Source organism: Ralstonia condita, assembly GCF_958405655.1.
In the GTDB taxonomy this organism is placed as follows: domain Bacteria; phylum Pseudomonadota; class Gammaproteobacteria; order Burkholderiales; family Burkholderiaceae; genus Ralstonia; species Ralstonia condita.
This window is the reverse complement of record NZ_CATYWO010000001.1, coordinates 115,344-230,686: the sequence shown is the minus strand read 5'-3', so window position 1 is coordinate 230,686 and position 115,343 is coordinate 115,344. Positions and strand designations below refer to the sequence as shown.

At 64.9% G+C, this 115,343-nt stretch carries 100 protein-coding genes and 2 pseudogenes (2 of these 102 cut by a window edge); 50 read left to right on the top strand and 52 right to left on the bottom strand.

From position 1 onward, the window contains the following. The 3 genes from R2N03_RS01025 to dnaK all read right to left on the bottom strand — a co-directional run. A protein-coding gene (locus tag R2N03_RS01025; RefSeq protein WP_316654044.1) for a bifunctional chorismate-binding protein/class IV aminotransferase crosses the window boundary here: on the bottom strand, nt 1-1,315 show its 5' portion. It extends 575 nt beyond the left edge of the window; 1,315 of the gene's 1,890 nt are visible here — the first part of the coding sequence; its start codon is at nt 1,313-1,315; its stop codon lies off the left edge, out of view. A 36-nt stretch (nt 1,316-1,351) separates the two neighbouring features. Further along, nucleotides 1,352-2,500 carry a molecular chaperone DnaJ gene (gene dnaJ, locus R2N03_RS01020; protein WP_316654042.1) on the bottom strand — a complete coding sequence of 383 codons (1,149 nt, stop codon included), beginning with the start codon at nt 2,498-2,500 and terminating at the stop codon, nt 1,352-1,354. Between the two features lie 132 nt (nt 2,501-2,632). Next, a complete protein-coding gene (gene dnaK / locus R2N03_RS01015; protein ID WP_316654039.1) occupies nt 2,633-4,693 on the bottom strand; it encodes a molecular chaperone DnaK in 2,061 nt (686 codons plus the stop codon). A 158-nt stretch (nt 4,694-4,851) separates the two neighbouring features. On the opposite strand from dnaK, the gene R2N03_RS01010 reads away from it, so the two are divergent. Next, on the top strand, nt 4,852-6,150 hold the full coding sequence (locus R2N03_RS01010; protein ID WP_316654037.1) for a phospholipase A: 1,299 nt from the start codon (nt 4,852-4,854) through the stop codon (nt 6,148-6,150). Between the two features lie 77 nt (nt 6,151-6,227). Here R2N03_RS01010 and rnk read toward each other — a convergent pair whose 3' ends face one another. Both rnk and grpE read right to left on the bottom strand, forming a co-directional pair. After that, on the bottom strand, nt 6,228-6,632 hold the full coding sequence (rnk, locus tag R2N03_RS01005; protein WP_316654035.1) for a nucleoside diphosphate kinase regulator: 405 nt from the start codon (nt 6,630-6,632) through the stop codon (nt 6,228-6,230). 439 nt (nt 6,633-7,071) lie between these two features. Next, nucleotides 7,072-7,704, bottom strand: a complete 633-nt coding sequence (grpE, locus tag R2N03_RS01000; protein WP_316654032.1) for a nucleotide exchange factor GrpE — start codon at nt 7,702-7,704, stop codon at nt 7,072-7,074. A gap of 275 nt (nt 7,705-7,979) precedes the next feature. Between grpE and R2N03_RS00995 the strand changes: the two genes are divergently transcribed. Continuing rightward, nucleotides 7,980-8,174 (top strand): hypothetical protein, encoded by a 195-nt coding sequence (locus R2N03_RS00995; RefSeq protein WP_316654030.1) that lies wholly within the window; start codon nt 7,980-7,982, stop codon nt 8,172-8,174. A gap of 24 nt (nt 8,175-8,198) precedes the next feature. On the opposite strand, the gene R2N03_RS00990 is transcribed toward R2N03_RS00995, so the two are convergent. Genes R2N03_RS00990 through hutU form a run of 6 tightly spaced genes read right to left on the bottom strand, consistent with a single transcriptional unit; the run spans nt 8,199 to nt 15,272 of the window. Next, nucleotides 8,199-8,594, bottom strand: coding sequence for an RNA-binding S4 domain-containing protein (locus R2N03_RS00990; RefSeq protein ID WP_316654026.1), 396 nt, complete (start codon nt 8,592-8,594; stop codon nt 8,199-8,201). After that, nucleotides 8,591-9,706, bottom strand: coding sequence for a ferrochelatase (gene hemH, locus R2N03_RS00985; protein ID WP_316654025.1), 1,116 nt, complete (start codon nt 9,704-9,706; stop codon nt 8,591-8,593). Before hemH ends, R2N03_RS00990 begins: the two co-directional genes overlap by 4 nt. Nucleotides 9,707-9,762: 56 nt before the next feature. After that, complete coding sequence (gene hutI / locus R2N03_RS00980) at nt 9,763-10,998, bottom strand: imidazolonepropionase (protein ID WP_316654023.1); 1,236 nt, start codon at nt 10,996-10,998, stop codon at nt 9,763-9,765. Continuing rightward, nucleotides 10,991-11,968 (bottom strand): formimidoylglutamase, encoded by a 978-nt coding sequence (hutG, locus tag R2N03_RS00975; protein WP_316654022.1) that lies wholly within the window; start codon nt 11,966-11,968, stop codon nt 10,991-10,993. Before hutG ends, hutI begins: the two co-directional genes overlap by 8 nt. A gap of 2 nt (nt 11,969-11,970) precedes the next feature. Continuing rightward, nucleotides 11,971-13,527, bottom strand: a complete 1,557-nt coding sequence (gene hutH / locus R2N03_RS00970) for a histidine ammonia-lyase (protein ID WP_316654020.1) — start codon at nt 13,525-13,527, stop codon at nt 11,971-11,973. 26 nt (nt 13,528-13,553) lie between these two features. Continuing rightward, nucleotides 13,554-15,272, bottom strand: a complete 1,719-nt coding sequence (gene hutU, locus R2N03_RS00965; protein ID WP_316654018.1) for a urocanate hydratase — start codon at nt 15,270-15,272, stop codon at nt 13,554-13,556. Between the two features lie 154 nt (nt 15,273-15,426). Here hutU and hutC point away from each other — a divergent pair, with 154 nt between their 5' ends. After that, the gene (gene hutC, locus R2N03_RS00960) at nt 15,427-16,140 is read left to right on the top strand and encodes a histidine utilization transcriptional repressor HutC (protein ID WP_316654017.1); all 714 of its coding nucleotides are present in this window, start codon (nt 15,427-15,429) and stop codon (nt 16,138-16,140) included. 127 nt (nt 16,141-16,267) lie between these two features. After that, nucleotides 16,268-16,615 carry a carboxymuconolactone decarboxylase family protein gene (locus tag R2N03_RS00955; RefSeq protein WP_316654015.1) on the top strand — a complete coding sequence of 116 codons (348 nt, stop codon included), beginning with the start codon at nt 16,268-16,270 and terminating at the stop codon, nt 16,613-16,615. 43 nt (nt 16,616-16,658) lie between these two features. On the opposite strand, the gene hrcA is transcribed toward R2N03_RS00955, so the two are convergent. Then, entirely contained in the window at nt 16,659-17,717 is a 1,059-nt protein-coding gene (hrcA, locus tag R2N03_RS00950; RefSeq protein WP_316654012.1) for a heat-inducible transcriptional repressor HrcA, read from the bottom strand. A gap of 110 nt (nt 17,718-17,827) precedes the next feature. Between hrcA and R2N03_RS00945 the strand changes: the two genes are divergently transcribed. The 4 genes from R2N03_RS00945 (at nt 17,828) to mprA (ending at nt 22,926) form a co-directional block, all read left to right on the top strand. Continuing rightward, nucleotides 17,828-18,772, top strand: coding sequence for an NAD kinase (locus R2N03_RS00945; RefSeq protein ID WP_316654011.1), 945 nt, complete (start codon nt 17,828-17,830; stop codon nt 18,770-18,772). A gap of 22 nt (nt 18,773-18,794) precedes the next feature. After that, nucleotides 18,795-20,501 (top strand): DNA repair protein RecN, encoded by a 1,707-nt coding sequence (recN, locus tag R2N03_RS00940; protein WP_316654010.1) that lies wholly within the window; start codon nt 18,795-18,797, stop codon nt 20,499-20,501. An 81-nt stretch (nt 20,502-20,582) separates the two neighbouring features. Continuing rightward, nucleotides 20,583-21,029 (top strand): hypothetical protein, encoded by a 447-nt coding sequence (locus R2N03_RS00935; RefSeq protein WP_316654009.1) that lies wholly within the window; start codon nt 20,583-20,585, stop codon nt 21,027-21,029. Nucleotides 21,030-21,297: 268 nt separating this feature from the next. After that, nucleotides 21,298-22,926: an MprA protease, GlyGly-CTERM protein-sorting domain-containing form gene (mprA, locus tag R2N03_RS00930; RefSeq protein ID WP_316654004.1), complete on the top strand. Its 1,629-nt coding sequence runs from the start codon at nt 21,298-21,300 to the stop codon at nt 22,924-22,926. 183 nt (nt 22,927-23,109) lie between these two features. Here the strand turns inward: mprA and rrtA are convergent, their stop codons facing one another. Together rrtA and glnE are read right to left on the bottom strand one after the other, a co-directional pair. After that, nucleotides 23,110-23,730, bottom strand: a complete 621-nt coding sequence (gene rrtA, locus R2N03_RS00925) for a rhombosortase (protein ID WP_316654002.1) — start codon at nt 23,728-23,730, stop codon at nt 23,110-23,112. Beyond that, entirely contained in the window at nt 23,727-26,612 is a 2,886-nt protein-coding gene (glnE, locus tag R2N03_RS00920; RefSeq protein ID WP_316654000.1) for a bifunctional [glutamate--ammonia ligase]-adenylyl-L-tyrosine phosphorylase/[glutamate--ammonia-ligase] adenylyltransferase, read from the bottom strand. Before glnE ends, rrtA begins: the two co-directional genes overlap by 4 nt. Nucleotides 26,613-26,780: 168 nt before the next feature. On the opposite strand from glnE, the gene R2N03_RS00915 reads away from it, so the two are divergent. The 5 genes from R2N03_RS00915 (at nt 26,781) to R2N03_RS00895 (ending at nt 35,989) form a co-directional block, all read left to right on the top strand. After that, nucleotides 26,781-31,070 carry a YhdP family protein gene (locus tag R2N03_RS00915; RefSeq protein WP_316653998.1) on the top strand — a complete coding sequence of 1,430 codons (4,290 nt, stop codon included), beginning with the start codon at nt 26,781-26,783 and terminating at the stop codon, nt 31,068-31,070. Between the two features lie 5 nt (nt 31,071-31,075). Continuing rightward, nucleotides 31,076-31,954: a carbon-nitrogen hydrolase family protein gene (locus R2N03_RS00910; protein ID WP_316653996.1), complete on the top strand. Its 879-nt coding sequence runs from the start codon at nt 31,076-31,078 to the stop codon at nt 31,952-31,954. Nucleotides 31,955-31,990: 36 nt separating this feature from the next. Next, the gene (tldD, locus tag R2N03_RS00905) at nt 31,991-33,454 is read left to right on the top strand and encodes a metalloprotease TldD (protein ID WP_316653994.1); all 1,464 of its coding nucleotides are present in this window, start codon (nt 31,991-31,993) and stop codon (nt 33,452-33,454) included. 378 nt (nt 33,455-33,832) lie between these two features. Beyond that, on the top strand, nt 33,833-34,912 hold the full coding sequence (gene aroG, locus R2N03_RS00900; RefSeq protein WP_316653992.1) for a 3-deoxy-7-phosphoheptulonate synthase AroG: 1,080 nt from the start codon (nt 33,833-33,835) through the stop codon (nt 34,910-34,912). Between the two features lie 174 nt (nt 34,913-35,086). After that, nucleotides 35,087-35,989, top strand: coding sequence for a mechanosensitive ion channel family protein (locus tag R2N03_RS00895; protein WP_316653990.1), 903 nt, complete (start codon nt 35,087-35,089; stop codon nt 35,987-35,989). 71 nt (nt 35,990-36,060) lie between these two features. On the opposite strand, the gene R2N03_RS00890 is transcribed toward R2N03_RS00895, so the two are convergent. Then, a complete protein-coding gene (locus R2N03_RS00890; RefSeq protein WP_316653988.1) occupies nt 36,061-36,618 on the bottom strand; it encodes a cob(I)yrinic acid a,c-diamide adenosyltransferase in 558 nt (185 codons plus the stop codon). Between the two features lie 132 nt (nt 36,619-36,750). On the opposite strand from R2N03_RS00890, the gene R2N03_RS00885 reads away from it, so the two are divergent. The 11 genes from R2N03_RS00885 to R2N03_RS00835 all read left to right on the top strand — a co-directional run bounded on the left by R2N03_RS00885 (nt 36,751) and on the right by R2N03_RS00835 (nt 47,220). After that, nucleotides 36,751-38,169 (top strand): FAD-binding oxidoreductase, encoded by a 1,419-nt coding sequence (locus R2N03_RS00885; protein ID WP_316653987.1) that lies wholly within the window; start codon nt 36,751-36,753, stop codon nt 38,167-38,169. 27 nt (nt 38,170-38,196) lie between these two features. Continuing rightward, nucleotides 38,197-39,087, top strand: a complete 891-nt coding sequence (locus tag R2N03_RS00880) for a LysR substrate-binding domain-containing protein (RefSeq protein ID WP_316653985.1) — start codon at nt 38,197-38,199, stop codon at nt 39,085-39,087. Nucleotides 39,088-39,389: 302 nt separating this feature from the next. Beyond that, entirely contained in the window at nt 39,390-40,883 is a 1,494-nt protein-coding gene (locus tag R2N03_RS00875) for an FAD-linked oxidase C-terminal domain-containing protein (protein WP_316653982.1), read from the top strand. 13 nt (nt 40,884-40,896) lie between these two features. After that, a complete protein-coding gene (locus tag R2N03_RS00870) occupies nt 40,897-41,805 on the top strand; it encodes an ion transporter (RefSeq protein ID WP_316653981.1) in 909 nt (302 codons plus the stop codon). 23 nt (nt 41,806-41,828) lie between these two features. Then, nucleotides 41,829-42,962, top strand: coding sequence for a glycolate oxidase subunit GlcE (gene glcE, locus R2N03_RS00865; protein ID WP_316653979.1), 1,134 nt, complete (start codon nt 41,829-41,831; stop codon nt 42,960-42,962). A 12-nt stretch (nt 42,963-42,974) separates the two neighbouring features. After that, the gene (glcF, locus tag R2N03_RS00860; RefSeq protein WP_316653977.1) at nt 42,975-44,219 is read left to right on the top strand and encodes a glycolate oxidase subunit GlcF; all 1,245 of its coding nucleotides are present in this window, start codon (nt 42,975-42,977) and stop codon (nt 44,217-44,219) included. Nucleotides 44,220-44,271: 52 nt separating this feature from the next. After that, nucleotides 44,272-44,649, top strand: coding sequence for a CidA/LrgA family protein (locus tag R2N03_RS00855; protein WP_316653975.1), 378 nt, complete (start codon nt 44,272-44,274; stop codon nt 44,647-44,649). Continuing rightward, nucleotides 44,646-45,377: an LrgB family protein gene (locus tag R2N03_RS00850; RefSeq protein ID WP_316653974.1), complete on the top strand. Its 732-nt coding sequence runs from the start codon at nt 44,646-44,648 to the stop codon at nt 45,375-45,377. The genes R2N03_RS00855 and R2N03_RS00850 overlap by 4 nt, the downstream gene beginning before the upstream one ends. A gap of 168 nt (nt 45,378-45,545) precedes the next feature. Further along, on the top strand, nt 45,546-45,941 hold the full coding sequence (locus R2N03_RS00845; RefSeq protein WP_004631619.1) for a VOC family protein: 396 nt from the start codon (nt 45,546-45,548) through the stop codon (nt 45,939-45,941). Between the two features lie 58 nt (nt 45,942-45,999). Next, entirely contained in the window at nt 46,000-46,479 is a 480-nt protein-coding gene (locus R2N03_RS00840) for a cupin domain-containing protein (protein WP_316653963.1), read from the top strand. A 42-nt stretch (nt 46,480-46,521) separates the two neighbouring features. Beyond that, complete coding sequence (locus R2N03_RS00835) at nt 46,522-47,220, top strand: helix-turn-helix transcriptional regulator (protein WP_316653961.1); 699 nt, start codon at nt 46,522-46,524, stop codon at nt 47,218-47,220. Nucleotides 47,221-47,224: 4 nt separating this feature from the next. Here R2N03_RS00835 and R2N03_RS00830 read toward each other — a convergent pair whose 3' ends face one another. From R2N03_RS00830 to R2N03_RS00790, 9 genes are all read right to left on the bottom strand, one after another. After that, a complete protein-coding gene (locus R2N03_RS00830; protein WP_316653959.1) occupies nt 47,225-47,722 on the bottom strand; it encodes a glutathione peroxidase in 498 nt (165 codons plus the stop codon). A gap of 95 nt (nt 47,723-47,817) precedes the next feature. Continuing rightward, nucleotides 47,818-51,060, bottom strand: a complete 3,243-nt coding sequence (locus R2N03_RS00825) for a pilus assembly protein (protein WP_316653957.1) — start codon at nt 51,058-51,060, stop codon at nt 47,818-47,820. 30 nt (nt 51,061-51,090) lie between these two features. Continuing rightward, entirely contained in the window at nt 51,091-51,654 is a 564-nt protein-coding gene (locus R2N03_RS00820) for a pilus assembly PilX family protein (protein WP_316653955.1), read from the bottom strand. A 3-nt stretch (nt 51,655-51,657) separates the two neighbouring features. Continuing rightward, complete coding sequence (locus R2N03_RS00815) at nt 51,658-52,713, bottom strand: PilW family protein (RefSeq protein WP_428984353.1); 1,056 nt, start codon at nt 52,711-52,713, stop codon at nt 51,658-51,660. Beyond that, nucleotides 52,710-53,321 (bottom strand): type IV pilus modification protein PilV, encoded by a 612-nt coding sequence (gene pilV, locus R2N03_RS00810; protein WP_316653953.1) that lies wholly within the window; start codon nt 53,319-53,321, stop codon nt 52,710-52,712. Before pilV ends, R2N03_RS00815 begins: the two co-directional genes overlap by 4 nt. Next, nucleotides 53,321-53,785 (bottom strand): GspH/FimT family pseudopilin, encoded by a 465-nt coding sequence (locus R2N03_RS00805; RefSeq protein ID WP_316653951.1) that lies wholly within the window; start codon nt 53,783-53,785, stop codon nt 53,321-53,323. The genes pilV and R2N03_RS00805 overlap by 1 nt, the downstream gene beginning before the upstream one ends. A gap of 3 nt (nt 53,786-53,788) precedes the next feature. Beyond that, complete coding sequence (locus tag R2N03_RS00800; RefSeq protein WP_316653949.1) at nt 53,789-54,226, bottom strand: type IV pilin protein; 438 nt, start codon at nt 54,224-54,226, stop codon at nt 53,789-53,791. 198 nt (nt 54,227-54,424) lie between these two features. After that, nucleotides 54,425-55,564: a PilT/PilU family type 4a pilus ATPase gene (locus R2N03_RS00795; RefSeq protein ID WP_316653947.1), complete on the bottom strand. Its 1,140-nt coding sequence runs from the start codon at nt 55,562-55,564 to the stop codon at nt 54,425-54,427. A gap of 44 nt (nt 55,565-55,608) precedes the next feature. Next, entirely contained in the window at nt 55,609-56,652 is a 1,044-nt protein-coding gene (locus R2N03_RS00790) for a type IV pilus twitching motility protein PilT (RefSeq protein ID WP_316653945.1), read from the bottom strand. A gap of 122 nt (nt 56,653-56,774) precedes the next feature. Between R2N03_RS00790 and R2N03_RS00785 the strand changes: the two genes are divergently transcribed. Then, entirely contained in the window at nt 56,775-57,491 is a 717-nt protein-coding gene (locus R2N03_RS00785; protein WP_316653943.1) for a YggS family pyridoxal phosphate-dependent enzyme, read from the top strand. Nucleotides 57,492-57,521: 30 nt separating this feature from the next. Then, the gene (gene proC, locus R2N03_RS00780; RefSeq protein ID WP_316653941.1) at nt 57,522-58,346 is read left to right on the top strand and encodes a pyrroline-5-carboxylate reductase; all 825 of its coding nucleotides are present in this window, start codon (nt 57,522-57,524) and stop codon (nt 58,344-58,346) included. Nucleotides 58,347-58,417: 71 nt separating this feature from the next. On the opposite strand, the gene ubiA is transcribed toward proC, so the two are convergent. The 5 genes from ubiA to R2N03_RS00755 form a co-directional block, all read right to left on the bottom strand. After that, nucleotides 58,418-59,293, bottom strand: coding sequence for a 4-hydroxybenzoate octaprenyltransferase (gene ubiA, locus R2N03_RS00775; RefSeq protein ID WP_316653939.1), 876 nt, complete (start codon nt 59,291-59,293; stop codon nt 58,418-58,420). Between the two features lie 67 nt (nt 59,294-59,360). Continuing rightward, nucleotides 59,361-61,517 carry a catalase/peroxidase HPI gene (gene katG / locus R2N03_RS00770; protein WP_316653937.1) on the bottom strand — a complete coding sequence of 719 codons (2,157 nt, stop codon included), beginning with the start codon at nt 61,515-61,517 and terminating at the stop codon, nt 59,361-59,363. Nucleotides 61,518-61,646: 129 nt separating this feature from the next. Next, nucleotides 61,647-62,147, bottom strand: a complete 501-nt coding sequence (locus R2N03_RS00765) for a Dps family protein (RefSeq protein ID WP_316653935.1) — start codon at nt 62,145-62,147, stop codon at nt 61,647-61,649. A 142-nt stretch (nt 62,148-62,289) separates the two neighbouring features. Then, entirely contained in the window at nt 62,290-62,520 is a 231-nt protein-coding gene (locus R2N03_RS00760) for a hypothetical protein (RefSeq protein WP_316656468.1), read from the bottom strand. A gap of 359 nt (nt 62,521-62,879) precedes the next feature. Beyond that, nucleotides 62,880-63,827, bottom strand: coding sequence for a LysR substrate-binding domain-containing protein (locus tag R2N03_RS00755; RefSeq protein WP_316653933.1), 948 nt, complete (start codon nt 63,825-63,827; stop codon nt 62,880-62,882). A gap of 175 nt (nt 63,828-64,002) precedes the next feature. On the opposite strand from R2N03_RS00755, the gene R2N03_RS00750 reads away from it, so the two are divergent. After that, on the top strand, nt 64,003-65,166 hold the full coding sequence (locus R2N03_RS00750; RefSeq protein ID WP_316653931.1) for a metallophosphoesterase: 1,164 nt from the start codon (nt 64,003-64,005) through the stop codon (nt 65,164-65,166). 104 nt (nt 65,167-65,270) lie between these two features. Here R2N03_RS00750 and recG read toward each other — a convergent pair whose 3' ends face one another. Next, nucleotides 65,271-67,448 carry an ATP-dependent DNA helicase RecG gene (gene recG / locus R2N03_RS00745; RefSeq protein WP_316653930.1) on the bottom strand — a complete coding sequence of 726 codons (2,178 nt, stop codon included), beginning with the start codon at nt 67,446-67,448 and terminating at the stop codon, nt 65,271-65,273. Between the two features lie 94 nt (nt 67,449-67,542). Here recG and queA point away from each other — a divergent pair, with 94 nt between their 5' ends. The 5 genes from queA (at nt 67,543) to secF (ending at nt 73,220) form a co-directional block, all read left to right on the top strand. Next, nucleotides 67,543-68,595 carry a tRNA preQ1(34) S-adenosylmethionine ribosyltransferase-isomerase QueA gene (gene queA, locus R2N03_RS00740; protein ID WP_316653928.1) on the top strand — a complete coding sequence of 351 codons (1,053 nt, stop codon included), beginning with the start codon at nt 67,543-67,545 and terminating at the stop codon, nt 68,593-68,595. 2 nt (nt 68,596-68,597) lie between these two features. After that, nucleotides 68,598-69,749 carry a tRNA guanosine(34) transglycosylase Tgt gene (gene tgt / locus R2N03_RS00735; RefSeq protein WP_316653926.1) on the top strand — a complete coding sequence of 384 codons (1,152 nt, stop codon included), beginning with the start codon at nt 68,598-68,600 and terminating at the stop codon, nt 69,747-69,749. Between the two features lie 105 nt (nt 69,750-69,854). Next, nucleotides 69,855-70,184, top strand: coding sequence for a preprotein translocase subunit YajC (gene yajC, locus R2N03_RS00730; RefSeq protein ID WP_316653925.1), 330 nt, complete (start codon nt 69,855-69,857; stop codon nt 70,182-70,184). A gap of 111 nt (nt 70,185-70,295) precedes the next feature. Beyond that, nucleotides 70,296-72,176 carry a protein translocase subunit SecD gene (gene secD, locus R2N03_RS00725; protein WP_316653923.1) on the top strand — a complete coding sequence of 627 codons (1,881 nt, stop codon included), beginning with the start codon at nt 70,296-70,298 and terminating at the stop codon, nt 72,174-72,176. Between the two features lie 75 nt (nt 72,177-72,251). Then, nucleotides 72,252-73,220, top strand: a complete 969-nt coding sequence (gene secF / locus R2N03_RS00720) for a protein translocase subunit SecF (protein WP_316653921.1) — start codon at nt 72,252-72,254, stop codon at nt 73,218-73,220. Nucleotides 73,221-73,290: 70 nt separating this feature from the next. Here the strand turns inward: secF and R2N03_RS00715 are convergent, their stop codons facing one another. The 4 genes from R2N03_RS00715 to purB form a co-directional block, all read right to left on the bottom strand. After that, nucleotides 73,291-73,887 (bottom strand): YceI family protein, encoded by a 597-nt coding sequence (locus R2N03_RS00715; protein WP_316653919.1) that lies wholly within the window; start codon nt 73,885-73,887, stop codon nt 73,291-73,293. 42 nt (nt 73,888-73,929) lie between these two features. Continuing rightward, the gene (locus R2N03_RS00710) at nt 73,930-74,496 is read right to left on the bottom strand and encodes a YceI family protein (protein ID WP_316653918.1); all 567 of its coding nucleotides are present in this window, start codon (nt 74,494-74,496) and stop codon (nt 73,930-73,932) included. 108 nt (nt 74,497-74,604) lie between these two features. After that, complete coding sequence (locus tag R2N03_RS00705; RefSeq protein ID WP_316653914.1) at nt 74,605-75,186, bottom strand: cytochrome b; 582 nt, start codon at nt 75,184-75,186, stop codon at nt 74,605-74,607. A gap of 260 nt (nt 75,187-75,446) precedes the next feature. After that, nucleotides 75,447-76,826, bottom strand: coding sequence for an adenylosuccinate lyase (purB, locus tag R2N03_RS00700; protein WP_316653911.1), 1,380 nt, complete (start codon nt 76,824-76,826; stop codon nt 75,447-75,449). A 232-nt stretch (nt 76,827-77,058) separates the two neighbouring features. Here purB and R2N03_RS00695 point away from each other — a divergent pair, with 232 nt between their 5' ends. Then, nucleotides 77,059-77,667: a glutathione S-transferase N-terminal domain-containing protein gene (locus tag R2N03_RS00695; RefSeq protein WP_316653909.1), complete on the top strand. Its 609-nt coding sequence runs from the start codon at nt 77,059-77,061 to the stop codon at nt 77,665-77,667. Between the two features lie 8 nt (nt 77,668-77,675). Here the strand turns inward: R2N03_RS00695 and R2N03_RS00690 are convergent, their stop codons facing one another. From R2N03_RS00690 to R2N03_RS00680, 3 genes are all read right to left on the bottom strand, one after another. Then, nucleotides 77,676-79,274: an FMN-binding glutamate synthase family protein gene (locus R2N03_RS00690; protein WP_316653907.1), complete on the bottom strand. Its 1,599-nt coding sequence runs from the start codon at nt 79,272-79,274 to the stop codon at nt 77,676-77,678. A 91-nt stretch (nt 79,275-79,365) separates the two neighbouring features. Continuing rightward, complete coding sequence (mnmA, locus tag R2N03_RS00685) at nt 79,366-80,481, bottom strand: tRNA 2-thiouridine(34) synthase MnmA (RefSeq protein ID WP_316653904.1); 1,116 nt, start codon at nt 80,479-80,481, stop codon at nt 79,366-79,368. Continuing rightward, nucleotides 80,478-80,972, bottom strand: coding sequence for an NUDIX hydrolase (locus R2N03_RS00680; protein ID WP_316653902.1), 495 nt, complete (start codon nt 80,970-80,972; stop codon nt 80,478-80,480). The genes mnmA and R2N03_RS00680 overlap by 4 nt, the downstream gene beginning before the upstream one ends. A gap of 269 nt (nt 80,973-81,241) precedes the next feature. On the opposite strand from R2N03_RS00680, the gene R2N03_RS00675 reads away from it, so the two are divergent. The 9 genes from R2N03_RS00675 (at nt 81,242) to R2N03_RS00635 (ending at nt 91,483) form a co-directional block, all read left to right on the top strand. Next, a complete protein-coding gene (locus R2N03_RS00675; RefSeq protein WP_316653900.1) occupies nt 81,242-82,381 on the top strand; it encodes a Re/Si-specific NAD(P)(+) transhydrogenase subunit alpha in 1,140 nt (379 codons plus the stop codon). A gap of 82 nt (nt 82,382-82,463) precedes the next feature. Further along, on the top strand, nt 82,464-82,826 hold the full coding sequence (gene panD, locus R2N03_RS00670; RefSeq protein WP_316653897.1) for an aspartate 1-decarboxylase: 363 nt from the start codon (nt 82,464-82,466) through the stop codon (nt 82,824-82,826). Nucleotides 82,827-82,898: 72 nt separating this feature from the next. Then, on the top strand, nt 82,899-83,228 hold the full coding sequence (locus R2N03_RS00665; RefSeq protein WP_024979075.1) for an NAD(P) transhydrogenase subunit alpha part 2: 330 nt from the start codon (nt 82,899-82,901) through the stop codon (nt 83,226-83,228). After that, nucleotides 83,225-84,685, top strand: coding sequence for an NAD(P)(+) transhydrogenase (Re/Si-specific) subunit beta (locus R2N03_RS00660; RefSeq protein WP_316653887.1), 1,461 nt, complete (start codon nt 83,225-83,227; stop codon nt 84,683-84,685). Before R2N03_RS00665 ends, R2N03_RS00660 begins: the two co-directional genes overlap by 4 nt. 150 nt (nt 84,686-84,835) lie before the next feature. Continuing rightward, complete coding sequence (locus tag R2N03_RS00655; RefSeq protein WP_316653885.1) at nt 84,836-85,873, top strand: response regulator; 1,038 nt, start codon at nt 84,836-84,838, stop codon at nt 85,871-85,873. Nucleotides 85,874-86,508: 635 nt separating this feature from the next. Continuing rightward, a complete protein-coding gene (phcB, locus tag R2N03_RS00650) occupies nt 86,509-87,921 on the top strand; it encodes a class I SAM-dependent methyltransferase PhcB (RefSeq protein WP_316653883.1) in 1,413 nt (470 codons plus the stop codon). 20 nt (nt 87,922-87,941) lie between these two features. Further along, a complete protein-coding gene (gene phcS, locus R2N03_RS00645) occupies nt 87,942-89,270 on the top strand; it encodes a two-component system sensor histidine kinase PhcS (RefSeq protein ID WP_316653881.1) in 1,329 nt (442 codons plus the stop codon). 7 nt (nt 89,271-89,277) lie between these two features. Then, the gene (gene phcR / locus R2N03_RS00640) at nt 89,278-90,387 is read left to right on the top strand and encodes a two-component system hybrid sensor histidine kinase/response regulator PhcR (protein ID WP_316653880.1); all 1,110 of its coding nucleotides are present in this window, start codon (nt 89,278-89,280) and stop codon (nt 90,385-90,387) included. An 88-nt stretch (nt 90,388-90,475) separates the two neighbouring features. Continuing rightward, complete coding sequence (locus tag R2N03_RS00635) at nt 90,476-91,483, top strand: response regulator (RefSeq protein WP_316653878.1); 1,008 nt, start codon at nt 90,476-90,478, stop codon at nt 91,481-91,483. 34 nt (nt 91,484-91,517) lie between these two features. Here R2N03_RS00635 and R2N03_RS00630 read toward each other — a convergent pair whose 3' ends face one another. The 8 genes from R2N03_RS00630 to R2N03_RS00595 all read right to left on the bottom strand — a co-directional run bounded on the left by R2N03_RS00630 (nt 91,518) and on the right by R2N03_RS00595 (nt 100,773). Continuing rightward, on the bottom strand, nt 91,518-92,909 hold the full coding sequence (locus R2N03_RS00630) for a THUMP domain-containing class I SAM-dependent RNA methyltransferase (protein ID WP_316653876.1): 1,392 nt from the start codon (nt 92,907-92,909) through the stop codon (nt 91,518-91,520). Nucleotides 92,910-92,926: 17 nt separating this feature from the next. After that, the gene (locus R2N03_RS00625; protein ID WP_316653874.1) at nt 92,927-93,349 is read right to left on the bottom strand and encodes a CopD family protein; all 423 of its coding nucleotides are present in this window, start codon (nt 93,347-93,349) and stop codon (nt 92,927-92,929) included. A 75-nt stretch (nt 93,350-93,424) separates the two neighbouring features. Continuing rightward, entirely contained in the window at nt 93,425-94,705 is a 1,281-nt protein-coding gene (locus R2N03_RS00620; RefSeq protein WP_316653873.1) for a glutamate-5-semialdehyde dehydrogenase, read from the bottom strand. A 75-nt stretch (nt 94,706-94,780) separates the two neighbouring features. Further along, nucleotides 94,781-95,857, bottom strand: coding sequence for a DNA polymerase III subunit delta (gene holA / locus R2N03_RS00615; RefSeq protein ID WP_316653871.1), 1,077 nt, complete (start codon nt 95,855-95,857; stop codon nt 94,781-94,783). 14 nt (nt 95,858-95,871) lie between these two features. Next, complete coding sequence (locus tag R2N03_RS00610; protein ID WP_428984367.1) at nt 95,872-96,381, bottom strand: LPS-assembly lipoprotein LptE; 510 nt, start codon at nt 96,379-96,381, stop codon at nt 95,872-95,874. Nucleotides 96,382-96,413: 32 nt separating this feature from the next. Beyond that, the gene (gene leuS / locus R2N03_RS00605; protein ID WP_316653867.1) at nt 96,414-99,047 is read right to left on the bottom strand and encodes a leucine--tRNA ligase; all 2,634 of its coding nucleotides are present in this window, start codon (nt 99,045-99,047) and stop codon (nt 96,414-96,416) included. 177 nt (nt 99,048-99,224) lie between these two features. Then, a complete protein-coding gene (dapB, locus tag R2N03_RS00600) occupies nt 99,225-100,016 on the bottom strand; it encodes a 4-hydroxy-tetrahydrodipicolinate reductase (protein WP_316653865.1) in 792 nt (263 codons plus the stop codon). Nucleotides 100,017-100,116: 100 nt separating this feature from the next. Next, complete coding sequence (locus R2N03_RS00595) at nt 100,117-100,773, bottom strand: outer membrane protein assembly factor BamE (RefSeq protein WP_316653862.1); 657 nt, start codon at nt 100,771-100,773, stop codon at nt 100,117-100,119. A gap of 153 nt (nt 100,774-100,926) precedes the next feature. Between R2N03_RS00595 and fur the strand changes: the two genes are divergently transcribed. Then, nucleotides 100,927-101,358 (top strand): ferric iron uptake transcriptional regulator, encoded by a 432-nt coding sequence (fur, locus tag R2N03_RS00590; protein WP_316653860.1) that lies wholly within the window; start codon nt 100,927-100,929, stop codon nt 101,356-101,358. Nucleotides 101,359-101,431: 73 nt separating this feature from the next. Here the strand turns inward: fur and R2N03_RS00585 are convergent, their stop codons facing one another. The 4 genes and pseudogenes from R2N03_RS00585 to dgoD form a co-directional block, all read right to left on the bottom strand. Then, complete coding sequence (locus tag R2N03_RS00585) at nt 101,432-102,475, bottom strand: LysR family transcriptional regulator (protein ID WP_316653858.1); 1,044 nt, start codon at nt 102,473-102,475, stop codon at nt 101,432-101,434. A gap of 271 nt (nt 102,476-102,746) precedes the next feature. Continuing rightward, nucleotides 102,747-103,745, bottom strand: a complete 999-nt coding sequence (gene gap / locus R2N03_RS00580; RefSeq protein WP_316653856.1) for a type I glyceraldehyde-3-phosphate dehydrogenase — start codon at nt 103,743-103,745, stop codon at nt 102,747-102,749. Between the two features lie 77 nt (nt 103,746-103,822). Beyond that, complete coding sequence (gene tkt / locus R2N03_RS00575; RefSeq protein WP_316653854.1) at nt 103,823-105,847, bottom strand: transketolase; 2,025 nt, start codon at nt 105,845-105,847, stop codon at nt 103,823-103,825. 113 nt (nt 105,848-105,960) lie between these two features. Continuing rightward, nucleotides 105,961-106,539, bottom strand: a pseudogene (dgoD, locus tag R2N03_RS00570) (galactonate dehydratase); the annotation flags it as partial. 2 nt (nt 106,540-106,541) lie between these two features. Between dgoD and R2N03_RS00565 the strand changes: the two are divergent. The 4 genes and pseudogenes from R2N03_RS00565 to R2N03_RS00550 form a co-directional block, all read left to right on the top strand. Further along, nucleotides 106,542-107,342, top strand: a pseudogene (locus R2N03_RS00565) (LysR substrate-binding domain-containing protein); the annotation flags it as partial. Between the two features lie 77 nt (nt 107,343-107,419). Continuing rightward, a complete protein-coding gene (locus R2N03_RS00560) occupies nt 107,420-107,842 on the top strand; it encodes a VOC family protein (protein ID WP_316653851.1) in 423 nt (140 codons plus the stop codon). 27 nt (nt 107,843-107,869) lie between these two features. Beyond that, nucleotides 107,870-108,619, top strand: coding sequence for a 16S rRNA (uracil(1498)-N(3))-methyltransferase (locus tag R2N03_RS00555; RefSeq protein WP_316653848.1), 750 nt, complete (start codon nt 107,870-107,872; stop codon nt 108,617-108,619). Between the two features lie 83 nt (nt 108,620-108,702). Next, on the top strand, nt 108,703-109,299 hold the full coding sequence (locus R2N03_RS00550; RefSeq protein WP_316653845.1) for a YidB family protein: 597 nt from the start codon (nt 108,703-108,705) through the stop codon (nt 109,297-109,299). Between the two features lie 59 nt (nt 109,300-109,358). Here R2N03_RS00550 and R2N03_RS00545 read toward each other — a convergent pair whose 3' ends face one another. The 3 genes from R2N03_RS00545 to R2N03_RS00535 all read right to left on the bottom strand — a co-directional run bounded on the left by R2N03_RS00545 (nt 109,359) and on the right by R2N03_RS00535 (nt 113,205). Then, nucleotides 109,359-109,967, bottom strand: a complete 609-nt coding sequence (locus R2N03_RS00545; protein ID WP_316653843.1) for a barstar family protein — start codon at nt 109,965-109,967, stop codon at nt 109,359-109,361. Further along, nucleotides 109,964-110,395, bottom strand: a complete 432-nt coding sequence (locus tag R2N03_RS00540) for a ribonuclease (RefSeq protein ID WP_316653841.1) — start codon at nt 110,393-110,395, stop codon at nt 109,964-109,966. The genes R2N03_RS00545 and R2N03_RS00540 overlap by 4 nt, the downstream gene beginning before the upstream one ends. 464 nt (nt 110,396-110,859) lie before the next feature. Beyond that, complete coding sequence (locus R2N03_RS00535; protein ID WP_316653839.1) at nt 110,860-113,205, bottom strand: NADP-dependent malic enzyme; 2,346 nt, start codon at nt 113,203-113,205, stop codon at nt 110,860-110,862. Nucleotides 113,206-113,490: 285 nt separating this feature from the next. Between R2N03_RS00535 and thiL the strand changes: the two genes are divergently transcribed. The 3 genes in view from thiL to R2N03_RS00520 are tightly spaced (at most 25 nt apart) and all read left to right on the top strand, a layout consistent with a single transcriptional unit that may run on beyond the window. Continuing rightward, nucleotides 113,491-114,450, top strand: coding sequence for a thiamine-phosphate kinase (gene thiL, locus R2N03_RS00530; RefSeq protein ID WP_316653837.1), 960 nt, complete (start codon nt 113,491-113,493; stop codon nt 114,448-114,450). After that, nucleotides 114,447-115,025: a phosphatidylglycerophosphatase A family protein gene (locus R2N03_RS00525; RefSeq protein ID WP_316653834.1), complete on the top strand. Its 579-nt coding sequence runs from the start codon at nt 114,447-114,449 to the stop codon at nt 115,023-115,025. The genes thiL and R2N03_RS00525 overlap by 4 nt, the downstream gene beginning before the upstream one ends. Nucleotides 115,026-115,050: 25 nt before the next feature. Beyond that, nucleotides 115,051-115,343, top strand: the 5' portion of a protein-coding gene (locus R2N03_RS00520) for a CinA family protein (RefSeq protein WP_316653832.1). 208 nt of this gene lie beyond the right edge of the window; 293 of the gene's 501 nt are visible here — the first part of the coding sequence; its start codon is at nt 115,051-115,053; the stop codon falls past the right edge of the window.

Genomic DNA, 115,343 nt, shown 5'->3' with positions numbered 1-115,343 from the left:
CGAAAGCCTGTGCGGAACGTGCCAACCGAGCCAGATGCCGATCCAGGAGCGGCACACCATCGTGCGTGGCCCGCATCGTCTCAAACAATGCGAGCCCCGAATCCAGCGCAGTGACGAACCGCGCCTTCAACTGGCATTCTGCGAATTCCTCGTCAACCACGCTGTCGTGCACGATGCCTGAGCCGATGCCAAGTTCACCGGTACGCAGACCATCGGCGCCGGGCGCGCTCAGGACCAATGTGCGAATCGCCACGGAAAAGCATGCGTCGCCCATCGCACGATCATCGGTGGGCGCATCCACCCAACCGATGGCGCCGGTGTAGAGGCCACGAGGCTCCGGCTCCAGTGCGTCAATGATCTCCATCGTTCGCCGCTTGGGTGCGCCGGTGATGGAACCGCACGGAAACAAAGCGCGCAGGCAATCCGCCAGACTCGTGCGGGGCGGCGTCTCCGCTTCCACGGTGGAGGTCATCTGGAGCACGCTCCCGAACGGCGTCACCTCGAACAGTGCCGGCACCCGCACCGAACCCGGGCGCGCGAGGCGGCCCAGATCGTTGCGCAGCAAGTCGACAATCATGAGGTTTTCGGCGCGGTTCTTTTCGTCGGCGGCCAGCGCGATGGCGCGGGTCTCGTCGACTTCGGCGTCGCCCGTGGCGGGCGCGGTGCCTTTCATGGGCCGCGCGACGAGCCGACCCGCGCGATGCGAGAAGAAGAGTTCCGGCGAGCACGACAGGATCGCCCCGCCTTCGGGGAGTCCGATGAACGCCCCGTAGGGCACCGGCTGGCGGGTACGCAACCGCCTATACAGGGCGGCCGGCGCGCCAAACGCAGTCATGCGCAGGCGATAGGTGTAATTGACTTCGTAGGTGTCGCCCGCCGCGATCCAGTCATGGATACGCGCGATGGCGTGGGTGTAGGCAACGCGATCGACGGTGGCGGCGCGGTCGAACAGGCCGGCCTCTGCTGCTGCCTCCGGCCATCCGTCAAACAGCGCGTCAACCTCGGCTGATGACAACACCTGCATCGAGCGGAACAGCAGCACACGCAAGCGGCCATCGTGCCCGGGCAAGACGGATGGGACTGTCGGAGAGGCCGGCAGGCCGACCAGCGGCCGGCCGAATTCGTAGGGCGCAACGATGATCGCATGCAAGCCGGCGCGCCAGGCGGCGCGCAGGTCGTCATCCAGACCGTCGAGAGCACCCGCTGGCCGGCAGCATTCTCCGGCGTAATCGGTGTACCAGCGCGAACACGGCGCGCCGCGCGAGGTGGCATCGTCCAGCAGCGCGAACGGCGCGCCGGCTTCTGGCAGCTGCATGACGATGTCCCTCGCGTTACTTCGGCAATGCTGCGCTCAGGAAGAGAAGAAGTTCTTGACCTTGTCCAGCCACGACTGCTCCTGCGGGCTGTGCCGCGAGCCGCCTTCGTGCACGGACTTGTCGAACTGCTTGAGCAGGTCCTTCTGGTGCTCGGTCAGCTTGACCGGCGTCTCGATGTTGATGTGCACATAGAGATCGCCTGCATAGCCCGAGCGCACGCCCTTGATGCCCTTGCCGCGCAGGCGGAACGTCTTTCCAGCCTGCGTGCCTTCGGGCACCGTGAACGAAGCGCGACCACCCAGCGTCGGCACTTCGATGTCGCCGCCGATGGCTGCCGTCGCGAAGGAAATCGGCATCTGGCAGTGCAGATCGTCGCCATCGCGCTCGAACACCGGGTGCTGCTTGATGTGGATTTCCACATACAGATCACCCGGCGGGCCGCCGTTGATGCCCGGCTCGCCGTTGCCCGACGAACGGATGCGCATGCCTTCGTCGATGCCAGCCGGAATCTTCACTTCCAGCGTCTTCTGGCTCTTCAGCTTGCCCTGGCCGTGGCACTTGGTGCACGGCTTGGGGATGTACTTGCCGCTGCCGTGGCACTTCGGGCAGGTCTGCTGCATCGTGAAGAAGCCCTGCGACACGCGCACCTGACCAGCGCCGTGGCAGGTCGGGCACGTCTCCACGCTGGAGCCGGGCTCGGCGCCCTTGCCGTGACAGTGGTCGCACTCGTCCCAATGCGGCACGCGGATCTGCGTGTCGTAGCCATGCGCGGCCTGCTCCAGCGTGATCTCCATGCTGTAGCGCAGGTCCGCGCCGCGATACATCTGCGGGCCGCCGCCGCGGCGCCCGCCCTGGCCCTGGGCCTGGCCGAAGATGTCGCCAAAGATGTCGCCAAAGGCCTCGGCAAAGCCGCCGCCAAAGCCTGCACCGCCCGCGCCAAAGCCGCCCGCCATATTCGGGTCGACACCGGCGTGGCCGTACTGGTCGTACGCGGCCTTCTTCTCGGCATCGGAAAGCATCTCGTAGGCCTCTTTGGCCTCCTTGAACTTCTCTTCCGCTTCCTTGCTGTCCGGATTGCGGTCGGGGTGGTACTTCATCGCGAGCTTGCGATACGCCTTCTTGATCTCGTCGTCGCTCGCGTTCTTGCCCACCCCGAGCACTTCGTAGTAATCACGTTTTGCCATGGTGGCTAAAAAATCACCTGATTGCTGCTTGGTCGAATAGCAAAAAAGCCGAGCGTGGCATCGGGTGCGTCCCGCACAACCCGATGGCCACCGCCCGGCGTACCCTCACGTCCGCCTGGCGGACGATTCGGCTTACTTCTTGTCGTTCACTTCCTTGAACTCGGCATCGACGACGTTATCGTCGTGCGGCGCGCCTTGGCCTTGTCCTGCGGCCTGGGCGCCTGCTGCGGCTTGTTCGGCACCGCCGGCTTCGCCCTTGGCCTGCATGTCGGCGTAGACCTTCTCGCCCAGCTTCTGCGAGGCCGTTGCCAGCGCTTCCACCTTGGCGTCGATCGCGGCCTTGTCGGTCCCCTTCAGGGTCTCTTCAAGTTCCTTGATCGCGGCTTCGATCTTGTCCTTCTCGCCAGCTTCCAGCTTGTCGCCGTACTCGCCCAGTGCCTTCTTGGTCGAGTGCACCAGCGCCTCGCCCTGGTTACGGGAGTCGACCAGCTCGCGCAGCTTCTTGTCTTCCTCGGCGTTGGCCTCGGCATCCTTCACCATGCGCTGGATCTCATCTTCCGACAGGCCCGAATTCGCCTTGATGGTGATCTTGTTTTCCTTGCCAGTCGCCTTGTCCTTGGCGCCCACGTGCAGAATGCCGTTGGCGTCGATGTCGAACGACACTTCAATCTGCGGCGTGCCGCGCGGTGCCGGCGGAATGCCTTCCAGGTTGAATTCGCCCAGCATCTTGTTGCCGGAAGCCATCTCGCGCTCGCCCTGGTAGACCTTGATCGTCACGGCCGGCTGGTTGTCGTCGGCGGTCGAGAAGGTCTGCGAGAACTTGGTCGGGATGGTCGTGTTCTTGCCGATCATCTTGGTCATCACGCCACCCAGCGTTTCGATGCCCAGCGACAGCGGCGTCACGTCCAGCAGCAGCACGTCCTTGCGATCGCCGCCCAGCACCTGACCCTGAATGGCCGCGCCCACGGCAACCGCCTCGTCCGGGTTCACGTCCTTGCGCGGATCCTTGCCGAAGAACTCCTTCACCTTCTCCTGCACCTTCGGCATGCGCGTCATGCCGCCAACCAGGATCACGTCATGGATATCCGACACCTTCACGCCGGCGTCCTTGATGGCGGTACGGCACGGCTCGATGGTACGGGCAATCAGGTCTTCGACCAGCGCTTCCAGCTTGGCGCGCGTGATCTTGAGGTTCAAGTGCTTCGGACCGGACGCATCGGCCGTGATGTACGGCAAGTTGATTTCGGTCTGCTGCGAGCTCGACAGTTCGATCTTGGCCTTTTCAGCGGCTTCCTTCAGGCGTTGCAGCGCGAGCACGTCCTTGGAGAGATCAACGCCCTGCTCCTTCTTGAACTCGCCGATGATGTAATCGATGATGCGCTGGTCGAAGTCTTCGCCGCCCAGGAACGTATCGCCGTTGGTCGACAGCACTTCGAACTGCTTCTCGCCGTCCACGTCGGCAATCTCGATGATCGAGATGTCGAACGTACCGCCGCCGAGATCATACACGGCGATCTTGCGGTCGCCCTTCTCGTTCTTGTCCAGGCCAAATGCCAGCGCAGCCGCGGTCGGCTCGTTGATGATGCGCTTGACGTCCAGACCGGCGATGCGGCCGGCGTCCTTGGTGGCCTGGCGCTGCGAATCGTTGAAGTAGGCCGGCACCGTGATCACGGCTTCGGTCACTTCCTCGCCCAGGTAGTCCTCGGCGGTCTTCTTCATCTTGCGCAGGGTTTCAGCCGAAATTTGCGGCGGCGCCAGCTTCTGGCCGCGCACTTCCACCCAGGCGTCGCCATTGTCGGCCTTGGAAATGGCGTACGGCATCAGGCCGATGTCCTTCTGGACTTCCTTCTCGTCAAACTTGCGGCCGATCAGCCGCTTGACGGCATACAGCGTGTTCTTCGGGTTGGTCACCGCCTGGCGCTTGGCCGGGGCACCGACCAGGATCTCGCCGTCTTCCATGTAGGCGATGATCGACGGGGTCGTGCGTGCACCTTCGGCGTTTTCGATCACCTTGGGGGTGTTGCCCTCCATGATGGCCACGCAGCTATTGGTGGTACCCAGGTCGATACCAATGATTTTGCCCATGTTCTTGCTCCTCGAATCTGGTGTCGGGACTGCACTGAAATACAAACTTGGCTCGGATGTGGGAGTGCCGCCCGGCTTTTCAAGGCCGATTTTTGAAAAGTTGAGCATTTTGGCCGGTTTTTCACGGGAAAGCATTCGAAAACGTGTGCTCCCACGCTAAAGCGGGCGGTGATGCGAGCCAGGAACGGCAAACCGGGCGTAAAGCCGGGGATGGTACCCTTGCGCGCAGTTGCCACTTGCCGGGCCTTGCCTGCTGCCTCGCACCCATGCGTTTGCGCTCCTTCCGAATCGCCCCGTTCTGCGTCGCTTTGCTGGCCGCATGCGCCATTCCCGCCGCACAGGCCGCGGTCGCTGTCCTCCAGCCGTCGCGCCGCATCGATGCTACGCAGCCCTTCACGCTGACCCTCGTGATTTCAGGGGACGCAGCCCAGCGCAGCTACGCGGTGCCGGCCAGATTGCGCGTGATGGCAACCGCAGACCTGCAAGGTCCTGTTGAAGTGATTCTCGATCGACACAGTCCGGGGGCAGAGACACTGCATCTGCGTCCGGGGCAGGTGCGCACCGTCGCCTACAGCGGCACGCTGCCCGAGGTGCTGCGAGGCGCCGTCCGCCTGGAACTGCCAGACCTGGACGCCGCCCCCGTGCTGGTGACCCTGGTGCGCGGCGCTGATGCTCCCCAGATTGCCGCCGATGGAGCGCCCCCGGGGGCCGCCCGTAACGCCGCGGCAGATGGCGTACGCCCGGGCGGCGCGTTGGGCGCCAATGCCAGTGCGCAGCCCGCCGAAGCAAGCGTTGCACCCCGCACGCCGCAGGCAGTCGCCGGCGCTGGCGAGGCGCTTCGCCCCGCGGAGGAGACTGCGCGCCTGACGTTCCACGAACCGATGTTCGCGACGGTGGGCGCGCACGAAGGCGTGAACGTCAAGTTCCAGCTGAGCTTCAAGTTCCGCGTCTTCCAGCCCGAGAATCCGGCCTCCACAGGTGTGCTCGACAACCTGTACTTCGGCTACACACAGTTCTCTCTTTGGGATCTGGGCAAGGAGTCGGCACCATTCCGGGATACCAACTATCGGCCGAGCCTGTTCTATTACCGGCCCGACACCGGCGTCCGTGGGGGAGCGCTCTCGCGCCTGTCGTTCGCAGGTGGCATCGAACACGAGTCGAACGGTCGAGACGGCGACGCCTCGCGGGCCATCAACACCGTCTTCATCCGCCCGACCTTCCACTTTGGCGATCTGACCGACTACCACTGGAAATTCGAGCCCAAGCTGTACGCCTACCTCACTCGCAGCGGTAACACCGACATTGCGCACTACCGCGGCTTCGGAGATTTCCGCGTCTCATACGGCGCGCCCAACGGCTGGGAGCTGGCCACGACGCTGCGAAAAGGCACGCGCCGGGCATACGGCAGCATCGATGCGCAACTCTCCTACCCGATGAGCCGCATCTTCAGCGGCACGGCCGGTTACCTGTTCATCCAGTACTTCACCGGCTACGGCGAGAGCCTGCTCGATTACAACCACAAGCTCGGCTCGCAGTTGCGCATCGGCTACAGCCTGTCCCGCTAACACCCCGCTCACGATCTGGCCTGCCAGCCAAGCCCTCCCGCCACGGATCGTGACCGGATGCCGCGAACGCAGCCGCGTTACAGCGTGTGCTGTCCGCTCGCCTCAGGCTGAAAGGCGATGCGCTCGATGCGCAAGCTGTGCTTGTTGCCGTTGGGTGCGGTGTACCTGACCGATTTACCTTCACGCTGACCGAGCAGCGCGGCGCCCATCGGCGAGAGCACCGACAACTTGGCCAACGCCACGTTGGCCTCCTCCGGATAGACCAACGTCCACTCGTGCGCCGCGCCAGTGTCATCGGCCACGCGCACCACCGAGTTCATCGTCACCACATTGGCGGGAATCTTGTTGCCCGGCACCACATTGGCACGGGTGACAAGGTCGTCGACCAGTTCAGCCAGCGGTGAATGGCTTCCCGCGCGAGCGGCGGCGTTTTCCAGGCGGGTCAGGTCGAGTTCGGTCAGATAGATGACGGGTGCGGACATGGCGATCTCCGGCGAATGGGGTTGTCTTGAACGTGTCAGGGCCGCTACGGACGCGCTTGCGCAGCACGATAGCGGTGCACGACCAGCAGGCGCGAGCGCCGGCCGGCGGCGATACAGAACATCAGGGAAAGGTGGGGTGGCCCGGCGGCAACGTGCCGCAAGGGCACTAGGACAACCGCCGGGCGGCGGCAAGGGCCGCGGTCATCGCCTGAACGGCGCGCGGCAGATCACCTGCCGCACGCTTCAGGCGCGCGGCACGGGAAGACGAAGCAAGGAGAAGTACTGCAGCCAGCGGCATCGACGTCGTCACGGGCGCTGCGTCAGACCGGCAGCGCGTTGCGGAGATTTCCTACTGCGGCCGCCAATGCGGCCGTAACAGCCGGCACCGCGAGACAGGTCGCGCGCAGTGACGATGTGCAGGATCACGGGAGGTCGCAGCTTACTTCGGCGCGGCGACTGTCACCAGAGCCGGGCGCAGCACGCGGTCAGCCAGCGTGTAGCCGCGCTGGAGCACGGCCACCACGGTGTTGGCTTCCTGATCGGCCGGCACCATCGAGATGGCCTGATGGCGATGCGGGTCAAATTTCTCACCGACCGGGTTCAGCTCGGTCACCCGTCCCTTTTCGAACGCGGCATAGAGCTGCTTGAGCGTCAGTTCAACGCCCTCGCGCTGCTTGGCGACGTCGCCGGAAGTATCGGCCAGCGCCGCCTGCAGGCTATCCATGACGGGCAACAGATATTCGGCAAAGCCTTCGATGGCGAACTTGTGCGCCTTGGCGACGTCTTCCTGCGCGCGGCGACGGATGTTTTCGCCTTCGGCCGTTGCGCGCGCCCAGTTTTCATAGTTCTGGCGCGCCTTCTCTTCGGCGGCTTCCAGTTGACGTCGCAGTTCGGCGACATCCGCGTCAGCCATGGCCTCCGTCACAGCGGCTTCGTCGCCGGCGATGGCCTGGGCGTCTGCGCTGGCGCGCTGGGCTTGGCTCGAATAGGCGTTGGCGGCCTGGCCGCTGGTCTGGGTCGGCTGGGCGGCTTGCGCGTCGGGGTGCGAGGAGGTGTCCGAAGTGTGTTTCATAGCGCTAAATGAGGGAATCGACGCACCGGGCACTTGCACAACCTGTGCCCGCAGACGATCCGCTGGATGTTCACAAAACAAGTTGTGCCCGATATGGGGCTGTCGGTGCGCCTTTCAAGGGCACTGGAGGCGCAGCAACTGTGCACTGCGCATCACGAAATATGGGGTTACAAGTTTCATCAGACTGCAACGGCACCGCAATTGCGACGCCTTGATCGGCCGCCTATGATGCAAGAAAACATCGGGGGGCGCGAGCTTCTTTGAGGGTTCGTACCATGCATAACAAGCTGCCCGTTCTGACCGTGCTGCTGCTGTTGACCCTGACCGCAGCCACAACGTTCATCTGCTTGTCTGGTGCCGTCACGCCGCGTTACACGGAATACGGTAGCGGCAAGGCCTTCTTCAAGCACTACATCGGCGAACCTCCGCAGGCGCAGCGGCTTGCGCGCGGTCTGAACCTGTCAAGTTAGCACACACTCGCGCAGCATGGCTTTTTATTCGCCAAGCTTGTCGATGCGACGCCGATCACGCTTGGTGGGTCGGCCAGCGATTTGCGTGGCAGGTTCGCGATACAGCCGGCGTCGGTTTGCCGCCTCTTCGCGTTTCAAGCGACTCGCTTCCGTCTCTGCGTAGAGCGTTTGCGCTATCGCAGCGGGCCCGCGGACCTCGGCCAGCGCCAGCACCCGCAATTCCCATTGCTGTTCATGCGCATGCACACGCACGCGATCGCCAATCTTGACATCCTTGGCAGGCCGGACCGGCTGATCGTTGATCTGCACGTGACCGCGTTCAACTGCCTCCGTCGCCAGCGAACGCGTCTTGAAGAAACGCGCCGCCCAAAGCCATTTGTCGATGCGCACGCGGTCTGCCGCGTCGGCGCTCACCTTCATGCCGCGGCTCCCTTGCTTTGCGCGCGCGCGCGGCTCGCATCCAGCACGTGTGGATGCGTGAGCGTCAACGGCCAGCCCTGCAGATGGGAGAGCGCGATGTCGGCCATGCCGGCGATCCACGCTTCGTTATCGTTCAGGCACGGAATGTAGTGGAACGTCTTGCCGCCGGCGACACGGAAGGTGGACTGACCTTCCATTGCAATTTCCTCGAGCGTCTCAAGGCAATCGGCCGGGAAACCCGGGCAGAACACGTCGACACGATCGGTGCCGACGCGGCCCAGCTCTTCCAGTGTGGGCGCGGTGTACGGTTGCAGCCATTCGGCACGGCCGAAGCGAGACTGAAACGTGACCAAGTATTGACCGGGCTGCAAGCCAAGCGCCTCTCCGAGCAGACGACCGGTCTTCAGGCATTCGCAGTGGTAGGGGTCGCCCAGTTCCAGTGTGCGGCGCGGCACGCCGTGGAATGACAGCAGCAGCTTGTCGCCGCGCGCGAAGTCCGGCGCGCCATGTTGCGCCCAATACGCGCCCACCTGCTGATGCAACGCGTTGATATACGCGGGATCGTCATGAAAATGCTTGATCAGCCGCAGTTCCGGCTGGTTACGCATCTCGGCCAGCACGCGGAAGACCTCGTCGAACGCGGTGGCGGTGGTCGTGCCCGAATACTGCGGATACATCGGCAGGACGAGGATGCGTTCAACGCCCTGTTTGCGCAGCGCCTGCATCACCGACGGAATCGACGGATTGCCGTAGCGCATGGCGCAGGCCACCACCACGTCGTGACCCTGCGCGTTCAGCAGTTGCTGCAGCGCATGCGCCTGGCGCTCGCTGTACACCAGCAGGGGCGAGCCCGTCATGTTGGCCTCGCGAAGCCAGATGCTCTCGTACTTGTGCGCCGACGCGCGCGAGCGCAGCGGAATGATCAACAGGTTGAGGATGAACCACCAGACCGCGGGTGGAATTTCCACTACGCGCCGATCCGACAGGAACTGACGAAGATAGCGGCCGACCTCGCGCGGCGAAGTGCCATCTGGCGTGCCGAGGTTGACCAGCAGGATCGCCGTGCGATCAGGCTGGCCATGCTGGAACTGGGGTTCAGGCAAGAAGGGCATGGGGCGGAGCTTCGCGATAGACGGGCCGATTATACGAGCCAGCCCGTTTTGTCTGCTTACGCCGCCACGACCCCCTCCTTGACCACGGTAACGCAAGGGTTGAGGCCCATGGCGTATGCCAGATCGGCGGGGCGGTCGATCCGCCAGAGTGCGAAATCGGCGGCGCAGCCCGGGGCGAGCACACCGCACGTGCCAGACAGGCCGAGCGCTGCGGCAGCATGACGCGTGGCGCCAGTCAGCGCTTCCAGCGGCGTCAGGCGGAACAGCGTGCACGCCATGTTCATCGCCAGCAGCAGCGACGACAACGGCGACGTGCCGGGGTTGCAGTCGGTCGACACGGCCATCGGCACACCGGCGGCGCGCAGCGCGGCCATCGGCGGCAGGCGCGTTTCACGCAGGCAGTAGAACGCGCCGGGCAGCAGTACAGCCACTGTGCCGGCTTGCGCCATCGCGGCCACGCCCGCATCGGTCAGGCATTCGAGGTGATCCGCCGAAAGACCGCCGTAGCGAGCCACCAGCGCCGCGCCGCCCTGGTCGGAGAGTTGCTCGGCGTGCAGCTTGACGGGTAAGCCGTGGCGCTGCGCCGCGTCGAACATGCGCGCCGTCTGTGCGGGCGTGAAGCCGATGGTTTCGCAGAAGGCGTCAACAGCATCGACCAGACCTTCCGCGGCAAGCGCGGGCAGCACCTCGGCGCAGAGGTGATCGATGTAGTCATCCGCACGGCCGGCGAATTCGGGCGGCACGGCATGCGCGCCGAGGAACGTTGTCCGCACGCTCACCGGCAATGACTGGCCGAAGCGGCGGGCAACACGCAGCATGCGGCGCTCCGTTTCCAGGTTCAGGCCGTAGCCGGACTTGATTTCAACGGTGGTGACACCTTCGGCGCGCAGTGCATTGAGGCGAGGCAGGCTGGCTTCGGCCAACGCGTCTTCGCTGGCCGCCCGCGTGGCACGGACGGTGGACAGGATGCCGCCGCCCGACCGCGCGATCTCTTCGTACGGCACGCCATTCAGGCGCGCTTCGAATTCATTGCTGCGGTTGCCGGCGTAGACGAGGTGCGTGTGGCAATCGATCAGGCCGGGCGTGAGCCACGCGCCGCCGCCATCGTGCTCGCGTGTGGCGCGGGCGTTGACGGGCAGATCGGCGCGGTAGCCGAGCCACGCAATGCGGCCGTCCTTGACGGCGATGGCGCCGTCGCGGATCTCGCCGTAGCCGTCAGCGTCGGCGGCGAGCGTGGCGAGGTGGACGTTGGTCCAGAGCGCATCCCAATGCGGGGTGGCTTGATCAGCCATGTGCGGCTCCCTGCAGGCCAATGCCGTCTGCCACGCGTGCCACGAGGCGGGCAGCGACACGCGCCGTGTGGTTGTCGATGTCGAGCGACGGGTTCAGCTCCGCCACATCCGCCAGCCGCAGCTTGCCCGAGCTGACCACGCGATCGACGATGGGCTCGATCACGTCCATCCCAACGCCGCGTGCCGACGGTGCGCTCACGCCGGGGGCAACAGCGGCCGGCAGCACGTCGAGGCACATCGTCAGATAGACGTGGTCGACCTGGCTCAGGAACACCTCGACCACCTTCAGCACGTGCGCGAGCTGCATGACGTCCATCTCGTCGTCGTGCATCCAGCGCACGCCGAGCTGGCGCGCACGCGCGAACAGCGCTTCGGTGTTGGCGTAGGTGCTCACGCCCAGGCAGGCGTAATGGAACGGCCAGCCGCGCCGGGCACAGTCTTCGGCGATCTGGCGGAACGGCGTGCCCGAGCTGCCACGCTCACCCGCACGCAGATCGAAATGCGCATCGAGGTTGAGAATGCCGATACGCGGCGGTTGATCGGATTTCGCGGCCAGGTGCCGCGCCAAGCCGCCAAACGACGCCCACGCGATCTCATGCCCGCCGCCGAGCGCGATCGGAAACGCGCCGCGATCGAGCAGATCGTGGAGCACACCGGCCAATTCGCTCTGCGCGTCTTCCAGCGCATCGCCCTGGCAAGTCACGTCGCCCGCGTCGACGACCACACGGCCGGCACGCGCGGGCAAGTTCGCCAGCATCTTGCGGATGGCGGCGGGGCCCGCCTGTGCGCCGGTTCGCCCGTGGTTGCGTGCGACGCCCGCATCGCAGGCAAAACCCGCCAGGGCGACGGTGTTGGCCAGCGGCATCGATGCATCGATGCGGCGCACCGTCTGGTGCCAACGCAAGCCCAGCGGGCCTTCCTCCGCATCGACGCGGCCTTGCCAGACGTTCGGTTCGGCTTGGGCGAGCATGGTCAGACGAGTGCGAGTTCGCCGACGTGCGCGCGGCACGAATCGCCCAGATCGCCGTCGAGCACGAGGCGGCGGGCGCCTTCGATGTCGGGGGCGAACAGGCGATCTTCACCGTAGTACGCCACACGCGCGCGGATGCAGCCATGCGCCTTCTGCAGCGTGTCGGACGTCGCCAACGGCTTGTGGAAATCGATGCCCTGCGCTGCCGCCAGCGCTTCGATGCCGACGATGGTGGCGGTGTTCTCGGCCATGTCCTGCAGACGGCGGCCGGCGAAGGTGGCCATGCTGACGTGGTCTTCCTGGTTGGCGGAAGTCGGCAGGCTGTCCACGCTGGCCGGGTGGGCAAACGTCTTGTTTTCCGAGGCCAGTGCCGCGGCGGTGACGTGCGCAATCATGAAGCCCGAGTTCAGGCCCGGCTGCTCCACCAGGAACGGCGGCAGGCCCGACAGCGTGGAGTCGATCAGCAGCGCGATGCGGCGCTCCGACAACGCACCGATCTCGGCAATCGCCAGCGCAAGCATGTCGGCAGCAAACGCCACCGGCTCGGCGTGGAAGTTGCCGCCCGAAATCACTTCACCGGCATCGGCGTAGACCAGCGGGTTGTCGGTCACTGCATTGGCTTCGGTGAGCAGCGTGGCGCCGGCCTGACGGATCAGGTCGAAACACGCGCCCATGACTTGCGGCTGGCAGCGCAGGCTGTACGGGTCTTGCACGCGCTTGTCGCCCACGAGGTGCGACTGGCGGATGGCGCTGCCGGCCAGCAGGTTGCGGTACACCGCGGCGGTGGCGATCTGCCCCGCCTGACCACGCACGGTGTGCACGCGCGGGTCGAACGGCGCATCGCTGCCCTTGGCGGCATCCACCGACAATGCCCCCGACACGGTGGCGGCTTGAAGCAGACGCTCGGCCAGGAACAGGCCGTTGAGCGCCAGCGCGGTCGACACCTGCGTGCCGTTGATGAGCGCCAGGCCTTCCTTGGCGGCCAGTGCGATCGGCTTGATGCCGGCGGCGGCCAACGCGGCACGCGCCGGCGTGCGCACGCCGTTCACACGTACGTCGCCCTCACCCAGCAGGGCAAGCGTCATGTGCGCCAGCGGTGCCAGATCGCCCGACGCGCCCACCGAACCCTTGGACGGAATGCACGGCACGATGCCGGCGTTCAGCAGTGCCAGCAGCGTATCGATCACGACACGGCGCACGCCCGAATAGCCGCGCGCCAGGCTGGCGGCCTTCATCAGCAGCACCAGTCGCGCCACGTTGTCGCTCAGGTCTTCACCGGTGCCGACGGCGTGCGAGAGGATCAGGTTGCGCTGCAGGCGCTCCAGTTCGTGCGTGGCGATCTGCGTTTTGGCCAGCAGGCCGAATCCGGTGTTGATGCCATAGGCCGGTGCGCCCTTGGCGACGATGGCCTGTACCGTGGCGGCCGACGCTTCAATGGCGGCCGCGCAGTCGCCAGACAGCGCGATGGGCGTCGGGGCCAGCCACACGCGGCGCAGGTCGGCAAAGGACATCTCGCCGGGTTGCAATGTCAGGATGGGGGGCGTGGTCATGGTGTTCATAGCAATACGAGCAGGATGTCTCTAACTTAGCCGATCATCGGCAGGTTCAAACCGTTGCGCTTGGCGCAGGCAATGGCGGTTTCGTAGCCGGCATCGGCATGGCGCATGACGCCGGAGCCGGAATCGTTGACGAGCACACGGCCCAGGCGCTTGGCCGCAGCGTCGGTGCCGTCGGCGACGATCACCACGCCCGAGTGCTGCGAATAGCCCATGCCGACACCGCCGCCGTGGTGCAGCGACACCCACGTCGCACCGCCGGCCGTGTTGAGCAGCGCGTTGAGCAGCGGCCAGTCCGACACGGCGTCGGTGCCATCGCGCATGGCTTCGGTTTCGCGGTTGGGGCTCGCCACCGAGCCCGTGTCCAGGTGATCGCGGCCGATCACGATGGGCGCCTTCAACTCGCCGTTCTTGACCATCTCATTGAAGGCCAGGCCGGCCAGGTGACGCTCGCCCAGGCCCAGCCAGCAGATGCGGGCGGGCAGCCCCTGGAAGGCGATGCGGTCCCGCGCCATGTCGAGCCAGCGATGCACATGCGTGTTGTGCGGGAAGAGTTCCTTGATCTTGGCGTCGGTCTTGTAGATGTCTTCCGGATCGCCCGACAGCGCCACCCAGCGGAACGGGCCCTTGCCCTCGCAGAACAGCGGACGGATGTAGGCCGGCACGAAGCCCGGGAAGTCGAAGGCGTTTTTCACGCCCTGGTCGAACGCGACTTGCCGGATGTTGTTGCCGTAGTCGACGGTCGGGATGCCCATGGCCTGGAAATCCAGCATGGCCTGCACGTGCACGGCGCAGGACTTGGCGGCCTCGTCGGTCAGGCGGGCGTGCTGCGACGGATCGCGTTGCGCAGCACGCCATTGCTCGACCGTCCAGCCAACCGGCAGATAGCCGTTGACCAGATCATGCGCCGAGGTCTGGTCGGTCACCAGATCCGGCTTCAGACCGCCGGCGCGGGCACGCTTGACCAGCTCCGGCAGGATTTCCGCCGCATTGCCGAGCAGGCCGATGGACACGGCCTCGCCGCGCTCGCAGTGGTGGCGAATCAGGTTGAATGCGTCGTCGACGTCCTTGGCCTGCTTGTCGAGGTAGCGCGTACGCAGGCGGAAATCGATGCTCGATTGCTGGCATTCGATGTTCAGCGACACGGCACCGGCCAGTGTTGCGGCCAGCGGCTGCGCGCCGCCCATGCCGCCCAGGCCCGCAGTCAGGATCCACTTGCCGGCCAACTTACCGTCGTAGTGCTGGCGGCCCGCCTCGGCAAACGTCTCGTACGTGCCTTGCACGATGCCCTGGCTGCCGATGTAGATCCAGCTGCCGGCCGTCATCTGGCCGTACATGAACAGGCCCTTGCGATCCAGTTCGTTGAAGTGTTCCCAGTTCGCCCACTTGGGCACGAGGTTGGAGTTGGCGATCAGCACGCGCGGTGCATCCGGGTGGGTCTTGAACACGCCCACCGGCTTGCCCGATTGCACGAGCAGCGATTCGTCGTCGTTCAGCTCGCGCAGCGTCTCCAGGATCTTGTCGAAGCAGGCCCAGTCGCGCGCGGCGCGGCCGATGCCGCCATACACGACGAGGTGCTTGGGGTTCTCGGCCACGTCCGGGTCGAGGTTGTTCTGCAGCATCCGGTAAGCCGCTTCGGTCAGCCAGCTCTTGCAATGCAGCTCGGTGCCGCGAGGGGCGCGGATTTCACGCGAGGCGTCGTAGCGCGGATCGTTGGTCAGGTGGGCAGCGTTGGTCGGGGCGTTCATGTGAGGTCTCCTGCGAACTCCTTTGTCATGGAGCGCATCTTATGTTGTATATACAACTTAGGCAAGAAAACTTTACAAGCTAAGAGCAAACCCTGATGATGACCACCATCCGCACATCACATCGGCCGCCCAAACCGCACCGCAAGCCACGTCCATGTCACACGACCCGTCCGCCAGCACGCCCGCCTTCCAGCGCATCAAGGAAGACATCCTCATGCGCATCCGCAGCGGCGAGTGGCAGGAAGGCGAGATGATCCCGGGGGAGACCACGCTCGCGCAGACGTTTGGCGTGTCGCGCATGACGGTCAATCGCGCGCTGCGCGAGCTGACCGCCGAGCAGATCCTCACGCGTGTGCAGGGGTTGGGGACGTTCGTCGCACAGCAGAAGTACCAGGCGACGCTGGTGGCGATCCGCAACATCGCCGAGGAAATTGCCGCACGCGGCCACCGGCACCGTGCCGAGCTGCACAAGCTGGAGCGCGCCCGCGCCAACGAAGCGATGGCCGCGTCCTTCGGCGTACCGGTGGGGCGCGCCCTGTTCCATTCGCTGATCGTGCACTTCGAGAATGACCTGCCGATCCAGGTGGAAGACCGCTGGGTGAATGCCGGGCTGGCCCCTGACTATATGCAACAGGATTTCACACAGACCACGCCCAACGCCTACCTCATGCGTGCCGCCCCGTTGCAGGGCGTGGATTACGGCATCGAGGCGCGCCTGCCGCCGCGCGAGATCGCCGAAATGCTGCAGATGGATGTGCGTGAGCCGTGTCTGATGCTGCGGCGCAAGACGCTATCCCAGGGCCAGGTCGCCTCCGTGGCAACCATGTGGCACCCGGGCGGGCGGTACCAGTTCACCGGGAGTTTCTAGGCGAGTCGTTGCGTTACGTCATGACCGCGTCGTACGGCGGCGGCGAGAATGCTGGGGGGGCTGCGTCCCGCCGCCCGGTGTGGACGCGCCGCGCCCCACGCTCAATACCGACCAAGGAGATCCCGTCATGAGTGGCGTGCCCGAATTCAAACCCCTGATCAAGGACGTGTCTGCACAGATGCGCAATCTGCGCGAAACGCAGCCAGAATTGATGACGGCCTTCAGTCAACTGGCTGCGGCAGGCACAAAGGATGGTGCGCTGAGCAAGAAGACGCGAGAACTGGTGGCGCTCGGCATCGCCATTGCGAGCCGCTGCGACGACTGCATCGGCTTTCATGTCCAGGCGCTCGTCAAGCTGGGCACGACCCGCGCGGAGCTGGAAGAAGTCCTGGGGACAGCGGTCTATATGGGAGGCGGCCCTTCGATGATGTACGCCACGCACGCCCTCGCCGCGTTCGAACAGTTCTCATCCTGAGCGGATCGCCGACGCACCAAACGCCGGCGTCAGCACCCAGCGCTCAATACTGGCTGAGCGTACTCGACAGCAGCTTGGCGGTGATGTCCACGATCGGGATCACGCGCTCGTAGGCCATGCGCATCGGTCCGATCACGCCGAGGGTGCCGACGATCTTGCCATCGACCTCGTACGGTGCGGTGATGACCGCCATGTCCTCGTGCGGGACGAGGCTGCTCTCGCCGCCGATGAAGATCTGGACGCCCTCTGCCCGGCTTGACACGTCGAGGAGTTGCAGCAGCCCGGTCTTCTGCTCGAACACCGCAAACAGGCGACGCAGCTTGTCCATCGACGATGACAGGTCCTCGACATCCAGCAGCTTGCGTTCGCCGGAGATGACCACGGGCTCTTCGTCAGACACGGCGCTACTGCCCGCCTCCACGGCCGCCTGCATCAGCGAAGTCATGTCAGCCTGCAGCACAGACAACTCGCCGCGCAGCCGTTCGCGCACGGTGTCAAAGGTCATGCCGCCGTAGTGCGCGTTGATGTAGTTGGCCGCCTCCACCAGTTGCGAAGGGGTGTACGGCGTATCGGTGTGGATGATGCGATTCTGTACATCGCCCTCTGGCGTGACGACGATGAGCAGGATGCGGGATTCGGACAGGCGAAGGAATTCGATCTGCCGGAAGGCGTGCGTGCGGCGCGGCGTCATGACGATGCCGGCAAATTGCGACAGATTGGACAGCGTCTGCGCGGCCGCCGCGATCACCCGCTGCGACGATTCCGCCCCATGCGACGCCAGTTGGGTGCGTACCTGTTCGGCGATCGCCCCGGCCATCTGCTGCACCATGCGGTCTTGCGAGCTGAGCACATCCAGCGGACTGGCCGTCAGCATGGTGTCGACGAAGAGACGGTAGCCGCGCGGCGTCGGCACGCGTCCGGCGGAGGTGTGCGGGCTCGCGATGAAGCCCATTTCCTCCAGGTCGGCCATCACATTGCGGATGGTCGCCGGCGACAGATCGAGCCCTGAGTACTTGGACAAGGTCCGCGAGCCGACGGGCTGCCCCTCGGCTATGTACCGTTCGATCAGGGTCTTGAGGAGGATGGTGGCGCGCTTGTCCATGATTTTTCAATTTTACGCAAATTCGACGCCAATCTGCGCGTGACGCAGGCGTTTCTCGCCAAACAGGTTCAAACGTGGCGAGGGTCATATTGATATGGTGTAATGCGCGCATGTCGATTCCCCCGTCTACCGTGGCCCCGCAAGCTCCCGCCGCCTCGCCTTCGCCTGCCTCGCCGTTCAAGACTGTCGCGCTGGTCGGCCGGTATTCGGCCGCCAACATCGCCGGCCCGCTCATGGAGTTGGCTTCGTGCATAGCCGGTCGCGGGCATGACATCGTGTTCGAGCGTGAAACGGCGCTCAATATCGGTGTCCAGGATTACCCTGCCCTGCCGCCCGAAGAGATGGCACGCCATGCCGACGTGGCCGTGGTGCTCGGCGGCGACGGCACACTGCTCGGCATTGGACGACACCTGGCCGGCGCCAGCGTGCCCGTGATCGGCGTGAACCACGGTCGGCTGGGTTTCATGACCGACATCCCGTTCGAAGACGTGCACACCGTGCTGCCCGACATGCTGTCCGGCCGCTACGAGGCCGAGATGCGCGCGCTCCTGCAGGCGCAGGTCGTGCGCGACGACGAAGTCATCTTCTCGGCCCTGGCCTTCAACGATGTGGTCGTCAACCGCTCGGGCTTCTCAGGCATGGTGGAACTGGCCGTCTCGGTCGACGGTTTCTTCATGTACAACCAGCGTTCGGACGGCCTGATCGTCTCCACACCAACGGGCTCGACCGCCTACGCGCTCTCCGCCGGCGGGCCGATCCTGCATCCGGCGCTGTCGGGCCTGGTGCTGGTGCCGATTGCACCGCACTCGCTGTCGAACCGGCCGATCGTCATTCCACACGACGCGGAGGTTGTCATCCAGGTGACCAGCGGTCGTGATGCCAGCGTCAACTTCGACATGCAATCGCTGACCTCGCTGCTGCCGGGTGACCGCATCGTGGTGCGCCGCTCCGAGCGCACCGTGCAACTACTGCATCCGGTTGGCTACAACTACTACGCCACGCTGCGCAAGAAGCTGCACTGGCACGAGTACCCGACCGAAGACAACCGGCTGTAAACCCAACCCCCATCGACGCACCATGCTGCGCAGCCTTACCATCCGCGACTTTGTCATCGTCCATGCGCTGGACCTCGACCTGTCCGACGGCTTCACTGTATTCACGGGCGAGACCGGCGCCGGCAAATCGATCCTGATCGACGCCCTGGCGCTGACGCTCGGCGAGCGCGCCGATGCCGCCGTCGTACGCGAGGGGGCCCCGCGCGCCGACATCACCGCTGAATTCGACGTGCATCCGCATGTGGCCGCGTGGCTGCAAGCGCATGAATTGCACGACGACGAAGGCGTCATCCTCCTGCGCCGCACGGTCGATGCCGCGGGCCGCAGCAAGGCGTTCATCAACGGTGCGGCCGTCACGATGGCGCAGTTGCGCGAAATCGGCGAGCAGCTCGTCGACATCCACGGCCAGCACGCGCATCAACAGCTACTCAAGACCGACGCCCAGCGCAGCCTGCTCGACGCCCACGCCGGTCTGGAAGGCGACGTGCGCGTGGTGGGCGAGCATTACCGCGCGTGGCAAGCTGTCGTGCGGCTGCGCGAGGCCGCCGAGCAGCAATCGCGCGAGGCCCAGCTTGAGCGCGAACGCATCGAATGGCAGGTCAATGAACTGCTCAAGCTCGCCCCGCAGCCTGGCGAGTGGGAAGACGTGCAGGCGGAGCACCATCGCCTGTCGCACGCCGCCAGCCTGATCGAGGGCACGCGCGCCGCGCTTGACGGCCTGTCGGAATCGGAGGGTGCCGTGCTGACGCAACTCGGCGCGACACTGCATACGCTGCGCGAGCTTGCCGAGTTCGACCCGGCGCTGGCCGACGTGCTGGCCGCGCTGGAACCTGCCGAGGTGCAGATTCAGGAGGCCGTGCACACCCTCGCCCGGTATGCCGACCGCGCAGAACTCGACCCGGACCGTCTGGCCGAAGTCGATGCGCGCATGCAGGCGCTGCACACGATGGCGCGCAAATACCGCGTCGCGCCCGAGACGCTGCCCGCTGAACTCGCCGAGCGCCAGTCGCAACTGGCAGCGCTGCAGGCCGCGTCCGACCTTGACGCACTGCAGGCGCAGGAGGCGCACACGCATGCCGCGTATGTCGACGTCGCCAAGGCGCTGTCGCGCGCGCGGGCCAAAGCCGCACGCGAACTCGCCGAGGCCGTGACCGACGCGATGCAGGGCCTGTCGATGGCGGGCGGCCGCTTTGATATCGCCCTGCATGCGCTCGAGCAAGGGAGCGCGGCCGGGCTTGAGCAAGTCGAGTTTCTTGTCGCGGGGCACGCGGGTGTGTCGCCACGGCCGTTGGCGAAGGTCGCGTCGGGGGGCGAACTGGCGCGGATCAGCCTGGCGATTTCCGTTATCGCCAGCGAAGCGAGCCCGACGCCCACGCTGATCTTCGACGAAGTGGATTCCGGCATCGGCGGGGCGGTCGCGGAGGTCGTAGGCCGGCGCCTGCGCGAGCTGGGCACGCGCCGCCAGGTCCTGTGCGTGACCCACCTGCCGCAAGTGGCCGCGCTGGCGAATCACCATATCCAGGTTGCCAAGCAGACTGTTGCAGGCAGCACCCGCTCCGACCTCGTGGTGCTGGACGCCGGCGGCCGCGTGGACGAGATTGCCCGCATGCTGGGCGGCGCGTCGCTGACCGACACCACGCGCAGGCATGCGGACGAGATGCTCACTGCGGGCCGCGCCCATCCGGCGCCGGCACCGGCCGCGCGGAAATCCCGGCGTGCGGCGCAGTGATTGCCCATTCCGATCCCGGCGCCTGCCTCGCGCCAGCGCGATCTTGCGCAGGCGCGCTTACCCGAATCCAAGGAGAACGTCATGACCCGTCCGGATGCCCGAACCCTCACCCGGCTGTCGCTTGCCAAGCCCGCGCTGACCGCGACGCTGAGCCTGTGCCTGCTGGCCGCGTGCAAGTCGGTGCCCGCGATTGATCCTGGCAAGCCGCCCGCCATGGACCCGGCATCTGCCAACGCCCAGCCGCCGGCGGCCGTGTCCGCAGCGCACGCATTGGGTGACATCATCGTCGGCCTGAGCTCGCCGACGACTTCATCCACCACCGTGCAGGGTGTGCTGGATGCGGCGGGCGCGCGCGCAACGCCGCGCTTGGCGTTTGCCGTCGTCCGGCCGATGTCCGGCGGCTTCTGGGTGGTGCGCGCGAGTTCGGGCGATCCGTCGGCAACGCTGGAGGGGGCGGTCTCGGCCCTGCGCTCCACGCCGGGCATCGCCTCGGCCGATCCCGACCGCGTGATGAAGATCCAGCGCTAGGCGCGCTGCCTTACCTGTCCACCCCGCCGCACACGGGGCGCCTCCCCACATGGCGGCTACGTGGGGGATTTCATGCGCCCGGCGCCCTTGCATCGGTATCGACACGCTTTTTGGGTGCGCGGATCGGGTTTTCCCTGCATGCTCAAACGCATTTCTGCCACATCAAAGGGACAAGTCGCGTGCTACCTTTGATTTCGTGTCACGTCATGTCAACGATCACATCCTGACGACGTTTCTCATCTCAGTAAGTTGCCATGGAGCGCCGCTGATGCCCCCCTCCTTCGTTCGTTTGAAATCCTGGCTGCGTACGGGGACCAACATAGCCTTGGCCACCTGGTTGATTGGCGGCCTCCCTGCCAACGCTGCCACACCGCAGCCGCAATACACGGGCGACCTGATCATCAAATGGCGCGACGACACCAGCGGGACGCGCAAGCCGCTGTCGGCCACGGAAGCAGGCAACCGGCTGCTGTCAGTGGCGCAGGCAGCCGGCAGCACCCTGCAGGTCAAGCGCACGCTGGCCACCGATGCACAGCTCATGCGCACCGGCCTGACCGACCCCGCCAGCATCGAAGCTGCCGTCGCCAAGATCGCGCAGGATGCCCGTGTGGCCTATGTGGTGCCCGATCGCGTACTGCACCCCAGTGCCATTCCCAACGATCAATTCTTCGCAATTCAGAACAACCTGGCCTTGCCGACGGTCGTACCCGGTGGCATCAACATGCAGCCAGCATGGGACATTACAAAAGGCTCGCCGAACTTGGTGGTTGCGGTCGTGGACACCGGCTATACCGACCACCCCGATCTGTCGAGCAAGATCCTGCCCGGGTACAACTTCATTTCCGACCCGATCCGGGCCGGGAACACGTATGGCCGAGGACCCGACGCCCACGACATGGGTGACGGCGTGACCTCCGCCACGGAGTATCCGTCCCTCTCCTGCTCCACCACCGAGACATATCCGCAATACAGCAGTTGGCACGGCACCGAGGTGTCGAGCGTATTGGCGGCCGCAACCAACAATGGGACCGACATTGCCGGCGTTGGCTGGAACACCAATATCGTGCCGGTGCGCGTGTCGGGCAGGTGTGGCGCGCTGCTGTCGGACACCGTGGATGGCATGCTGTGGGCCGGCGGCCTTCCCGTATCGGGCGCGCCCGCCAATGCCAACCCGGCGCGCGTGGTCAACGTGAGTCTGGGCAGCACGGGTTCGTGTTCGGCCGCTGAGCAGGATGCGGTGAACAGGCTTGCCGCGCTCGGCACGGTCGTCGTCGCTGCGGCGGGCAACGAGGCAGCGCAGAGCGTCGATGCGCCGGCCAACTGCGCCGGGGCCATTGCCGTCACTGCGCACGTGGACAGCGGCGAGAACGCCAGTTACGCCAATGTGGGCCCGCAGGTCGCGATCAGCGCGCCGGGCGGCGGCTGCCCGAACTCGCAACCATCATGCGCAACGCCGTCCACGATTATCGTTGACTCCAATGATGGCCAGTATTCGCCGGGCACTGCGGTTGTCAAACCGAATGCGACTGCCCCTGGCGCGGTCGCAGGCACCAGCTTCTCCACCCCCGAAGTGGCCGGCACGATCGCACTCATGCTGAGCGTACAGCCGCAGCTGTCCAACGCTCAGATCCTGGCGGGCCTGCAACAGACGGCGCGCCCGCACCCGAGCGGCACGTATTGCGCCGTCAACACCGGCGTGTGCGGCGCGGGGCTGCTGGATACCGCCGGCGCCGTCGGTTATGCCCAGCGCACCGCACCTGCTGGCATCGGCAATGGCTCGTCCGGTTCGGGCAGCTCGGGCGGTGGCGGTGGCGGCGGCGCCATTCCGCTCGCTGGCGCGGCTGTGCTGCTGGCGCTGGGACTGGCATGCCGGCGCAAGCGCGTGTCGATGCACTGAGTCGCTCGCTGCGGATCCAACACCGCCTCCACTCGGAGGCGGTTTTTTTTGGGCACCCGCATTGGCGCCGCGCGCGGTGGCGAGGCACGCATTCAGCGGCGATGGCCCAGGTGGGTGGCACACACAGGGTCACCCATCCGGCGGAGGCACGCGTGTACCAACCGCTGCACCGCCGACCGGCCGTCAGGGCTGCTTTCTCAATCCGCCCTGGGCGCGCCACTCGCCCAGCACCCAGATCAGCAATCCGCTCGCTGCGCCGAAGGCGTGTGCGATCCGGACCACGCCAAACCCCCAGCGCGGGTCGTACGCAACGGGTGAGAGCCAGGATTGCTCGAACCACACCTTCACGAGCACACCCACACAGAGCAGCACGCCGATCCAGCGCGAGAAACGATCGTCCTCCGCCTCCACGGACGGGCGCAGCATTCGCAGCCCACCCCACGCGGCCAGCCCGTGCAGCGCGCCGGAGAGCCCGCCGTACCACTGCACCGCGGGCTGACTGAGCAAGGCAATCTGTACCAGTACGCCGCACGCCACCAGCGCACCGACGATGACCTGCGGCCGCAACACGCGCGCCACCAGCAGGATGAGCCCCGCTGCCGCCATCACGTCCGCCAACCAGTGCCACGCATCCAGATGCACCCACATGGCCGTGACAAGACGCCACCACTGTCCAGCGTGCACGGCATCGCGCCGGTACAACCCGACCGCATGAAGCCACGGCACGAACGAGAACGCCGCAGACAGCGTGGCGACGCCAGCACACGCGCCCCAGGTTTGTACCGCACGTCGATGCGCACTCATGCTGCAGGTGGGGCCGACGGCACCGGTGGCACGCCGAACACCTCCGCCCACAATGCACGCACCTGGGCGGTCTCGTGCGCACAGGTACCGGCCGCGACCCGCGCGGCGGATTGCCCGTCGAGCCGCAGCTTGTGCTGCCGGGCCCGGAAATCGCGGTAAGCGTCGGCGACTTGCGCGGCGCGCGTGGCATCGATCAGGCCAAGCTCGCCCGCCATGTGCAGCAGCGCAATGTTGCCCTTGTTGCCGGTGAGCCGGGCATGCACCTCGCTGTGCAGCAGCACCAGGAACTGCACGGTGAATTCGATATCCACCATGCCCCCGCGGTCGTGCTTCAGATCGAAGAACTGCGTGGGATTGAGGTGACCTTCGAGCACGCGTTCGCGCATCGCGACGATCTCGTCGCGCAGCGGACCGGCTTCGCGATGCTGGCGCAGCACGGCGGTGCGCAGCGCCTCGAAGCGCGCGCCGATCTCCGCATCGCCGGCACAGAAGCGGGCGCGCGTGAGCGCCTGGTGCTCCCATACCCAGGCCGCGTTGTCGCCCTCGCGCATCTGGTAGCGGCGGAAGGCCTCGAAGTGGGTGACCATCAGACCCGCCGCGCCGTTCGGACGCAGGCGTGTATCCACGTCGAACAGCGTGCCCGCGGCGGTATGACTGGTCAGCCAGGTGATGAGCTTGCGCGCGAAGGACGCGTACACGTCGGGAGCGCGCTCGTCGTCATCGTCATAGAGGAAGATGATGTCGAGATCCGACGCATAGCCGAGTTCCTTGCCGCCCAGGCGCCCATAGGCGACCACGGCAAAGCGCGGCACCTCGCGGTGGCGCGTGCTCACCTGCTGCCACACGGTTTCCAGCGTCAGGTCGAGCATGGCGTCGGCCAGGTCGGACAGGCGGTCGCTGATGTGCTCGACGCTCAGCAACCCCTGCAAATCCTGCAGCAGCACGCGGAAGGTCTCCGCATGATGCTCCTGGCGCAGGATGTCCATCTGCATCTCGACGTGGTCTTCTGCGGCGCGCAGACGGTCGCGCACGCGCTCGCGGAAGGCCGGCCAGTCGGGCTGAGCCGACAGCGCCTCCACGTCCAGCAGCTCGTCCAGCAGTTGCGGGTGGCGCGTCAGGTAATCGGCCGCCCAGCGCGACGCGTGCAGCGTGTGGGCGACGCGCGCCATCGCCTGCGGGTATTCGCTCAGCAGCGACAGGTACGACGCGCGCCGGCTGATCGCATCGAAGAAGTCGAGAAAGCGCGCGATGGTGACATCCGCGTCGGTCTGCCGCGCGGCGTGATCGAGCGCGCGGTTGATGAGCAAGTCGAAGCGCTGGCGGCTCACCTCCGACAGCGCCCGGTAGCGCGGCGAATTGCGCGTGGCCCGCAGGCGCTCGAGCACACTGTCGGGATCGGCATAGCCAAGCTCGGCAAGCTGCCCGCGGGCAGTCTCGGTGTACTCGTCGTCGAGCAGATCCGCATGCCAGATCGACGCGCACGGCGGCTGGCTGTCCTGCTTGTCCGCAAAGGTCTGCTCGAACTGCTGCGCCACCTCGTCCTGATAGGCCTCAAGCTGCGCGACGAGCCCCGCGTAATCGGCAAAGCCCATCATGCGGGCCACGCGCAGCTGGTCTTCCGCAGAGCCGGGCAGGTTGTGCGTCTGCGCATCTTCGATGTACTGCAGGCGGTGTTCGAGCTGGCGCAGGAAGCGGTACGCCTCGGTCAGGCGCGCCACCACGTCGGCGTCGATCAGGCCACGCTCCGCAGCCGCGCGGAGCACTTCCAGCGTGGGCCGCACGCGCAGCGCAAAATCCTGCCCGCCACGAATCAGCTGGAACACCTGCGCGACGAATTCGATCTCGCGGATGCCGCCTCGCCCGAGCTTGATGTTGGGCGCGCGCGCAGACGCTCGCGCCGAGTCGGCACCGGCCTGCCCGTCATGTTGCCGATTGGCGCCGTGGCTTCGCTTGGCCGCTTCGCCGCGGATCTGCGCGTGCAATGCGCGGATCGCCGCGATCACGCCGTAATCGAGATAGCGCCGGAACACGAACGGCGTGGTGACGCGCTCCAGTTGCTGAATCACGCGCGCCGCGTGGGCACTGGTCGGGTCGGTGATGACGCGGCCCTTGATCCAGGCATAGCGCTCCCATTCGCGGCCCTGCACGACGAAGTACTCCTCGAGCATGCCCAGGCTGCAGACGAGCGGGCCCGCGTCGCCATTCGGGCGCAGGCGCATATCGACGCGGAAGACATACCCGTCTTCCGTCACGTCGGCCAGCACATTGATCAGGCGCCTGCCCAGCTTGGTGAAATACTCATGGTTGGACAGCGGACGCGGGCCGCCACGCGTGTCACCCTCCTCGTCGTAGAGGAAGATCAGGTCAATGTCGGACGAAACGTTCAGCTCGCGTCCGCCGAGCTTGCCCATGCCCACCACCATCAGCTCCTGCACCTCGTCCGAGGCGTGCCCGATGGGCTGGCCATGCAGGGCCTCCAGGTCCCGGCCGATCACGGAAATGGCCGCGCGCACGGCAAATTCCGCCAGGTCGGTCATGGTGCCCGTCACTTCATCGAGCGTGGCCGCGCCAGACAGGTCGCGCTCGACCAGCCCGGCGAACACTTCATTGCGCAGCAGCCGCAAGGCACGCTTGAGCGCAGGCTCCAGTTCGACAGCGTGGGTGTCGAACAGCTCGGCAAAGCGCGCGGAGAGCCACGCCGCGTCGATGGGCGCAGCGGCGGCGGCCTGCGCACGCTCGGCCCAGCCTTCGCGTGCATGCGCGAGGCGGTGAACGTAGCGTGAATAAGCCAACCCAAACGGCAGCGCGACAGCGGGCGCCTCGGGCGCACACGCGGGTGTCTTCAGGAATGGCTGGGCAGACGGCAAGGCGGGATCAGTCATGCGAACCAACAGGTCAACAACGGGGAAACATCCATTCTCGCTGAAATGTGCGACTTGCCGGTCAGTGGCCACCGACTTCCGCGGGCACCCGCTGTGCTTGGGACTCTGCGGGGGTGGTGCCAGGCCGCCAGGGTGGCGCCGCCCCGCGAATATCGGATAATCCCGGTCATGCCTCGCCCGCCCCAGCCCCCAGAATCGCCGAAGTCCGACGGCGGACACGCCAGCACCCTGTCCCCACGCCGGACCGGCATGCGTGCGGCCGGACGGGCTGCCTGGACGTGGCTGGCGCACGCAACGGGCGCGATCGGCGACGGCATCGCGGCCACCGTGCGCGCTCCTGTCTGGTCTCAGCTGTGGCGCATCCTGTGGAAGACGCTGGCGGCGCTGGCCGTGCTGGCCGTGATCGGCATGCTGCTGGTGCGCCTCGTCCTGTGGCCGCGTGTGAGCGTGGCGCGCGAATGGATGGAGCGGGAGGCCTCCAGCGCACTGCATGCCACGGTCAGCATCGGCTCGCTCGAAACGTACTGGGAAGGCTGGCACCCCGCCTTCCGCGCCCAGCGCATCGACGCGCGCGACGCCGCCGGCCGTCGTACGTTCGGCGTGCAGGATGTCCAGGCGCGGCTTTCCTGGCGATCGCTGCTGCGCATGGAAATCACGTTTGCCATGCTGCATGCAAGCCGCGCCGACGTGCTCGTCCGCCGAACCCCGCAGGGCGCGCTCCTCGTGGCGGGCATGCCGCTGTCACCCGATACCAGCGGCGACGGCGGCTTCTTCGACCAACTGCTCGCCCAGGGCGACATCGATGTGCGCGAAGGCGCCGTGCGCTGGCTCGACGAACAGCAGAAGCTGCCGGAAGTCGCGATGGGCAATGTGCGCATCCAGTTGCGTAGCGGTCCCACGCGGCACCGGCTGGACGCCAGCGGCACTTCGCCCACGCTCTTCAACGGTCCGATCCAGCTGCACGCCGATTTCCGCCACGACCTGCTGGCACGCCCTGGCGACTGGCGCCATTGGCATGGCCAGGCCAGTTGGCAGGTCAACACGCTGCAAGTGGCCGAAATGCAGCGCTATGTGCCGGTGCTGGCTTCCGCCAATAGCGGCACGCTGTCGTCTGACGGTTCGGTGGAGTTTGCGGACGGCGTGTTCACACGCAGCCAGGCACGCCTGACGGGGCAGCAGCTTGACCTGCAGCTCCGCAAGGATCTCGACCCGCTGCAGCTGCGCAGCCTGCAAGTGCTGGCGGTGCACCGGCGCGCCAACGGCGGCGAGCACATCCTCAACGTGGACACCCTGCTCTGGCAGCCGCTGAACCCGCCGGCGCAAGCGGCCCAGCCGCCAGTGCCCGAACTGGCAGGCCCCGGCATCGAAGCCCCGGCCAATCCCGCAGGCACCCCGCGCGGATTGCGCAACGTCACGGTTGGCTGGGCTCTCGATGCGCGCGATGCCCTGCGCCGCTTGCAGGTCAAGGCTGCGACCGTGGACCTGGCTGACCTGCGCAGCATCGCCACCACGCTGCCACTGCCGGCCGCCGTGCTGGAGCCCTTGCGCGCGAGGCAGCCGGCCGGCCGCATGGACGATCTCGACATCAACTGGCGGCGCGATGTCTCTCGCTGGCGGCCGAGCGCGCCGGCGCCGGTGCACTTCACCGGCCGCGCCACACTGCGGCAAGTGTCATTCGGGCCCGGCCCGCTGCCCGCTGTCCCGCCTGGGCATCACCCCGAGCCCGCCATGCCTGGTGTGGAGAATCTTTCCGGCAATGCCGTGTTCTCTGACGACAAGGGCACGCTGCGCATCGATTCCGCCGATGCCGCCCTGTTGCTGCCTGGCACCTTTGCCGAGCCGCGTGTGCCGTTGGACCGTCTGCAAGGGACCTTCCAGTGGACATACCGCAAACAGGAGCTGGTGGTCACGAGCGACAACCTGGCGTTCTCCAACGCTGACTTGTCGGCCCGCCTCACAGGGCGCTACCGCCGTGCGCCCGACACGAGTCATGTCGGCACCGTTGACCTCAAAGGCACGTTGGAGCGCGCCGATGTGCCGCGCGTGCCGCGCTATCTGCCGCTGTCCCTCGGACCACACCTGCGCGACTACCTGACGGGGGCACTGCAGGCCGGAACGGCCAGCAACGTCAGCTTCGTGATGGCGGGCGATTTGCTGGACTTCCCGTTCCGCTCACCGAAAAAGGGTGCCTTCCGTGTCGAAGTGCCGATCCAGGACGTCACGTACCAGGTCGCCCCGGCCGAAGCCGCTCACGCGTTGCCCGGCCGCATACCCACGTACCCGGGCGAATGGCCGGCATTCACCAACATCGACGGCACGGTCATCTTCGACAAGGCTTCGCTGGCATTCAAGGTGGCACATGCGAAGGTGATGGGCACAAACCTGGAGGACGTCAGCGGCAGCCTGCCCGACATGGGCGACCACAATCCGCTGCTGACCATCGAAGGCCGCGGCGACGGCCCCACGCAGAATTTCCTGCAGTTCGTCGAGGCCAGCCCGGTCGGCCAATGGATCGGCCATTTCACCAAGGACGCGCGCGCCCAGGGGAATGCTGCCCTGGCACTCAAGCTCGACCTGCCGCTCAATGAGATGCATTCGACGCGCGCACAAGGCAGCCTCACCTTCCTGCGCAACGACATCACCCTGGTTCCACAGGCGCCGCCACTGACCGAGGTGACGGGCGCGCTGACCTTCACGCAAAAGGGCATCGGCTTCAACAACCTGCGCGCACGCTTTGCGGGCGGTGAAATCCGCCCGACCGGCGGCACTGCGCCCGACGGCACCATCCGCATCCAGGTGACGGGCACGGCCTCGGCGCAGGGCTTGCGTGAAACGGCTCCGGAGGGTAGCCCGGTCGCCGCAATTGCCCGCACGCTGGAGGGCAGCGCGCCATACAGCGCCACGGTCAGCGTCCGGCAGCATCGGCCCGCCATCCAGGTGCAGTCGGACCTCACGCCGATGACCGTGCGCTTACCGGCCCCGCTCAACAAGGCGGCCGGGCAGCCCCTGCCGGTACGTTTCGAAATGCAGCCGCTGGCAGCCAACAACGCCCTCGACGAGATCACGCTGCAGATCGGCAACATCGCCAGCGCCCGCTATGAGCAACGCAGTAGCGGCGATGGCGTCGAGGTGCTGCGCGGCGGCATCGGTGTGCGGCAACCGGTGCCGGAGCCGCCTGAAGGGGTCCAGGCCAATCTCGCGCTGGACCAATTGGACATCGACGCCTGGCGCCAGGTGTTTGCCGCGACCACACCCGCCAGGACCGCCGGCCAGAACGCATCCGAGAACGCTGCCGGCAATGCCGCTGGCAGCCGCAATCCTTATCTGCCCAACCGGCTGAGCGCGCGCACGCAAACGCTGCGCATGCTGGGCCGAGACTTCAACGCGGTGCGCGTCGATGCCACGCGTGACGGCGCCAATTGGCAATCGACGGTGGAGTCGCGTGAGATTGCGGGCACCGCCCGCTGGCACGCCGAAAGCGCCGCCGTGCCCTTCGGCGAACTCACCATGCGGCTGTCACGCATGAGCATCCCCGATGCCCAGGAAGAAACCGCGCTCACCGAATCGCTGGCGCGCAGCTCGCAGGAAATTCCGTCGCTCGACCTCATTGCAGACAAGTTCGACCTGCGCGGCAAGGCGCTTGGCAAGCTGGAAATCAAGGCCCGCAGCCAGATGACAGAGGGCGCACCGATCTGGACGCTGGACACGCTCAGGATCGAGCAGCCAGCGGCCACGCTCACCGCACACGGCACGTGGCGCATCCCACGCCGCCTGGGCAACGGGGATGACCCTGAGCGCCGGACCCTGCTCGATTTCCACCTGGATCTGCGCGACTCCGGCGACCTGCTGCAGAACATGGGCTTCGCCAAGGTGATCGACGGCGCCAAGGGCAAGCTCGAAGGTCGGGTCGTCTGGCGCGGCTCGCCGATGTCGATCGACTACCCCACGCTGAACGGCCGCATGACCCTGGACCTGGAGCGCGGCCAGTTCCTGCACGTCGATCCGGGGCTGGCCAAACTGGCGGGCGTGCTGAGCCTGCAGGGCCTGCTGCACTTCGCCACCGATCTGCGCGGCGCAACCGGACGTGGCACGCCATTCGACAGCGTGAAAGCTACCGGCACCATCGCCAACGGTATCGCGCACACGGACGACTTCTCCGTCAGGGGCCCGCAGTTCCAGGTGGCCATGCAGGGGTCGGCCAACATTCTGGACGAGACGCAGGACCTGCAGGTGAGGGTCACGCCCAAGGTCGACGCGACGTCCGCCTCGCTGGCCGCGGCATTCATCAATCCGGCGATCGGGCTGGGCACCCTGGCGGCGCAATTGATCCTGGGCGAGCAGATGTCGAAGGCCTTCGCCACCCAGTACCACATCACCGGCGGTTGGGCGGATCCCAAGATCGAGAAAGTCGCGTCCGACGGTAGTTCGGGCAGCCCATCGCAAACCTCGGCAAAATAGGCGTCATGACTTCCACCACAGCGACCACGTTGACGCACGCTCACGCGGCATCCGGCTCGGATGCGCCTTTCGAGGCACCTTTCCGGGTTGCGGCCATCCAGACCGTCACGGGCATCGACGTAGACACCAACCTGGCGCGCGCCGAGGCGCTGCTTGCGGAAGCCGCCGCACAGGGCGCGCAGTTGGCCCTGCTTCCCGAATACTTCTGCATGATGGGCCGCAAGGACAGCGACAAGGTCGCCATCCGCGAGGAAGACCAGAACGGGCCCATCCAGAGGTTCTTGGCCGATGCCGCGCGCCGTCACAAGCTGTGGCTCGTCGGTGGCACGCTGCCGCTGTGGTGCGAGGACGCGCAGCGCGTGCGCAACACGTCGCTTGCCTATAACCCTGACGGTCTGAGGGTCGCGCGCTATGACAAGATTCATCTGTTCAACTTCGTGCGCGGCGAAGAACGCTATGACGAAGCCCGCACCATCGAGGCGGGCGACACGCCGGTCGCATTTGATGCGCCATGCGGACGCGTCGGCATGTCGGTGTGTTACGACCTGCGCTTTCCGGAGCTGTACCGGGCCTTGGCAGCGCAAGGCAACCTCAACTTGATTCTGATGCCGGCAGCCTTTACCTACGTGACGGGCGCCGCGCACTGGGACATCCTGCTGCGTGCCCGCGCGGTGGAAAACCAGTGCTACGTGCTCGCCGCCGCACAGGGCGGGCACCACGAAAACGGCCGCCGTACCTGGGGCCACTCCATGCTGGTCGATCCGTGGGGCGAGATCATCGCCGCCGTCCCTGAAGGCGAAGGTATCGCCATCGGGGACATGGACCCGGCACGCCTTGCACAGGTGCGCCGCGACCTGCCGGCCCTGAAGCACCGTGTGATGTAGCCCAACCGAAGTCTTTTGCGAAAAGCGAGAACCACCATGAACGCAGGCGACATCGCCATTCAGAATCTGTCCATCGCGCGCCGCGTGCTGCTCGACCCGTACGGCCTCGACGAAGCGCACCTGCAGCGCGCGCTGGCCGACATCTTCACGCACCGCGTGAACTATGCCGACCTCTACTTCCAGTACACCCGCAACGAGGCGTGGAGCCTGGAAGAAGGCATCGTCAAATCCGGCAGCTTCAGCATCGACCAAGGTGTGGGCGTGCGCGCCGTGTCGGGCGACCGCACCGCGTTTGCCTATTCCGACGACATCAGCCTGCCCGCGCTGATGCAGGCCGCCGGTGCCACGCGCACGATCGGCAAAGCCGGTGCCGGCCGCGTGAAGGTCGCCAGCAGCCTGGCGAGCACCCCGGGCAGCCACTCGCTCTATGCACCGAACGACCCGCTCGATTCGATGACCGCCTCCGAAAAGGTTGCCCTGCTCGAGCGGATCGAAAAGCTCGCCCGCGCCAAAGACCCGCGCGTGGTGCAGGTGATGGCCGGCCTGGCCGGTGAATACGACGTGATGCTCGTTGCGCGCAGCGACGGCGTGATCGCCGCGGATGTGCGCCCGCTGGTGCGCATCTCCGTGACCGTCATCGCCGAGCAGAACGGGCGCCGAGAAATGGGCAGCTCGGGCGGCGGCGGCCGCTATGCCTATGGCTATTTCACCGACGAACTGCTGCGCGAATACGTCGACGAGGCGGTCTCCTCAGCGCTCGTCAACCTGGAAGCCAAGCCAGCACCGGCCGGCACGATGACGGTGGTGCTCGGCCCGGGCTGGCCCGGCGTGCTGCTGCACGAGGCCATCGGCCACGGCCTGGAAGGCGACTTCAACCGCAAGGGTTCGTCGGCGTTCTCCGGTCGCATGGGCGAGCGTGTGGCCGCCAAGGGCGTCACCGTGGTGGATGACGGCACGCTGGCAAACCGCCGGGGCTCGCTGAACCTCGACGACGAGGGCAACCCCACGCAGTGCAACACGCTCATCGAAGACGGCATCCTGACCGGCTACATGCAGGACACGCTCAACGCGCGCCTGATGAAGATGCCCGTGACCGGCAACGCCCGCCGCGAGAGCTACGCCGCCCTGCCGATGCCGCGCATGACCAACACCTACATGCTCGGCGGCGACAAGGACCCGCAAGAGATCATCGCCAGCGTCAAGAAGGGGCTGTATGCGGTCAACTTCGGCGGCGGCCAGGTCGACATCACCAACGGCAAGTTCGTGTTCTCGGCCAGCGAGGCCTACCTGATCGAAGACGGCAAGATCACCGCCCCGGTGAGGGGCGCAACGCTGGTCGGCAACGGACCGGAATCGCTCAAGCAGGTGAGCATGATCGGCAACGACATGCGGCTCGATTCGGGCATCGGCGTGTGCGGCAAGGAGGGCCAGAGCGTACCGGTGGGCGTCGGCCAACCGACACTACGTATCGACAACATGACGGTGGGCGGCACCGTTTGACGCATTGCATGGCCGTGACCTTGGCGCCGCGCGCGCGGCAACATCGCGCTTGCGGCCCCCATGAAAAGGGGTTATAAAGATGGTTCGATTGGTGCGGCGCAGTAGCGCTTCCCTGATTTTTGTTGCCTGACCCAGCTTTCTCTCCATGTCCTTCGCCAAGTTTTTTTACTTTTACTTTTGGCATCTCGCACCGCTGGCGGAAGGAGAGGGGCGCTTGCAGCAAAAATAAAAGCACCCAGCAGATACCGAAAACCGCCAGCGACCCTGGCGGTTTTTTTTCGCCCAGTCTCCGCCCTACCCCGGCACCGACGCGAAACATGATCCGAACACAGTAGACGTTTCCAATACACGAACCAAGACATCCCCCTGGAGCTTTCCATGCCGAAGAACACCGATGATTTGCGCATTCGCGAACTGAAAGAGCTGACGCCGCCGTCGCATCTGATCCGCGAATTCCCGTGCAGCGACACCGTGTCCGACCTGATCTACCAAAGCCGGAACGCGATGCACCGCATCCTGCATGGCATGGACGACCGCCTGATCGTCATCATCGGCCCCTGCTCCATCCACGACACCAAGGCAGCGATGGATTACGCCCGCCGCCTGGTCGAGCAGCGCGAGCGCTTCAAGAACGAGCTGGAAATCGTGATGCGCGTGTACTTCGAAAAGCCGCGCACCACGGTCGGCTGGAAAGGTCTGATCAACGACCCGTACATGGACGGCAGCTTCAAGATCAACGACGGCCTGCGCACCGCGCGCGAGCTGCTGATGAACATCAACGAGCTGGGCCTGCCCGCCGGCACCGAATACCTCGACGTGATCAGCCCGCAGTACATCGCCGATCTGGTGAGCTGGGGCGCCATCGGCGCGCGTACTACCGAAAGCCAGGTGCACCGCGAACTGGCTTCCGGCCTGTCGTGCCCGGTGGGTTTCAAGAACGGCACCGACGGCAACGTGAAGATCGCCGTGGACGCCATCAAGGCCGCATCGCAGCCGCACCACTTCCTGTCGGTCACCAAGGGCGGCCACTCGGCCATCGTGTCGACGGCGGGCAACGAGGATTGCCACATCATCCTGCGCGGCGGCAAGGCGCCCAACTATGACGCGGCCAGCGTGCAGGAAGCCTGCGACGCCATCTCCAAGTCGGGCCTGGCCGCCCGTCTGATGATCGACGCCTCGCACGCCAACAGCAGCAAGAAGCACGAGAACCAGATCCCGGTGTGCGAAGACATCGCCCGCCAGATGGCTGCGGGCGACAACCGCATCGTCGGGGTGATGGTGGAGTCGCACATCAATGCCGGTCGGCAGGACCACGTGCAGGGCACGCCGGTGTCGGACCTTGCCTATGGCCAGAGCGTTACCGACGCCTGCATCGGCTGGGAAGATTCGGTGAAGGTGCTGGAAACGCTGGCCGACGCCGTGCGCAAGCGCCGACTGGTACCGGGTAGCGGCAACTGACACGCCGTCAGCGTGATTGGGGAAGGACGCCTGCGGGCGTCCTTTTTCTTTGCGCGCGCATCAAAGCGCGGATCTATAACAAATGTGAGCAACAAGTACCAAAGTCACGCAAGTGCGTTGTCTTTGGCATATGGTTGGTGGGTTCCCCCTGCTCATTCCTTCCCGGAGGCAACCATGGCAGACAACCTGGTGGACACCACCGTTAATACCGCAAGCAAGTATCAGGCGATCATCGCGCAGTACGCCGCCGACGTCGGGATGAAGGTCCTCGCCGCCATCGTCTTCTGGGTGGTCGGTCGCTGGCTCATCCATGTGGCGGTGCGCATGGTGCAGGGCTCGCTGGAGCGGCAGAAGGTCGACCCGACCGTGCTGCGCTATGTGGGCTCAGTCATCACCGTTACGCTGAACGTGCTGCTGGTGATCGGCATCCTGGGCTACTTCGGCATCCAGACCACGACATTCGCAGCGCTGATTGCCGCCGCCGGCGTGGCGATCGGCATGGCGTGGTCGGGGCTGCTGTCGAACTTCGCGGCGGGTGCATTCCTGATCGTCTTGCGGCCGTTCAAGGTGGGCGACTTCGTGACGGCCGGCGGCGTCACCGGCACGGTCAAGGAGATTGGCCTCTTTGCCACTGCGCTCAACACACCCGACAACGTGGTCACGATGGTTGGCAACAACAAGATCTTTTCCGACACGATCCAGAACTACACAGTCAACCCGTACCGCCGGGTCGAGCTGAAAGCCCAGTTGGCCGGCAGCGCCGACCACCGCGCCGCCATCGCACTTCTCAGGGAAAAGGTGAGCGCCATTCCGAATGTGCTGGCCGACCCGCCGGTCGATGTGGAAATCCTGGAATTCAACCTGGTCGGGCCGGTGCTGGCGGTTCGCCCTTACACGCACAACGACAACTACTGGCAGGTCTATTTCGACACCAACCGAGTCATCAGGGAGGCGCTGACCGAAGCCGGTTTCCCGGCACCCACGCCCTCGCAAGCCCTGACAATCACAACGCCGGGCCAGTTGCAGGGCTTGGCCGCCGTGGCGCAAAGCGCGGCCACGCCGACGAGCGTGAACTGATCGTTGTCCTGCCCCAGCAAAACGGCCCGGGCAAGCACCGGGCCGATTCGGCTTTGCTGAACGGATGGCGCTTACGCTGGCTTGTGCGCGTCGCGCTCCCACAGGACATCGGTACCGCCATCTGCACGGTTGAGTACGCGCGCCAGCACAAACAACAAGTCCGATAGCCGATTGACGTATTGGCGCGGCGCTTCTCCGAGCGCCTCTGTGCGGCCGAGCGCGACGATGCTGCGCTCCGCACGACGCGCCACGGTGCGGCAGACATGCGCCTGCGCCGCCGCACGGCTGCCGCCGGGCAAAATGAATTCGGCCAGGCGCGGCAGATCGGCGTTGTAATCGGCGAGCCACTGGTCCAGACGCAGCACGTGTGCGGCCGTGACCATCGTGTAACCGGGAATGCACAACTCGCCCCCCAGGTCGAACAGGTCATGCTGGATGGCGGTGAGGGCGGCACGTACGCCCTCAGGCAGTTCCTCGGTCAGCAGCACGCCAATGTGCGAGTTCAGCTCATCGACGTCACCGATGGCGGCGATGCGCATGCTGTCCTTGACGGTACGGCTGCCGTCGCCAAGTCCGGTGGTGCCATCGTCGCCGGTGCGCGTGGCGATCTTGGATAAGCGGTTGCCCACGGGGCGTCTCCCTTGATGCTGTGCAATGTTGCAGACCACCATTATCGCAAGCGGCAGGGGCCCCGGCGTTAGAATGATGGTCGATAGAGCTCCAAAACTGCGGCCCCAGACCGCAGCCACCCGCGAGACGCCATGAATCACCCCGCACCGCCCTCCCAACTGATCCGCAAGCCGATTCCGGCGGCCATGCTCGACGCGCTGCGGGCCCGTTTCGGCGATCGGCTCTCCGTCAGCGACGCCGTGCGCGCCCACCACGGCCGCGACGAATCCGCCTACGACCCGATGCTGCCCGACGCGGTGGTCTTCGCGCAGACCACGGAAGACGTCGCGACGGTTGCCAAGCTCTGCCACGCGCACGAGATTCCGCTGATCCCCTACGGCGCCGGTTCGTCGCTCGAAGGGCATCTGCTGGCGGTGGCCGGTGGCGTGAGCCTCGACCTCTCGCAGATGAACCACGTGCTGTCGGTGCATCCGGAAGACTTGACGGTGACGGTCGAGCCGGGCGTCACGCGCAAGCAGCTCAACAACGAGATTCGGGATACCGGGCTCTTCTTCCCCATCGATCCGGGCGCGGATGCATCCATCGGTGGCATGTGCGCGACGCGCGCGTCCGGCACCAACGCCGTGCGCTACGGCACGATGCGCGAGAACGTGCTGAACCTGACGGTGGTCACCGCTGACGGCCGCGTCATCAAGACTGCCAATCGCGCGCGCAAATCGTCGGCGGGCTACGACCTGACACGCCTCTTCATCGGCAGCGAGGGAACGCTGGGCGTCATCACCGAGATCACGCTGAAGCTGTACCCGCAGCCGGAGGCGGTGTCGGCCGCCGTGTGCGCGTTCCCGAGCATGGGCGACGCGGTGTCCGCCGTGATCGACACCATCCAGATGGGCGTGCCGATTGCGCGCGTGGAGTTTGTCGACGCGCTCGCCATCCGTGCCATCAACCAATACGACAAGCTGACGCTGCCCGAGCTGCCGACGCTGTTCTTCGAGTTCCACGGCTCCGAACACGGCGTCCAGGAACAAGCCGAGACCGTCCAGCAGATCGCCGCGGACCACAAGGGCCAGGGCTTCGAATGGGCCACGCGCCCCGAAGACCGCAGCCGCCTGTGGAATGCGCGCCACAACGCCTTCTTCGGCTTCCTGCAGCTCAAGCCGGGCTGCCGCGCCGTCACCACCGATGTGTGCGTGCCGATCTCGCGCCTGGCCGAGTGCGTGGTGGAAACGGAGAAGGACCTGCGCGCCAGCCCGCTGCAACTGCCCGCGCCCATCGTCGGTCACGTGGGCGACGGCAACTTCCATGTCGCGTTGCTGATCGATCCGGACAAGCCGGAAGAACTGGAAGAAGCCGAGCGCATCAACCAGCGCATCGTCGCGCGTGCCATTGCCATGGACGGCACCTGCACGGGCGAGCACGGCGTGGGCCTGCACAAGATGGACTTCCTGATCGCCGAGCACGGCAACGATGCGATCGACCTGATGCGCAGCATCAAACAGGCGCTGGATCCGAAGCACATCCTGAACCCCGGCAAGATCTTCCACCTGTAACCGACTCACCCACCCGCGACCGCCCGCATGTCCTCTGTCTTCAAGCGCGTCCCTCCGCTGCATCTGCTGATTGCCTTCGAGGCCGGCGCGCGCCATGCAAGCTTTGCGCGTGCGGCCGAGGAACTGTCGGTGACACCCAGCGCGGTGTCCCACCGCATCAAGAATCTGGAAGAGCTGTGGGGCGAAGACCTGTTCGTGCGCACCGGCACGGCGCTGCGGCTGACCGCCGCCGGGACGCGCTATCTGCGCAGCGTGCAGATCGCGCTCAACACGCTGCATGAGCTGGCGCGACCCGAGTTCAGCAAGCAGCGCGCGCGGCTGCGTGTGGCGATTCCGCCCACCTTTGGACGCCAGCACCTCGTGCCGCGCCTGCCCGAGTTCAACGCGCTGTACCCACACATCGATCTGGAGCTGCACCTGGCCATCCCGTTCCTTGACGTGAAGGCCGAAGACACCGACGTCGAAATCCGCTACGGCACCGGCCGCTATCCGGATCTGAAGACGACACCGCTGCTCAACGAGCGCGTCTTCCCGGCGTGCGGGCGGGGCTATTTCGAGCAGATCAGCGGCAATACCATCAACGAGCCGTCGCAACTGCTGAATCTCACGCTGCTGCGCAGCCCGCTCGAGCCGTGGCGCCCGTGGTTCGAAGCGGCCGGTCTGGATGCGCCGGAGCCGGCGACCGGATCGCTCTTCAACGATATCGGCCTGATGCTGGAGGCAGTCGCGTCCAACCAGGGCGTGGCGCTGGTGCGTCAAGCCATGGCGCGCAACTGGCTGGCCTCGGGGCAGATCGTGCGGTTGCTGGACATTGAATCGACATCGCCGCATGGTTACTACATCGTCCAGCGCGAGCAGGCGCCGATGAAACCGGAGGCGCAGCATTTCGTGGATTGGCTGCTTGGGCTGGATTGGTGAGTACCTGATGGATAGAGCAGATCGTCCCCCTGCCACCCAAAGGAACGAAGTTGATCCGTTCCGTGCGGAATTCGGAGGCTTGAGCTTCTCCGTCAAGGGTCTAGGCTTCGATCGCGGAGGCGCGAGGCCCGCCTGAAACACGCCCAGCCTCCGTGCTGCGCGGCGATGAACCAGATTGGCCCCCACCGCGAGCCAAATTCATCGCAGCAAAAGTCTTTAACACGCCGCGCGGCGCGGCGGCCGGGCTATAGTGCCTCCCACCCCGGCCACCGCTGCCGGGCAGAACCATGAGAGACACCCCCATGAACGCGCCGTTGCCCACCGCCACCCGTGATCAATCTGCCCTGCAGGCCGAACTGACCGCAGCGCTGTCGCAGATCGTTTCCGAAGACGCCCTGCTCTGGGAACGCGAAGATATCGTCCCGTATGAATGTGACGGTCTCGCCGCATATCGGCAGGTGCCGCTGGCCGTGGTGCTGCCGGATACCGAATCGCAGGTCATTGAAATCCTGCGCGTATGCCACCGCATGGGCGTGCCCGTGGTGCCGCGCGGCGCCGGCACGAGCCTCTCGGGTGGCGCCATGCCCACGCCGGGAGGGCTGGTCCTGTCGCTGGCGAAATTCAAGCGCATTCTCAAAGTCGATCCGTACACCCGCACCGCCGTGGTGCAGCCGGGCGTGCGCAACCTCGCCATTTCGGAGGCGGCCAATCCGCATGGACTGTATTACGCGCCTGACCCCTCGTCGCAGATTGCCTGCACGATCGGCGGCAACGTGAACGAGAACTCGGGCGGCGTGCACTGCCTGAAATACGGCCTGACGGTACACAACGTGCTGCGCGTGCGCGCGGTGATGATGGACGGCGAGGTCGTGGAGTTCGGCAGCGAGGCGCCCGACGCACCCGGCCTGGACCTGCTCGCCACCATGATCGGCTCCGAGGGCATGCTGGCCGTGGTGACCGAGGTGACCGTGCGCCTGATCCCCAAGCCGCAGCTTGCCCAGGTGATCATGGCGAGCTTCGACAACGTGGAAACGGGCGGCAACGCCGTGGCCGACGTAATTGCCGCGGGCATCATTCCGGCCGGGCTGGAAATGATGGACAAGCCCGCCACCGCCGCGGTGGAAGAGTTCGTCCGCGCGGGCTACGACCTGGACGCCGCCGCCATCCTGCTGTGCGAATCCGATGGCACCCCCGAAGAGGTAGCCGAAGAGATTGCCCGCATGAGCGAGGTGCTGCGCGCCTCGGGTGCCACGCGCATCCAGGTATCGCAAAGCGAGGCCGAGCGCCTGAAGTTCTGGAGCGGCCGCAAGAACGCGTTCCCGGCAGCGGGGCGCATCTCGCCTGACTACTACTGCATGGACGGCACCATCCCGCGCAAGCACATCGGCACGCTGCTGCGGCGCATCCAGGCGATGGAGCAGAAATACGCCCTGCGCTGCATCAACGTGTTCCACGCGGGTGACGGCAACATGCACCCGCTGATCCTCTTTAACGGCGAAGACCAGGACGAATGGCACCGCGCCGAGCTGTTCGGATCGGACATCCTCGAGACCTGCGTCGAGCTTGGCGGCACGGTGACCGGTGAACATGGCGTGGGCGTCGAAAAGCTCAGCTCGATGTGCGTGCAGTTTTCGGCCGAAGAGCGCGACGCCTTCCTGCGGGTGAAGGCCGCCTTTGACCCGGCGCGCCTGCTGAACCCCGACAAGGCCATTCCCTCGCTCGCGCGCTGTGCCGAATACGGCAAGCTCCACGTGCGCAACGGCCTGCTGCCGCATCCGGATCTGCCGCGCTTCTGATACGGAATCGGCCATGAATCCGTCCCGTAGCGACCGGTGGCATGCGCATAACGCGCGCCTGGCCGCGTACCTCGGCAAGCCCCAGCACGAAGGCTGGCGCAGACGGTGGTACACCATCGTCTTCGAGGCCGAGACGCCCGCCGGCCGGCGGTTTGACGAGCTGTTGCTGGTCGCCATCGTCGCCAGCGTGCTGGTCGTGATGCTCGACAGCATCCCCAGCGCGCGCGATCGGGCCGGGACGCTGTTTGCAGTACTGGAGTGGCTCTTCACGCTGCTCTTCACGGCAGAATACGTGATGCGTATCCTGGTCGTGCGCAAGCCGCTGCGCTACGTGCTGAGCTTCTACGGCATCATCGATTTCATTTCGATCCTGCCGACGTGGCTGGCCATCTTTACGCCCGAACTGGCCTATCTGCTCGACGTGCGGCTACTGCGGCTGCTGCGGGTGTTCCGTGTGCTCAAGGTGACGGTCTACTTTGAAGAGGCGCAGGTCCTGCTGCGCGCGCTCGTCAATGCGCGGCACAAGATCTTCGTGTTCCTGGGCACGGTGTTCATCATCACCATCATCCTGGGCACCGTCATGTATGTGGTGGAGGGGCCGCAACACGGCTTCACCAGCATCCCTGTCAGCATGTACTGGGCGGTCGTCACGCTCACCACCACCGGCTTCGGCGACCTGGTGCCGCGCACGCCGCTGGGGCAGTTCATCACCTCGATCACCATCCTGCTTGGCTACAGCATCATCGCCTTTCCGACCGGCATCATCGGTGCGGAACTGGTGACCAGCATGCGCCAGAGTTCGCCGTCAAGGCGCACCTGCACGCACTGCGCAACCGAGGGGCACGACGCAGACGCTGCTTTCTGCAAGCGCTGCGGCAGCAAGCTGCCCCCAAACCCAACGGAGACCGCGCGCAGCGAGTAAGCTGCCGCGCCCAACGCGTCACCATGCAAACCACGCCAGACACCACTCTTTCGCCCACGCTCGCGCGTTTCCGCGACGCCATCGCGCAAGCCGTCGACAGCCGCACGCCGCTCACGCTGCGCGGCGGCGGCACCAAGGATTTCTACGGCCGCGCGCCCGCTCCCAACGGCACCGTACTCGACACGCGCGAGTGGTCGGGCATCGTCGATTACGACTGCGCAGAGCTGGTCATCACCGCCCGCAGCGGCACGCCGCTTGCCGACATCGAAGCCGCGCTGGCCGAGCATCGGCAAATGCTGGCATTCGAGCCGCCGCACTTTGCCGTGGACGGCAGGCAAGCCACCGTGGGTGGCGCTTTTGCTGCCGGCCTGTCCGGCCCGCGCCGGCAGTCCGTGGGTGCACTGCGTGATTTCGTGCTCGGCGCCGTCGTGATGGACAGCCGCGGCGACATGCTCAATTTCGGTGGCCAGGTCATGAAGAACGTGGCCGGCTACGACGTGTCGCGCCTGATGGCCGGAGCACTCGGCACGCTTGGCCTGGTCGTGCAGGTGTCGATGAAGGTGCTGCCGATGCCGTTCTGCGACGCCACCCTGCGCTTTGCGATGCCGCAGGCCGAAGCCATCGACACGCTCAACCGCTGGGGAGGCCAGCCGTTGCCCATCGCGGCATCCGCGTGGATCGACGGTGCACTGTGGGTGCGACTGTGCGGCGCCGATGCGGCCGTGCGGGCGGCCATCAGCAAGCTCGGCGGGGAGCGCGCGGACGAAGCGCAAGCGGCCACATTCTGGCGCGACCTGCGTGAGCAGTCGCACGCGTTTTTCGCCCGGGCCGTGCAAGGCAGCCTGCCGCTGTGGCGCATTGCGCTGCCGCCGGCAACGCCGCCGCTGGCGTTCGGTCAGGCCTCGGCCGACGAGCAACTCGTCGAATGGGGCGGAGGCCAACGCTGGTGGATCGACACCGCCAACACGCCTGCCAGCGTCATTCGCGATGCGGCCGCCAAGGCCGGTGGCCACGCCACGCTGTTCCGCAACGGCGACCGCACAAGCGACGTGTTCACACCCGTCGCTGCGCCTTTGATGGCCGTGCACAAGCGCCTGAAGGACAGCTTCGATCCGCACGGCATCTTCAACCCGGGCCGTCTGTACGCCGACTTCTAACGCAAGCTCATCATGCAAATCACGCTCGCGGCGTTCCTGCGCAACACTCCTCAAGGCGAAGAAGCCCAAAGCATCGTGCAGAAGTGCGTGCACTGCGGCTTCTGCACCGCCACCTGCCCGACCTACCAACTGCTCGGCGACGAGCTGGACGGCCCGCGCGGGCGCATCTACCTGATGAAGCAGGTGCTCGAGGGCCAGCCCGCCGGGGAGGCCACGCGCCTGCACCTGGACCGCTGCCTGACCTGCCGCAACTGCGAATCGACTTGCCCGTCCGGCGTGACCTACGGGCGCCTGGTGGAGATCGGCCGCAAGATCGTCGACGACCAGCTCGATGCGAAAGGAGAGTCTCGCCCGCTCGGCGAACGCGCCGTGCGCTGGGCACTGCGCGAAGGGTTGACGCGGCCGGCGCTGTTCGGCTCCGCACTCAAGCTCGGGCAGGCCGTGCGGCCGATGTTGCCGCAGGTGCTGCGCAACAAGGTGCCAGCCAAGCAGCCTCACGCCGGCATGCGGCCAAGCACCGCACACGCACGCAAGATGCTGCTGCTCGAAGGCTGCGTGCAACCCGCCATGTCGCCCAACATCAATGCCGCCACGGCACGCGTCTTCGACAAGCTGGGCGTGCAGCTCATCAGCGCCGACCGCGCCGGGTGCTGCGGCGCCATCCGCTACCACATGAACGACCATGCCGGCGGCCTGGGCAACATGCGCGCCAACATCGACGCCTGGTGGCCTTACATCGAAGCGGGCGCCGAGGCCATCGTCATGACCGCCTCCGGGTGCGGGGTGATGGTCAAGGAATACGGCCACCTGCTGCGCGACGATCCTGCCTATGCCGAGCGCGCGGCACGCGTGTCGGCCATGACGCGCGACCTGTGCGAGGTACTACCGGCGTTCTCGCAGCAACTTCTGCAGAAGGCCAAACCCGAAGCACAACGCCCCCGCGTGGCGTGGCATCCGCCCTGCACGCTGCAGCACGGGCAGCAGATCCGGGGGGCGGTCGAAACGCTGCTCGGCTCGCTGGGCGTGGACGTCAAGCTTTGCGCCGACAGCCACCTGTGCTGCGGTTCGGCCGGTACGTACTCCGTACTGCAGCCGGAGCTGGCCTACCGACTGCGCGATGACAAGCTCGCCAAGCTGCAAGCGACGCAGCCCGAGCGCATCGTCAGCGCCAACATCGGCTGCTTGACGCATCTGCAGAGCGGCACCGACACGCCCGTCGAACACTGGATCGAACTGGTCGACCGCATGCTGGCCTGAAACGAACGCAGCCGGGTTCTATACTTGGCGCTTCGTTTCACCCGGAGGCCCCATGCTGCAAACCTTCGCGATCCTGTTGACGTTCCAGTCAGTGGGAGAGCTGTTGACGTATTCGCTGCACCTGCCAGTGCCCGGTCCGGTAATCGGCATGGTGCTGCTGGTCATCTACCTGCTGATGGACAGGGGCCGCGTGCTCGAAGTCATGCAGGGCACCGTCAGCGACCTGCTGCGACATCTGACCATCCTGTTCGTGCCGGCCGGCGTGGGCGTCATGACGCAACTGAACCGCATCGGGCAGGAATGGCTGCCCATCGTGGTGGCGACCGTCGTGTCGACGTGGCTGTCGATTGCCGCCGGTGCACTCGTCACCCGCGCCCTGATGCGCCGCTTGGGTGACAGCGGCGAAGGCAACGAGGAGCTGGCCCCATGAACGCAATGGCTCCCAACCTGCATCAACTCTGGGTCTACCTGGCCGCCAGCCCGCTGCTGGGCCTGACCGCCACGCTCATCGCCTACCTGATCGGCGTGCGCCTGCACGAGCGCAGCCGCTTCAACCCGATGGTCAATCCGCTGCTGATTGCGGTGGTCATCCTGGGCTCACTCCTGACCGTGACGGGCACGCCGTACAAGACCTACTTTGACGGCGCGCAGTTCGTGCACTTCCTGCTGGGGCCGGCCACCGTGGCGCTGGCGGTGCCCCTGTTCCAGCAGTGGGCGAAGCTGCGCCGCCACGCGCTGCCCCTGATTGGCGGGCTCCTTGCGGGTTCGGTGGTGGCGGTGGTTTCAGCCGTGGGCATTGCGTGGCTGTTGGGCGCATCGCCCGAAACGCTGCGCTCGATGGCGCCGAAATCGGTGACGATCCCGATCGCCATGGGCATCTCGGAGAAGATCGGCGGCGCGCCGACCATCACGGCGGTGCTGGTGCTCATTACTGGCATTGTCGGTGCCACCACCACGACGCGGCTGCTGAACCTGCTGCGCGTGCGCGAGTACAGCGTGCGTGGCTTTGCCACCGGCATTGCGGCGCATGGCATCGGTACGGCGCGCGCGTTTCAGGTGAATCCGGAAGCGGGCGCGTTCTCGGCGTTGGGCATGGGCCTGAACGGCGTGCTGACGGCGGTGCTGGTGCCGCTGATGGCGGGCTGGATTCCACACTAGGCAAGACGCCCCCTTGCGCCCGGCATGGTTGGTCTGGGCGATCTGATTGCGGCTGCCGCCCTCCTGCAGGCTCCTGACAGAACGCTGTCAGGAGCCCCCCGCCACAATCGCTCCACCTTAACGAGACGGGCTTCCCCCAGCGCCTGCCTCACCCACCGGAGCGACAACATGGCAAGCGTCATCAACTGGTTTGAAATCCCGGCCAACGACTTCCCGCGCGCGGTGAAGTTTTACGAGAACGTTTTCGACACGCAGCTCAAGCAGGAAGACATGGGCGACCTGACCATGGGCGTGTTTCCGGCGGGTGAGACGACCATCCACGGTGCGCTGGTCAAGGGCGAAGGTTTTGCGCCGTCCGACAAGGGCAGCGTGGTGTACCTGAACGCACCCAACCTGGATGCCGTGCTCGAGCGAGTGAACGGCAGCGGCGGCCAATGCGTGTTCGGCCCGATGACGCTGCCCGACCACATGGGGCGCATCGCCCACATCGTCGACACCGAAGGCAACCGCATCGGCCTGCACGAGCCGGATGCGAAGACGCAGGCGTACCTGCTTCAGCAGTAAGGCCCACGAGGCCGGTGCGCGGGTGCCGGCCTTCCCTACAAAAAACGAGAAGCGCACCATGCCGAGTCAATCGCCGTACCTCATGCGCGCCGCCGACATTGCAGCGCGCACGCAGTCGTTTTCGCACCCCTGGAACAGCCTGTCGGAAATCCACGGCACGATGATGGGCCGGCTGCTCGGGCTCAAGCGCACCGGCGTGAATTTCGCACGGGTGCCGCCGGGTAAGGAATCGTTTGTCTATCACTCGCACCAGCGCGAGGAGGAATGGATCTACATCCTCTCGGGCGAGGCGCAAGCCGAAATCGATGACAGTGCCTTCATGGTCCGTGCGGGGGATTTCCTGGCCTTTCCGACCGGCGTCGCACACCATCTGCGCAACTGCGGCAAGGACGATCTGCTGTACCTGTGCGGCGGCGAGCATCTCAATATCGAGATCGCCGATTTCCCGCGGCTGGGCAAGCGCATGCTGCGCCGCGGTGAACAGGTGGACATCGTGGACATGCATCCGCAACGCGAGCTGACGCCCTTTGGCGCCTAGAGACACACCATGCGGATTGCGCGCGGCGCCAAGCGCACTACAATGCCGCGCATGACTCGCCGCGCCGACCGTCTCTTCCAGATTGCGCAAATCCTGCGAGGCCGCCGTCTAACCACGGCGGCCATGCTCGCGGATCGGCTTGGCGTTTCCGAGCGCACCGTCTATCGCGACATCCGCGATCTTTCCATCTCGGGCGTGCCGATCGAGGGCGAGGCGGGCATCGGCTACCGCATGCGCGCGGGTTTCGACCTTGCACCGCTCATGTTCACCCCCGATGAAGTCGAAGCGCTGGTGGCTGGGGCACGGATGATCAAGGCGTGGAGCGGCGGCGCCATGGCAGGCTCGGTGGAAGCCGCGCTGGAAAAGCTCATGGGCGCCCTGCCCGCCGAGCGGCGCACCGAAGCCGAGACCACGCGCATCTTCGCGCCGGGCTACGGCATGAACAGCGAGGTGAAGCACGTCTTCGACGCGCTGCACGCCGCGCTCGGCCGCCAGGCGGTTGCAAGACTGGCGTACCGTGACGCGCAGGGCCAGTTGACCGAGCGCTGCATCCAGCCACTGGGGCTGTTCTTCTGGGGGCAGGTCTGGCTGGTGGCTGCCTGGTGCGAGCACCGCCAGGATTACCGGACGTTCCGCCTCGATCGCTGCGTCAACGTCGAGATTCTGGAGCGCCACTTCGCCGAATCCGCCGAGCGCTCGCTGGCGGATTTCATGCGCAAGGTCCGAGGGTCGTCAGACTAAGTCGTCAGAGCGGATCGGGCTCGGCCAGCAACGTTTCGATATCCCCGGCAATTTCCTCGGGCTTGGTCAGCGGCGCGTAGCGCTTGTAGACCGTGCCGTCGCGGCGCAGCAGGAACTTGGTGAAGTTCCACTTGACGGCCTCGGTACCCAGCACGCCGGGCTTTTCCGACGTCAGCCACTTGTAGAGCGGATGCGCGTTCGCCCCATTCACGTCGATCTTGCTGAACATCGGGAACGAGACGCCGTAGTTCTTTTCACAGAATGCGCCGATCTCATCCGCTGCGCCCGGCTCCTGCTTGCCGAACTGATTGCACGGGAAGCCGAGCACTTCCAACCCCTTCTCGTGCAGGCGCTTGTACAGCGCCTCCAGCCCCGCATATTGCGGCGTGAATCCGCACTGGCTGGCGGTATTCACAATCAGCAGCACCTTGCCCTTGTACTGCGACAACGGCACGTGCTGGCCCGTCAGGGAATCGGCTTCGAATGCGTAGACGTCGCTCATGGTTGTTCTCCGGCACACCGCAACAACGCGGCGCTCATACGGCCGATTGTAAAACGGCCGCAACTGCTGGCGGCCGTGTATGGGTTGTGTGTGGATTATTTGTCGGTGTTGGAGAACCAGTAGGTTCGCTTGCGTCTGCCCAGCCCCTTGGGCGTGACCTGGACTGGAGAGAGCGCCGACCCGCCGCTACCTGTCCCGGTCTGATTGCCGCAGCCAAAGCAGACCGGCACGGAAGAGGTTGTACCGTTGCCATTATTGATCAGGACAACGCCATACACCGAGGAGGGCGGGAAGCCGCCGCCATCGAGTACAACCGAGCGGTTCGGATTTTGCCCGGTCCCGGTCAGGAAGCCGACCGAGTAGGCGCGCGCGATACCCAGGTTCGGATAGCACTGGCCTGAGGTGGGAATGGCCGGCGTGTTGGTCCCGAACGTGGTGTAGCCGGCAACCGTCAGCGGAGCGTTCACCACCTTCTCGCCGGGGTTGGGCAGCGTGATGAAGAAGCCTGAGCCCGAGCCGTCGTACGCCAGCGTGGACGCATCGAACAGGTTGGCTTCGGTGATCGGCGTCCAGTTCGCGGGCATGCTGCCGAGATTCGGGTCCTTCACCATGTAGAACCGGTTGACCACGTTGTAGGCCGTGCCGGGCGTCGTCGAGGAGGAATACAGCGGGTGCTCGCGATCGCCAGTGCCCGCCATGACGGCGTTGTAAGCGGATGTCGGCACCACATCGGGGGCATAGAGGAACTTGCGCGCGTTGTTGGTGTTGGCGGCGCCGCCCAGGCTGGCGAGTTTGGTGATCGTCCAGTTGGACGGCGTATTGCCAGCGGGGGTCTGGAAATCCACGCGCCAGATGTTGCCGCCGACGTCTCCGGCGTAGGCCATCTGGATATAGCCGCTGCCTGTGCGATCGACCACCGTGACGTCAGACGGAATGGACCGCGTCAGACCGGTGTTCTTCACGCACACCCCCGCCATGCCGGTACAGCTGGGAAGCGCGCTCCACACTGGCGCCCCCGTGTAGGCGTCCAGCACCACGATCCCGCGGCCCATCGTATCGGTGCCGGGGGCGGGATCACTGTCCTCGGAGCCTGCGTCATAGCCGGCGCCCATGATCAGCAGAGGGCCGGAGTAGCCGGCTACGGTCATCAGGCGCGGTTTTGACCACGTCTGGCCGAGTTCCGGAATGTCGCTATTGCTGCGCGACCACAGATATTGCGGACTCATCGGATTGGTCACGTCCAACGCGTAGACCAGGTTCCCGCCGCGACGTGCGGTCAGGTAGATGATCGTGCGCGGGCTTGCCGGATTCCGCTGATCCTGCATGACGGTCGTGCTGCCGTCAAAGAAATCGTCGCGCGGCGTCGGCGTCGGCGAAATGCCTTTCGGCGTCGTGGACAGCTTCACTTCCGGCGAGTTGGCATAGAGACGGCTCAGCTTGCCGATGAACTCAGGCGCGATGAAGCCCCACAGTTCACCGCCGGGCCGGACACCGTTGATGCCCATGTTCTGGTTAGCGTTGACGGCATGGAACACCCCGTCATTGGCGCCATAGAACGCCACGATGCCGATGCTGCCCCCATAGTTCACGACGACGGGGCGTGAATGCAGCACGTCGCCATGAATCGAACTGCGCACGGTCACGGATCCACCCGGTCCGGTCTCGGCTTCCTGCCCGGCGCCGGTGCTGGCCCCGCCGTCAAGCGCATAGACGTCGCGTCCGCGCACCCAATTGATCAGATAGTTCTGCTGCGCCGAGGTGATCGTCGGCGCCCCGCTGGTACCGGAATTGATCGCGTTCAACCCGTTGGTACCGGTGAGCCAGCTGTTGGAGGTATCGAAGGACGGCATGGCCCCGCCGAGCGGACAGGTTCCCACGCCGTTGCACGTGTAGAGCGTCCGCCCCGACTGGCCGGTCACGTTCTGGGCGCGCAGCATCTCGCCGGCGCCGCCCTTTTCAACGATCTGGCCATCGGGCGAATCCACGTTCCAGCCCACGCCGGATGGGCTGTTCTGCCAGAAGCCGTTGCTTGGCCAGCCGGATACCCCAGACGTTCCATAGCCGCCGGTACCGAACGTCAATGGCGGCTCCTGGGTCCAGAAGCTCACCGCCGTGGGAGCAATGAAGCCCGTACCCGCATTGCTGATGGCGGGGTTCCCGAGCGAATCCTGCAGCACGATATTGCCGCTCGAGTCGTACCCGACCTGGTACTGCTTGAGATTGCCCATCCAGCGCGGTGCAGCCGTGGCATCAGGCCGGAACATGCCGATGTAGACCTGGCTCAGGAACTGACCTTGGGTGTTGACCGCAGCCGGCAGACTGACCGATGCGAAAACGCTGTTGACGGCCTGGATTTCATTGAGGATCGACAACAGGGCCTGCTGCAACCCTTGCACGTCGCCGAGCTTGATGGTGTAGGCCTTGCCGCCACCGTTGGTGGCCATGCTGTTGTCGAACGCGACGTAGTCGGGGTTCTTGCCGTCCGTGACCGTGATGGCGTATGTGACGACGTTCTGCGGATTGGCCGAATTGGCCGTCCCCTGCAGATCGGTCTGATACATGAAGCGCGCCCACTCGTCGCCCCAGTTGCTCTGATACTTGTTGTACGTCGGGATGACGATCTGCTGAAGCTGTGACGAAGTCGGCGTCGGCGCGGCGGCGGCCAGCGCGCTGTACATCTGCGAATCGCTTTCAGCCGGGTGGCCGCTGTTGGTCGCGTTGCCGATGTAGATGATGAAATTGCGCTGGCACGGATCCGTGAGGGGCGACGTGTACTGGTTGCCCGACAACGCAATCATCTTGTTGAGCGAGGAATGGTATCCGTAATAAAACGACCAGGCCTCCTGCATCGCGCCCGACGTCTGCACGTTGTTGCCGTTCAGATCGCTGGGAAACTGATTCTGCATGTACGACAGGAAACTGTTCACCCCGTTGCCGTCCATTGTCTGCAGGGTTTGCGCTGACGGCGAGCTTGCAGACGGGAACCGGAAGATGCCGCCGGGGCTCTTGGGGTCGAACATCATCAACCCGAGGTTCAGGTTACCCAGCAGCGGCGAAGTACTGTTGATCGACTGGATGGCCCCATACAGCGCGCATTGCTCGGCGCCAGAACTCTTCTTCGGGTTGGCGACCGTCAGACCTTGCGCAGAACACGTGAACGTGGCGTTGGCGTCCGAGTTCGCGCCATCGTCAAAGATGATCAGCACGTTGGGCTTGCCAGCGTTCTGCTGCAACCCCGTGTAGAGATCAATATCCTCGGCGCCGGCTGGCTGAAGTCCCAGCGCGAGCGTGAGGGTCGCCGCAGCAGTCAGGGCGATACGTTTGGCAAATGTGCGCATGTCAGTCTTCCTGGCTTGGCGCGTGCGGGCTTAGGGGCACAACGTGCCGGTGAGCACCCGTACAGCGACACCCTGGTGTAGGGTGGTGTTCGTATTTGTTGCGTTCGCATCGTTGACCGTGGCGCGGACGTCCCACTGCGTCGCACTGCAGTTCGACATGCCGCCGGGCGTGCCTGCCTTGGTGAGCAGCCCCGTATCCGAATTGGTATTGACGCCGCCAAAGCAGGTGGAATCGGTCGCGAAATTCGGGCTGGCCGGATCCAACGTCAACTGGGTGTTCGATATCTGCTTGGTAGCCAGGCAGGTCGGCGCTGCCACCTGCGCCGTATAGTCGGGCTTGCCATCCCCGTTGACATCCACGGGCACGTTGACCGCCGCAGCCGCAGGGTTGCCGGTGAAGTCGGAGCTGATGACCTGTTCGATCCCCTGCTGCGCAGCGCTGCGCGCTTCCAGCGTGTACTGCTGATTGCCTGCGATCTTGGTGTTGATGACGCTCGAATTCATCATCATCACCACGATGCCCATGAACATCGCCAGGAAGATCAGGGTGATGATCAGGGTGACGCCTGACTGGCGTGCCGGTAGACGCCGCATGACTTACTCCCGTGGGCCTGCCACGTTGACGACGCGCGCGACTTCCGCGTAGACGTGCCGCTTGTAGCTGTCGTAGGTGGGAACTGAGAGGACCGGGTTGGACGGCGTGCCGCGGCCCAGATCGTAGCTGCGGCTGTCTTTCCACCCGGCAGACGGGCTCAATGTGCGGGCCAGCACATTGATGCGCACAGCCGTCACGTTGCTCCAGTTGGTGAGAGACGATGTCGTCCAGTTGTATCCGCCCACGGTGGTGCATAGCCCACTGTTATCGACGCCAGGGTCCGAGACGTAACAGTCAGCCGAGCCATTGCCATCCATGTCGACGCCGTACGAAAAGTGGATGTCTTCGATACCCTGCGCAATGGAAGTCGGCTGGAGCACTCCGCCGGCGAGTTCGGCCACTTTCAGCGTGGGGATGCCGTCGCCACCGTTGCTGCAGCGATCACACGTGGCCAGATAGAAGATACGAACGCTGGCCTGGCGCAGCTCGGCCAGCGTGTTGCACGACTTGTCGTTCAGCGTGAACGTTGCGGCGGGGCCGCTGCTGAAAATGAACGGACTCGTATCGGTGGTACAGAACGAATCCTGCATGTACGCCTGACCCACATTCATGGTGGTGGGCGTCACCGAGGTGGTCGAAACGCGCCTGACCACCAGGATTTCCGAGTTGGGCACCACGTTCGACAGGCAGGGGGCGGCCGGGTTGGTCCCGTACGCGTAACCATAGATCGCCACCGGAACCGTTGCCGGGCTGTTCGAGAAGCCGAGCATGTTGGTCGCCGCCGCGCACAGGTTCGGCGCAGACCATGCCGCGGCGCCGATCAGGTTGGAATCGCCAAAGTAGCCGCCCAGCGCCACTTCATGGCTGATCACGTCGAGCGCGTAGCGGCCATTCTCGATCTGGGTTGCACTGTTGGCCAGCTGCACGCGCGATTGCGAAGTCGATACATACAGACTGCCCAGCGCAACCAGCAGCAGCAGGCCAAGCGTCATCGCGATCATCAACTCAACCAGCGACAGCCCGCGCTGCCGCGACAGCGGCCGGTGTGTGCGCATCATGACAGCACCCCGATTCGGATTTGCACACTGATCGCACGCCGATAGGCATCGTCACCGAATGCACCCGTACCACTGCCGCACGGCAGCGAGGATGGCACCGTCTTGACCAAGCCCTGCCAGGCAACTAACACACGGTAGATCTGGTTGACCGCGTCGAGCTGTTCGATGCAGCCGACCGCGCCGATCATGGCGCCGAGGGCGGTTGCGCCGCTGGCGGTGCTGGCCTTTTCTGCGCTACCGATCAACTCGGTACTCCAGGCCGCAAGATCCGCTGTGGCAGTGGCCTGCTGGGCGGCTGTGCCCGTGGCGCAGGTTGTTGGCGTCGTATTCGTTCCGTTACCGACGATGGTCATGGTGCCGGCTGCGGCATAGCAAGGGGCGGCCTGCCGATTGGCGTTGAGCCGAGTAGCCATATCCTGCAGCAGTGTCAGTGCCTGCACGCGCTGGTAAGACTCCATCTCGGACTGGTTGGAGCGCCCCATCATCCCGGCCGCGCCTAACAGCGCCACCAGCAGGATCACCACCGAGATCAGGATCTCGATGAGGGAGGCACCGCGCTGTCCGGGGGTGCGCAAGCGGTGACGATGCAAACGTACGGTGGCGCTCATCAGCATGTCCCCGAAACCACGGCAACGCGGCCGGTGCCGCCCACCTGCACGCAACTCGGTGAAACGGATTGCGCAGTGCTGGTCGGCGTGACCTGGAACGTGACACCGCCCGCGGTGGGCCGTCCGTCATTGCCGAACGAGAGTGAGTTGCCGTTGCTGGGCGTAATCGTCACGCCGCTGTACGGGCCAAACGTCCGGACGACGGCGCCGTTCACTGCCAGCGTCCAACCGGTAGCCCAACTGGTGGCGGTGGATACCGTCGCAGTGCTGTTCTGCTTGACGGCCTCGCTGCGCGCCAGCGTCATGGCTGTAGAGAGATCAAACGAAGCGTTGCGCGTCGCCTGGGACGCGATCATGCCCGAGAACGACGGTACGGCAATGGTCACGAGAATCGCCAGAATGGCCAGTGTGACCATCAGCTCTGTCAGCGTGAACCCTTGGGAGGACTTGCGCGGCGCTGCCATGGCTCACTTCCAGCAGTTGGATGCACCACCGGACGCCGTCTTGGCGCCCGTATTCGTCAAGGCCAACTGGCCGCAGGCCGTGTCGTTCGTCTGCTGTGAACCCTGCGGCGTCGCGGTCAGCTGGTACGACGGCGGCACGCTGCTCGCGCTCAGCGCCAGGGTGTAATTGGACGCAACGTTGGCGGGCACGTTGCTGGCGTACTGCAGCGTGGTCAGATCCGGCGCGTATGCGCGGTTGTCGAGCAGAAAGCGCTCCTGGGCAGCCGCCACTTCCTGCATGAAGGACTCGGCCGCCGCGCGATTGGAGCGCACGATGTAATTGATATAGGAGGGATAGGCGATGGCGGCCAGAATGGCCACGATCGCCACCGTGATCATGAGCTCGATCAGCGTAAAGCCGCGCGCTGCGTGCGCGCGCTGACATCTCGGCTTACTTGCCACGTTTTTACCCACCCGGATTTGCTGTTGCTTTTATCGTTTTGATGCGCGCCCGTCCCATGACCCGACAGACCCGCTCACCGTCTAAACGGCAGTTCTCGAGAAATATTAAGGAAAGAACATGAAACCCGGGTGACTTCGCGTGCGGCGCAAACGTTATGCGGCGTAAATTACCTCAAATGGTGTAGTGGTTTGGAGACATCACACGACATTGAGGTGCTCGGTCCCGGCTGACAGATCGGTCTGGCCGCCGCGCTTGCTGTGCAGCTTGATCTGTAGCCGCAGGTCGTTGAGGGAGTCGGCGTTGCGCAGCGCATCTTCGTAAGTGATCTTGTCTTCTTCGTACAGCTCGAAGAGCGCCTGGTCAAACGAGATCATGCCCTGCTCGCGGGATTTCTTCATGACCTCCTTGAGCTCATGGATCTCGCCCTTGAAGATCAGATCCTGCACCAATGGGGTAGCGAGCATGATCTCCACCGCGGGCACCCGTCCCTTCTTGCCCTTGCGCGGCAACAGGCGCTGGGCAACCATCGCACGCAGGTTCAGCGACAGATCGATCAGCAACTGCTGGCGTTTCTCTTCGGGGAAGAAGTTGATGATCCGGTCAATCGCCTGGTTCGAGTTGTTCGCGTGCAGCGTGGCCAGGCACAGGTGACCGGTTTCAGCGTACTGGATCGCATATTCCATCGTGTCGCGATCGCGGATTTCGCCGATCAGGATCACATCCGGCGCCTGGCGCAGCGTGTTCTTCAGCGCCACATGCCACGACTCGGTATCGACACCCACCTCGCGCTGCGTCACCACGCAGTTCTGGTGTGCGTGCACGTATTCCACCGGATCTTCGATGGTGATGATGTGGCCATACGAATTGGCGTTGCGATAACCCACCATCGCCGCCAGCGAGGTCGACTTGCCCGACCCCGTGGCGCCCACCACGATCACCAGGCCGCGCTTGCTCATCACGATCTCGTTCAGGATCGGCGGCAAGTCCAGCTCGCCCAGCGTCGGGATCTTCGTGTTGATGGTCCGCAGCACCATGCCGGCGCGGCCCTGCTGCATGAACGCCGACACGCGGAAACGCCCGGCACCCGGCGCCGTGATGGCGAAGTTGCATTCCGAGCTGTCCTCGTACTCGCGCAGCTGCTTCTCATTCATGATCGACTTGACCAGACCGAGGGCCTGCGTGGCATTCAGCGGCTGCTGCGAGATCGGCGTGACCTTGCCGTCCACCTTGATCGCGGGGGGAAATTCTGCCGTGATGAACAGGTCCGAGCCACGGCTGTTCACCATCAACTGCAAGAGTTCGTGGATGTATTTGGTGGCGGCTTCGCGGTCCAGCATGGCGTGCCCCTCCTGAAGGGAAATGGATTTCGCGTTGCCGCGTGTCAGGCCGCGAACGCGTCCGGGTTCTTGGCGATGGCGCGCGCATCCGCGTAATTGATCGCCGAGCGCTTGATGAGATCTGCCAGGCACTGGTCGAGCGTCTGCATGCCCATGCCGCTGCTGGTCTGCATCATCGAGTACATCTGCGAGATCTTGTTCTCGCGGATCAAGTGACGGATGGCCGGCGTGGCAATCATGATCTCGTGCGCCGCAATCCGGCCCGAACCATCGCGCGTCTTGAGCAGCGTCTGCGAAATCACCGCCTCCAGCGATTCGGAAAGCATCGTCCGGACCATCTCCTTCTCGTCCGACGGAAACACGTCGACGACCCGGTCAATGGTCTTGGCGGCCGAGCTGGTGTGCAGCGTGCCGAACACCAAGTGGCCGGTTTCTGCGGCAGTCAGCGCCAGGCGGATGGTTTCAAGGTCACGCAATTCGCCGACCAGCACCACGTCCGGGTCTTCACGCAGTGCCGACTTCAGCGCATTGGCGAACGAGTGGGTATGGGGCCCGAGTTCACGCTGGTTGATCAGGCTCTTCTTCGATTCGTGCACGAATTCGATCGGGTCTTCCACCGTGAGGATGTGGCCCATGTCGTTTTCGTTGCGGTGGTTGACCATCGCGGCAAGCGTGGTCGACTTGCCCGAGCCGGTCGGGCCCGTGACGAGCACCAGACCGCGCGGCTTCATCGCCAGATCGGCAAACACGGCGGGGGCCTTCAGGTCATCCAGCGAGAGCACCTTCGACGGAATCGTCCGGAACACGGCCGAAGCACCGCGGTTCTGGTTGAAGGCGTTGACCCGGAAACGCGAGAGGCCCGGGATCTCAAACGAGAAGTCGACTTCCAGGTTTTCTTCGTAGACCTTGCGCTGCCCGTCGCTCATGATGTCGTACACCATGGAGTGCACGTCCTGGTGCGTGAGCGGTGGCACGTTGATCCGGCGCATGTCGCCGTGGATCCGGATCATCGGCGGCAGTCCGGCCGACAGGTGCAAGTCCGACGCCTTGTTCTTGGCGGAAAACGCCAGAAGCTGCGCGATGTCCATCTTATAATGACCCCCGACTTTTTTATGTCGCCCGGGCGTCGCAAAGGCGCCTCCAGACGCGCTCCGAGCCGTTGATTTGACGTGCCGGAACCTTGTTTATTTGTAACAAACGTCGCCGGATTATGTCTGTAATCGCCGCCAACTTGCAAGCCGTGCGTCAACGGATCACAACGGCCTGCACACTGGCTTCGCGCGATGCTGCGGGTGTCACATTGCTGGCCGTTTCCAAGACGTTCGACGCCGATGCCGTACGCGCCGCCCATGCCGCAGGGCAACGCCTCTTCGGCGAAAACTACGTGCAGGAAGGCGTCGCCAAGATCGACGCGCTGGCCGACCTGCGCACGGGCCCCGACCCGATCCGCTGGCACTTCATCGGTCCCCTGCAGAGCAACAAGACGCGCGCCGTGGCCGAGCAGTTCGACTGGGTACATAGCGTCGATCGCCTCAAGATTGCCGAGCGGCTGTCGGCCCAGCGCCCCGATACCTTGCCGCCGCTACAGGTCTGCCTGGAGATCAACATCAGCCGCCAGGCCAGCAAGCATGGCCTCCTGCCCGATTTCGATGAAGTGCTTGCCGTGGCACAAGCCGTGTCGGCCCTACCCCGCTTGCAGTTGCGCGGCCTGATGGCCGTGCCCGAGCCCAGCGATGACCCTATGGCCCAGCGCAAGCCTTTTGCGGATCTGCGTGCCCTGGCAGGCCGCCTGCGCGAGGCTGGCATCCCGCTCGATACCTTGTCGATGGGCATGTCTGCCGACCTGGAAGACGCGATTGCCGAAGGCGCCACGATTGTGCGCGTCGGCAGCGCCATCTTCGGGGCGCGGCACTATGCCAACGCCTGAATTCCTGTTTTCTCTCACACCACCACTCTCATGCTCGACACTCTGAAACTCGGCTTCATCGGCGGCGGCAACATGGCGGCGGCCCTCATCGGCGGCCTGATCGCCAAGGGCGCGCACGGCGCCAACATCGTGGTGGTGGACCCGACGGAGGCGGCACGCGCCCGCGCCGAACAGACCTGGGGTGCCCGCACCGGCGCCTCGCCCGGTGCAGAGTTGGCGGACCGGGACGTCATCGTCATCGCTGTCAAGCCGCAGCAGATGCGCGAGGTGTGCGCGCAGCTCGCGCCGCATCTGCGTGACAGCCTGGTGCTGTCAGTGGCGGCCGGCATCCGCATGCAGGATCTGTCGCGCTGGCTGAATGGCCACACGCGCATTGTCCGCGCCATGCCGAACACGCCCGCGCTCTCCGGTCTGGGCATGACGGGGCTGGCCGCCAATGCCGGCTTGTCCGACACCGACCGCGCCACGGCGAGCGCCATCGCCAACGCCGTCGGCAAGAGCGTTTGGGTCCCGAGCGAAGCGCAGATCGATGCCGTCACCGCCATCTCGGGCAGCGGCCCGGCCTACGTCTTCTATTTCATCGAAGCCATGCAGCAGGCGGCGCAGGAGCTTGGCCTGTCGGCCGAGACTGGCCGCACGCTGGCGGTGGAAACCTTCCTTGGCGCCGCCACGCTGGCTGGCCAGTCGAGCGAGCCGGTCGAGGTGCTGCGCGAGCGCGTGACGTCAAAGGGCGGCACGACCTACGCGGCGTTGACGTCCATGGAGAGCGCAGGCGTCAAGTCAGCCTTCGTGCGCGCCATGCATGCCGCTGCCGCGCGCGGCAAGGAAATGGGCGAAGCGTTCGGGCGGGATTGAGCTGACGGGTGCATCCCCTGCGCCTGCCCGGCAGGGGATCAAGAGCGGGCAAGCCACCTCGCAGACCCGCCTCAGCGCAGCGCGTACGCAGCCGCCACACCCGCAAACAGGCAGGCCCCGAGCCAGTTGTTGTGGCGGAACACAAAGAAACACTGCAGGCGATCCCGCGTACGCAGCATCGGGTAATACCAGAGCGCCAACGCCACGGCGGCGGCAAACCCGATCCAGTACGCGACGCCCAGCGCCATGACGTGGCCTGCCCAGGCCATGATGCCGAAGAAGCCCACGTAGCACAGCATGATGGCGGCCACGTCAAAGCGGCCAAAGGTGATGGCGGAGGTCTTGATGCCGATGTGGAGATCGTCGTCGCGATCGACCATCGCATACGCCGTGTCGTACGCAACGGCCCAGCACACATTCGCAACGAGCATCCACCACGCCAGCGCGGGCACCTGGTCCTGCACCGCCGCATAGGCCATCGGAATACCGAAGCCGAACGCGATACCCAGGTACGCCTGCGGAATCGCGAAAAACCGCTTGAAGAACGGGTACGTGCCGGCAATCACGATGGCCGCGACCGACATCCATTTGGTCAGCGCGTTCAGTGGCAGAATCAGCGCAAATGCAATGACTGACAGGGCGCCCGCCAGCGCCAGCGCTTCCCAGGGGGCGATCAGGCCAGCGGTGAGCGGGCGCTCCTTGGTGCGTTTGACGTGCTTGTCGAAATCGCGGTCGGCCCAGTCGTTGACGGCGCAGCCCGCCGAGCGCATCAGGAAGGTGCCGACCGTGAAGATCACCACCAGCGAAACCGATGGATGGCCATCGGCGGCCATCCACAGCGCCCACAGTGTCGGCCACAGCAGCAGCAGCGTGCCGATGGGCTTGTCGATGCGCATCAAGCGCGCATAGAGCACGAGGCGGCTGGGTCGGGCGGCGGACGACTGCATGGAATTCACCAAAAGAAAATGGCGCCTGCACGAGGCAAGGCGCCATTTTAGTCCCGATGACCGGGGCTCAGGCCAGATCGAAACGGTCGAGGTTCATCACCTTGACCCAGGCGGCCACGAACTCGCTGATGAAGCGCTCCTTGCCGTCGGCGCTGGCAAATACCTCGGCCAGCGCGCGCAGGATCGAGTTTGAACCGAACACCAGATCGACGCGCGTACCGGTCCACTTCAGCTTGCCGGACTCGCGGTCATAGCCTTCGTAGATGTCGCCGGCTGGCTTCCATTCGGTGCCCATGTCCAGCAGGTTGACAAAGAAGTCATTGGTGAGCGCTCCCGGGGTGTGGGTGAGCACGCCATGCTGGCTGCCATCCGCGTTGATGTTGATGGCGCGCAGCCCGCCGATCAGCACCGTCAGCTCGGGCGCCGTCAGCGTCAGCAGTTGCGCCTTATCGAGCAGCAGCACTTCGGCCGGCACCGCAAAGTCGGCTTTCTGGTAGTTGCGGAAGCCGTCGGCGACCGGTTCCAGCGGCGCGAACGAGGCAGCGTCGGTTTGCTCGGCCATTGCATCAACGCGGCCCGGCGTGAACGGCACCGTGACGGTCGTGCCCGCAGCCTTGGCAGCCATTTCGATACCGACGCTGCCCGCGAGCACGATCACATCAGCCAGCGAAGCCTTGCCGGAGGCGCGCTGAATCTCCTCCAACTTGGCCAGCGTGCCAGCCACCGGCTGGTTGACCGCCCAATCCTTCTGCGGCGCCAGGCGAATGCGCGCACCGTTGGCACCGCCGCGCTTGTCCGAACCGCGGAAAGTCGAGGCAGACGCCCACGCCACGGCAACCAGCTCGGATGCCGACAGGCCCGAAGCAGCAATCTTCGCCTTGAGGTCGGCGATGTCGGCCTCGCTCGGCTTGTGGATGGCAGCCGGCAGCGGGTCTTGCCAGATCAGATCTTCACGCGGCACTTCCGGGCCGAGGTAACGCGACTTCGGGCCGAGGTCGCGGTGGGTCAGCTTGAACCACGCGCGTGCGAAGGCTTCTGCAAACGCCTGCGGGTTGTTGAGAAAGCGGCGCGAGATCTTTTCATAGGCCGGATCGAAGCGCAGCGACAGGTCGGTCGTCAGCATGGTCGGGCGGCGCTTGGGCGAATCGGGCGTCGGCCCGGGAATGATCGCTTCCGCATCCTTGGCCACCCACTGCAATGCGCCCGCCGGGCTCTTTTCCTGCACCCATTCGTACTTGAACAGGTTCTCGAAGAAATGGTTGCTCCATTGCGCAGGCGTTTGGGTCCACGTGACTTCGAGCCCGCTGGTGATCGCGTCCGCGCCCTTTCCGGTGCCGAACGTGCTGGCCCAGCCCAGGCCCTGGGCTTCCAGCGGCGCCGCTTCAACGTCTGCGCCGACGTGGCTCGCCGGGCCCGCGCCGTGCGTCTTGCCAAAGGTGTGGCCACCGGCGATCAGGGCCACGGTTTCCTCGTCGTCCATCGCCATGCGGGCGAACGTTTCGCGGATATCGCGTGCGGCAGCAAGCGGGTCGCCATTCCCGTCCGGGCCTTCCGGGTTCACATAGATCAGGCCCATCTGCACGGCGGCAAGCGGATTGGCGAGATTGCGGTCGCCCGAATAGCGCGTCTCGGCGAGCCAGGTGGTCTCGTTGCCCCAGTAGACGTCGTCGTCCGGTTCCCACGTGTCTTCGCGGCCGCCGGCAAAGCCGAAGGTGCGGAAGCCCATGGTTTCGAGCGCCACGTTGCCGGTCAGGATCAGCAGGTCGGCCCATGAGATGGCTTGGCCATACTTCTGCTTGATCGGCCACAGCAGGCGGCGCGACTTGTCGATGTTGACGTTGTCGGGCCACGAATTGAGCGGCGCGAAACGTTGTTGGCCGCGCCCTGCACCGCCACGGCCGTCTCCGGTGCGATACGTGCCGGCGGCGTGCCACGCCATGCGGATGAACTGCGGACCATAGTGGCCGAAGTCGGCCGGCCACCAGTCCTGGGAATCCGTCATCAGTTTGCGCAGGTCTGCCTTGAGCGCTTCGTAGTCGACCGACGCGAAGGCCTTGCGGTAGTCGAACTTCGCGCCGAGCGGGTTCGACTTTTCCGAATGCTGATTCAGCAGATCAACGCGCAGCCGATTCGGCCACCAATCCTTGTTGGACGTACCGCCACCGAAGGCATGGGGCGCAGCAGAGGCATGGCCGGAAAACGGGCATTTTGCTTCAGAAGTCATGGTTTTCTCGTGAGGTCATGGGGGTGGGAGCGGCCCCGCCCGCGACCCAGCGGATGACGGGCGGGGGGGCGATTGTTCTGCTGTCCGGAGCCTTGCGGTCCGTGTGGCGAAACGCCAGTCCGGGCGGACTTACGCGAGCAGCGAGCGCAGCATCCACGCGGTCTTTTCGTGGATGTCCATGCGTTGGGTGAGCAGATCGGCCGTCGGTTCGTCAGCGGCCTTGTCGACATCCGGGAACAGGCTGCGGGCGGTGCGGGTCACGGCTTCGTGGCCGGCGACCAGCTCGCGCACCATGTCCATCGCCTCAGGCACGCCCTTCGATTCGGGGATCGACGAGAGCTTGGCGAACTCCGAGTACGAACCGGGTGCCGGAAAGCCGAGCGCCCGGATCCGTTCAGCCACCGGATCAACGGCGTTCCACAGCTCGTTGTACTGCGTCTCGAACATCAGATGCAGGGTGTTGAACATCGGGCCCGTGACGTTCCAGTGGAAGTAGTGCGTCTTCAGGTACAGCGAATACGTGTCGGCCAGCAGCCGCGACAGGCCTTCGGCGATCTTCTTGCGGTCCTTGTCGGCGATACCGATGTTGATCTGGGCTGCTGCTGCAGCGCCGCCATTCTTCTTGGCCATCTGGATTCCTCTCAAAAAGTGGTATGCGAAAACGCGAATGTCCAACCCCGATACGATCGGACCGCCCGCGCCTCGAGCAGTTCGCCCGATTGCCGCCAGCGCGACAGGCCCCGATTGTGGCACCTGCCTATGACGATGGCGATCACGCCATCGTATGCACCATGCCATGCAGGAACAAGATCACGGCGCCGGCACTTGCCAGCGCCAAGCCGACCTGTTTGCGCAACAACTTGCGCTGCAGGCGACCGCGCTCCGCACTACGCAGTTCCAGTGCGCCGGCCACGCCGGACAACATCGGCAACCCGGCCTGCGAGGCGCGCGCGGACGCTGCAAACGCCTGCCATTCCGAAACGAACATCCGCACCTTTGCCATCATCTTTCTCCTGGGTCATGCACACATCGCGCGCTGCAGCGGCTGTGCCGCCTCGACTGCGCGATTTCCAACTCAAAGGCTCGTCAGGCTCGGGCCGTAGGCCGACGCGGCGCCGGCGAACGCGCCAGGATCAATGCGACTCACCATAGGCGGCGAGCCACTCAAGTACGGTCGCAACGGGGTTCGTTGCAAGGGGCTGGGGCATGTCGGACTCCATGGTGGAAGTTGAACGAGCCGTACGGCTCACCATGGAACAGAGTCTAATTTATGACTATCGTGCATGTGAATTTGATTGTTTTTATCTATCAATTAGGCGTGCGCTATGACCGTCATGCAGTGGCGCTGGCGGCGCGAAACCCTCAGTGAACGAGCGGGGTGAAGGGCAGCGGCTTGATGCCAGGCAAGTCACATTGCGAGACTGCCTTGGCCACCGCCTCGATGGCGGCGATGCGGGTGAAGCTCTTGCGCCAGGCCAGCACGACACGGCGGTCGGGCACCGGCTCCTGGAACGGCACGTAGGTCAGGAGATCGGTCGCGGCGGGCTGCATGCTGGGCACCGATGTGCGGGGCAGCACTGTAATGCCGACCCCGCTGGCGACCATATGGCGGATGGTCTCCAGCGACGAACCTTCGAATGTCTTCTGGATGCCGTCTGCGTTCTGTGAAAACCGCGACAGTTCGGGGCACACGCCCAGCACATGGTCGCGGAAGCAATGGCCGTTTCCCAGCAGCAGCATGGTCTGCTGCTTCAGGGCTTCGGGGTCCACTGCGCTCGCATTGGCCAGTTCGTGGCCGCGCGGCACCGCCACCACGAACGGCTCGTCGTACAGCGGAACCGTCATCAAACCCGCGTCGGGAAACGGCTCGGCCATGATGGCGCAGTCGATCTCGCCCTGCTTGAGCAGTTCCACCAGCCGCACGGTGAAGTTTTCCTGCAGCATCAGCGGCATCTGCGGGACGGAATCGATCATCTGCTTGACCAGCGCAGGCAGCAGGTACGGTCCGATGGTGTAGATCACCCCGAGGCGCAACGGCCCGGCCAGCGGGTCCATCCCCTGCTTGGCGATCTCCCGGATCGCCATGGTCTGCTCGAGGACGCGCTGGGCCTGCGTGACGATCTGCTCGCCCACGGGTGTCACGCTCACTTCCGACGCGCCGCGCTCAAAAATCTGCACGGCCAGCTCGTCTTCCAGCTTCTTGATGGCAACCGACAGCGTCGGCTGCGAGACGAAGCAGGCCTCGGCGGCACGCCCAAAGTGGCGTTCCCGCGCGACGGCGACGATGTATTTCAGTTCAGTGAGCGTCATGGCAATCAATCGGCTTTTGGATGTCGATAGATTTTACCAAGGGACGCAGAATACTGCTTGGCGTTTGAACGATCGACCAGGCATCACAACAGGGTGGCCTCCGTTGACATTGCTCGCCGGCACCCCCATCTCTGTCGACTACGTGTCGTCCAAATCATAAGGAACCGATCCCAGCATGAGTGATGAACAGAACAGCAAGGCAACCGTGCCTCGCCGCATGCGCCGCTTCCTTGCGACAGCAGTCGTGCTGATGGCCGCGCTGCACCTCTATATCGGTTGGCGGTTGCTGCCAGACCTCGGCCTGAGCGGCGCCGGTTGGATCGCAGGCGTGGGGTTCCTGTGCGTGTCGTCGCTGATGATTCCCTTCGGCATGGCGGCGCGCTTCGTGGTCCGGCCTATCGCATTGGCTGACCGCGTGACCTGGGTCGGCGCCTTGCTGATGGGGTTGTTCTCGACGCTGCTCGTGCTGACCCTGCTGCGGGACATCGCGCTCATCTTCCTGCCGGTGACGTATCGGCTGGATTCCGCTGTCCTGGTTCTGGCGCTGGCCGCGTTCGTGACGCTGGTGGGTTACATCAACGCGCGTCGCATTCCGCGTGTGGCACACGTCACCGTGTCGATCGCGGATCTACCGGCGCCGCTGCATGGCTTCACCATCGCGCAGATCACCGACCTGCATGTCGGTCCGACCATCAAGCGCGCCTATGTGGCCGGCGTGGTGGACCGGCTCAACGCGCTGGAACCCGACATGATCGCCGTCACGGGCGATCTTGTGGACGGCGAAGTGGCCGTGCTGCGTCATCACATCGCGCCGCTGGCTGACATGTCGGCGCGGCATGGCGTCTTTGCCGTCACCGGAAACCATGAGTATTACTCGGGGGTCGGGCCCTGGGTGTCTGAGTTTGGGCGATTGGGCATGCGCGTGCTGATGAACGAGCACGTGGTGCTCGAGCACGACGGTGCGTCGCTCGTCATCGCCGGGGTGACGGATTTCAGCGCGGGCCAATTCCACGCCGACCACACGAGCGATCCGGCGCGCGCGCTGGCGGGTTCGCCGGCTGACGTCACACCCGCCATCCTGCTGGCCCACCAGCCGCGCAGCGCACCGGCCGCGGCGGAAGCCGGTTTCGACCTGCAGCTTTCGGGGCACACGCACGGCGGTCAGTTCTGGCCATGGAGCCTGTTCGTCCCGCTGCAGCAACCGTTCACGGCGGGCCTGCACAGGCTGGGCCGCCTGTGGATCTACACCAGCCGCGGCACTGGCTACTGGGGCCCGCCAAAGCGCTTCGGCGCGCCGTCGGAAATCACCTTGCTGCGCCTCGAACCGGCCCGGGAGTAACCCCGTGCACCGATGCCGTGCGCGCTGCCTGCGGACGTACCGCCATGATGCGCGAACAGGCGCTGGTCTCACGCTGAAGCGGGGAGGCACAAGACCGAGCCTGCCTATACGCGCAGGTAATGCTCGCGCTCGCCGAGCCAACGCTTGAGATGCGCATCCACGGCTTCCGGATAACGCACCAGCATTTCCTCTGCTGCACAGTGGGCAAACTCCACGAGCCACGCGTCATGGTTCAGGTCGGCAAAGCGCAGCATCGCCTCGCCCGATTGCCGCGCGCCGAGGAATTCACCGGGCCCGCGGATTTCCAGGTCGCGCCGTGCGATCTCGAAGCCGTCGGTGGTCTCGCGCATGGTCTGCAGGCGCTGCTTGGCCGTGGGCGACAAGGGCGCCTGGTACAGCAGCACGCATACCGATTCCGCGGTGCCGCGCCCCACCCGTCCCCGCAACTGGTGCAACTGCGCAAGGCCGAAGCGCTCGGCGTGTTCGATCACCATCAATGAGGCATTCGGCACATCGACGCCGACTTCGATGACGGTGGTGGCCACCAGCACGTGCAGCTCGCCGCCGGCGAAGGCGCTCATGACAGCCGCCTTGTCGGCCGACGGCAGGCGGCCGTGCACCAGGCCCACTTTCAACCCTTCCAGGCTTTGCGAGAGCGTCTCGAAGGTTTCGACGGCGGTCTGCAGTTGCAGTGCTTCGCTTTCCTCAATCAGCGGGCACACCCAGTAGACCTGTCGGCCTTCGCGCGCGGCGGCGTAGATGCGCTCAATCACCTCGTCGCGACGGGCATCATTCACCAGCCGCGTGACGACCGGCGTGCGGCCAGGCGGGAGTTCGTCGATGGCAGAGACGTCGAGATCGGCGTAGTACGTCATCGCCAGCGTGCGGGGGATCGGCGTGGCAGACATCATCAACTGATGCGGCACCTGCGCATTACCGGCCGCGGGCGCGTCGCCGTTGCCAGCCTTGCCGCGCAGGGCAAGGCGCTGCGCGACGCCGAAGCGGTGCTGCTCATCCACCACGGCCAGGCCGAGACGCGCGAACGTCACGGCGTCCTGGATCAGCGCATGCGTGCCGATGACAAGCTGCGCCGTGCCTGCGGCCACGCGGGCGGCCGCCTCGTCCTTCTGCTTGCGCTTGAGGCTGCCGGCCAGCCAGACGATGTCAACGCCGAGCGGCGCGAGCCATGCGGAAAGTTTGCGGTAGTGCTGCTCGGCCAGCAATTCGGTCGGCGCCATCAGCGCGGCCTGCCAGCCGGCGTCAATGGCCTGGCACGCGGCCAGCGCGGCGATGACGGTCTTGCCGCTGCCCACGTCGCCCTGCAGCAACCGCTGCATCGGGTACGGGTGCGCGAGGTCTGCGCGGATCTCCTCCCACACGCGGGCCTGGGCGCCCGTCAGCTGGAACGGCAGTGCATTCATGAAGCGGGCAAGCAGGCCATCCGTGCGGCTGGCGCGCAGGACAGGCGCATTGCGCATGCGCCGCGCCGCCTGTGCACGCTTGAGCGACAGCTGCTGCGACAGCAGCTCGTCAAACTTGATGCGCAGCCACGCCGGATGCGTGCGTTCCATGAGGCTGTGCTCGTCCACGTCGGGCGTCGGTTGATGCAGCACGCGCACCGCTTCGGCGGGCGCCATCAGCTTCAGCGGCAAGAGTGGCCCCGTGATGAGGCTGTGAGGTAGCGTTTCCGGCAGCGGCGTGCGGGTCAGCGCGTTGAGAATCGCCTTGCGCAGATACGCCTGCGCCACACCGGCCGTGCTCGGATATACGGGCGTCAGACGATCGGGCAGCGGCTCGTCCGGTGCGACCGCGCGCACGGTCGGATGCACCATCTCGGCGCCGAAGAAGCCGCCGCGCACCTCGCCACGCACGCGCAGCCGCACGCCTTCGGCCATCTGCTTGACCTGGCTGCCATAGAAATTGAGGAAGCGCAGCACCAGCTCACCAGAATCATCGGCGACGTGCACGACGAGTTGCCGGCGCGGGCGGAACGCCACTTCGTTGCGCGTCACCACGCCTTCGACCTGCGCGGCCCAGCCGGTATTGGCACGGGCTGTGGCTTCCGCAATGGTCAGGAGCGTGGTTTCGTCTTCGTACCGCATCGGCAGATGCAGGACGAGGTCGACATCGCGGTGCAGCCCGAGCTTGGCCAGCTTGTCGGCCGGCCGGGCCGTTTTGGGCGCGGGTTTTGCCGCGGCGTCACGCTTGGGCTTGGCAGCCGGCGCGGCCTCGGTATCGGGCACGGAAGCAACGGCGGAGACGGAGCGGGCGCGAGGCGGCACAGGACGTTTACAATGGCGAACTTTGCGGGTCGCTGTCGATTGTACCGGCGCTCGCCACTACCACTTGGCGCAATCCACGTCTGCGCCACTTTTCATGCTGACGCTGTCCGATTTCGATTTCGATCTGCCGCCCGAGCTGATCGCGCAAACCGCCCTGCCCGACCGCACCGCGAGCCGCCTGCTGGCCGTCCGCCGTGAGGCCGATGGCGTGCACTTTGATGATCGCCAGTTCACCGACCTGGTCGACTACCTGCGCCCCGGGGATCTGCTTGTCTTCAACGACACCCGCGTCATCAAGGCGCGCTTCTTCGGCCACAAGGCCAGTGGAGGCAAGGTCGAGGTGCTCGTCGAGCGCCTGCTGGACGAGCACACCGTGCTGGCGCAGATCCGCTCCAGCAAGTCGCCTGTGGAAGGCACGACGCTGCGCCTGGCGGATGCCTTTGACGTGACGGTCGGCCCGCGCGCCGAGCCGTTCTTCACGCTGCGCTTTCCGCAGCCGGCGCTCGACCTGATCGAGCAATACGGCCGCCTGCCGCTGCCGCCGTACATCGAGCACGACCCGGACAGCTTTGACGAGACGCGCTACCAGACCGTGTATGCGCGCAATCCGGGCGCCGTTGCCGCCCCCACGGCCGGCCTGCATTTCGACGATGCGCTGTTCGCCAGGCTGGACGCCATGGGCATCCGCCGCGGCTTCCTCACGCTGCACGTGGGCGCGGGCACGTTCCAGCCGGTGCGGGTGGAGAACATCGCCGAGCACCGCATGCACAGCGAGTGGTATGAGATCACGCCTGCGTTGGCTGAAGCCGTACAGGCCACGCGTGCAGCCGGCGGGCGCGTGATCGCCGTCGGCACGACCTCGATGCGCGCGCTCGAATCTGCGGCACTGCCCGACGGCACGCTTCACGCGGGCAGTGGTGACACCGACATCTTCATCACGCCCGGCTACCGCTTCCGCCTGGTCGACGCGATGGTCACCAACTTCCACCTGCCCAAGTCGACGCTGATGATGCTGGTGTCGGCATTTGCGGGCATGGACGCGATCCGTGCGGCCTACCAGCATGCCATCGCCCAGCGCTACCGCTTCTTCAGCTACGGCGACGCGATGCTGCTGACGCGCGCCGAACCCGATTCCCCCCTCGCCTGACCATGCTCAAGTACGAACTGCTCACCACCGATGGCCTCGCCCGGCGCGGCCGCATGACCCTGAACCACGGCGTGGTGGAGACGCCCATCTTCATGCCGGTGGGCACCTACGGCGCGGTCAAGGCGATGTCGCCGGCGGAGCTCAAGGACATCGGCGCGCAGATCATCCTGGGCAATACCTTCCACCTCTGGCTGCGCCCGGGGCTGGAAGTCATGGATGCGCACAAGGGCCTGCACGGCTTCAACGGCTGGGACAAACCCATCCTGACCGACTCCGGCGGCTTCCAGGTGTTTTCGCTGGGTGATCTGCGCAAGATCACCGAAGAAGGCGTGCATTTTGCCTCGCCCATCAACGGCGACCGGCTGTTCCTCTCGCCGGAGATCTCCATGCAGATCCAACGCCGGCTGAACTCCGACATCGTCATGCAGTTCGATGAATGCACGCCGTACAAGATCGGCGATCGCCCCGCCACCGAGGCCGAAGCCGCAGCCTCGATGCGCATGAGCCTGCGCTGGGCACAGCGCTCGCGCAACGAATTCGAGCGCGAAAACAACCCGAACGCGCTGTTCGCCATCGTCCAGGGCGGCATGTTCGAAAACCTGCGCGATGAATCGCTGGCCGGCCTGCAGGCCATTGATGCCGACGCGGGCGGCCAGGGCTTTGGCGGCTACGCCATCGGCGGCCTGTCGGTCGGCGAGCCGAAGGAAGACATGATGCGCGTGCTGCATCACGTGGCGCCGCGTCTGCCGGTCAACAAGCCGCACTACCTGATGGGCGTGGGTACGCCGGAAGACCTGGTGGCGGGCGTTGCCAGCGGCATCGACATGTTCGATTGCGTGATGCCGACCCGCAACGCGCGCAACGGCTGGCTCTTTACGCGCTTCGGCGACGTGAAGATCAAGAACGCCGTCCACCGCAATGACCCCCGGCCGCTGGATGAAAGCTGCGGGTGCTACACCTGCCGCAATTTCTCGCGCGCCTACCTGCACCATCTGCAGCGCGTGGGCGAGATCCTGGGCGCGCGCCTGAACACGATTCACAACCTGTATTACTACCTCGAGCTGATGGCAGACATGCGTGCGGCAATCGAGTCGCACAGCTTTGCCGCATTCCAGGCCCGCTTTGCCGCCGACCGCGCGCGCGGGGCGCTCTGACACGCCGCCGAAGGGGGCCGCGCGCGCCCATTTGCCGCAGCACCGCAATGGTAGAATGTCCGGTCCGATTTTTGACCGATTGACGAACCATTACGGAGTTCTGACGTGTTCCTCATTTCCGACGCTTACGCGCAAACCGCACCGGTTGGTGGTGCAGCAGGCGGCCTGATGAGCTTCCTGCCCATCATCCTGATGTTCGTGGTGCTGTGGTTCATCATGATCCGCCCGCAGATGAAGCGCCAGAAAGAAACCAAGTCGATGCTCGAAGCGCTGGCCAAGGGCGACGAAGTCGTCACCGCAGGCGGCATCCTGGGCAAGGTGACCAAGGTGGCCGAGCAGTACGTCACCGTTGAGATCGCGGCCAACACTGAAATCACCGTCCAGAAAAGCGCTGTGACGACCGTGCTGCCCAAGGGCACGCTCAAGGCACTGTAAGCCGCCCCGCCCGGCGCCGCGCAGCCCTCGCGCAGGCGCCGGAGCCCCGGGCAGCGCCTATCCTGAATATTCCGCGCCACGGCCGCTCGCGCCGCCTCACCGGCCCCCAAGATGAATCGTTACCCACTCTGGAAATACCTTGTGATCCTGGTGGCGCTTGCCATCGGGTTCCTCTACACGCTGCCGAACTTCTTTGGCGAGGCGCCTGCCGTGCAGGTGTCGTCGGGCAAGGCGACCGTCAAGGTCGACCTGAACACGCAGAAGCAGGTTGAAAGCCTGCTTGCCGCCGCGAACATCCAGCCCAACGGCGTGTTCTTCGACAGCAACGGAACCTCCGCCAGCGTGCGTGTTCGCTTTGCCGACACCGACACGCAGCTCAAGGCCAAGGACATCCTGGCCCGCGGCCTGAATACCGATCAAACCGATCCGACCTATATCGTCGCGCTGAACCTGCTGTCGGGCTCGCCGCGCTGGCTGACCTCGATCCACGCCCTGCCGATGTTCCTGGGCCTGGACCTGCGCGGCGGCGTGCACTTCCTGCTGCAGGTCGACATGAACGGCGCGGTGACGAAGAAGCTCGATTCGCTGGCCGGTGACATCCGCACGCAACTGCGCGACAAGAGCATCCGCCACAACGGCATCGATCGCAGCGGCAATTCCGTCATCATCAAGTTCAGCAACGCCGATGACGCCGACCGCGCGCGCAGCGTGCTGGCAGACTCCACCCGTGAACTGGCCTACAGCGTCGACAAGACCGCCGACGGCGCCACCCTCACCGGCACCTTCACCGCGGCCGCGATGAAAGAAGTGCAGGACAACGCCGTCAAGCAGAACGTCGTGACGCTGCACAACCGCGTGAACGAACTGGGCGTGGCGGAACCAGTGATCCAGCAACAGGGCCCGGACCGCATCGTGGTGCAACTGCCCGGTGTGCAGGACACCGCCAAGGCCAAGGACATCATCGGCCGTACCGCCACGCTGGAAGCGCGCCTGGCTGACCCGAACGCGCCGCTCGTGCCGCGCGTCGGCGACCCGGTACCGCTTGGCGACGAACTCTTCACGCAAGGCCGCAGCGCCCCAGTGCTGCTGCAGAAGCAGGTGATCTTCACGGGTGATCGCATCACCAGCGCATCGGCCGGCTTCGACCAGAATCACAATCCGTCGGTCGACATCACGCTGGATGGCCAGGGCGGCCGTGTACTGCGCGACGTTTCGCGCGACAACATCGGCAAGCGCATGGGCATCGTGCTCTTCGAAAAGGGCAAGGGTGAAGTGCTGACGGTGGCGACCATCCAGTCCGAGCTGGGTTCGCGCTTCCAGATCACCGGCATGGGCTCGACCGAAGCCTCGGCGGACCTCGCGCTGCTGCTGCGCGCAGGCTCCCTGGCCGCGCCGATGGAGATCATCGAAGAGCGCACGATCGGCCCGTCGCTCGGTGCGGACAACATCAAGAAGGGTTTCGACTCCGCGCTGTACGGTTTCCTCGCCATCTCGGTGTTCATGGCGCTGTACTACATGCTCTTCGGCATGTTCTCGGTGGTGTCGCTCGGTGTGAACGTGTTCCTGCTGATCGCCATCCTGTCGATGCTGCAGGCCACCCTCACGCTGCCCGGCATTGCCGCCATTGCGCTGGCGCTCGGGATGGCCATCGACGCGAACGTGCTGATCAATGAGCGCGTCCGCGAGGAGCTGCGCAATGGGGCATCGGCGCAAATGGCGATCGCCGCCGGCTTCGAGCGCGCATGGGCGACCATCCTGGATTCGAACGTGACCACGCTGATCGCCGGTCTGGCACTGCTGGCCTTCGGTTCGGGTCCGGTACGCGGCTTCGCTGTGGTGCACTGCCTGGGCATCCTGACCTCGATGTTCTCTGCCGTGTTCTTCAATCGCGCGCTGGTCAACCTCTGGTACGGCCGCCGCAAGAAGCTGCAAAGCCTGGCGATCGGTCAGGTGTGGAAGCCCGGCAACACGCAGTCGCCGGCACAGCAGTAAGGCGCATCAACACTGAACCAAGCATAACCGGCAGCGGCCCCGCATCAACGGGCCGGTTGCCACAAAGGGCAGACCATGGAGTTTTTCCGCATCCGCCGCGACATTCCGTTCATGAAGCACGCGTTGGTCTTCAACGCCGTGTCGTTCCTGACGTTTATCGCCGCTGTCTTCTTCCTGTTTCACAAAGGGCTGCATCTGTCGGTGGAATTCACCGGCGGTACGGTAATGGAGGTGGCGTACACCCAAACCGCGGATCTGCCGAAGATCCGCGCAGACGTCGAAAAACTCGGCTATGCCGATGCGCAGGTCCAGAACTTTGGCACCTCGCGCGACGTCATGATCCGCCTTCCGCTCAAGAACGGCCCGGACGGCAAGCCCGTCGCCTCGGCCGTGCAGAGCCAGCAGGTGATGACGGCGTTGAACGCCGCCCACCCTGACGCCAAGCTGCAGCGTGTCGAGTTCGTCGGCCCGCAGGTCGGCAAGGAGCTGGCCACCGACGGTCTGCTAGCCCTGCTGTTCGTGGTGATCGGCATCGTGATCTACCTGTCGATCCGCTTCGAGTGGAAGTTTGCCGTGGCGGGCGTGATCGCCAACCTGCACGACATCGTCATCATCCTGGGCTTCTTCGCGTTCTTCCAATGGGAGTTCTCGCTGTCGGTGCTGGCGGCGGTGCTGGCCGTGCTGGGCTACTCGGTGAACGAGTCGGTGGTGATCTTCGACCGGATCCGCGAGGCGTTCCGCAAGTACCGCAAGATGAACACGCACGAGGTGATCGACCACGCAATCACCAGCACCATCTCGCGAACCATCATCACCCACGGCTCGACCGAAATGATGGTGCTGTCCATGCTGGTGTTCGGTGGTCCGACGCTTCACTACTTTGCCCTGGCGCTGACCATCGGCATCTTGTTCGGTATCTATTCGTCGGTGTTCGTGGCGGCGGCCCTGTGCATGTGGCTCGGGGTCAAGCGCGAAGACCTCGTCAAGGGCGAGAAGAAGGCCGGCGGCCCGAAGGATGACCCGAACTACGGTGCCCAGGTCTGAGCGCCCTGTTCAATCGATCCACCAAGCAAAAAGCCCCGCAGTTGCGGGGCTTTTTCTTTGCACGCGGCGCTTATTGCTGTGCGACGCTGGTGTCCTGCTTCAGGCCTTCCACCTGGATCTTCAACTTGGTCTCCATGTTGAAGCCATAGGCCTTGCCGAAATCGAGACCGAACTCATCGCGCTTGAACTGCATTGCGGCGTCAGCACCGCAGACTTCGCGCTTGAGCATCGGGTGCTGCATGCACTTGAACGAATCGATTTCCATCTTGACCGGTTTGGTCACGCCGTGGAGCGTGAGCTGGCCTTCAGCCTCGGTCGGCACGTCGCCCTTGAACTTGGTGAAGTTGCCCTTGAACGTGGCCGTCGGGTACTTGGCAACATCGAACATGTCGGCGCTCTTGGCGTGCTCGTTCATCTTGGCCAGGCCAAAGTCGATGCTGTCGGTCTGGACGGTGACGTCGATCGTGCCGCTCTTGGCCGCGCGATCCAGCGTGACGGTGCCGCTGGACTTCTCGAACTTGCCGCGCCACTTCGACAGGCCGCCCATGTGATCGGCCTCGAAGCTCGGGTAAGTGTGGCTCGGGTCCAGTTGGTAGGTCGAGGGGGCGGCAAAAGCGGCAGTGGCGGCAATGGCGGACAAGGCAGCAACGAGGGTACGCAATTTCATGAGAACTCCTGCGAAAAAAGGGGCAAAAAATCCAGAGGGGAATTACTTCTTGGCAATGACGACGCGAAACTTGATCGTCACGTCATCGGCGACGACGGAGGTGTCTTTCCACTCGCCGTCACCGACCTTGAATGCATTGCGCTTGACGGGCAGCGCGCCTTCAAAGACTTGATTGGCGCCGTCCTGTTTGAAGCTGACAGGTGCCGTCACGTCCTGCGTGATGCCCTTGATGGTCAGCTTGCCGACCACGTCGACCTTGCCATTGGCGCCGGGCTTGAAGGCCGACGAGACAAAGGTGGCTTTCGGGTACCTGGCAGCGTCGAACCAATCCTTCTTTTTCAGTTCGTCGTTGTATTCCTTGCTGCCCACGTCGACGCTGTTGATGTCGATGTCGACCCTGGCGGTGGACGCAGCCACGTTGGACGGGTTGTAGTTCACGGCGGCATCGAACTTGCCGAACTTGATGTCCATCGGCACGCCAAGCTGCTTGCCGGTCGCCGTAACGCTGCTTTTGGCGGCATCCACCTGGGCTGTGGCCGACCACGCGGCGATCGACAGCGCGCTGGCAGCAACCAGCGCAATCGCGCGGGGGCGCACGAAACGTTTCATGATCAGACTCCTTCGGTCAAGCCGGACCATGCCGGCAGTCTTGGTGAAGAGGGGGGAGGCGGTGGACGCCGGCATGCACCGGCGGGCTTGAGGACCGGAACCGCCGAGTCAGCGCAGGGACGGCAGCATGCGGCGCAACGTGCCATCACGATCGACGATGTGATGCTTGAGCGCGGCCAGCATGTGCACGACAACGATGGTGGCCATTGTCCAGTTCAGCCACTGGTGTGCCACCTCGAAGATTTCCTTGAGCGCATCGCTCTTGTCGAACGGCATCGGCATTTCCCACACGCCAAGGTAGACGACCTTGATACCGGCCGCGACGCTCAGGAGATAGCCCGTTAGCGGCACCGCGAGAATCAGCAGGTACAGCGCAATGTGTGCGGCTTCCGCAGCTTTGTGCTGCCATGCAGGCATGCCCTTCACGGGAGCGGGGGCCGGATGCGTGAGGCGCCACACGACGCGCAGCACGGCAAAGATCAGCACGGTGATACCGATCCACTTGTGATACGAGTACAGCCGGAGCTTGGTCGGCGTAAAGCCAGGAATGTCGGTCATGTACAGACCGAGCCCGAATGCCGCAAAGATCAGCAGTGCGATGATCCAGTGCAGCGCAATCGCGGGCTTGGCGTAGGTGCCATCCTCGGAGGCACCCCGCATGGCGAGATTGGGTTGGGCAGCTTGTGTCATCGGTTCCCTCGGTTAAGGAGACGCTCTGTGGCGCCGCCTATCAATCAGACCGCAGCACCAAACGATTGGTGCATTATTTGCGCGATCGGACCCGCCAAGCCCCTCGTAAGTTCACGAAACCGTTCAAATATTTTGATTATGAGAAGACGCGCTGTGGTTGGCGAAGTGCGGCTACGGTCGGGCATACCAAACAAAACGGCCCGCTCCAGTGTCTGGAAGCGGGCCGTTTTTCAGGGCGCACCAACAAATTTTCGCAACAATCAGAGGGTGCCGATACGGCGTGCCAGTTCTTCCGCCTTGCCGATGTAGCTACCGGGGGTCATGTCGAGCAGCAGCTTGCGGGCGTCTTCGGGAATCGCCAGCGTGCCGATGAACTCACGCAGCGCCTCGCGCGAAATGCCCTTGCCGCGCGTCAGTTCCTTGAGCTGCTCGTACGGATTGGCGATGCCGTAGCGGCGCATCACGGTCTGCACCGGCTCGGCCAGCACTTCCCAGCAGGCGTCCAGGTCTTCGGCCAAGCGGGCCGGGTTGGTTTCCAACTTGCCCAAACCGCGCAGGCACGCGTCGTAGGCCAGCAGGCTATAGCCGAAAGCCACGCCGATGTTGCGCAGCACGGTCGAATCGGTCAGGTCACGCTGCCAGCGCGACACGGGCAGCTTCTCCGACAGATGGCGCAGCACCGCGTTGGCCAGGCCGACGTTGCCTTCAGAATTTTCGAAGTCGATCGGGTTGACCTTGTGCGGCATGGTCGACGAGCCGATTTCGCCAGCCTTGGTCTTCTGCTTGAAATAGCCTTGCGAGATGTAGCCCCAGACGTCGCGGTCCAGATCCAGGATGATCGTGTTGGCGCGCGCCACCGCGTCGAACAGCTCGGCCATGTAGTCGTGCGGTTCGATCTGGATGGTGTACGGGTTGAACGTCAGCCCCAGACGGGTCTCGATCACGTTCTTCGAGAAGGCTTCCCAGTCCAGTGACGGATACGCCGACAGATGCGCGTTGTAGTTGCCCACGGCGCCGTTCATCTTGCCCAGCAGCTCCACGGCTTCGATGCGGCGGATGGCGCGGTCCAGGCGGGCGGCCACGTTGGCCATTTCCTTGCCCAGCGTGGTCGGGCTGGCCGGCTGGCCATGCGTGCGCGAGAGCATCGGCACATCGGCGTTGGCGTGGGCCAATTCCACCAGGCGCGCCTGCACACGGCGCAACGTCGGCACGATCACGGTGTCGCGCGCGCCCTTGAGCATCATCCCGTGCGAGGTGTTGTTGATGTCTTCCGACGTGCAGGCGAAGTGGATGAACTCGCTGGCGGCTTCCAGCTCGGCGTTGCCGCGCACGCGCTCCTTCATCCAGTATTCGACGGCCTTCACGTCATGGTTGGTGACGGCTTCGATCTCTTTGATGCGGGCGGCGTCTGCCTCGGCAAAATTTTCGACCAGAGCCAACAGGGCGCCCTCGGCGGCCGCCGAGAAACGCGGGATCTCGGCCAGGCCGGCCTGCGACAGGGAGATCAACCAGTGCACCTCCACCTTCACGCGATTGCGCATGAAAGCGGCTTCCGACAGCCACTCGCGCAGCGGATCGGCCTTGGCAGCGTAGCGGCCATCGATGGGAGACAGAGCGGTCAGGGCAGAAAGCGACGACATGGCAGGCGGGAAAAAATGTGAAGGGAATCTCAATCCGGACAACCCGGACGGGGCATCGAGCGTTAAGCCGGGAGCGACCAGACGCGTCCATGGCGAACCTGCGATTTTACCATCCGGAACGCCGGCTTCACGGTCAATCCCACGCCTTGGCAAGCCTCCTTTTGGTGGAAGCGCCGGCCAAAGCACGCAGGAAAGCGCGCGGCTATACTTCCGCCTCCAACATGACATGCCTATGAAACTGATCGGATCGCACGCCAGCCCGTACACCCGCAAGGTGCGCGTCGTCCTGGCTGAAAAGAAAATCGACTACCAGTTCGTGCTCGAAGACGTGTGGAGCACAGGCACGCAGATCGACCAGTTCAACCCGCTGGGCAAGGTCCCGTGCCTGGTGATGGACGACGGCGGTGCGCTGTTCGACTCCCGCGTGATTGCCGAGTACGCCGATACGCTCTCGCCGGTGGCGCGCCTCATCCCGCCTTCAGGCCGTGAACGCGTGGAAGTCCGCTGCTGGGAGGCGCTGGCCGACGGCCTGCTTGACGCCGCCATCATGCTGCGCATCGAGCACACGCAGCGTACGCCCGAGCAGCGCAGCGAAACCTGGCTCGCCCGGCAGAATCACAAGATCGACGAGTCGCTCAAGGCCATGGCGCAAGGCCTGGCCGAGAAGACATGGTGCAACGGCAACCATCTGACCCTGGCTGATATTGCCGTCGGCTGTGCCCTCGCCTATCTGGATTTCCGCCAGCCGCAGATCGACTGGCGCGAGCGTCACGCCAACCTGGCCGCGTTCTACGCACGCATCGAGAAGCGGCCGAGCTTCCTGGAAACGCAGCCGCAGTAATGCATCGACTACATGGCGACAGGGTCGAATCGTTCGGCCTGCGCCATCGGCCAGTAGCGCTCGTAAAGCTGATAGCGATAACGTCCGGCAAGCAAATCGCCGGGCTCCAGGTACTTGAGCAGCGCGGACAGCAACTGGACCTCGTTGCCTGACACCCGCCGCACGATGTGGTGCGCGCGGAAATCCGCCGGATGCTGCAAGCCGGCGGCCTGCGTCAGCTCCAGCAGCGCGTGTAACGTGTGCGCATGATATTGATGCACGCGCTCGGCCTTATCGGGCACCACCAGCGCTTTCTGGCGCGATTTGTCTTGCGTCGCCACGCCGGTCGGGCAGCGGTCGGTGTGGCATTTCTGCGCCTGGATGCAGCCTAGGGCGAACATGAAGCCGCGCGCCGCGTTACACCAGTCGGCACCCATGGCCAGGGTGCGCGCCACGTCGAATGCCGTGACGATCTTGCCCGACGCGCCGATCCTGATCTTGTCGCGCAGGTTGGTGCCCACCAGCGTGTTGTGCACCAGCAGCAACCCCTCCTGCAGCGGCGTACCGACGTGGTCTGTGAATTCGAGCGGCGCCGCCCCCGTGCCACCTTCAGCGCCGTCAACGACGATGAAGTCCGGCAGGATGCCCGACTCAAGCATGGCCTTGACGATGCCGAAGAATTCCCACGGGTGCCCGATGCACAGCTTGAAGCCGGTCGGCTTGCCGCCCGACAGCGTGCGCAGCCGATCGACAAACTGCAGCAGCCCCAGCGGCGTGCTGAATTCCGAATGCGCAGCCGGCGAGATGCAGTCCTGCCCGACCGGAATGCCGCGCGTGGCCGCAATCTCGGGCGTCACCTTGGCCGCCGGCAGCACGCCGCCGTGGCCCGGCTTGGCACCCTGCGACAGCTTCACCTCGATCATCTTCACTTGCAGGCTGCGCGCCTGCTCGGCAAAGCGATCCGGATCGAACCGGCCATTGGCATCGCGGCAGCCGAAGTAGCCGGAGGCGACTTCCCAGATCAGGTCGCCGCCCTCCTCGCGGTGGTACGGAGAAATCGATCCCTCGCCCGTGTCGTGGATGAAGTTGCCCAGCTTGGCACCGCGATTCAGCGCCCGGATCGCGTTACCCGACAGCGCCCCGAAGCTCATCGCAGAAATGTTGAACACCGACATCGAATACGGCTTGGCGCGGCCTTCCCCCACCATCACGCGGAAGTCCGACGAGGCGATGCGCGAGGGTGCCAGCGAATGGCCGATCCACTCATGCCCCGGCACCTTCACGTCGACTTCGGTACCGAACGGGCGGCTGTCGACCTCGCCCTTGGCGCGTTGGTAGACGATGCTGCGCTGGGCGCGCGAGAACGGCCGCTCGTCCGTGTCGTCTTCAACGAAATACTGGCGGATTTCCGGGCGGATGAACTCGAACAGAAAACGGAAGTGGCCCCACAGCGGGTAGTTGCGCAGCACGGAGTGCCGCGTCTGCATCAGGTCGTGCAACCCCAGGATGACGAACACGCCGGCCAAGGCCGCCCATGCCCAATGCAGTTGCCGTGCCACTGCAAGACCCGCGGTCAACAGGAACACCAGCACAACGCCCGCAAAGGCCCAGTAACGACGTGGCAGCATGGCAAACCCTGAGTGGAGATCAATCAGGGCGCCAGCTTAAACGAGCACTGCGAGGGCCGCAGCCGTCGCAACGCAGTGTTGCGAATTCCGGTCAGGCGACGGCGCTTTCGACGACGGCCGGCTCGGCCGCCGAAATCATGCCGCCACCCAGGCAGATCTCGCCGTCGTACAGCACCGCCGATTGACCCGGCGTGACGGCCCACTGGGCATCCGCGAAGGACAGCGTCAGCGCGTCTGGCGTCGCACGCACGACGGCACACGGCGCATCGGCCTGCCGATAGCGCGTCTTGGCGGCAAGGTCAGCGCCTTCGGCGGGCGCATGGCCGGCCACCCAGCTCAGGTCTGCGGCATGCACGGTATGCGTGAGCAACCATGGATGATCATGTCCCTGCACCACGTAGAGCGTGTTGGCCGCCATGTCCTTGCGCGCCACGTACCAGGCGTCGCCGTTGCCGTCGCGGCTGCCGCCGATGCCAATGCCCTTGCGCTGGCCCAGCGTGTAGAACGCCAGGCCGATGTGCTGGCCAACGGTCTTGCCCTCAGGCGTCTTGATAGGGCCCGGCTTGGTCGGCAGATAACGGTTCAGGAAATCGCGGAACGGCCGTTCGCCGATAAAGCAGATACCGGTGGAATCCTTCTTCTTGGCGTTCGGCAGGCCGATCTCGGCAGCGATTTCACGCACGCGCGTCTTGGGAATCTCGCCCAGCGGGAAGAGCGTGCGCGAGAGCTGTGCCTGGTTCAGCCGGTGCAGGAAATAGCTCTGGTCTTTCGTGTGGTCGAACGCCTTGAGCAGCTCGAAGCGGCCGTCAACCTCGCGCACGCGGGCGTAGTGCCCGGTCGCGATCGTGTCGGCGCCAAGGGCCATCGCGTGATCTAGGAAGGCCTTGAACTTGATCTCGGCGTTGCACAGGACGTCGGGATTGGGTGTGCGGCCTGCCGAGTATTCGCGCAGGAAGTCGGCAAAGACGCGGTCCTTGTACTCGGCGGCAAAGTTGACGGCCTCGACGTCCACGCCGATCAGGTCGGCCACCGATACCACGTCGATCCAGTCCTGCCGGGTCGAGCAGTACTCGCTGTCGTCATCGTCTTCCCAGTTCTTCATGAACAGGCCAACGACGTCGTAGCCCTGCTGCTTGAGCAGCCACGCCGTGACGGACGAATCCACGCCGCCGGACATGCCGACGACGACGCGCTTCTTGCCGCTCATTGCGCGCCCTCCAGGCCGTAGACGCTCGGATGCGTTTGAATCACCTCGAGCGGATAACGCTTGCCAGCCAGATAGTCCTCTACGCAGGCCAGCAGCAGCGGGCTGCGATGCCGCTCGCGGCTCGCGCGGATCTCGTCCGCGGTCATCCACACGGTGCGAACGATGCCGTCGTCGAGATTGCGGCGCGGGTCAAGCGGGCCGAGTTCGCCCGTGAATGCCATCCGCACATAGGTAATCGGATCGCCTTGCGGCGGCTGGAACTGCGCCATGTAGCAGCCCAGGAACGCTGTCGGCACAAAGCTGTGGGCGGTTTCTTCCAGGGCCTCCCGCGCGACGGCATCGACCAGGCTTTCATCCGGGTCGAGATGGCCGGCAGGCTGGTTCAGGCGCAAGCCGGCATCGGTGTGCTCCTCCACCAGCAGAAAGCGTCCATCCCGCTCAATGACGGCGGCGACCGTGACGCTGGGTTTCCAGCGAACAGCTTGGTTCATGGCAAAAAGGCAACAAAAACAAGGCGTTATTGTAGCGGGCGAGCGCGCTTCCCGCTCATGGACGGCGACCGACCCTCCACCGTGCAATTTGTGTACAGTTGAGCACACGTTTGCGATCGATTGGCGCATTTTCTCGTCCCGCAACCGAAATTCAATAGGGCAGTCGACGAGCGTCCGCCTGCCAAAAAGTTCGGGTAAGCTCCACATCGTTTAATAAACACCGACCGCGCGCCGTTCCGCACCGCGCGCAACAAGACGAGGAGATCACGATGCACATCGGCATCCCGCAGGAGACGCGGGCGGACGAGACGCGCGTTGCCGCGACCCCGGAGACGGTCAAGAAGTACATCGCGCTGGGCCACCAGGTGACGGTGCAGTCCGGTGCCGGCGTGGCCGCCGCCCAGCCCGACGACGCTTACGTGGCTGCCGGCGCCAGGATCGGCACCGCAGCCGAAGCGCTCGGCGCGCAGATCGTGTTGAAGGTGCGCTCGCCGGAAGCCGCCGAACTGGCGCAGATGCAGCCGGGCGCGGTGCTTGTCGGCATGCTCAACCCGTTCGATGACGAGAACACGGCCCGCCTCGCTGCTGCCAACGTCACCGCGTTCGCGCTGGAAGCCGCGCCGCGCACCACGCGCGCGCAGAGCATGGACGTGCTCTCCTCCCAGGCCAACATCGCCGGCTACAAGGCCGTGATGGTGGCGGCCAACTATTACCAGCGCTTCATGCCGATGCTGATGACCGCCGCCGGCACCGTAAAAGCCGCGCGCGTGCTGATCCTTGGCGCCGGGGTGGCCGGCCTGCAGGCCATCGCCACGGCCAAGCGCCTGGGTGCCGTGATTGAGGCATCCGATGTGCGCCCGGCCGTGAAAGAGCAGATCGAATCGCTGGGTGCAAAGTTTCTCGACGTGCCGTTCCTGACGGACGAAGAGCGCGAAATCGCCCAGGGCGTGGGCGGTTATGCCCGCCCGATGCCGCCCGACTGGATGCGCCGCCAGGCTGAACTCGTGCACACGCGCGCAACCCAGGCCGACATCGTCATCACCACGGCGCTGATCCCGGGCCGCCGCGCGCCGACGCTGCTGTCCGAAGCCACCGTGCAGGCGATGAAGCCGGGCTCGGTCGTCGTCGATCTGGCGGCGGCGCAGGGCGGCAACTGCCCGCTGACCGAGGCCGACCGCGTGGTCGTCAAGCACGGCGTCACGCTGGTGGGCTATACCAACCTCCCGTCGATGGTGGCGGCCGATGCCTCTGCCCTCTACGCCCGCAACGTGCTCGACTTCCTCAAGCTGATCATCGACAAGGATGGCGGCCTGAACATCAACCGCGAAGACGACATCGTGGCCGCCTGCCTGCTCAGTCAGGCCGGCCAGGTGGTGCGCGCTCCCGCAGCCACGAGCGCCGCCAAATAAGAACGGAGACGACGACCTGCCGGGCGTCACAACCCGGTGCGGTCGCCAGTGGCGATTTCATTTCTGTTTCAAGGAAAGCTTCATGCAACGCAACATGCTTCGCGCCAAGCTGCACCGCGCGACCGTCACCCAGGCCGATCTCGACTACGAAGGCTCCTGCGGCATCGACGAGGACCTCCTCGATGCCGCCGACATGCGCGAATACGAAAAGATCGAGCTGTACAACGTCAACAACGGCGAGCGCTTCTCCACCTACATCATCAAGGGCAAGCGCGGCTCGGGCGAAATCTCGCTCAACGGCGCCGCTGCACGCCGCGCCCACGTGGGAGATCTGCTGATCATCTGCACCTATGCGCCGATGAACGAAGAGGAAGTCGCCAGCTACAAGCCCAAAGTCGTGCTACTGGGCGAGGGCAACAAGATCAAGGCCATCAAGGCAACCTGACGCGCCAGGCGGCCCGTGTCTGCATGACAGGGGCCGCTTCACACATCGACCAAGAAGCGAGGAGGAGCACTCATGGAGCTGGTCAATCACACGGTGATCAACCTGATCATCTTCGTGCTGGCGATCTACGTCGGCTACCACGTGGTCTGGACGGTCACGCCGGCGCTGCATACGCCGCTGATGGCCGTGACGAATGCCATTTCGGCCATCATCATCGTCGGCGCCATGCTGGCAGCCGGCCTGACGCAGACGGGTCTGGGTCGCACGATGGGCGTGGTGGCGGTGGCACTGGCAGCGGTCAACGTGTTTGGCGGCTTCCTCGTCACCCAGCGCATGCTTGAGATGTTCAAGAAGAAAGAGCCGAAGGCCAAGGGCGGCCAGAGCGAGGGAGCCAAGCAATGAGCATGAACCTCGTCACCCTGCTGTATCTGCTGGCGTCGGTGTGCTTCATCCAGGCGCTCAAGGGGCTTTCGCATCCGACCACGGCGCGGCGCGGCAACGCGTTCGGCATGACCGGCATGGCGATCGCCGCCGTCACGACCATCGCACTCATCTATAAGCTCAAGGCCGAGATGTTTGCGGGCACCGAGAGCGGCAATTCCACGGGTTTCATCCTGATCTTCGCGGGCCTGCTGGTGGGCGGCGGCATCGGCGCCTATGTGGCGCGCACGGTCGAAATGACCAAGATGCCCGAGCTGGTAGCCGCCATGCACTCGCTGATCGGTCTGGCCGCCGTGTGCATTGCCGTGGCCGCCGTGGCCGAGCCGTCGGCGTTTGGCATCACGATGGCCGGCGACAACGTGCTGCCGCTGGGCAACCGTGTGGAGCTGTTCATCGGCACGTTCGTCGGCGCCATCACGTTCTCGGGCTCGGTGATCGCCTTCGGCAAGCTGTCGGGCAAATACAAGTTCAGACTGTTCCAGGGCGCGCCGGTGCAGTTTGCCGGCCAGCACATGCTGAACCTGTTGCTGGCGGTGGCCATGCTCGGCTTCGGCATCCTGTTCTTCCTGAGCCAGAGCTGGCTGCCGTTCATCATCATGACGGCCATCGCCTTTGTGCTGGGTGTGCTGATCATCATCCCGATCGGCGGCGCCGACATGCCGGTGGTGGTGTCGATGCTGAACTCGTATTCGGGCTGGGCAGCGGCCGGCATCGGCTTCTCGCTCAACAACCCGATGCTGATCATCGCTGGCTCGCTGGTGGGCTCGTCCGGTGCCATCCTCTCGTACATCATGTGCAAGGCGATGAACCGGTCGTTCTTCAACGTGATCCTGGGCGGCTTCGGTTCCGAGGCTTCCGCCGGGGCCGCAGCGGGTGGCGGCGGGCAGCAGCGACCGGTCAAATCGGGTTCGCCCGATGATGCAGCCTTCCTCATGGGCAATGCCGAAACGGTCATCATCGTTCCGGGTTACGGCCTGGCGGTGGCGCGCGCGCAGCACGCCCTGAAGGAGCTGACCGAAAAGCTGTCGGACAAGGGCGTGACGGTCAAATACGCGATCCACCCGGTCGCAGGCCGCATGCCGGGCCATATGAACGTGCTGCTGGCCGAAGCCGAAGTGCCGTACGACCAGGTCTTCGAGATGGAAGACATCAACGGTGAGTTCGGCCAGGCCGACGTGGTGCTGGTACTGGGCGCCAACGACGTGGTCAACCCGGCCGCCAAGAACGATCCGAAATCGCCCATTGCCGGCATGCCGATCCTGGAGGCCTACAAGGCCAAGACGATCATCGTGAACAAGCGCTCGATGAACGCCGGCTATGCCGGGCTCGATAACGAGCTGTTCTACATGGACAAGACGATGATGGTGTTTGGCGACGCCAAGAAGGTGGTCGAGGATATGGTGAAATCCGTCGAGTAACGGCGCGCGCTGACGGCCGCCAGCCGGCCGTCAGAACCGCCTTGTTCCGCTTGCCCCCGGGGGCGGCAGGCAGTAACGTAGTGCCAACAGGACGCGCATGCCACCTCGGCCGACGCGACCGCTCCGCCCTCTCCCGATTCCTCCCGACGTATGCAACAGGACAGCGCCCTGCCGGTCTATTTCCACCCCACGCTGACGGTGGTGGTCGACGACAGCCAATCGTTCGTGGAAAGCCTCGGGTTCCAGATGGACCCGTCGCGCGCGCTATTGGCCTTCAATGACCCGGAAGAGGCGCTGGGGTGGCTGCGCCAGTGGCATTCTTTGCGCATGCCTGGCTTTCTGCCGGTACGCGTCACGCATGATGATCTGACCTTCTCGACCGAGCGCCGCACCATCCAGCTCGACGTCGACCGTATCTACCGCCAGATCCACGAGGTCAACCGGTTCCTGCAGCCGTCGGTCATCGTGGTGGACTACTCCATGCCCCGCATGAACGGGCTGGAGTTCTGCGCCAAGCTCAAAGACCTGCCGTGCATGACGATCCTGCTGACTGGCATGGCCGACGAGAACATCGCCGTGCAGGGTTTCAACGATGGGCTGATCGACCGCTACATCAGGAAAGATCATCCGGCCATGGCCGAGCGGCTGAATGCGGAAATCGAAACGCTGCAGGTCCGCTATTTCAGCAATCTGTCAAGCACACTGCGCGACCTGCTGTCGCGACACTCCTTCAGCTTCCTGTCGGACCCGGCGGTCACGAAGCTCGTGCGAGAGCTCTCTTCCCGCTACCGCTTTATCGAGTATTACCTCTACCCGCACCCTGCCGGCGTGCTCCTGCTCACGGCCGACGGGCGCGCCACGCTCATGGTCATCGAGACCAGCGCGAGCATGCTCACGCACCTGGAGAACGCCGAGGCCTACAACGCGCCGGAAACGCTGCTCAAGGGGCTGCGCGACAAACAGATCGTGCCGTTCTTCTGGCCAGGCGACGGCATGTACACACCGGCGTGCGTCGAGTGGGAGCAATATTGCCTGCCCGCCGAAGTCTGTCAGGGACGCGAGCCCTACTACTACGCGCTGTTCGACATGCCGAGCCACCTGCTGCCTGCACAGATCTACAGCTACACCCAATTCCTCGCCAACTACAAGCAGGATCCGGACTCGCTTACCGGCCGCAAGTTGCGCTGAAGAGGTGCGTTGTGCGCCGGCCTTATGTACCGGGTTTCCACGTTGTGCGGGCTATCCTGGGCAAGTACAATCGTTTGGGCCATCCGGTATCCGTGACGTCAGAGCATGAACCGGCTGGATTGCCATGATGCATGCGCAGCTCGGCTGCGGCAGCATGGAAAACGAGGGCGCCGGCGATATACGGATATGGCACCCCGGATGGATTACTGTGCGGGATACTCCTTGAGAGGCGATTTGGGATGCAACAGCTGGCCGCGCGTCGCCAAGGTAACGCGCGTTGCGGATGTCAGGGGAGTGTATCGCTCCAGTCAGTTTGCGATGGCACGATTCCCGTTGCCACGCTGTTGATTGGCCCGTAGCAGGGCGGCGATATCGCCCTTGCGATGGCGGGTCAACTTCCCCGATCTCCTTGAAGCGTGCTTGGGTGAGAGACGCCCTGGGCTGGCGTCCTTGACGGTCAGCCAGCGGACGGCTCCAAGCAGGCTTCCACGACTGATGCGGCGGCATGCCCGGCGGTCTTTGCGGGGCGTTGCCGTGTCCGGAAATCGCGATGCGGTTCCGGATGCGCGATTGTCGGAATGGGCGTCCCGCTTGGCGTAGACGTTTCCCCCTGAAGTCTCCGGCAAATTCGCACCGTGTACTCACCCAACCAAATCGATCCGGCGGTCAGCTTCCGCAACTCCCAGGGTCAGCAGGTCCGCGGCACCATCATCACGCTGCAGCGGCGTGCGCTGGTGATGGAGATCTACAACCCGTATTCGATCGTGCAGGTGAGCGAGGTCCTGTCCGAGCTCGCGATCAAGATGGGAACACGGCAGGCCTACCTCGGCAAGGCGGTGGTGATCAGCCTGGTGAACACCGGCCTGACAGCCGTCGTGTCACTCACGCTGATCGATGAATGGCGCGAGTTGTCGGAGGTGGCGGACACCCCGGCATCGGTCGGTGAAGAAGCGCGAACGTTCGTGCAGGAATGGCAGGAGCGTTTCCGCATCCACCGCGACTACCAGATCGTCGTCAATGAGATGCGTGCGTTCCTGGCCGAAGTGTCGCGCTGGGTAGAACAGGTGGATCTGTCGAAGACATTGCCGCGCGAAGACAACAAGCTGCGCATGGATGTCTTCCAGGAGCTGGCCGAGCCCATCATGCTTAAGCTCAAGGGCTACATGGACGGACTGGAATCGGAAGCGGGCAAGGTCGAGGCGGAGCTTGCACCCGCGCACCGCACGTTCGCGCAAGCCGCCCTGCATCCGCTGCTGCTGCGCGCGCCGTTCATCTATCGCACGTACACCAAGCCACTGGGCTACGCGGGCGATTATGAGATGGTCAACCAGATCCTCTCCGACCCACGCGAAGGCCCGAATACCTACTTCCAGATCGTCAACGCCGCCTTCCTGCGCACCGACGTCGCCGAGGCGCACCGCAACCGGATCGACATTCTCGTGCAGTATCTGAGCGACCTTGCCGCGCAAGCCAAGGCTGCCGGGCGCACGTTCAGGGTACTCAATGTGGGCTGCGGCCCGGCGGTAGAGATCCAGCGCTTTATCCAGGAACATCCGGAGCCCGCGTTGCTATCGTTCGAACTGGTGGACTTCAGCGAGGAAACACTCGACTACACCCGCGAACAGATGCGCCGCGCGATGGACCGCGCACGCAAGACCGTGACCGTCGATTTCGTCCACGAATCGGTGCATCAATTGCTCAAGCGCCGTATCACCCCCGACAGCCCGCAGGCCGGCGATTGCGATGCGGTGTATTGCGCGGGGCTGTTTGACTACCTCTCCAACAAGGTCTGCCAGCGCCTGCTGGCCTACTTTGCTTCGCGCACGCGCCAGGGCGGGGCCATTCTGGCAACCAATGTTCACAGCAACAACCCCATGCGCTTCGTGATGGAACACGTGCTCGAATGGTATCTGGTCTACCGTGACGAACCGCTGATGGCCGAACTGCTCCCGGAAGACTCGCGCGATGCGCGGATCTATACGGACGTGACGGGTGTCAATGTCTTCGCTCAGGCCACGGTGGCGCGGTCCGCCGCAACCGCCGCCTGATCGGCCGCCCGGGAACGCGCATGGAGCCCATCATTCACCGCGGATACCAGGCCGAGCTTTCGCAGTTCCGGCTGGCCTTCAGCCGCATGGCCGCCGTCACCGGCATCGTGCTGGTGCTGGCGGGCGTCGGTCTTGACTACGGCATGTATCCGGACAAGCTGTGGCTGTTCGGTTCGCTGCGCGTGATCACCTCGCTGATCATGCTGCTCGCGCTGTTCGTGCTGTACACGCGGTGGGGCGAAGAACATGTGCAGAGCCTGACGTTCTTCTGGCTGATCTGCCCGCAGATCATGATTTCCTGGATGATCTACGACACGGAGGGCGCCAGCTCGCCGTATTACTCGGGGCTGAACCTGGCGATCTACGCGGTGGGCATGGTCATGCCGATCGGCTTTCTGCAAGCCGTGCTGTTCGGTACGTGCACGTACATCTTCTGGGTCATCGCGTGCACGCTGCATCCTGGCGGTATCCAGTCGCGCGAGATCTTCATCGTCCACTCGCTGTTCATTCTGTTCTCGATTGCCACCAGCGCGCTGTACACGTACTTCAACGAGCGGGGACGCTTCCAGCTCTTCCGTCTGAAGGAAGAGGTCGCGCAGAAGAACGAGCAGTTGGCGCAGACCAATCAGAACCTCACCGACATCAAGGGCCAGCTTCTGCAGCAGGAGAAGATGGCCGCCATCGGCACGCTGTCCGCTGGATTGCTGCACGAGATCAACAACCCGGTCAATTTCTGCCTGATGGCGATTTCCGTGGCGCAGGAAGAGCCTGCCGCCAAGGCCAGCCCGATGCTGCTCGAATGCCTGGCCGATGCCAAGGAAGGCATGCAGCGCGTACAGCACATCGTGTCTGACCTGAAGACCTTCGCCTACCGCAGCCCCGAGAAGGGCGAGGCCGATGCGCCGTTCCTGGCTGAGAAGGCCATCGATTCCGCCATCCGCCTGACCAGCCACGAACTGCGCGGCGTGACGGTCGAACGCAAGTTGCCGCCCGACACGCTCGTACGGGGCGACGAGGCGGCCATCATCGGCGTGCTGATCAATCTGCTGTCGAATGCGGCGCTGGCCATGCACAAAGTGCAGCGTGCGACCCCCCGTATCGAGATCGCCGCAGACTGGATCGACCATCGGCTGCATGTCGTCGTGACGGACAATGGACCGGGCATCCCCGAGAAGAATCTCACACGCGTATTCGAGCCGTTCTTCACCACGCGCGAAGTCGGCAAGGGATTGGGGCTGGGCCTGTCGATCAGCTACAGCGTGATCCAGCGCCATGGCGGCACGCTCGCCGTCACGAGCCAGGAAGGCGAATGGGCGCGCTTCACGTTCGACCTGCCGCGCGCGGAGTAAGCGGGATATGGACACCAAGCCGGACACCGTCACCATCCTCTACGTCGACGATGAGGCGCAAGCCTGCAAGTGGTTCGCCCGTACGTTTGGCGCCGGGTATGAGGTACTGACGGCCAACAGCGTCGCGCAGGCGCAGGCCGTCCTGCGCGACGCACATGAGCGCATCAGCGTCGTGCTGACCGACTTCCGCATGCCGGGCGGCAACGGCACCGAACTGCTGCGCTTCATCGACGCGCAGTACGGCGACATCGCGACCATTCTCGTGACCGCCTATGCCGACAAGGACCTGCTGATCCAGGCCGTCAACACCGGGCGCGTGTTCAAGATTCTGGAGAAGCCCTACCAGCCGGACGATGTACGCCGCTCGTTGCAGGAGGCGCTGGCGCTGCGCCAGGACCGCCTGCTGCGCACGCAGCGGCTCATGGCGATCGACGAGACGCTGGCCTTTCTTGCCCACGAGCTGAACACGCCGTTGGCAGCCATCTCGAACTTCGCGCGCGGCATCCGCATGCGCGTGGATCAGGCTGAGCCGACGCCGGAAGCGCTGCCGGAAATCGGCCGTGCCGCCGACCGCGTGCAGGACAACGCGCGGTATTGCCTATCGGTCATCGCCACGTTCCTGAACTCCGTGCGCAATACCTACGGCAAGCCCGGCACAGCGGCGACGCCCAACAGCGCGGGCGGCCTCATCCGCTCGCTGCTCGATACCTATCCATTTACGAACGCGCAGCGCGAGTGGGTGTCGTACCGCGTGGAACACGATTTTCCGATCCAGACGTTGCCCAACTGCGTGATGCTCGTGCTGTCGTCCCTGACCAGCAACGCGTTGCGCGCGCTGCGGGATACGAGCGCGCCGCGGCTCGAGATCATCGCGGCACACACGACTGAAGCAGCGGGCGGCGGCCGCCACATGATCTGTATTCAGGACAACGGCCCCGGCATCGCCCCGGACGTCCTTGCGCGGCTGACCATCGACCCCGTGACCACGCGCGCCGAAGAAGGCGGCAACGGCATGGGCATGATTTTTTGTACGCGGATCATGCAATCGTTCGGGGGAGCGATTGCGATTGACTCCGCACCTAGCGCAGGCACGCGCGTGACTTTGACGTTCCCATGACAACCGCTACAAGACGCATCGCACGAACCCGACAAACCACGCCGCACCCGATCTGCACCTTTGCCGCATTTGCCATGAGGAGTGATGGATGACCAATTCCGGGGGCAATGAGCCCAAGATCCTGTACGTGGACGACGAGACACTGGCGCTGACTTATTTCGGCCGTGCCATCGGTTCACTGGCGCCGGTCGTCACCGCCACCTCGGTCGAAGAAGGCAAACGCATGCTCGACCAGCACGCTGCCACGCTGGGTGTGCTCGTGTCGGACCAGCGCATGCCCGGCGAACTCGGTAACGAGCTGCTGCGCTATGCCCGCGAGCGCTACCCGCACCTGGTGCGCATCCTGACCACGGCTTACTCGGAAATCGAAGACACGGTGGAAGCGGTCAACCAGGGGCAGATCCACCGCTACATCAAGAAGCCGTGGGACATCACCGCGCTGCGCGTGGAGCTGAAGCAGGCGCTTGAATTCTCCGACCTGCGCCGTGAGCGCGACGCCCTGCTGCGCGAGAAGATGACCGTGCGACAGAGCCAGACGCTCACGCATCGGATCGGCGCGCTGCAGACGCTGTACCTCGCGGTATCCGGCCTGTCTTCGTTCAGCGCCGTCAACGACTACCTGCGCGCGGCGGCGGCGGTCGGGCTGCACGCCGTGGCGCAGCCGGACTGGGCGATGAAGGATTACACCGAGCTCGTCGGCGAGGAAAGCCTGCGCACCGGTGAATTCAGCCACGCGGTGCGACAGGCGTACGAGGATGTGTCATCGCGCTTCGACGCGTGGCCGGTCGCGCAGGCGCTGGACGCGCTGGCCGAAGTCCTGAACGGCAAGGTGTCGCCGGCCGGTGGCGATGCGGCGGCGGTCATCGACCTCCCCACGCTGACGGAATTCCTTGAAACCGCATCGACGCACAAGGTGTCAGAAGCGCATGCCAAGTGGTTCGCCTTCCTGTTGTGGCTGGACGGCAAGGGCTGGTCGCTCACGGCCGAGCGCGACGGCGCGACCCTCAGACTGCGCCTCCTCGACAACCAGACACAGCTCACGCCGGATCAGTTGGTCGCGTGGATGGACCACTTTCAGGATCAGCAGGTCGCCTGAGCAGCGCCTGCCGCAGTGAGGACCACGCCGGGGCTCAAGTCTCGGCGTTGTCGTTTGATGCGTCGCGTGCGGGGCGGTCGCGCATGCCGCCCTTGACCATCTCGAAGCGGAACAGCCGGCATTCGATGTTGCCGTTATAGAGCGGGGTACGCTGCGACTCCTTCAGTCGCATACGGCGCGGCATGGAAAGATCGCCGGTAAAGACGAAGGCGTTCCAGCCTGCGAATTCGCGCTTGAGCGTGCCGGCAAAGGCTTGCGCGAACTCGTTGGCAGCCGCCTCCTCCTGCGGGTCGACGGGCGGCGGCGGTTCAGGCTGGCGCTGCTCGCGCATCGGGCGACGGTCGCCGTCGCGCGGTGCGCCCATGGCACGGCTGGCGCGCTCGAAAACGGTACCGTCTTCTTCGCCCTCCGGCCGACGGCGACGCGAGCCTTGCGCACCGCGCACGGCGATACGCTCGCCATACGGTGGATTCATCAGCAAGACCCCCGGCACGTCGAACGGCGGCTTGCCGACACGCGCATCGACCTGCTTGAGCATCGGCTCGCCGGGCAACCCGGCGCGCTTCCAGTTGGCTGCGGCGTACGCCAGCATGTCGGTGGAGATATCGGCGCCCGCCACCAGCGGCGGTGAGCGGCGCATCGCCGCACTGGCCGAATCAGCGGCCGCATCGCGCAGGCGCCTGAAGCATTTGGCGTCGTGGCCCAGCATCCATTCGCACGCAAAGGCGCGCTGACCGCCCGGCGCAATGCCCAACGCACGTTGCGCGGCCTCGACGAGGAAGGTGCCGCTGCCGCACATCGGATCATAGAACGGCACACCGTGCGCACCGGTCCAGCCAGTCAGGCGCAGGATGCCGGCGGCGAGATTCTCCTTCAGCGGTGCCTCGCCCTTCTCCTGGCGCCAGCCACGCTTGAACAGCGGCTCACCCGTCGTGTCGAGGTAGATCGTGCAGTCGGTCTCGGTCAGGTACGCGTAGATGCGCACGTCCGGCGAGACGGTGTCGACGCTGGGGCGGGCACCCGTGCGCTGGCGGAACCGATCGCAGATGCCGTCCTTCACGCGCAGGCCGACGAACTTCAGGCTCTGCAGCGGCGATTTGTGCGCGGTCACGTCCACGCGGATCATCTCGTCGGGCGTGAAGTAATCTTCCCAGCGCTGTGCGGCGGCCAGCGCGTAGATGTCGTCCTCCGAGCGATACCCGCGCGAGCCGAGCCGCATCAGCACGCGGCTGGCAATGCGGCTGTGCAGGTTGACGGCATACGCCGCGCCCTGCGTGCCGAAGAAGTGCACGCCGCCCGGGACGGTGCGGCCCACCTCGAACGCGGCCAGCTCGTCCACCTCGGGGCGGATGGCGATTTCGGCCAGTTCATCGGCCAGCGCCTGTTCCAGCCCGCGGGGGCATGGCGCGAAGTAAGCAGTTGCCATCGGAAAACCAGAAAAAATCAGAATGGCTTCACGACCACCAGGATCGTGATCGCCAGCAACAACAGCACCGGCAGTTCATTGAACCAGCGGTAGAAGGTGTGCGAGCGCTTGTTGGCGCCCGCCTCGAACTTGCGCAGCAGTACGCCGCAGCCATGGTGGTAGCCGATCGTCACCAATACCAGCGCAAGCTTGGCGTGCATCCAGCCGTTGGGCGGATACATGCCGATGCGATAACCAAGGAACAGCCACAAGCCCAGCAGGATGGCGACAATCGCCAGCATGGTGGTGAAGCGGAACAGCTTGCGCGCCATGATGAGCAGACGCGTGATCGCTGCGCGCTCGGTTTCCATGGCAAGGTTGACAAAGATGCGCGGAAGGTAGAACAGGCCCGCAAACCACGAGGCGATGAAGACGATGTGAAAGGCTTTGATCCAGAGCATGCGAGTGTCCCTTGAAGCCGTGAAGCGGAGTCGATGAAAACTTTGCGCGCCGCTCTTGGCGGCGCGCTGGAAGCGTCAGGTGCGGATCTCACCGTGGCCGAAGACGATGTACTTCAGCGAGGTCAGCCCCTCCAGCCCGACGGGCCCGCGCGCGTGGAGCTTGTCGTTGGAGATGCCGATTTCGGCCCCCAGGCCGTATTCGAAGCCATCAGCGAAGCGCGTGGACGCGTTGATCATCACGCTGGCCGAATCCACCTCGCGCAAGAAGCGCATGCCGGTCGAATAGTTCTCGGTGATGATGGAATCGGTGTGTGCCGAGCCGTAGGTATTGATGTGCTCGATGGCGGCGTCCAGGCCGTCGACGGTACGGATCGACAGGATCGGCGCGAGGTATTCGGTGTGCCAGTCGGCCTCGACGGCGTCCTTCAGATTGCCGAAACCGGCAGCTTCCAGCGTGGCACGCGTGGCCGGGCACACGCGCAGTTCCACGCCCTTGTCCTGGTAGATCTTTGCCAGCGGCGGCAGCGCGCGTGCAGCCACGTCGCGCGACACAAGCAGCGTTTCCATCGTGTTGCACGGCGCGTAGCGCTGCGTCTTGGCGTTGTCGCACACGCGCACGGCCTTCTCGATGTCGGCATCGACGTCGATGTAGACGTGGCAGATGCCATCCAGGTGCTTGATCATCGGCACACGGGCTTCTTCGATCAGGCGCGCGATCAGGCTCTTGCCGCCCCGGGGCACGATGACGTCGACGTACTCCGTCATGGTGATGAGCTTGCCGACCGCCGCGCGGTCCGTGGTGGCCACCACCTGCACGGCGTTGGCCGGCAAGCCGGCATCGGCCAGACCTTCCTCGATGAGCGCAGCCAGCGCGCCGTTCGATTCGATCGCCTCGGAGCCGCCGCGCAGGATGGTCGCGTTGCCCGACTTGATGCACAGCGCCGCAGCATCCACCGTCACGTTCGGACGCGACTCGTAGATGATGCCGATCACGCCAAGCGGCACGCGCATCTGGCCGACCTGGATGCCGGTTGGGCGGAACTTCATGTTGCTGATCTCGCCGATCGGATCGGGCAGCGCGGCAATCTGCTCCAGGCCCGCAGCCATGGTGTCGATGGCGCGGTCAGTCAGCGTGAGGCGATCGACGAAGGCGGCGTCCTGCCCGTTGGTGCGGGCGCGTTCGACATCGCGGGCGTTGATTTCCTTGAGCTGGGCGGCATCGCGGCGGATGGCCGCGGCGATGTGCAGCAACGCGCGGTTCTTCTGCGCGGTGCCGGCACGAGCCATACCGCGCGAGGCGGCACGCGCCTGACGGCCGACCAGGGCCATGTATTCGTTCACGTCGAGCTGCTTCATGATGATCGCGGCCGGCCGATGCGCCGGCGATTCAATGTGAGGACAATCCGAGGCCTTACGGCCAAATGGGTGCGGTTACGCCGGAACCGGTAGGCTGCCTGGACGCGCCACGCGCATGGCCAGTTGCAGCAGGCCGTCCCATGGTTCGGCCGGCAACGAGGGTTCGCGCAACCCCTTGACCTGCCGGTCCAGCTTGGCCGCCATGGTCAGCGCGTCTTCCAGCTCACGCTGCGACAGCCGCTGCGCCGCCTGCGGCACCAGCCGCTCGCGCGGGCCCCAGACCCGCAGTTCGCGCAGCATGGAGGCTACCGGCTTGCCCTGGGCGACGCCTGCGGCGATTTTCGATAATACGCGAATTTCTTCGGTCAACGTCCAGAGGACCAGGACGGTCGCTTCGCCCTCGCCACGCAGTCCCTCGAGCATGCGCACCAGGCGCGGCACGTCACCGGCCAGCATCGCCTCGGACAGCTTGAACACGTCGTAGCGCGCAACATTCAGCACGGCATCGTGTACGTCATCGAACGTCAGCACGCCGGGCGGATGCAGCAGGCCCAGCTTCTGGATCTCCTGATGCGCCGCCAGCAGGTTGCCCTCGACGCGGTCGGCGATGAACTGCAATGCCCGGCGGCCGGGCTCGCCGGGTTCCACGCGTTGCTGCTGGCGTGCAAGGCGTTCGCCGATCCAGCCGGGCAGCTTCGTGCGATCGACCGTATCGACCTTGATCGACACGCCCGCCCCTTCCAGCGCCGCGAACCACGCCGACTTGGCGGTCGCAAAATCCAGCCGCGGGAGTGTGATGAGTGTGATGGTATCGGTGGCAGGGCCGGACGGCGTGCCTGCAGCCAATGCGCGCAATGCCTCGCCGCCATCCTTGCCGGGCTTGCCGGACGGAATGCGCAGCTCGACGATCTTGCGGTCGCCGAACAATGACATCGACTGCTGCGCCTCGGTCACACGCGACCATGAGAAGCCGCGCTCGACGCTCATCACCTCACGTTCGGAGAAGCCCTGCCCGCGCGCGGCCTGGCGCAGCGCATCGACGGCTTCCAGCACAAGCAGGTGCTCGTCGCCGTGCACCACATAGAGCGGCGCCAGACCCTTGGTGCCAGCCTGCTTGAGGTGCCCTTCGAGCGCGTCGAGCCGCAGTTGCATGACCAGGCGGCCGATTATGACGGCAGCTTCACGGCCGCGAGACGCCGCACGAGCTGGTTGATCGCATCGCCCTGCATGTCGCGGTAGAGCGCCGCTTCTTCGTAGTCCTTGGCAAGCACCTGCGTCTCGTTATACGAGAGATCGCGGAACTGCGTGATTTCCGATGGCGGGATCAGCAAGTTGTCGTGCGCATCGCGCAGCTGGAAGCGGAAGCGGTACGTGATGCGGTATTCGCGCACCACACCTTGCGGCGTGAGTGACGAGATGGTCTTCACGCGGTCTTCGGCCAGCACGTCGAGGAAGGCATCGGCGTCTTTCTTGTCCGACACGATGACGGTGTCGGAGCCATTGTCGATCAGCCGGCGCAACTGCGCGCGCATCTGCGAGTTCTGCGGCAGGTTGATGTACAGGCGCTTGAAAGCAAAGTCGGTGTTGCCGCGCAGGTGGAAGCCGCAAGCGGACAGCACCGGCAGAACGACAGCCAGGGCGAGGACGGAGCGGCCAAAGCGGCGGCGGGACTGCAACATAACCATGCGTTCCTTGAGTGGGATGGCCGTCAGGCCACCACGTTCACCAGACGGCCCGGCACCACGATGATCTTCTTGGGCGGCTTGCCTTCAGCAAAGCGCTGCACGGCTTCGTCCGTGGCGGCGATCGCCTCGATGGCGGCGCGGTCGGCATCGGCCGGCACGACGATACTGCCGCGCACCTTGCCGTTGACCTGCAGCACGAGTTCGATCTCGCTCTGTACCAATGCGCCTTCATCAACCTCCGGCCATGGGGCGTCGAGCAGATCGCCGAACGCACCTGCATAGCCCAGCTCCTGCCACAGCACGTGCGTGATGTGCGGCACGACCGGGTACAGCACGCGCAGCAGCATGCCGAAGCCCTCGCGGCGCGCGTCGGCGCCCGCGTCCTTCGCGCCTTCCAGCGCGTTGAGCATCTTCATCGTCGCCGAGACGACGGTGTTGTATTGCAGCCGCTCGTAGTCGTAGTTGGCTTGCTTGAGCACCGTGTAGAGCTCGCGGCGCAATGCGCGGTCAGCGTCCGTTGCGCCAACGACGACGCCATTGCCGTGACCGGCCCTGATGGCATCACCATGCGCCACACCGAAGTTCCACACGCGGCGCAGGAAGCGCGAGGCACCTTCCACACCGGCGTCGTTCCACTCGAGCTGTTGCTCGGGCGGCGCGGCGAACATCGTGAACAGGCGCGCCGTGTCGGCACCGTACTGGTCGATCAGCGCTTGCGGGTCGATGCCGTTGTTCTTCGACTTCGACATCTTCTCCACGCCGCCGATCACCACCGGCTGGCCGTCAGCCTTGAGCGTGGCGCCCACGGGGCGGCCGCGCTCGTCGGTCTGTACGTCGACATCGGCCGGGTTGATCCACTGCTTCTTGCCCGAAGCGTCTTCGCGGTAGTACGTCTCGTTGAGCACCATGCCCTGCGTGAGCAGGTTGGTGAACGGCTCGTCGAACTTGACCAGGCCCAGGTCACGCATGACCTTGGTCCAGAAGCGCGCGTACAGCAGGTGCAGGATGGCGTGTTCGATGCCGCCGATGTACTGGTCCATCGGCATCCAGTAATCGTTGCGCGCATCGACCATCGTCGCGCCGTCCGGGCACGTGTAGCGCATGTAGTACCAGCACGAATCGATGAAGGTATCCATCGTGTCGGTCTCGCGGCGCGCGGGCTTTCCGCACGACGGGCACGTGCACTCCAGGAAGCGCGGATCCTTGTTGAGCGGGTTGCCGGAGCCGTCCGGCACGAGGTCTTCCGGCAGGCGCACCGGCAGATCCTTCTCGGGCACCGGCACGACGCCGCAGCTCTCGCAATGGATCAGCGGGATCGGCGTGCCCCAATAGCGCTGGCGCGAGATACCCCAGTCGCGCAGGCGCCAGGTGGTCTTCTTCTCGCCCAGGCCCTTGGCCGCGAGGTCGCCCGCGACGGCATCGACCGCTTGTTGGTAGTTCAGGCCGTCGTACTTGCCGCTGTGGAACAGGACGCCGTGCTCCTTGTCACCGTACCACTCGGCCCAGGTGGTCGTGTCGTACGGCTGGCCCTTTACGTCAATGACTTGCTTGATCGGCAGGCTGTACTTGTTGGCGAAGGCAAAGTCGCGCTCGTCGTGAGCGGGCACGCCCATCACGGCGCCGTCGCCATAGGTCATCAGCACGTAGTTGCCGACCCACACCGGCACGGATTCGCCCGTGAGCGGGTGCGTGACGGTCAGGCCGGTCGGCATGCCCTTCTTTTCCATGGTGGCCATGTCGGCTTCCATGACGCTGCCGTGCTTGCACTCGTCGATGAACGCGGCGAGTGCCGGGTTGGTCTGCGCAGCATGCGCGGCGATCGGGTGCTCGGCGGCCACGGCGCAGAAGGTCACGCCCATGATGGTGTCCGCACGCGTGGTGAAGACGTACAGCTTGCCGTCGTTGATGAGCTTGCCGTCATCCCCGGAAATGTTGTGCGGGAAGGCAAAGCGCACACCCTCGCTCTTGCCGATCCAGTTCTGCTGCATCAGCTTGACGCGCTCGGGCCACCCAAGCGGGTCGAGGTCGGAGAGCAGCTCCTGCGCATACTTGGTGATGCCCAGGTAGTACATCGGGATCTCGCGCTTTTCCACCACGGCGCCTGAACGCCAGCCGCGCCCGTCGATCACCTGCTCGTTGGCGAGCACGGTCTGGTCAACCGGGTCCCAGTTGACGGTGCCGGTCTTGCGATAGGCGATGCCCTTTTCGAGCATCTTCAGGAACAGCCACTGGTTCCAGCGGTAGTAGTCGGGGCTGCAGGTCGCCACTTCGCGCGACCAGTCGATCGCCAGACCCATCGACTGCATCTGCTTCTTCATGTAAGCGATGTTGTCGTAGGTCCAGGCCGCCGGTGCCACGCCATTGTTGATCGCCGCGTTCTCCGCCGGCATGCCGAAGGCGTCCCAGCCCATCGGCATCAGCACGTTGTATCCCTTCATGCGCAACTGACGCGTCATCACGTCGTTGATCGTGTAGTTGCGCACGTGGCCCATGTGCAGCTTGCCCGACGGATACGGCAGCATCGAGCAGGCGTAGAACTTGGGCTTGTCCGAGCCGTCGGCGGCGCGCGCGTGCTCAGTCACGCGGTAGGCGTCTTTCGCCTGCCAGTCTTGCTGCGCCTGCTGTTCAACGTCAGACGGGGAATATTTGTCTTGCATGATGACGGTACGCCCAGATGCCCGGGCGGTTGCAGCTGCAGCGCCGGCGCGCACAGCCAAATTGGATGACGGAAAAGGCTCGATTATACCGTCGCCACCGGCCCCTCCCGGGCCACGGCGACGCCGCAGGAACAAGGTCCGGACGGGGCTTCCGACGCTACGTCCGGCCCGCCCGGCTTACAGGCCGAGCACGTCGTTCATGTCGTACAGGCCCTTCTTGCCGGCCACGAACACGGCCGCGCGTACCGCACCCTCCGCATACGACTGGCGTGTGTTAGAGCGATGCGTGATCTCGATGCGCTCGCCGTCGCCCGCAAACAGCACGGTGTGGTCGCCCACGATGTCCCCACCCCGAATCGTGGCAAAGCCGATGGTGCCGTGCTCACGCGGGCCGGTCTCGCCCTCGCGGGCGTAGACGGCGCGATCCGCCAGCTTGGTGCCTTGCGCCTCGGCGACGATCTCGCCCATCTTCAGCGCGGTGCCCGATGGGGCGTCGATCTTGTGCTTGTGATGGGCCTCGATGATTTCCACGTCGTAACCCTGAGCGAGGATCTTGGCAGCCACTTCGATCAGCTTGAACGTCGCATTCACACCCACGCTCATGTTGGGCGCCCACACCACGCCGATCGACTCCCCATAGGTCTTGAAGCTCGCTTTCTGCTCAGCCGTGAAGCCGGTCGTGCCAATCACCACGGCGGTGCCCAGATCACGCGCGATGTTCAGGTGATGGATCGTGGCGTCCGGACGTGTGAAGTCGATCAGCACATCTGCCTGCGACAAGCCTGCGCGCACGTCATCGGTAACGATCACGCCCGTCGTCTTGCCAAGCTTGACGCCAGCGTCCTGGCCCACGGCGTCGCTGCCCGGGCGATCCAATGCGGCACCCAGCGTCACGCCGGGCGTACGCAGAACGGTGTCGATCAGCATCTGGCCCATGCGGCCCGAAGCGCCTGCAATCGCGATTTTCATAGCAGTCGATACAAGAAGGAAAACGGTCTATAGAACGCACAAGCGGCGGAACCCGTCCGCCGCTCGTTCGAAGATGTCGTGCCGGTATGGCAACCCGCCGTCAGGGCGATTTGGAGGCCGGCGGCGGAACGCTGGTGTCGGTGGCGCCACCACCGGTGTGGCGGTCAGGCAGCGTGACATCCATGGCATTTTTGGAGCCGGTGGTCGACTGCACGCGCTCCCCAACCTCAGCGGACGGGATCGACGGTGCGCGGGACGCCGGCGCTGCGCCAGCCGCCGCGGCGGCCGCAGCGGCATCTTTCTTGGGACGCTTGATGCCGTCGATCTCGGCAATCAGTTCAGTCTCGGAAGGCAGGTCATCCGCGCCAACCCACTTGGACAGGTGATCGCCATCGAACCAGAGGGTCAACTTGCGCTCCTGCACCACGTTCGTGTTGCCGCGCTTGAACGAGAAGATGTAGTCCCAGCGGTTGGCGTGGAACATGTCCGTCAGGAGCGGCGTGCCGAGCACGAAACGCACCTGGTCGCGCGTCATGCCTTCCTTGAGCTGAGCCGCCTGTTCGCGCGAAACGAAGTTGCCCTGCACGATGTCGATGCGATACGGCGTGATGGCATTGGCGATCTTGCGCGTGGTGCTGTCGTAAGTACCGCACCCGGCAAGCAGCGCCGACGCGGCGAGCATCGCACCAACCACAAGGCCGCCACGGCGGGCGACATTGGCGAAACAGACAGAACTGCGCGCGAAGGAAAAGGTCATGAGCGATCGGCTTTCAAACGGCCCGGGGCGTGCCCGGTACGGGAGGAATCGGCGGCGGACTGGGCACGCCCTGCAAGCCCGTCGATAGGACTTTTGCCGCCAAAACCCTTATGATTCGGATATCCGAACATTGTACTCTAGGGAGCCAGGCGCATGCCGAGTCCTGCAGACCTCAAGAACATCGGTCTGAAAGCCACGGTGCCGCGGTTGAAGATCCTCGAGATCTTCCAGACCAGCGAAGAGCGCCACATGAGCGCGGAAGACGTGTATCGCGTCCTGCTCGCCGAACACATGGACATTGGCCTGGCCACGGTCTATCGCGTGTTGACTCAATTTGAGCAGGCCGGGCTGCTGTCGCGCAACAACTTCGAATCCGGCAAGGCCATCTATGAACTCAACGAGGGCAAGCACCATGATCACCTGGTGTGCCTCGATTGCGGCCGTGTAGAAGAATTTTTCGATGCGGAAATCGAGCAGCGTCAGCAGAGCATTGCCCGTGCGCGCGGCTTTGCGCTGCAAGAGCACGCGCTGTCGCTGTACGGCAACTGCACAAAAGAGCTCTGCCCGCATCGCCCAAAACGCTGAACTGCCATGATTCCATGAAAAACGGCCGCATCATGTGCGGCCGTTTTTCATTGGCGCGGGGCGGAGGCGGATGTCAGGCTGACAGCCGCGTCTCATCCTCCTTTTGTTCGTCGCCGTTACCGCGCTTGCCGGCCTTGTCCGGCGCCGTGTCGGGCAGCGAGGCATGTGCAGGCGTGCCGGCAGCCTGGCCGGTGTATTCGGCCACGACCTGCTTGAACAGGTTGCGTGCCCACACCAGCATCGGATGCGTGTTGCGGCTACGGTGCCACAGCATGTTCAGGCCCAGCACGGTCTCAAGTTCCGCCGGCAGCGGGAACGCATTGAGGTCGTGCATCTTGCACACCAGATCCTTCATCAGCGAGTTGACCGTGAAGATCATGTCGGTCTGGGTCGCCACTTCGGCCTGCGTGCGCCAGCCGTGCACGGTCATGGTCGAGTTGCGCTTGAGACCCCGCTGCTGCAGGGCATAGTCGAGCGGAATCAGCGAGGGCGCCACACGGCTGCCCGGGCTGCCCTGCGCGACGAAAATGTGCTCGCATTCCAGGTACTGTTCGAGCGTGCAGCGGTCGGTGAGGGTCGGATGCCCCTTGCGCGCGCAGACCCACAGGTTGAAGGAGGTCACGACCTCCTCCATGATCTCGGCATGGCGCGTGGGAAACGGCGAGAACGCCAGGTCCAGCTCGTTGGCGCGCATGGCGGCGACGTCAGCTTCCCATGAGGAAGATTCCGTCAGGCGAACCTGCAAACCGGGCGCAAGGCGCTTCACACGAAGGAGGAACCGGTCGAAGAGTGCATCGCCGAGCGTGCCGGCAAAGCTCACGTTGAAGGTGCCGGCCGCTTCCGCCGGATCAAACGACGCAATGTCGCCCTCGTTGATGGCCGCCCAGAGATCGAGCATTTCACGCACCTTGGGGCCGAGCTCGAGCGCCTTGGGGGTCGGCGTCAGGCCATGCGGAACGCGGATGAAGAGCGGATCATCGAAGATCTCGCGCAAGCGCCCCAGCGAATGGGAGACCGCCGGCGCGGTCATATGCATCTTTTCCGCCACGTACGTGGCGTTCCGCTTGCTGAGCAGCTCGACAAATATCACCAACAGTTTGGTATCGACGTTGACCATGGGACGCCTTGGCTCAGACACGTAGGAAAACTGCGAGGCGACCATTGCCCGCGGCAATGGGCCGGACGCGGCAAAAAAGCTTGCCACGTCAGAATGTAGTATTTGTTCAGTGTACGGATTGGAACTCGAATTTCAAAGCAAATTTCCGTAGCAGGACACCGAATTTACCTGTTTGCAAACGTTTTCTCTCGCCCGCAGACCGCAAAACCACAACGCCCGCCCAAAGAAAAACGCGCCCGAAGGCGCGCTTTCCTGTCCTGTGACGACGCGATTACTTTGCGACGACACGGGCCATTTCCAGCACCTTGTTCGAGTAGCCCCACTCGTTGTCGTACCAGCTCACGACCTTGATGAAGGTGCCGTCGAGTGCGATGCCGGCTTCGGCGTCGAAGATCGAGGTGCGTGCATCGCCGCGGAAATCCGTGGCCACGACCTTGTCCTCGGTGTAGCCCAGCACGCCCTTGAGCGCACCCTGGCTCTGCGCCTTCATCTCGGCGCAGATTTCTTCGTACGAAGCGGACTTTTCCAGCTCGACGGTCAGGTCAACGACCGACACGTCGGAGGTCGGCACGCGGAACGACATGCCAGTCAGCTTCTTGTTCAGTTGCGGGATCACCACGCCCACGGCCTTGGCGGCGCCGGTGGACGACGGGATGATGTTTTCCAGGATGCCGCGGCCACCGCGCCAGTCCTTGTTGGACGGGCCGTCAACGGTCTTCTGCGTGGCGGTGGCAGCGTGCACGGTCGTCATCAGGCCGCGCTTGATGCCCCACTTGTCGTTCAGCACCTTGGCAACCGGTGCCAGGCAGTTGGTCGTGCACGAAGCGTTGGAGATGATCGCCTCGCCCTTGTACGTTTCGTGGTTCACGCCGTACACGAACATCGGAGTGTCGTCCTTCGACGGGGCCGACATGATGACCTTCTTGGCGCCCGCGTCGATGTGCTTCTGCGCGCCTTCCTTGGTCAAGAAGATGCCGGTGGACTCGACCACGACATCGGCGCCGACTTCGCCCCACTTCAGTTCGGACGGATCCTTCACGGCGGTCAGCCGGATCTTCTTGCCGTTGACGACGAGCGTGTTGCCGTCGACCGACACTTCACCGTCAAAGCGGCCGTGCACCGAGTCGTACTTCAGCATGTAGGCCAGATAGTCGGGCTCGAGCAGGTCGTTGATGGCAACGACTTCGATGTCCTTGAAATTGGCGATCGCGGCGCGGAACACCATGCGTCCGATGCGGCCGAAGCCGTTGATGGCGATCTTGATGGTCATGGTCAGTCTCCTGATAGCAGAAAAGAAATCGACGAAAAGCAACGCGGCACCTCGTGGGTGCCGCGCGCAACTAACTTTTAGGCAGCCGGAGCGATGACGCTCTTGGCCGTGTTCACCACGTTTTCGACGGTGAAGCCGAAGTGCTTGAACAGCACACCCGCCGGGGCCGACTCACCGAACGTGTCGATGCCGACCACGGCCTGCACCTGGTACTTCCACCAGAAATCGGTCACGCCCGCCTCGACCGCGACGCGCGGCACGCCGTGCGGCAGCACGCTCGCCTTGTACGCAGCATCTTGCTTGTCGAACACCGTGGTGGCAGGCACCGACACCACGCGTGCCTGGATGCCCTCGGCGGCGAGTTGATCGGCCGCACCGACCGCCAGGCCGACTTCCGAACCCGTCGCGATGATGACTACATCCGGCTTGCCGTTGGCAGCATCGCGCAGCACGTAGCCGCCGCGGGCGATAGCTTTGCGGGTGGCCGGGTTGCGTGCCTGGAACGGCAGGTTCTGGCGGCTGAAGATCAGGCAGCTCGGGCCGTGCTGGCGCTCAATGGCGGTCGCCCAGGCGACGGCGGTTTCGGTGGTGTCGGCCGGGCGCCACACATCCATGTTCGGAATCAGGCGCAGGCTGGAGACGTGCTCGATCGACTGGTGCGTCGGACCGTCTTCACCCAGGCCAATGGAATCGTGCGTGAAGACGAAGATCGAGCGGATCTTCATCAATGCGGCCATGCGCAGGGCGTTGCGGCTGTAGTCGGAGAACGTCAGGAACGTGCCGCCGTACGGGACGTAGCCACCGTGCAGTGCGATGCCGTTCATGATGGCGCTCATCCCGAACTCGCGCACGCCGTAGTTGATGTGGTTACCCCAGGCATCCACGCGCACGGCCTTGCTGCCACTCCAGTTGGTCAGGTTCGAGCCGGTCAGGTCGGCCGATCCGCCAAGCAGCTCGCCCAGCACGGGGCCGTAGGCTTCGAGCGTATTCTGGCTGGCCTTGCGGGTGGCAATGGTCTCGGCCTTCAGTTCGCACTTCTCGATGAACTCGGCGACGGCCTTGCCGAACGATTCCGGCAGCTCGCCACGCATGCGGCGCTCGAACTGTTCTGCCTCTGCCGGATGGCGCTCGGAGTACGCATCGAACAGCGCATTCCAGGCTTTCTCCAGCGCCTGGCCCTGGCCGCGCCCATCCCACGCGTCATAGACGGCCTGCGGCACCTCGAACGGGGCATGCGGCCACGCCAGCGCTTCGCGGGCAGCGGCGATTTCTGCGCCACCCAGCGGCGCACCATGCACGTCGTGGCCGCCTTCCTTGTTCGGCGCACCCTTGCCGATCATCGTCCGGCAGCAGATCAGGGTCGGCTTGTTCGAAGTCTTCGCTTCGGCAATCGCTGCGTCCACGGCAGCCACGTTATGACCGTCGACGGCGCGAATCACGTTCCAGCCGTAGGCTTCAAAGCGCTTCGGGGTGTCGTCGTTGAACCAGTGGACAACATCGCCGTCGATCGAGATGCCGTTGTCGTCCCACAAGGCGATCAGCTTGTTCAGGCCCAGCGTGCCCGCCAGCGAGCAGGCTTCGTGACTGATGCCTTCCATCAGGCAGCCGTCGCCGAGGAAGACGTAGGTATGGTGGTTGACGATATCGAAGCCCGGGCGGTTGAACTCCTGCGCGAGCAGGCGTTCGGCCAGCGCCATGCCGACGGCGTTGGTGATGCCCTGGCCCAGCGGGCCGGTTGTCGTTTCCACGCCCGGGGTGATGCCGTATTCCGGGTGGCCGGCGGTCTTGCTGTGCAACTGGCGGAAGTTCTTCAGCTCCGACATCGGCAGGTCATAGCCTGTCAGATGCAGCAGCGCGTACAGCAGCATCGAGCCGTGACCATTCGACAGCACGAAGCGGTCACGGTCGGGCCAGCGCGGGTTCAGCGGATTGTGGCGCAGGTGGCGGCTCCACAGCGCCACGGCGATGTCCGCCATGCCCATTGGCATGCCGGGGTGACCCGAATTGGCCTGCTGGACGGCATCCATGGCAAGCACGCGGATGGCGTTGGCCATCAGCTGGGTAGGCTGGGTGGTATTCGAATGGTGGGCGGGGGCGGTCATGCAAACCTGCGGACGGAAGGCGGGAAAACCGCGATTTTACCAGACAGACATGACCCAACCGGGGTGATCGCGGTCAGTAAAACGTGTTGCGACTTCCCCCTCCCCTGCCCGGCCTACCACTCCGCGATGGAACCATCGGCATGACGCCGCACCGGGTTGCGCCAGTCGGGTGCTTCCTTGCTGCGTTCGATCACCAGCGCCTCGTCGATGTCCACACCCAGGCCGGGCAGGCGCGGCGGGCTGATATACCCGCATTCCAGGGCAAAATCAGCCTTGTTGCGCACGTAATCGAGCAGTTCGGCGCCCTTGTTGTAATGGATGCCCATGCTCTGTTCCTGCAACGTGGCGTTCCAACTGACGAAATCGACGTGCAGGCACGCTGCCAGCGCGATCGGGCCCAGCGGGCAATGCGGCGCCAACGCCACATCATAAGCCTCGGCCATGGCGGCGATCTTCACGCATTCAGTAATGCCACCGGCGTGGGACAGGTCCGGCTGCAGGATCGACACCCCGCCCGCCTCGAGCACCCGCTTGAAGTCGAAGCGCGAGAACATGCGCTCGCCGGCGGCGATGGGCAGATGGGTGTGGGCGGCCAGGCGGGCATAGGTTTCGGCCTGCTCGGCCAGCACGGGCTCTTCGATAGAGAGCGGGCGATACGGCTCCAGCTCCTTGATGAGCACCTTGGCCATCGGCGCAGCTCGAAGAGCATCTGGGCAAAAAGCTCTTTGCGCGCCGCAACAACCAGCTCACGCTGACAGACGCGGGCGACAACTACCTGCCTCGCGTGCGCGACGCGCTGCGTGCGCTCGAACAAGCCACCGACCTGCTGATGGACACCGCCGACGCGCCGCTGCGCGTGGCCGTGCCGCCAACCTTCGGCGCCAAATGGCTCGTGCCCCGGCTATACCGATTCTTCAACCAGCATCCGCACGTGCGCGTCGAGGTCTCCACCGCCGACGTGCAAGACCACGGCCAGTTCGATCTGTGCATCGACGACCGGCAAGTCAACGCGCCCAACCTGCGCGTCGAGTGGTTCACCTCCACCGATTTCTTCCCGGTGTGCAATGCCACGCTGCAGGCCGCCATCCGCATGCCGCAGGACCTTGCCACGCAGACGCTGCTGCACGAGCGCGGCGGGCGCCATCTCGCGCACCATCCGACGTGGCGGCAATGGCTGGACGAGGTCGGTGTGCCCCACATCGATGCCACGCGCGGGCCGGCGTTTTCCGAGGCGCTGATGGCGCTGCAGGCGGCCATTGACGGCCAGGGCGTGGCGCTCGGCCAGGGCATCCTTGTCGAATACGACATCGCCGCCGGACGTCTCATGCGCCCGCTGGCGACCGAGGCCTCGCTACGCCTGTCGTACTACCTGATCCATCCGCACCAGGCAGCAGAGCACCCGGGCTTTGCATTGTTCCGTCAATGGCTCGTCGATGAAGTGGCGCGTAGCGGCGGCCGCGCACGCAACCAGACCCCGGCAAGCGAGGTGTTTTGATTTCTTTTTGATTGTGGCGTGGCGGGCGCTCTACACTATTCGTCCCTGGCTGCATTGCGCCGAAGAAGGAGCCCGCCATGAGCTTCCCCCGCCCCGCCAACACCCCGTGGCTCGTCCCGTACCTGACCGTGCGCGACGCATCGGCCGCCATCGGCTTCTATCGCAACGCGTTCGGCTTCGCGGTTCAGGACGAGGTGGACGACCACGGCCGCCCGATCCACGTCGAGATGACGTATCAGAGCGAACTGATGCTGATGTTCGCGCCGGAGGGAGCATTCGGCTCCACCGCCAAGGCGCCGGCCGGCGCGGGTTTCGAATGCCCGCAGAGTTTCCACCTGTATTGCGAAGACGTGGACGCCGTGTACCAGCGCGCGCTGGACCAGGGCGCTGCATCGATCATGGCACCGCACGACGCCTTCTGGGGCGAGCGCTATGCCGCCGTGCGCGACCCCGATGGCTATCGCTGGGGCCTCGCCTGCCGCCGCGCAGCCACGACCTGACACGATTCACCCACGAGGATTGCTTGCATGGGGCTCCCCCGCTTTTTCGTCGAACCACCGCTGGCGCCGCACACCACCGTCACGCTGCCCGAGGCCGTCACGCGGCACATCCACGTGCTGCGGCTGGCCGTTGGCGACGACGTTTGCCTGTTCGACGGCTCGGGCAAGGAGTTCCGCGCCCGGCTCGATGCCATCAACAAGCGCGACGCCACCGCCAGCCTTACGGATGCCACACAGCCCGACACCGAGGCACGCTACGCCATCACGCTCGCGCAGGGCATCGCCGGTGGCGACAAGATGGACTGGCTGATCGAGAAAGCCGTCGAACTCGGCGTGCAGGCCATCGCCCCGCTGCAGACCGAGCGCGGCGTGGTTCGCCTCTCGGGCGAGCGTGCCGCCAAGCGCGTGCAGCACTGGCAGGCACTGGTGCAGGCCGCCTGCGAGCAAAGCGGCCGCGCCCGCGTGCCGGTGGTCGCGCCGGTCGCCACGCTGCGTGAGTGGCTTGGCGCCAGCAAGTCGACGGACGTGCCGCGCGTGCTGCTGTCACCGCGCGGCACGCAATCGCTCACCGAATGGGCAGTGCTGTCGCGCACGCGCATCGAGGGCAGCGGCATCGTCCTGCTGATTGGCCCAGAAGGCGGGCTCTCGCCGGACGAAGAAGCGCTTGCCGAGGCGGCCGGTTTCTTACCGCTGACACTCGGGCGACGTATTCTCAGAACGGAATCGGCGGCGCTGGTGGCGGTGTCCGCGCTGCATGCCGTGCTTGGCGAGTTCTAAGTTCTGACGACGAAACACTGACCGTTTGATCCCCCCGGCGGGCCTTTCCCCCATTACCCGCCATCGACCAAAGGAGCTTCATCATGGGTCTACTCGATTCGATTCTCGGCGGCGGCAATGACGCCGGCGGCGCGCAATCGTCCTTGCTGGGCAACAAGAAGGTGCTGCTGGCCGTAGGCGTGCTGGCCTACCTGGCGATGAAGCACAAGTCGCAGGGCGCGGGCGATGCAGCCGCGCCGCAAGGGCAGGAAGAGCAAGGCGGCGGCCTGTTCGGTTCGCTGGGTGGCTTGCTGGGTGCGGCAGGCGGTGCCGGCGCGCTGGGCAGCCTGCTTGGCGGCGCTGGCGGTGGCCTTGGCGGTCTGCTCGGCGGTTTGCTGGGCGGCGGCGGCAATGCAGATCAGGCGGCAATCGGGGGCCTGGGGCCGCTGCAGCAGATCCTGGAGCAAGCCGGCCTGGGCGAACAGGTCAAATCGTGGATCGGCAATGGCCAGAATCTGCCGGTATCGGGCGAGCAGATTACCCAGGCGCTGAGCGGCACGGGTGCGCTGGAGGAGGTATCCAAACTGGCCGCCCACTTCGGCATCAACGAAGGCGACCTCGCCAACCAGCTCGCTGAAGGCCTGCCCGAAGCGGTGAACCACCTCACACCGCAGGGAGCACTCCCGGCCGGACACGCATAATAAAAAAGCCCGCATGTGCGGGCTTTTTCTTATCAATTCCGGTCAATCAACCGGCAACTTCACGCGAACGAATAGAAGACGCGGAACTGCACCTTACGCTCTGCCCAGAACTCGGCAGCATCGCGGAACACATCCAGTAGCACCTCGCGCGCCTCCTTGTCGAACTTCGGCTGGCACGGAAGTCCTTCGAGCACGATCACGAATCCTGGCTGCGGGCCAGCCTTGTAGATCATGTCGGTCAGGCAATCGGCCAGCGCGTCAAAGTTCTTGCCGAAATGCTTTGGGAACAGGAATTCGCGAGCGATCACGTCGAGCACTTCGCTCTTCGTCGTCGCAGCAGCACAGTTGGCGTAGAGGAAATGCTGCCCGAGGCTGGCCGCAGACTCGGCCAGGTCCGCCACACGGAACGCACGGATCGACTGCACGATATTGGGGCGCACCGTCTTGAACAAGTTCATGGCGTCCTCACGAGCCCCGTCGTCCGTCTTGGTAGTGTCCTGCGTCATGATCTTCTGCGGCGGGATGGCCGCGCCCCCGACGCGCGCGCCCCGGGCCTGCATCCCGACCACGCCGTCGTACAGATTCTGCGCCTTGTGCCACGCTTCGCGGGCCACGCGCTCATCGCGTGCGGTGAGCGAGTCGTCCAGCCCAAACATGTTGGTCGTCATCGCTGTATCCGTTGAAAACTGTTGTAGTGATCTTCCGTGTAATAGCAGTCGTTTGCCGCCTGCTGATCGCCGCCGCAAATAATGCGCTTGGCCCCGCGATTACGCGCTCCGCGCGTCCTGACGGTGTACTCGTGGTAGTAACCGCGCCGCTGCATCGGCAAAAGTCGTTCATAGTTGCCGAACGTGATGCCATCTTTCGCATACGGGAACGGCCCGCCCTGCTCAATCAATGCCAGCGTATGCTGCGCCTCTTTGGGCAAGTCGGCGGCGCGAATGGTTCCCGCCGCGACGGCCATGCCGTCAGTGTTCCGCGCGATGGCTTGGGCAGGCAAGCCGGCTCCCGCCAACGCCAGCGTCATTGCCAGGGCGCCGCGCGCCATCGCCTGAGATACGGAGCGACCGACCCATGCTCCAAATCGCTTTGTCATCAGCAAGCCCAAACGGGAGAATCGCGCAGACCGGACAGGTCGACGCAGGTCACAAGCGCAGGCGGGCGTCCCAGAATGTCAGGACGACCGGTTTGCAGCTGAAAGCGAAGCGGCTCGATACCAAAGGGCGTGCGGGGAAATGACAAGTCGGACGGCTGCCGATGGCGACTTGGGGAATCCTTCCGCCTGCACTCATTGCGCATCAGAAAGAGGGAATCAGACCATGCGTGCGTACGAAAAACCACTTTCCTGCTACTCGCCCGGCCTCGAATCCACCTCATGTGCTCAGAAGCACCCCTTCAGCCCCTAAGGGTACGCTCATCAATGGCAACAATCAACCGGCGGCACAAGTCTGAAGGGTTTTTTGATAGCACACCTGATTAAATTCAAATGTAAGCGCACACACACTTAAGAGTAAAAATAAAGGGGCGCAGCATCGTGCGCCCCTTTTTCAAGCGTTGTGATCAGCGTTGCGCTTGCGCAGCTGCATCCACCACGGTGAGCGCCGTCATGTTGAGGATACGTCGCACGGTGGCGGACGGCGTCAGGATATGCACCGGCTTTTTGGCGCCCAGCAAGATGGGACCGATGGCGATGTTGTTGCCCGCCGCCGTCTTCAGCAGGTTGTAGGCGATGTTAGCCGCATCAATGTTGGGCATGACCAGCAGATTGGCTTCGCCTTCCAGCGTCGAGTCCGGCACCAGGGAGTCGCGCAGCTTCGCATCCAGCGCCGCATCGCCGTGCATCTCGCCGTCCACTTCCAGTTGCGGAGCACGTTGGCGCAGGATCGCCAGCGTTTCCCGCATCTTGACGGCAGAAGGCGCTTCCGAAGAGCCGAAGTTCGAATGCGACACAAGCGCGACCTTCGGCTTGATGCCGAAGCGGCACAGTTCTTCGGCAGCCATGATGGTGATTTCAGCCAACTCCTCGGCGGTCGGATCGGTGTTGACGTGCGTGTCGGCCAGGAAAATCTGACGGCCGGGCAGCACCAGCCCATTCATGGCGGCGTACACGCGATTCGTGCCGCCGATGACCTGATCGATGTAACGCAGATGCGCTGCCGTATTGCTGACGGTGCCGCAGATCATGCCGTCCGCATCGCCCTTATGGATCATCACGGCGCCGATCAGCGTGGAACGGCGGCGCATTTCCAGCTTGGCGTACTGCGGCGTCACGCCCTTGCGGGCCATCAGCTTGTAGTACGTCTCCCAATATTGACGGAAACGCTCGTCGTGTTCGGGGTTCACCACGGTGAAATCCACGCCCTCGCGCAGGCGCAGGCCGAAGCGCTCGATGCGATGGGCGATCACGCTCGGGCGACCGACCAGGATCGGGCTGGCGAGTTTTTCATCGACCACGATCTGGACGGCGCGCAGCACACGCTCTTCTTCGCCTTCTGCGAAGACGATGCGCTTGTGCTCCATCGGCACCTTGCGGGCCGCCGAGAAGATCGGCTTCATCAGCGTGCCCGAGTGATAGACGAACTGCTGCAGGTGCTGGCGGTAGGCGTCCATGTCTTCGATCGGACGCTGCGCCACCCCCGAGAGCATGGCCGCCTGCGCTACGGCCGGCGCGATCTTGACGATCAGGCGCGGGTCGAACGGCTTCGGGATCAGGTATTCAGGGCCGAAGGAGACATCCTGGATGCCATAGGCCGTGGCGACGATGTCGCTCTGCTCCTGGCGAGCCAGCTCGGCAACGGCGTGCACGGCGGCGACTTCCATCTCACGCGTGATGGTCGTCGCGCCGACGTCGAGCGCGCCCCGGAAGATGAACGGGAAGCACAGCACATTATTGACCTGGTTCGGATAGTCCGTGCGGCCGGTGCCCATGATGACGTCCGGACGCACTTCCTTGGCCAGTTCCGGCAGGATTTCGGGATTCGGGTTGGCCAGCGCGAAGATGATCGGCTTGTCGGCCATGCGCTTGACCATGTCCTGCTTCAGCACGCCGGCAGCGGACAGGCCCAGGAAAATATCTGCGCCGTCGATGACTTCGGCCAGCGTCCGCTTATCGGTCTTCTGCGCGAACACGGCCTTGTCCGGATCCATCAGTTCCGCGCGGCCCTCGTAGACCACGCCCGCCAGGTCCGTCACCCAGATGTTCTCGCGCGGCAGGCCAAGGTCGACCAGCAGGTCGAGACACGCCAACGCCGCAGCGCCGGCGCCGGACGCCACCAGCTTGACCTTCTTGATGTCCTTGCCGACCACCTTGAGTGCGTTGGTGATGCCGGCGCCCACCACGATGGCGGTGCCGTGCTGGTCGTCATGGAAGACCGGAATCTTCATGCGCTTGCGCAGTTCGCGCTCGACGAAGAAGCATTCCGGAGCCTTGATGTCTTCCAGGTTGATGCCGCCAAAGGTCGGCTCCAGCGAGGCGATGATGTCAACCAGCTTCTGCGGGTCTTTTTCGTTGATCTCGATGTCAAACACATCGATACCGGCAAACTTCTTGAAGAGACCTGCCTTGCCTTCCATCACTGGCTTCGACGCTTCCGGGCCGATATCGCCCAGACCGAGCACAGCGGTGCCGTTGGTCACCACGGCGACCAGGTTGCCGCGGGCGGTGTAGCGGAAGGAATTGGACACGTCGGCGACGATCTCTTCGCACGCCGCGGCCACGCCGGGCGAGTATGCCAAGGCCAGATCGCGCTGGTTCGACAGCGGCTTGGTCGGCGTTACCGAAATCTTGCCCGGGGTCGGAAACTCGTGATACTCCAGCGCGGCTTTACGCAGGGCGGCGCGCTGCTGCGCCTTGAGTTCTTCGTCCGTGCGGGCGGGCTGTTGAGGCTGGGTATCCACCGTGGTCATGAGGTGTCTCTCTATCGGGGGGGCGCCGCCCGCCGACCGTCGCATCTAGCGGGCCACCGGGAAACCACATGAGGGTCACGGTACGACGGTCCGCCTCCTTGGGCCCGTCATTTTATATAGTGAAAACTGATCTCACAACGGGAATTTGGGTGGGACTGCTATGCGCATTCGCTACAATATTCCACCGTCCTGTCACGGCACCATCGGGCTTGCCCCACTCTTTCCATCCTCGTTGCCGTGTCTACGCCTGCCGAACCCGCCAATTCCGCTGATCAGCCTGCTGAAATGTCAGAATTTGAGCTGATCCGCCGCTATTTCACCAAACCGGCACGCCGCGCCACGCTGGGGGTCGGCGACGACTGCGCGCTGCTCGGGCTCCGTCCCGGCTACGAATTGGCCATCTCCACCGACATGCTGGTCGCCGGTCGCCACTTCTTTCCGGATGCGGAGCCGCGCGCACTTGGCCACAAGGCCCTGGCGGTCAACCTGTCGGATCTGGCGGCCATGGGCGCCGAACCGCGCGCGTTTACGTTGGCCGTAGCGCTGCCGGAGGCCAATCCGGCGTGGCTCAAGCCGTTCTCGGAAGGCATGTTGGCACTGGCCGACGCATTCCATTGCGAGTTGATCGGCGGCGACACCACACGTGGGCCGTTGACACTCAGCCTGACCGTGTTCGGGGACGTCCCCGCCGCTGCGGCGCTACGCCGCGACGCCGCCCGCCCTGGCGATGATCTGTGGGTCTCCGGGACGGTCGGCGACGCACGCCTTGCCCTCGGCGCCCTTCGCGGCGAATGGGCACTGACGCCCGAAGCGCTCGCGCAGGTCCAGCCACGCATGGATACGCCCACCCCGCGCGTCGCCCTCGGCTTGGCATTGCGCGGTATCGCCCGGGCGGCGCTCGACATTTCCGATGGCTTGCTGGGCGATCTGGGACACATCCTCACGCAATCGCACGTCGGAGCGACCGTCGAAGTCGAACGCGTGCCGCGCTCGCCGACGCTGGCTGCGCAACCGCTGGACCACCAGTTGCAATGCGCGCTGGCCGGCGGCGACGATTACGAACTCTGCTTTACCGCTCCGGCCGGCGCGCGCGAGGCCGTGCTCGCGGCTGGCCAGCGGGCCGGCGTGGCGGTGACGCGCATCGGCCACATCGATGCCGTGCCGGGCCTGCGCCTGGTGGACGCGCAGGGCGCACCCATCACGTTCACGCACGGCAGCTTCGATCATTTCTCTTCCTCGCCATGATGTCTTCCGCACCGTTCCCGCCGTCGACCCCACCGAGCCAGCCCGAGACCGTGACCCTCGATGCCGGGCAGACCGCGCAGGTGCGCCGTCCGACGGCCCGCTTCATGTTTGGCCACCCGGCACGCATTCTGGCCCTGGGCTTCGGTTCAGGGCTTTCACCGCTGATGCCTGGTACGGTGGGAACCCTGTATGCCTGGCTGGTCTACGTGGTGTTCGCGCGCTGGATCAGCGGGCCAGCGTGGCTGATGATCGCAGCGGTCGGCTTCGTGATCGGCATCTGGGCATGCGCCCGCACGGCGCGCGACCTTGGCGTCGCCGACCACGGCGCCATGGTGTGGGATGAGATGGTCGCGTTCTGGCTGGTGCTGGCGTTCGTCACGCCGACCACGCTCGGCGGCCAGTTTGCCGCGTTCCTGTGGTTCCGGTTTTTCGACATGGTCAAGCCCGCCCCGATTCGCTATTACGACCGCACGCTCAAAGGCTTCGGCGTACGCGGGGGTTACGGCGTGATGGTCGACGATATCCTGGCTGCGTTCTACACGCTGCTCGTTTTTGCGCTGTGGCGCTCGATTTGACGTCAGAAGGTTCGAAGGTATTGCAATGGCTGAATCCCGCGCGCTGGCCCAATTGGCCGAACTCGTTGCCGACACGCTTCACAAGCGCAGCCTGATGATGGCGGCCGCCGAATCCTGCACGGGCGGGCTGGTGTCCGCCGCCATCACCGACGTGCCGGGCTCCTCTGCGTGGTTCGAGCGCGGGTTCGTCGTGTATTCCAACGAAGCAAAATCCCAGATGCTGGGGGTACCAGCCGCGCTGATCCGCGAGCACGGCGCGGTGAGCGAACCCGTGGCACACGCGATGGCAGAAGGCGCGGTGCTCAACAGCCGCGCGCA

Bases quoted from the DNA above. Each gene is read 5' to 3' on its own strand.
- R2N03_RS00850 (WP_316653974.1), top strand. From the start codon at position 44,646: ATGAACGCAATGGCTCCCAACCTGCATCAACTCTGGGTCTACCTGGCC.
- R2N03_RS00990 (WP_316654026.1), bottom strand. From the start codon at position 8,594: ATGAAGGTGAGCGCCGACGCGGCAGACCGCGTGCGCATCGACAAATGG.
- R2N03_RS00635 (WP_316653878.1), top strand. From the start codon at position 90,476: ATGACCAATTCCGGGGGCAATGAGCCCAAGATCCTGTACGTGGACGAC.
- R2N03_RS00545 (WP_316653843.1), bottom strand. From the start codon at position 109,967: ATGACGACCAACATGTTTGGGCTGGACGACTCGCTCACCGCACGCGAT.
- queA (WP_316653928.1), top strand. From the start codon at position 67,543: ATGCTGACGCTGTCCGATTTCGATTTCGATCTGCCGCCCGAGCTGATC.
- R2N03_RS00840 (WP_316653963.1), top strand. From the start codon at position 46,000: ATGCCGAGTCAATCGCCGTACCTCATGCGCGCCGCCGACATTGCAGCG.
- R2N03_RS00540 (WP_316653841.1), bottom strand. From the start codon at position 110,395: ATGACAAAGCGATTTGGAGCATGGGTCGGTCGCTCCGTATCTCAGGCG.
- R2N03_RS00755 (WP_316653933.1), bottom strand. From the start codon at position 63,827: ATGACGCTCACTGAACTGAAATACATCGTCGCCGTCGCGCGGGAACGC.
- R2N03_RS00715 (WP_316653919.1), bottom strand. From the start codon at position 73,887: ATGAAATTGCGTACCCTCGTTGCTGCCTTGTCCGCCATTGCCGCCACT.
- glnE (WP_316654000.1), bottom strand. From the start codon at position 26,612: ATGACTGATCCCGCCTTGCCGTCTGCCCAGCCATTCCTGAAGACACCC.
- tkt (WP_316653854.1), bottom strand. From the start codon at position 105,847: ATGACCGCCCCCGCCCACCATTCGAATACCACCCAGCCTACCCAGCTG.
- mnmA (WP_316653904.1), bottom strand. From the start codon at position 80,481: ATGAGCGGCAAGAAGCGCGTCGTCGTCGGCATGTCCGGCGGCGTGGAT.
- hutH (WP_316654020.1), bottom strand. From the start codon at position 13,527: ATGAACACCATGACCACGCCCCCCATCCTGACATTGCAACCCGGCGAG.
- hutC (WP_316654017.1), top strand. From the start codon at position 15,427: ATGTCACACGACCCGTCCGCCAGCACGCCCGCCTTCCAGCGCATCAAG.
- R2N03_RS00875 (WP_316653982.1), top strand. From the start codon at position 39,390: ATGAACGCGCCGTTGCCCACCGCCACCCGTGATCAATCTGCCCTGCAG.
- phcR (WP_316653880.1), top strand. From the start codon at position 89,278: ATGGACACCAAGCCGGACACCGTCACCATCCTCTACGTCGACGATGAG.
- R2N03_RS00760 (WP_316656468.1), bottom strand. From the start codon at position 62,520: ATGGCAAAGGTGCGGATGTTCGTTTCGGAATGGCAGGCGTTTGCAGCG.
- R2N03_RS00790 (WP_316653945.1), bottom strand. From the start codon at position 56,652: ATGGACATCGCGCAGCTTCTGGCGTTTTCCGCCAAGAACAAGGCGTCG.
- R2N03_RS00555 (WP_316653848.1), top strand. From the start codon at position 107,870: ATGGGGCTCCCCCGCTTTTTCGTCGAACCACCGCTGGCGCCGCACACC.
- R2N03_RS00955 (WP_316654015.1), top strand. From the start codon at position 16,268: ATGAGTGGCGTGCCCGAATTCAAACCCCTGATCAAGGACGTGTCTGCA.
- dnaK (WP_316654039.1), bottom strand. From the start codon at position 4,693: ATGCTCAACTTTTCAAAAATCGGCCTTGAAAAGCCGGGCGGCACTCCC.
- hutG (WP_316654022.1), bottom strand. From the start codon at position 11,968: ATGCTCGCCCAAGCCGAACCGAACGTCTGGCAAGGCCGCGTCGATGCG.
- R2N03_RS00655 (WP_316653885.1), top strand. From the start codon at position 84,836: ATGCAACAGGACAGCGCCCTGCCGGTCTATTTCCACCCCACGCTGACG.
- phcS (WP_316653881.1), top strand. From the start codon at position 87,942: ATGGAGCCCATCATTCACCGCGGATACCAGGCCGAGCTTTCGCAGTTC.
- proC (WP_316653941.1), top strand. From the start codon at position 57,522: ATGCTCGACACTCTGAAACTCGGCTTCATCGGCGGCGGCAACATGGCG.
- R2N03_RS00550 (WP_316653845.1), top strand. From the start codon at position 108,703: ATGGGTCTACTCGATTCGATTCTCGGCGGCGGCAATGACGCCGGCGGC.
- recN (WP_316654010.1), top strand. From the start codon at position 18,795: ATGCTGCGCAGCCTTACCATCCGCGACTTTGTCATCGTCCATGCGCTG.
- R2N03_RS00915 (WP_316653998.1), top strand. From the start codon at position 26,781: ATGCCTCGCCCGCCCCAGCCCCCAGAATCGCCGAAGTCCGACGGCGGA.
- thiL (WP_316653837.1), top strand. From the start codon at position 113,491: ATGTCAGAATTTGAGCTGATCCGCCGCTATTTCACCAAACCGGCACGC.
- R2N03_RS00795 (WP_316653947.1), bottom strand. From the start codon at position 55,564: ATGCTGGACCGCGAAGCCGCCACCAAATACATCCACGAACTCTTGCAG.
- panD (WP_316653897.1), top strand. From the start codon at position 82,464: ATGCAACGCAACATGCTTCGCGCCAAGCTGCACCGCGCGACCGTCACC.
- R2N03_RS00880 (WP_316653985.1), top strand. From the start codon at position 38,197: ATGTCCTCTGTCTTCAAGCGCGTCCCTCCGCTGCATCTGCTGATTGCC.
- R2N03_RS00910 (WP_316653996.1), top strand. From the start codon at position 31,076: ATGACTTCCACCACAGCGACCACGTTGACGCACGCTCACGCGGCATCC.
- hrcA (WP_316654012.1), bottom strand. From the start codon at position 17,717: ATGGACAAGCGCGCCACCATCCTCCTCAAGACCCTGATCGAACGGTAC.
- aroG (WP_316653992.1), top strand. From the start codon at position 33,833: ATGCCGAAGAACACCGATGATTTGCGCATTCGCGAACTGAAAGAGCTG.
- R2N03_RS00750 (WP_316653931.1), top strand. From the start codon at position 64,003: ATGAGTGATGAACAGAACAGCAAGGCAACCGTGCCTCGCCGCATGCGC.
- R2N03_RS00895 (WP_316653990.1), top strand. From the start codon at position 35,087: ATGGCAGACAACCTGGTGGACACCACCGTTAATACCGCAAGCAAGTAT.
- R2N03_RS00680 (WP_316653902.1), bottom strand. From the start codon at position 80,972: ATGAACCAAGCTGTTCGCTGGAAACCCAGCGTCACGGTCGCCGCCGTC.
- R2N03_RS00535 (WP_316653839.1), bottom strand. From the start codon at position 113,205: ATGACCACGGTGGATACCCAGCCTCAACAGCCCGCCCGCACGGACGAA.
- R2N03_RS00710 (WP_316653918.1), bottom strand. From the start codon at position 74,496: ATGAAACGTTTCGTGCGCCCCCGCGCGATTGCGCTGGTTGCTGCCAGC.
- fur (WP_316653860.1), top strand. From the start codon at position 100,927: ATGCCGAGTCCTGCAGACCTCAAGAACATCGGTCTGAAAGCCACGGTG.
- R2N03_RS00995 (WP_316654030.1), top strand. From the start codon at position 7,980: ATGCATAACAAGCTGCCCGTTCTGACCGTGCTGCTGCTGTTGACCCTG.
- glcE (WP_316653979.1), top strand. From the start codon at position 41,829: ATGCAAACCACGCCAGACACCACTCTTTCGCCCACGCTCGCGCGTTTC.
- leuS (WP_316653867.1), bottom strand. From the start codon at position 99,047: ATGCAAGACAAATATTCCCCGTCTGACGTTGAACAGCAGGCGCAGCAA.
- R2N03_RS00690 (WP_316653907.1), bottom strand. From the start codon at position 79,274: ATGCTGCCACGTCGTTACTGGGCCTTTGCGGGCGTTGTGCTGGTGTTC.
- dapB (WP_316653865.1), bottom strand. From the start codon at position 100,016: ATGAAAATCGCGATTGCAGGCGCTTCGGGCCGCATGGGCCAGATGCTG.
- R2N03_RS00845 (WP_004631619.1), top strand. From the start codon at position 45,546: ATGGCAAGCGTCATCAACTGGTTTGAAATCCCGGCCAACGACTTCCCG.
- tldD (WP_316653994.1), top strand. From the start codon at position 31,991: ATGAACGCAGGCGACATCGCCATTCAGAATCTGTCCATCGCGCGCCGC.
- R2N03_RS00945 (WP_316654011.1), top strand. From the start codon at position 17,828: ATGTCGATTCCCCCGTCTACCGTGGCCCCGCAAGCTCCCGCCGCCTCG.
- R2N03_RS01010 (WP_316654037.1), top strand. From the start codon at position 4,852: ATGCGTTTGCGCTCCTTCCGAATCGCCCCGTTCTGCGTCGCTTTGCTG.
- katG (WP_316653937.1), bottom strand. From the start codon at position 61,517: ATGACTTCTGAAGCAAAATGCCCGTTTTCCGGCCATGCCTCTGCTGCG.
- R2N03_RS00785 (WP_316653943.1), top strand. From the start codon at position 56,775: ATGTCTGTAATCGCCGCCAACTTGCAAGCCGTGCGTCAACGGATCACA.
- R2N03_RS00585 (WP_316653858.1), bottom strand. From the start codon at position 102,475: ATGGTCAACGTCGATACCAAACTGTTGGTGATATTTGTCGAGCTGCTC.
- R2N03_RS00825 (WP_316653957.1), bottom strand. From the start codon at position 51,060: ATGCGCACATTTGCCAAACGTATCGCCCTGACTGCTGCGGCGACCCTC.
- R2N03_RS00560 (WP_316653851.1), top strand. From the start codon at position 107,420: ATGAGCTTCCCCCGCCCCGCCAACACCCCGTGGCTCGTCCCGTACCTG.
- glcF (WP_316653977.1), top strand. From the start codon at position 42,975: ATGCAAATCACGCTCGCGGCGTTCCTGCGCAACACTCCTCAAGGCGAA.
- R2N03_RS00855 (WP_316653975.1), top strand. From the start codon at position 44,272: ATGCTGCAAACCTTCGCGATCCTGTTGACGTTCCAGTCAGTGGGAGAG.
- grpE (WP_316654032.1), bottom strand. From the start codon at position 7,704: ATGAAACACACTTCGGACACCTCCTCGCACCCCGACGCGCAAGCCGCC.
- R2N03_RS00595 (WP_316653862.1), bottom strand. From the start codon at position 100,773: ATGACCTTTTCCTTCGCGCGCAGTTCTGTCTGTTTCGCCAATGTCGCC.
- R2N03_RS00630 (WP_316653876.1), bottom strand. From the start codon at position 92,909: ATGGCAACTGCTTACTTCGCGCCATGCCCCCGCGGGCTGGAACAGGCG.
- gap (WP_316653856.1), bottom strand. From the start codon at position 103,745: ATGACCATCAAGATCGCCATCAACGGCTTCGGCCGCATCGGACGCATG.
- R2N03_RS00830 (WP_316653959.1), bottom strand. From the start codon at position 47,722: ATGAGCGACGTCTACGCATTCGAAGCCGATTCCCTGACGGGCCAGCAC.
- R2N03_RS00525 (WP_316653834.1), top strand. From the start codon at position 114,447: ATGATGTCTTCCGCACCGTTCCCGCCGTCGACCCCACCGAGCCAGCCC.
- R2N03_RS00705 (WP_316653914.1), bottom strand. From the start codon at position 75,186: ATGACACAAGCTGCCCAACCCAATCTCGCCATGCGGGGTGCCTCCGAG.
- hutU (WP_316654018.1), bottom strand. From the start codon at position 15,272: ATGAACGCCCCGACCAACGCTGCCCACCTGACCAACGATCCGCGCTAC.
- dnaJ (WP_316654042.1), bottom strand. From the start codon at position 2,500: ATGGCAAAACGTGATTACTACGAAGTGCTCGGGGTGGGCAAGAACGCG.
- holA (WP_316653871.1), bottom strand. From the start codon at position 95,857: ATGCAACTGCGGCTCGACGCGCTCGAAGGGCACCTCAAGCAGGCTGGC.
- mprA (WP_316654004.1), top strand. From the start codon at position 21,298: ATGCCCCCCTCCTTCGTTCGTTTGAAATCCTGGCTGCGTACGGGGACC.
- rnk (WP_316654035.1), bottom strand. From the start codon at position 6,632: ATGTCCGCACCCGTCATCTATCTGACCGAACTCGACCTGACCCGCCTG.
- tgt (WP_316653926.1), top strand. From the start codon at position 68,598: ATGCTCAAGTACGAACTGCTCACCACCGATGGCCTCGCCCGGCGCGGC.
- R2N03_RS00935 (WP_316654009.1), top strand. From the start codon at position 20,583: ATGACCCGTCCGGATGCCCGAACCCTCACCCGGCTGTCGCTTGCCAAG.
- R2N03_RS00675 (WP_316653900.1), top strand. From the start codon at position 81,242: ATGCACATCGGCATCCCGCAGGAGACGCGGGCGGACGAGACGCGCGTT.
- hemH (WP_316654025.1), bottom strand. From the start codon at position 9,706: ATGCCCTTCTTGCCTGAACCCCAGTTCCAGCATGGCCAGCCTGATCGC.
- secF (WP_316653921.1), top strand. From the start codon at position 72,252: ATGGAGTTTTTCCGCATCCGCCGCGACATTCCGTTCATGAAGCACGCG.
- pilV (WP_316653953.1), bottom strand. From the start codon at position 53,321: ATGAGCGCCACCGTACGTTTGCATCGTCACCGCTTGCGCACCCCCGGA.
- secD (WP_316653923.1), top strand. From the start codon at position 70,296: ATGAATCGTTACCCACTCTGGAAATACCTTGTGATCCTGGTGGCGCTT.
- R2N03_RS00660 (WP_316653887.1), top strand. From the start codon at position 83,225: ATGAGCATGAACCTCGTCACCCTGCTGTATCTGCTGGCGTCGGTGTGC.
- R2N03_RS00870 (WP_316653981.1), top strand. From the start codon at position 40,897: ATGAATCCGTCCCGTAGCGACCGGTGGCATGCGCATAACGCGCGCCTG.
- R2N03_RS00695 (WP_316653909.1), top strand. From the start codon at position 77,059: ATGAAACTGATCGGATCGCACGCCAGCCCGTACACCCGCAAGGTGCGC.
- rrtA (WP_316654002.1), bottom strand. From the start codon at position 23,730: ATGAGTGCGCATCGACGTGCGGTACAAACCTGGGGCGCGTGTGCTGGC.
- R2N03_RS00765 (WP_316653935.1), bottom strand. From the start codon at position 62,147: ATGGCCAAGAAGAATGGCGGCGCTGCAGCAGCAGCCCAGATCAACATC.
- purB (WP_316653911.1), bottom strand. From the start codon at position 76,826: ATGTCGTCGCTTTCTGCCCTGACCGCTCTGTCTCCCATCGATGGCCGC.
- R2N03_RS00820 (WP_316653955.1), bottom strand. From the start codon at position 51,654: ATGCGGCGTCTACCGGCACGCCAGTCAGGCGTCACCCTGATCATCACC.
- R2N03_RS00665 (WP_024979075.1), top strand. From the start codon at position 82,899: ATGGAGCTGGTCAATCACACGGTGATCAACCTGATCATCTTCGTGCTG.
- R2N03_RS00805 (WP_316653951.1), bottom strand. From the start codon at position 53,785: ATGGCAGCGCCGCGCAAGTCCTCCCAAGGGTTCACGCTGACAGAGCTG.
- ubiA (WP_316653939.1), bottom strand. From the start codon at position 59,293: ATGCAGTCGTCCGCCGCCCGACCCAGCCGCCTCGTGCTCTATGCGCGC.
- R2N03_RS00885 (WP_316653987.1), top strand. From the start codon at position 36,751: ATGAATCACCCCGCACCGCCCTCCCAACTGATCCGCAAGCCGATTCCG.
- R2N03_RS00620 (WP_316653873.1), bottom strand. From the start codon at position 94,705: ATGAAGCAGCTCGACGTGAACGAATACATGGCCCTGGTCGGCCGTCAG.
- R2N03_RS00815 (WP_428984353.1), bottom strand. From the start codon at position 52,713: ATGATGCGCACACACCGGCCGCTGTCGCGGCAGCGCGGGCTGTCGCTG.
- R2N03_RS00625 (WP_316653874.1), bottom strand. From the start codon at position 93,349: ATGCTCTGGATCAAAGCCTTTCACATCGTCTTCATCGCCTCGTGGTTT.
- hutI (WP_316654023.1), bottom strand. From the start codon at position 10,998: ATGGCTGATCAAGCCACCCCGCATTGGGATGCGCTCTGGACCAACGTC.
- R2N03_RS00835 (WP_316653961.1), top strand. From the start codon at position 46,522: ATGCCGCGCATGACTCGCCGCGCCGACCGTCTCTTCCAGATTGCGCAA.